This is a genomic window from Paenibacillus sp. FSL A5-0031, from assembly GCF_001956295.1.
Lineage (GTDB): Bacteria > Bacillota > Bacilli > Paenibacillales > Paenibacillaceae > Pristimantibacillus.
The window spans coordinates 1-115343 of record NZ_MRTD01000007.1; the positions used below are offsets into that span (position 1 = coordinate 1).

Below are 115343 nucleotides of genomic sequence, written 5' to 3' on the forward strand. Positions count from 1 at the left end.
TTGAAGTGTTAAGAGAGCGGAATCCATATCCGAAAGTTGAGCAATATGAGCTGAAGTGTTCAAAGAGCGGGATCTATTACCGAAAGACGAGTAAAATGAGTTGAGCTCTTCGAAAAGCGAAAACTATATCCGAAAGACGAGCAATGTGAGCTGAAGAGTTCGAAGAGTGGATATGTGTCTGAAAGACAAGTAACATACAGTGAAGTGTTGATAGAGTGGGATTTTGCATCGGAAGAACTTGAATAAAAGCGGCAATTTCGAGGTTGCAAGGTTTTGAGCAGTGCTAACGGACATTAGTTCCGCTAAATAATGATTTAAGGCGGTTTTGAGAATGTAACGGACATGAGATCCCTTATTTACGATAAAATCTCTAATATTACACAGATTTATAGCAAATAGCGGAACCTATGTCCGTAAAACTCGCAAAAGAGGCTAATATTCACAAATAACGGAACCTATGTCCGTAAGATAAGCAAAATGAGGTTAAATGTTCAAAGATTGGGATCAATGTCCATACGACGAGCATAATGAGCTAATATGCACAAATAGTGGAACCTATGTCCGTAAAATAAGCAAAATGAGCAGAGGCTAGCCATTACGTCTTACATTCATCTGTCCAATCTTGGTAGGTAACCTTGCTCTAAGGCTAGTATTTGTCCTCGTAACAACGACGAATGGACCTATCGTTGTAAAATCCGAAAAGGCTTGTAATGCTCCATTGACAAGGACACCTATCACGCCGACCCTACTGACCCCACCAATTTCAGCGTTCCTATTGGACTACATCGATTCCATCCGTTCCACTAGCCGATTAAATTGATTTTGATCTACAAATAACTACGGACTAGGACTACACTGTAGCCTCTTCCGATACAATCACCTGAATATGACGCGGCATACTGCTTATATGGATGGGCAAGGAGGGACCTTCTTCACCATCAACGTTGGTTCTGACTGATTCAGACGAGCTTATACTTACATTTTTGGCTGTAAAATAAACCACGTCTTTATGATTTTTGAAATTGCCGAACAGCAATGACAGGCTGGCTGTGATCGTATTGAATATAGTCAAATCCTTGATAATAAAACAGTGAAGCAGACCATCGTCAACAGCCGCGTCGGGTGCCAACCTCTCAAATCCGCCTACTGAATTGGTTAACGCAGCGAGAAAGAGTGGAGATTCTCCTTCCCATGTTTCTCCATCATATTGAATGTGAAGAGGATGAGTCGGCTGGTTCATAAGCTCTTTGATCCCTTCTTTTACGTAGGCTAAAGCGCCGAGCCGAGATTTATCGTCTGACGTAACGGAAGAGAGTGATTCAGCAAATGAGCCTACAGCAACGGTGTTGACGAACAATTGGTCATTTAATTGGCCCAAATCTACTATTTTTATTCGGGAAGAAGAGAGGGTATGAATAGCTTTGTCAGGAAGAAGCGGTATTTGTAATGCGCGAGCAAAATCATTAACAGTTCCAAGTGGGACTACTCCAAGCTTTGGAAGATGTTCTTGATTGATAAGTCCATTAATCGTTTCGTGAAGCGTGCCATCCCCTCCGATTGAAACGACCAAATCATAACTGTCCTCACACGCAGATATACAAAACAGGGTTGCGTCCTGTTCTTTTGCCGTCTCCTTGATCGTAACGTCGTATCTTTGATCAGCCAAAAGGTCTTCCACGTTTCTGACATAGTTTAGTGCCTCTTCTTTACCAGAAGTGGGATTAATAATGATCATCGCTTTTTTCATAAATAGTATCCTCTCTATGGACATTTCTATCAAATTCGTTCGTTAACACTTACTATTACCCCTCAAGGTTCGTCGTTAATCTGAAAGACTTGGAGAAAACGAAGTATAATTTTTGGGGGTGTAGGGTAGTAGACTTAAGAATTGAAGTTTTGAAGTCTAGAAGTCTTGAAGTCTTGAAGTCTTGAAGTCTTGAAGTTTTGAAAAATTGAACAACATGAGTGGTGGCAATAATACGCAGGAATGATTTGACAGTGGGAGGTTACTGTTGTAAACTCAAATCAGAGTCTACATACGTAACCTTGAGGAGTGGGATGATGAGCGGCTTAGTTTCAAAGATAACGGATTCAGAGCTTGAGGTTATGCGTGTATTATGGGAAGCAGGGACCGAGCTGCCTATATCTGAAATTAGGAAATGTCTTGAAAAATCAAGCAGCTGGGAAAGCTCTACAATAAAAACCTTGCTTCGGAGATTGTGTGAGAAGGGTGTAGTCATTGCAACCAAGAAGGAAGTGTTCTATTACAAGCCACAAGTGAGCGAGCAAGAATATAACGAGCATGCGACACAAACATTAATTGATCGTTTATATTCCGGAAGTGCAAAAAGTCTAGTGGCAACGCTATTAGGAGGCAATAAGCTAAATGATGCTGACATTAAGGAGCTGCGTACCTTATTTAAGGTAGGTGACTGAATTGAATGACATCATGAAGCTTATATTGTCGCTTTCGATATCAGGAAGCATCCTCTTCTTTTTATTGTTTCTAATGAAGCCAATAATCAAGCATAAACTCTCGAAGTCGCTTCAGTATTACATCTGGATCGTGGTTCTCCTAAGATTGACGATTCCGTTTTCGTTTGATGGGAGTATTATGAATGATGTTTTTAACAAAAATCCATTTCTAACAAGCCTCAGCTCACAAGGTGAAGAGGCAGCCAAATCTGAAATGGTGATAGACCAGACTCATGCAGACCAGACTCATGCAATCACCCCACCTCAAGCAAATAATGCTCAAGTAGTAGAAAGTATCAGATCTGCTGGTTCAGAAAAATTTGTGATTACAATAATTAAGCAATATGCCATTTACGTTTGGTTAATTGGGACCTTACTATCACTCTTTATAAAATTAAGAGGCTACACTCGATTTTTAAAGCATATGGAGACAACTAGCAAGCCTGCATATGATTGGGAAAATAGGATGCTTGGCATGATGTTACATGGACGGTATAAAGTGAAGCTTGTACGCAACTCTTACATCACCACTCCTATGCTTATAGGCATTATAAGGCCGACAATCATCTTACCGGATACCCACTTCAATGAAGTTCAGCTCAAAAATATTTTGATTCACGAAATCACACATCTCAAACGGTTTGATATTGTTGTAAAATGGTTTTCCATGCTCGTTACTTCTCTGCATTGGTTTAACCCCGTAGTTTATTTTGTAGAAAAAGAGATCAACCGTCTTTGTGAGCTGTCTTGCGATGAAATGGTTATTCGTAAATTCACCTCTTCAGAGAAGCAGGAATACGGTGAAACCTTAATTGCGGTAGCCTCAAATGAACAATACCCCGTTGGAGGATTACAGGCTACTTTTAGCGATGAGAAGACGATTTTAAGAGAAAGGCTGGTGGCTATTATGCGACCTAGCAAAAGATCGACATTCATAATATTATCCTCATTCGTATTAGCTGCAGTCGTCATTATTAGTGCTATTGCACTTGGTGCTAGTGTGGGAGCTAGCAATTCCAATATAAGCAGCAGCATCAGTCCTGTTGAAGCACCCGCAATTATCATCTCACATGAGAGAAATGCTGATCCCATCGAAAATTATACAATTCTAAAATCAAGTTGGAATGGGGTTAAATATGATCGAATGTCCTTTTACCAAGCAGCTTGGCATAGTGAGCCTACCCTTCTAACAGGTCTGCGTCGTTTAAAGCCAGGCGAGAAATTGAAAGTCGATTTTGGAGAAAATACACCAGATAAAGTTACAGTGAAAATGGCTTTTTTGACTGAAAGCTTTGAGCAATCGTTATTGCCGATTGAAGAAGTTGCCGTAAACCATGTTAATGGCAAGTATGAATTCATTAATCCACCAACAGCTGTGAGCGACATTCCGACAACTGGCCGAGTTTATAGCATCACAGCCGCTTGGGGGCAAAATAGCTGCGAATATGTTTTTGCTTCGGATGGAAAGTTTGATTACGAGCAGTTTCCCGAATAAATAGATGGTTTATTACGATTAAGAGTCACCCAAGCAGCATGCGGGCGGCTCTTTTTTTGTGAAAACTAGCGAGGTTCACTCTGCGTTCACAAGCTTATGTTATGCTCTCACAAGCAAGTCGAGAGTAGGTTGTCAAAAAAAATACGCAGAATGTTGGAGGCTTATCATGTTATCGATTATGAAGAAAATAGGTTACAAAATGATGTTAGTCACTTTACTTGTAGCTGTTGCAGGTTCGAGTTTATTCGGAGCTCAGGCGTCGGTATCAGCAGCGCAATCCATACCCGTAAAGTCTGAGGGAGAAGCCAATTCTCTAAACGATGCCGCTGGGCTAACGGCGTTCATTGATGGTATTATGAAAGTGCATATGGACAATTTCAAGTTTCCAGGTGCGGTTATTTCAATCGTCAAGGATGGGGAAATCCTGCTCGCTAAGGGGTATGGTTACTCTAACCTCGAGAAGAACCAGCTGGCGAACCCAGAGACAGATCTATTTCGAATCGCTTCAACAACGAAGCTGTTTACTTGGACCGCTGTGATGCAGCTTGTTGAGCAAGGCAAGATCGATCTGGACACAGACATCAATAACTATTTGAAAACGGTGAAAATACCGAAAACCTATTCAGAGCCGATTACGATGCGTCATCTAATGACCCATACCGCTGGCTTTGAAGAAGGCGGAGTCGGCTATCAAATTACTACAGATCCTAAAAAGCTGCCGGTATCGATTTCGGAAACGCTTGCCAAGCATATGCCGGCACGAGTAAGACCTCCGGGCGAGATGTCGTCTTATTCCAACTATGGCGCCGCGCTAGCAGGATTAATCGTCGAGGAAGTTAGCGGGACAGCGTACAATGATTATATTCAGAAATATATTTTTGATCCGCTCGATATGAAATACGCTACTATTCAAGAGCCTATTCCTGCTGCATTAGAAGCTTTTTCTGTACCGGGATATGCTAAGGAAAACGGTGCATATGCAGCTCAGCCGCCAACGTTTGAGGGTGGATTTCGGCCTGCGGGATCAGCTGCAGTATCCGCGATGGATATGGCTCATTTCATGATTGCTCATCTTCAGAATGGACGTTATGGAGAAAAGCAAATTTTGAAGCCAGAAACAGCCTTATTGATGCATGCACCGGCTTTCCAGTTCCATAAGGATTTACCGGCAATCGATCTTGGTTTCTATGAACTGAACATGAACGGCCGGAAAGTTATATCCCATGGCGGAGCAGATTTGCAGTTTAATACAGAGCTATATCTCGTTCCAGATAAGCAGATTGGCATTTTTGTTTCCTACAATGGAGGGGACGGCTCATTAGCAGCGGATGGGCTCGCAAAAGCCTTTTTAGACCGCTATTTCCCAGCCGAGGAAGTCAGCCTGCCACCAGTATCCGCTGAACTTAATGATGCTGTACAGAAATATGCGGGTTCCTATCAATTTACTCGTCGCAATCATACCGATATTGATAAGTTTTATAGTTTTATGTCCAAGATCGGTGTATCAGCTTCCGGTAATCGTTTACTCATTGGGAGTGGTGCTGAACAACAAGTATTTGAACCTATTGGACCTGATGTATTTCAACAAGTAGGCGGAGAGGGACGGATTGGATTCCGCACCGACGAATCAGGAAAAGTCACTCATTTGCTTCTTGATTTCTTACCTACAATGCCGCTTGAACGCGCGTCGCTGCTGGATCAAACATCGTTCTGGTTTCCATTGCTTGGCATCTCAGTCTTTCTATTTATTACGGTGATACTGGGCTTCCTAAATCGCAGACGTGAAATCAGCGCGATGCCGAAAGAGCAGAAGTGGGCATTTCGACTGTCTGCAGCCACCGCCGTCTGGGCACTTACAACCATTGTGGCGACGCTTGTTGTCGTGATGAATATGGATATGCTCACTCGACTTAGCCGCATTACACAGTCGTTGAATCTTTATTTGTTTATACCTATTCTACTCGTTGGATTTACTTTGGCGATGATCGTTATGAGTGTGCTTGCTTGGAAAAACAGCTATTGGACAGTCCTAAGACGCGTGCATTACTCTCTTATTATGCTAGCGGCAGTAGCACTCAGTTTGTTTTTCTATCATTGGAACTTGCTTGGATGGCATTTTGGTTGAAACAGCAATCCGCCCATATGGGAGGCGCATGTTAAAGAGGGGAGACGTACATCTTAATGGCCAAAATTCTGATCGCGGATGACGATGCACATATTCGCGAATTGATGTCTTTATTTTTGAAAAACGAAGGTTTCCAAATTTTAGAGGCAAAAGACGGTGCGGAGGCGCAAGAAATTTGGGAAAACAATCAAATTGATATGGTTATCCTCGATATTATGATGCCTCACGTAGACGGATGGGAATTGTGCAGGGAGATCAGGCGCATCGATTCCAATATCCCTCTTCTGATGGTCACAGCTAAGGGAGAGTCGGGGCAGAAAGTGAAGGGGTTTCAGCTTGGCACGGACGATTATTTAACGAAGCCGTTTGATCCGATGGAGCTTGTGATGAGAGTAAAAGCGCTGCTGAAGCGTTACATGATTGTCTCATCACAAACGGTACAGCTTGGCGGCGTTACCCTCAATCGCCGCAACTATCAAGTGATTCGAGGTGAAGAAACGCTAAATCTGCCGTTGAAGGAATTTGAGCTGCTGTTTAAAATGGCGAACCATCCCGGACAAATTTTTACGAGGGAACAGCTGATCACTCAGATCTGGGGCAAAAATTATGAAGGTGACGACCGAACCGTCGATGTTCACATTAAACGGCTAAGGGAAAGATTTGCTGGCGATGCACAACATTTTCAGATTGAAACCGCCCGTAGTCTGGGGTATCGGCTTGTCATTACATGATCAATACGTTATATGTCCGCATCATTTGCACGTTTCTGGCTGTCATCATATTCAGCTTGTTGTCTTCATTTTTTATAGGCTTTTTTATATTCAAGAAAGAAATAAACCATGTCGGTCAGAACGACATGCTTGCAGCAGGAGAGGAAATAATTACTCTCTATGAACAAACAAGGCCGGATGATCTGAGTGTTTTCCTAACAAGAATGGTAAAGGTGTCCGCTTATCCAATCCACATGTATGATGCATCCGGAAATGTTACGATCTATGCTTTAAACAATACGAGTAATGTGAAAATTGCGCCGGAAGCTGTTCAGCAAGTGCTTCGAGGGCAATATTATCGCTCACCTGGTAAGGAAGGTCAAACATTCGTTGGTATTCCTTTTCCCATCGATGGGAAGACACAGGCCATGTTTATGCAGTTTTCAGCGCAAAATGAAGATATTATAAATCGAATGCTGCTGCTCATACTGTTTCTTGGCTTATTTATTGGGAGCCTATGCATCCTCATTGCGGCTCGTTATTTGGTGAAACCGATTCAAGCGATGACACAAGCGACCAAGAGGCTTGCCAAGGGAGATTTCGATGTGGAAATCAAACTGAAAAGCGCGGATGAAATAGGAGTCTTAAGCCATAGCTTTAATGAAATGGCGAGTGAACTGAAACAGCTGGAGCAGATGCGGCAGGATTTTGTATCGAATGTATCACACGAAATTCAAACTCCGCTAACGTCTATATCGGGTTTTGCAATGGCGATGAAGAACAACAGCTTGGTAGCAGAAAATAATCGTAATTATTATTTGGATATTATTATTATGGAGAGCGGGCGGCTATCGAGGCTTAGCGATAATTTGCTGAGGCTTGCCTCGCTTGATTCCGATCAGCATCCATTCGAGCCGATGACGTATAATCTCGACGAGCAAATTAGGCAAATCGTCGTTACTTGCGAGCCTCAATGGTCGGCCAAAGATATTCGCATCGAATTAGAATGGGCGAACACGATCAAGATTACAGCAGATCCGGATCAATTGAACCAAGTATGGATGAATTTACTCGGCAACAGCATCAAGTTCACGCCTGAAGGCGGATTTATCGAAATTTCTATAACTCAATCCGGTACCGAAGTAATATTCACAATAACCGATTCAGGTATTGGCATTGCGGCGGATAAGCTTGAACATGTGTTTGAGCGGTTTTATAAGTCGGACCAATCGCGCAACCGCAATATTAGCGGCAATGGTTTAGGGCTTGCGATCGCCAAAAAAATTGTTACGCTTCATCATGGAACGATTGAAATGAAAAGTAGGCTAGGCGAAGGTACGACAGTAATGGTATGTTTGCCCATTCAATAATAAATGGAGTGATCGGTCAAATGACCGATCATTTCTTTTTTTTAACATACTGTAGAACCCAATTTGAAACTAAAAAACGATTTTTCAAAAAAAAGTAAAAACAATATGTGACCAATCTACGTTCTTAATTGTGTTAAGGGGTAAAGGAGGTCATATTACAATGCCAAGCAGTTCGCTCCGGCCGGGCGTGGATTTTGGGGAAACCTATCTTTTATACGGCAAAATGCTTTACCGAATTGCAATGATTCACCTCGGAAACAAAGAGGACGCAGAAGAAGCCATGCAGGAAACATTTGCGAAATTGTTGTATAAATCACCTGAATTCAATGATCAGAATCATAAAAAGGCATGGCTCATAAGAGTCATCACGAACCAGTGTAAAAATATGTTAGGCAGCTTATGGCGAAGACGTGTAGTGAAGATGGAAGAAATGAATGATTTTTTTGAATCGGAAACGGACCGTACCGTTATGGATCATGTCATGGTATTGCCGTTTAAATTCAAAGCGGTGATTCATCTTTATTATTATGAGGATTACTCAGTCAACCAAATTTCAGACATTTTGCAAATTAGTGAGTCTGCAGTAAAGATGCGTTTGCAACGGGGAAGGCAGCGGTTAAAGCTGGAATTGGAAGGAGAACGATAATATGGATCACAAGGCGTATAAGCATGTTATGGATCAAATAGAGCCGGAGGCAGATTTACAGAATAGAATCGCTCAACAGCTGCTTCGTCAGAAACCAGCGAGTCCATTTCGAATCAAACGATTTCAATATATTGTGGGTAGTTTACTGTTGGTCGTTATCCTTGGATGGATAATTTCGGATAGGTGGATGAGTGATAATAAACTACTTATTGATATAACGGAGCCCATTGAACAAAGAGACCCGGTTGAACCTATAAACGACCCGAATGCGATTACGATTCCGAAAATAAAGCTTCCAGATCAATCAAATGCCATGGCTGATATGATCGGTCTAATCGTTTATAAAGGCAATATTTATACACAAACGCACACTCGCATCTCTGCGGAAAATGCGAAGGAGCTGCGCGGCGACAAGCTTGGACGTACAAAAGCTGGTATTGACGAGTGGAGCAAGCAAACAGATTATGTTGAACTAGCTTCAACGATTGGCGTTGCTGACATTTATTCCGTTAACGGATATGATAGTGATTTTAGAATTATGTCCTACCAAGAACATGACGGGCAAATTTATGCTGAATTGTACGAACATCTAAATGGCATTACGATTGCGAATGGCGAAGATTTAATAGGAAAAACGAAAGTAAAGGAACATATGGAATCAGTAAGATGGCAGGATTATAATAGCTGGAATTATAGTAAGCCGCATTTTAATAAATTCCCAATCGATCAAACGCTTCATTCGTTCATGACAGCATTGTATGATGCTAAACCTATTGATGGGGATAAACTGTACAAGGAAGGCATATACAACGAAGGTGCGCAAAATCAGAAGGTTTTGTTCTTTAAGCTGAAGGATCAGACGGAAGTGCAAATGTGGTTGTTTAAAGGAAACTATGTGAAATATTCAAATGCACCTGTCTTTTTTCAGTTAGAGCCGGCAGCTTTCTCAGCGCTGTGGGATCGTTTGCAATAAGGCAGCAAGTTTTTTGGTAATAAAATATCGACAATAAAGGTTGACCTTTCGTTGTTACCGTACTATAATTCCGTAGACTATTAATAGCGAAAGAGCGATAAGCAGGAAACAAAATTTGTTTTCAATTAGGGTGGTACCGTGTGAATAGCCTCGTCCCTATCGTTAAAGATAGAGATGTGGCTTTTTTTGTCTTTCACATTTTTTAAAAAAGACATAATAAAAATAGACTGGATTGATTTGTATGCAAACATCAGCGCAATGGACATCGAAGATTGGTTTTATTTTATCCGCGGCAGGCTCTGCTATTGGAGTAGGCGCAATATGGAAGCTCCCCTATGTTACGGGAATAAGCGGGGGAGGGGCATTTTTTCTTCTATTTATTTTATTCACTTTTTTTATGGGTTTTCCATTGTTATTAGCAGAGTTTGTAATCGGGAGAAGCACACAAAAAGAAGCCATTAGTGCTTATCGCAGCTTAGCTCCTCATAGCAATTGGCATTGGATCGGAAAGCTCGGGGTATTTACCTGCTTTCTTTTATTATCTTTTTATAGCGTTATTGGCGGTTGGATTGTTATTTATTTTGCAAAAGGTATGTTTGGCGGAATTATTAGTGAAGGTGCAAATTATGGAGCGGTTTTTAACGATACTATTGCTAATCCTATTTTAGTTATTGCGGCACAATTTGTGTTTTTGGCTTTGACAGTTGTTGTCGTGGCAAAAGGGATTCAAAATGGGATTGAAAAGGTGAGCAAAATTTTGATGCCAGCTTTATTTGTACTCTTTATCGTACTCATCATTCGCTCACTTACACTGGATAACGCGATGGAAGGTGTGAAGTTTTTTCTAGCACCTGATTTCTCAAGGATCACATCCCAAAGTGTATTGTTTGCGATGGGTCAAGCTTTTTTCTCCTTAAGTGTCGGAGTATCCGTCATGGTTACATACAGCTCTTATTTGTCAAAAAAGGAAAGTTTGATTCAACCGGCTATTTCTATCGTAACCATGAATTTGTTGATTGCATTATTAGCGGGATTGGCCATCTTTCCGGCTGTATTTTCTCTAGGTTTAGAACCAGCGGAAGGACCTGGCTTGTTGTTTGTTGTCTTGCCCGCGGTATTTGATCAAATTATTTTTGGGGAAGTTTTTTTATTAGGCTTTTTAGCGTTATTTTTATTTGCAACATTAACGTCGGCCTTCTCGATGCTAGAAATCATTGTAGCTTCTATGGTTAAAGGCAAAGAGGAGAAGAGAACAAAATATGCCTATATGCTTGGTGCATTCATATTTGCGGTAGGCATTCCGTCTGCGTTATCCTATAGTGCTTTTGCCGACATTTTAATCTTTTCGAAAAATCTATTTGATTCAGCAGATTATTTAGTTAGTAATATTTTGATGCCGCTTGGCGTGTTTTTGATTTCGATTTTTGTACCGCTTAAAATGAAGAAAAGCACACTGCGAGAGGAGCTATTGCAGCATTCTCGTTTTGGCGCCACTGCCTTTACTATTTGGTTTTTTATTATCAGGTTTATTATTCCTCTAGTCATTATCATCGTATTTCTTGATATTACTGGTGTGCTTGATAAGATAACTTCATTATTGTAGCATCCAACATTATGAGCAAAAAAAAGGGATACCCATAACCGGGTATCCCTTTCTATTTTATTTCCTTGCTGTAATCATAAATCGTTCTGAATTTGTTCTGATTCCTTTTTCGGTTTGGTTGTTTTTAATAAATTGTTGAAGGATTTGAAAATCAGTCTCGGATTGTCCGAAGTTCGGAATAATTGGCGTGTGTTTCAATAGAAAAATGAAGTCTTCAGCCGTCTCAAAATAATCGGTTGCGTTGTATTCAAATGACTGAATGTCTGTGAAGCCTGCATCAGCTAACTCCGCAATATATTGATTTTTCAAGACACCTTTTTTTGTACCAAATGACTGTCCTCTTCCGAATGCCTCTTTAAGGTTGAGCTTATCGTGCTCACTAACCTGTTGGGTGAAAAATACACCATCGTTCACCAATACTTTTGCGATTTCTCTGGCAGAAAATGCGGAATGTCTGCAAGAGACTATATTGAAAAAGTGGTCAGGAAAATCGAGCTTCTCCGCATCCATTTGTAAAAAGCGTATATTTGATTTATTTGATTGATTTAAGTTATTTAATGCGGTCTCAATCATGCCTGTGGAAAGATCAATGCCAATTAAAAGCAAAGCTGAATCTGCTAATGATAATAATGCTTCCCCGCCGCCAGTGCCGATATCAAGCAAAAGATCAGACTTCTTGCACGACTGGATGACTTCATCATAAAAATCCCATGCGACTCCTTCTGAGACAGATTTCACTTTGCTGAAATCCCAACCGTTGATTTTCCCGACTTGATCATAAAATTGTTTGTATTCTACTGCATTCATATTTCTTCCACCTTCCAATGAGGATAATAAAAAACGAATGGATTGCTGCCGTTATCCGTTCAAAATTTAGTTTCATGTGGTCAGAAGGACAGACGATCCCCTCTGCAGCTGGCACGCGTTTTATCCAGCCCGGAAACTAATTACTTCGAACCATTCGGAAAGACATTCCATTCACCTCGCTTGAAAGATTGTTCTCATTATATGGCGAAGTGAGCTTATCAATCAAGCCATCGTGCAAAAAGTACCGTTCCCCATATGGATGGAGGAATCAATGAAACTAAAATAATACAGACGGCCCCTTCATATACATAAATACATGAGGGGGGATTAGAAAATGTGGATGCTCATTCTAATGCTAGTCGGATGTCTCTCTGGTTTTTTTCTGTTCAGAAAAAACACTCTGACCGTCACGAATCAGACAGATCAGAGCGTACGGAAACTGTCCATTATTATTCCAGCTAGAAATGAAGAATGTAATTTACCACATTTGCTTGAATCCCTTAAGTCGCAAACGGTTCAACCCTTTGAAATTATTGTGGTAGATGATTATTCCGATGATCGAACCAAAGAAATAGCTGAAGGCTATGGGGTAAAAGTTATTTCAAATAGCAGCCTCCCTAAAGGCTGGACAGGTAAGAACTGGGCGGTATGGAATGGATATTTGCATGCTTCTGGTGATATGTTTGTATTTTTAGATGCGGATATAAGACTGGCACCTAACGCCTTGGCTTCATTAATAAAGGCTAGGGAGCGATCGAAGGGTGTTATTTCTGTTGTTCCTTTTCATCACACCGAGAAGCTATATGAGAAGCTTGCTTTGATTATGAATGTGCTTGGGATATTTGCGTTTACATCGGTCTTTGAAAAGAAAAACCCAATGAAAGGGCTCTATGGCTCCTGCATTGTCGCATTAAGGGAGGATTACGAAAAAATCAATGGCCACGAAAGCGTAAAAGCTGAAGTGCTGGACGATTTGTTTCTAGGCTCGAAATTTATGGCAGCGGGGGTTCCAGTCACTAATTTTATCGGATATGGCTTGGTTTCATTCCGCATGTATCCGCAAGGCATTCAAAGCGAAATTGAAGGATTTAGCAAAGGGGCGGTGTTAAGCACTTCGACGCTTAGTCCGTGGACGATTATTCCGATAGCTATTTGGGTGGTAGGATTGCTTCTATCGGAAACGGTGTTTATATTTGCGAGTACTTCATGGGCTTTGCCTCTCTTAATCGGTTATTTCGTCTATATGATTCAATTATTTTACTTTACGAAGTATGTAGGCGCTTTTGGGCTCGTTATTCCGCTGCTCCATGTCTTTGCTTCGTTATTTTTTATCATTGTTATGCTTTATTCCATGTATCAGGTGGTTATTCTAGGGCATGTAAGTTGGAAAGGCAGGCACATCCGGGTAGGGGGCAAGAGGGACCTATGATCATATTATGGATTGCGGGTTCATTTCTATCGGGTTCTCTTATGTTTTCGTACTGGCTTGGTCTGCTTCGCAAAAAAAACATAAAAACGGTTGGCGACGGCAACCCTGGTGCTTTGAATCTTTGGAAGTCATCTGGATATAAATTCGGTGTGGCCGGTATTTTATTGGATTTTTTGAAAGGGTACTTGCCGGTGCTTTTTATAATGGGAAGCAGCTATAATCATGGTTATCTAATCGTTCCGCTTGCCATCGCGCCTGTCGCAGGGCATGCCTTTTCTCCTTTCCTGAAAGGGAAGGGCGGCAAAGCCATTGCTGTCACATTTGGTATATGGAGTGCGCTCACGGGGTTCGAGGTTTCTTTGGTTTATGCCGTAATTCTAGCGCTGATGGCCGGTGTGAGCCGTATGATATATAAAAACAAGCCTAAATCCACTGAGGCGGATGGCTTGCAGGTTGTGGTTGGCATGCTGCTTCTTTCCGTTTATTTGTATATAAGGATGTTCTCGGCTGCCATACTCCTCGTATGGCTTGGAAATTTTGCAATTCTTGTTTATAAGCACAGAGTTGAAATAGGGAAGTCGTGGAAAAAAGTATATGACAAAGGTGTCTAAAATGAAAAAGAGATTGTCTCTTAAGGTGATGCCTTCCGAGACAATCTCTTTAATCATCTTCCCGCCAAACGAGCATTCATCTGGTGTTGTATTTATACTACGAACGGTGGTTTTCTCGCATAGCGCCCAATACGATGTGATAACCATCAGGGTCTTTGATATAAGCGTTTTTAAATTCGTGATTGCCGTGAGCATCAGTAAACGGTTCGACAGCAATATGTCCGCCAAGCCTACGCACTTCCTCAATAAGTGAGTCCAAGTCATCCCAGCTCACATGAATAAATGTATCCCATCCATAGTCGGGGCCTTTCCATTCCGTTGGGTAGTCTGGACGTTTTTGTGAGCGTGCATTAGGTCGTACATCTTCTGGGGAAACCGCCTGTTGTAGAATCACGGTCATTCCGTCTCGTTCCGCATGTCCCCAGTTATCGATATGGCAGCCGAGCACATCACGGTAGTATTCCTGGGATTTCTTTAAGTCCGAGACCAGCCGCACTTGGATGGTGTGACCGAATTTTGCTTTTTGACCTGTAAGTGTCTTTGCAGCTTGCTCGCTCATTTTATTTCTCCTTCGTCACCAGAAATTTTTCTAAGCATGCCTGACTATATTCGTTTATTCACCAAAGTTTTCCTGCAAGATGGTTTGAAAAAGGGATCGGAGTTGTGATTGATCCTGATGGAAACCGAATAGAAAATAAATAGGCGTTATAACATGGTAAAATGAAAAATAGAGATTCGAATTCAAGCGGTTGGAAAGGGGATTTATGGACAACGACGAAACGATTCAAACCATTGTGAACTGTATGGCTGTTATTGGTGAGGATACTTCGATACAAAAAATACAGACGGAGCATCGACTGAAATTAGCACAATTTTGGGGCATAACAAAAGGCAGTAGAGTGCTCGAAATAGGCTGCGGGCAAGGGGATACAACAGCAGTTCTTGCCTTTTTGACTGGAGAAAGCGGCTATGTTCAAGGGATTGATATTGCTTCCCCTGATTATGGAGCTCCGATCACATTAGGTGAAGCTTATGAGCATTTGAAAAGATCTGAGTTAGGAAATCGACTAGAAATGAGCTTTGAGGTTGATATTTTATCCAATAAGATAAATTATCCTGATCAATCCTTCGATTTTATTGTATTGTCTCATTGCTCATGGTATTTAGAATCGTTTGAACAATTAACGAGCATTATGGAAAAAGTGAAGAAATGGGGGAAACAGCTTTGTTTTGCTGAATGGGATTTAAGAGTTCAATATCCGGAGCAAACTCCTCATTTCTTAGCGGCTTTAATCCAAGCACAATGTGAATGTTTTAAGGAAAACAGCTCGTCTAATATACGCACGCTATTTTCTCAAAGTGATATTCGAAGTATTATAGTGAACGCTGGCTGGGATATAATTGATGAAATATCGATATATTCCTCGGAGTTACAAGATGGCAAATGGGAAATTAATATGACATTAGAAGATTATCCACATGAGTTGAAAGCTCTTACCAAAATACCAAGCAAGCTAAAAACGCTCATTAACTCGGAGATTGGTTTACTTCAAGAAGCGGTGAAGCAAGATCATACAAAACCATTGTCGACTTTTGCATTGGTTGCACGATAATGTGAATGCTGGAAATGAATATTTATACGTTTGTAACGCTAGCTTGAATATAGATAAAAGTCCAAATCTATAAAACAATCAAATGTCTGGTTACAAAAGATAGAGTTGGTTCATATGTTGTAAGTATCTTCTAGAGGAGGTATTACAAATATGCCAAAAGAAAAGAAAAATGCAAAAAACAGCTCAACAGGCAATCGTAGCGAAGGAAACCGTACAGGCGGTAACCGTACCGGTGGAAATCGCACGGGAGGCAATCGTACAGGTGGAAATCGCACGGGAGGAAACCGTACAGGCGGTAATCGCACGGGAGGAAACCGTACAGGCGGTAATCGCACGGGAGGAAACCGTACTGGAGGAAACCGTACCGGAGGAAACCGTACAGGCGGCAACCGCACGGGAGGAAACCGTACTGGTGGAAATCGTACCGGAGGAAACCGCACAGGCGGCTATCCTTTAGGTGACACAGCCCCAGGCAACGAAGTTTAATTGATGCAGATCAAGCTATAGTTTTGTAGAAGCTATGCTTGAACAAGATGGCAGCTCATGACTCTTAGAGAAATGAGCTGCTTTTCTTTTCAAAGATTCATAGGATGTGGCTGAGCGACTCAACCTTTACCCTTGCGCGTCATTTCAGACAGCTCATCCCATTGCTTATCGGACACCTCTGCTAAGCTGTTGAATTGCCCTGCACCTTGCAGCCACTCGCCGCCATCAATCGTTACAACTTCACCATTCAAATAATGTGCGAAATCCGAAACTAAATAGGCGGCTAAATTAGCTAGTTCTTCTTTATCGCCAACACGTTTTAAGGGGATGCGGCTTATCATCTTCTCCTCAAGCTCAGGAGTGGGAGAAAGGCGAGACCAGGCGCCTTCTGTCGGAAAGGGACCTGGTGCAATCGCAACTTGGCGAATGCCGTAAGGTGCCCATTCAACGGCGAGCGATCTTGTAAGCGCAAGAACGCCAGCTTTTGCAGCAGCGGAAGGTACAACATATCCCGAGCCGGTAGAAGCATAGGTGGTGACGATGTTCAACATCGTACCGCCTCTTCCTTGTTCAATCCACCGCTTGCCCATCTCCAGAGTCGTATAAAAGGTGCCGTGTAAAACAATATGTAAGATCGTATCTACTGCTCTTGGAGAGAGCCTCTCGGTAGGACTGATGAAATTTCCTGCAGCGTTGTTGACGAGGATATCGATATGTCCAAAATGGTTCTCGACGGCTTCAATCAGCTCATGAACTTGTGATGGATCGCGAACGTCACAGCTTTTGTAGTAAACGGTGCTGGTGGGCAAGCTCATTTCTTCAGCCGCTTGCTTCAATACTGCCTCACGGCGGCTGGCGATTGCGAGTTTAGCGCCTAACGCAACAAATTTCTCACCCATGGCGCGTCCCAGTCCGGTCGCTCCTCCCGTTATGAGAACGACCTTTCCTTGCAATAAATCGTTTGTAAATGGTCCCAAATGCACACCCTCCTCTGAATCAGAATGATACTGTCTGTATATTCATATCAGGGAGTGGTATAGGTTATGTGCAAAATAAAGAATCATTTAGACACTATCCATTCATAACATATCGACTGAGAAATGCCGCCACTTTTTGTTCATAGGCTGTTGTATCCGTACCATAGGACATGCCGTGACCAGCACCCTCGGCGATATAAATATCTTTGTCAGCTTTACAAGCTTCATAAAGCCTCCACACCATTTCTGTAGGTACAAAAGTATCGGCGGAACCATGAATAAAGAACATGGGCAGCTTATTTTTATCCAGCTGCTTGATTGCAGATGCCTCCTCGAAGCTATAACCTGCTTTAAGGCGGGTTAATAAGCTAGTTGCAGGCAAAATCGGAAAAGCAGGCAGCTTGTACATCCGCTTTAGTTGATAAGAGAGCTGATCGGTAACAGACGTATAGCCGCAGTCCTCCACAATGACCTTGACTTGTTTTGGAACGTTTTCACCGCTTACCATCATCACAGTCGCTCCACCCATCGAAATGCCGTGCAGCACAATTTGCACCGATTCACCAAGTTTCTGTACGACCTCGTCTATCCAAAGGAGATAATCCTTCCGATCTGGCCAGCCGAAGCCGATGTAATCGCCTTCACTATCGCCATGACCTCGATCATCAGGCATGAGCACGTTATACCCAAGCCTGTCATAATAAAATTTAGCGAAGCTGCCCATATCTTTCCCTTGCGAGGAATAGCCGTGTGCAAGAATGACGGTTTTGGACGTCAAAGTTTTGGCTTCAAGGTAATAGCCGACCAAGGAGAGACCGTCACTTGAAGTAAGGTGCCAAATTTCATATGCTTGTTTTTCTATCCATTCTACCCCTATAGCCTCAACCGGTGTTGGTCCAGTTTCGTCTGTTAGCGCAATGGCAGCTTGATCATCCGTTTCCTTTTCTCCGTGAATTTGCGCTAAATCCTGATTATTGCTTAAAAATGCTTTGGAGTTTCGTTTGATTGCCACGTAATAGAAATAATAACTAATCACAGTAAGTAAACCGATAAAAAGGACCGCCAAACCTCCTATTCCAAGTACAATTCTGCTCATCAGCATCGTCATAGTCATTCATTCCTCCAAGTAGGCGGTTATGTGTGAATTTGTTCTATGTCTCTATCATACTGAAGAAAGCTGCTAAAAGGGAGCGGATTGTTGAAGTAATGGTTTGAGTGTGGAGAATATAAAGGTATTGCCAGCTTCTTTATGGAATCAATCGTTATTATTGTTTCTTTTCTAATGAAAATCATTCCTTGCCTGCAATATTTCTTGTCTAAGCTCATTAGCTTGCTTTTATCAATGATGTTCATTACCAAAAAATAGTATATACTAGGCTCATATCGTACATATTCGGGTTGATGAGGGGTATAAGAGGCATGGAAATCGTAGAGGCAACCATTTCGTCCATTCAAGCCGCTTTGGAATCTGGCGAGATCACATCTCGCGAACTTGTACTATTTTATTTTGACCGAATTGCAGCGCATGATAAAGATGGACTCACGATAAATTCGGTGCTTGAGCTTAACCCCGATGCTTTATTTATAGCTTCTGCATTAGACAGCGAACGAGCTGTCCAAGGCCCAAGAGGTCCGCTTCACGGCATCCCCATCATGCTCAAGGATAATATTAATACAGGGGATAACATGCATACGAGCGCTGGCTCGCTTGCGCTTGCCAATTCCTATGCGGGAGTAGATGCTTTTATTGTAAAAAGGCTGCGCGAAGCGGGGGCCATTATATTAGGGAAAGTGAATATGACGGAGTTTGCTAACTTTATGACAGATGGAATGCCGTCTGGCTATAGCTCACGGGGCGGCCAAGTTCTTAATCCTTACAACATATCTACGCCGACAGGCGGATCAAGCGCTGGTTCAGGCGTCGCGGTGGCTTGTAATTTTTGTATGGCTTCGATTGGCACGGAAACCTCAGGATCGATCTTAAATCCAGGCAATTTAAGCTCAACCGTGGGCATTAAGCCGACCGTTGGACTGGTGAGCCGATCAGGCATATTACCACTCTCAAACTCACAGGATACTGCGGGTCCAATGGCAAGAACTGTAACGGATGCAGTGATCTTATTAAACGTTATAACGGAGCATGATGACAGGGATGCTGCAATGGGTGCGGGGTACTTTAAAAAACATAAGGATTATCGTGTTTTCCTTGATCCGAAAGGTCTTGAGGGTGCACGAATTGGCATTCCTAGAGATTATTTTTTTGAGGAATTAACGGACGAGCAGCTAGCCATATTTAACGACGCAGTAGAGGTGATGAGAAAACAAGGCGCGGTCATCATTGACCCGGCTGATGTAAGAACTGCTAGGCAAATCGTTTATTCATCGGTAGTGCTGAATGAATTCAAATCCTCGATAAACGCATATTTGTCCAAGCTGCCTCCAAACGGCAAAATTCGCTCGCTCAAGGACATTATTGCTTTTAATAACGAGCATCCGGTTGAAACCTTGAAGTATGGACAGTCTACTCTGCTGTTAGCAGAAACGACGACTTCAGGTACGCAGACTGAGCTTCCTTATCTTCGAGATCGGCTTGCAGATCTCCGTTTATGCAAGGAAGAGGGAATAGATGCGACGATGAAGGAGCATCAGCTTGACGCGCTGCTTTTTCCTGCTGACTTTGGTGCAAGGATTACATCGCGTGCAGGTTATCCATCAATTGTCGTGCCAGCTGGCTATACTTCAAAAGGAGTGCCATTTGGTGTGACATTCGCTGCGAGGGCTTTTGAGGAGCCGATGCTCATTAAACTCGCCTATGCATATGAGCAGCACAGCAGGATGAGGCGTCCGCCTTCATTAAAGAGCTATATTTAATGGGATAGGACGAGATGCCGCATCTCGACTATTATACGTTTGACGGAGATTTGACTTAGAGCTTTTTTAGTGCGCATCAAGCAAAAACGCCTTCGGCGTCCTTTAGACGCTGTGTAGCTTTGACGGTGAAATATAAGATAAGTATGAGAAAAAGATATCCTTTCCTATATTTTAAAAAATCCTCTCGACTGTTGGAGTCGGGAGGATTTGTATGCCTTATAGCGCTATTTCTTCGCTTTAAAGTGAACAACCGCACTATAAAGCATCTTTTCGATTTTAGGATTAAAAACAGCATGATGGCTGACGTGGAACACCTCTAGCAGCAAACCTTTATTATTTTCAATTTGCTGATCGATTTTTAACTCTAGCGTCTTCAAGTCATAGGCTTCAAAAAATTCGATCTTATTTTCAATTAAATCTAGTCGGAAGTCCATTTGTTTATCTCCTATAAATAGATTTATAACCTAAACCCATTATACAGAGATATTACTTCGCCCACAAAGCTTCAATTTCTTCAAGTGATTTTCCTTTGGTTTCCGGTACAACACGCCATGTAAACAAGAAGGCGAGCAAGGCCATGCCGCCATAAATCCAGAACGTAGCGGCTGGTCCAGCAGAGCTAAGCATAGGCGGAAACGACTGTGAAACGAGATAATCCGCTGCCCAGAGCGCCATTGCAGCAATAGCAGTCGCTTTTCCGCGAATACGGTTAGGGAAGATCTCAGACATGATGACCCATACGACCGGTCCAAGCGAAATAGCAAATGAAGCCACATACAATAAAATAAAGATAAGCACGAGTGGACCTGCTGCATGTCCCGTTTGAAAAGCGATGCCTATAACAATCAAACAAATCGACATGGAAGCCGAACCAACGAGCAGAAGCGCTTTGCGTCCTACTTTATCAATGAGCCATAGAGCAACGAGGGTGAACAATAAGTTGATAAAGCCGACCAAAATCGTTTGGATCAATGAAGCGTTTGTTCCTGCGCCTGTTGCTTTGAAAATTTCTGGCGCATAATACATGACGGCGTTGATGCCTGTCACCTGTTGGAGCACAGCAAGTCCAACTCCTACAATTAATGCAATTCGAAGCCCAGGAGAGAATAGCTGCCGAATCGAACCGCTCTCTTGCTCGAACGAATGCTTAATATCGATCACTTCTTTTTTGGCGAGCTCTTCGCCGTGAATACGTAATAAGATCGGAAGAGCTGCCGCTGCGCGCCCTTGCTTGATCAGCCATCTTGGGCTCTCGGGCACAAAAAATAGCAAAATCAAAAACAACAAACCAGGTATAGCGCCAACTCCGAACATCCAGCGCCAAGCGGAGGCGATGCCCCATGCTTCGTCACCTGAGCCGGAAATCCATAGGTTTACGAAATAAGTAAGAAAGATGCCTGTAACGATGGCGAGTTGGTTAAGTGCAACAAGTCTGCCGCGATATTTTGCAGGTGCAATTTCGGCATTGTAAAGCGGGCATAACGTAGAGGTAATTCCGATTCCGATTCCACCAATAATCCGAGCCACAATAAACGCGGAAAAAGTATCCGGAACAGCTGAGCCAATCGAGCTGATAATAAATAGGGTCGCGGCAGCAATAAGAACCTTTTTACGTCCGAAGCGGTCTCCCAAAATACCAGACATAGCCGCGCCGACAATACAGCCAATAATTAAGCTCGATACAGCCCATCCCACTTGAAGCTTAGATAAGTCGAATCGATCCTCCATAAAACCGACAGCACCTGATACGACTGCTGTATCGAATCCGAATAATAATCCGCCAAGAGCGGAAACAATGGAAACAAGCGTCACAAATTTCATGCTTACTTGTTCATTTTTGTTAGTAATCGGCATTTCCATTTCCGTTTCTCCTCTCTGTCAAAAACCTTTCCTGCGTGAAAACGAACTTTATTATAGCATGCAAAAAGAGCGAATCCGCTCGTAAAAACCTGCATTAATGAGTGTTGTTCCCGCATTTATTTTAGACATTGCAAGCACAGGGAAACGAATAAAGAGAACTAGCATTTTGTTGTCATCCCAGCACAAAAAAGTCCATGTCGTTGCAGCATGGACTTTACTTTTTTGCTCATTTTTTATCCCCGGTAGTCGGAGGGGGGGACGCCGGTCACTTTTTTAAAGACACGGCTGAAATAGTTTGGATCATTATAACCGACCTCAAAGCAAACTTCCTTTAAACTCAGTTTTCCAGTTGCCATTAACGCTTTCGCCTTTTCGATACGAAGGGTAGTGACATATTCGATAAAGGTTGTGCCTACTTGCTGCTTAAATATTTTACTGAAATAGTGTGGGTTTAGATGAACGGATTCGGCTACCTCTTCGAGTGAGAGGTCCTTCGTATAGTTGTCTTGAATAAAACGTTGTGCGCGGTCTAGCACGGATTGGGTTTGCTGCTCCCGCTGCTCTCGAATACGCTGCATTGCTGAGATAACATACGCTTCAGGTATAGCTTCCACATGTTCATGCTGCTTGTTATTACGATTCAGTGAAGGGACTGCAACATGTATCAATTCATCAAAGTGGCATATCTTGCCGCATTGCTCATAATAATTGGAGGCAAATACAGCCTCGAAATAGGATTTGCGCAAACCCTCAACACCCGAGCGCGTTTTTCCGATACCGACTAAGATATCAACCTCAAGCTGACGTGCTGCAATCGTACATAGTACTTCACCTAAAGCGGTTCCGGCTGCCTTCCAATTTGCATCCACAACAGATTTATCATGATTGATGAAGATAGCCATATGACGATCAATTAAGGAGCTTACAATACTATTCGTTAAAGATGATTTGATAAAGCTTCTAATTGTATCGTAAACTTTTTGCTTGGGATTAGCTTTGACATGCTCGGGAAATGCGATCACGATCGCACAGCCTTGTCCTAGTGGAAAGCTGAGCCATTCTGATAATTGCTCGATATCGGTATTTGTAACATGATCGACCATAAACATCATAGCGAGTTCATTTTCTGCTAAAGGCATTAATTGAGAAACTTTATGCCGCAGCTCTAGTTCGTCCGAGCGTTTCCTCTTCTCCAGCTCGAGTTCCTGTATGAGCTGCTGAAGCGTATGTATGATATGCTCGCGTTTGGCAGGCTTGACTAAATACTCTTTCACTCCGAGAGAAAGAGCTTCTTTGGCATATGCAAAATAATCATAAGCGGTCACCATGACGAACTTCACATCCGGCAAGGTATGCTTGATTTCGCGGATTGCTTCTAAGCCTTGAATGCCGGGCATATTGACATCCATAAGTACGATATGGGGGCGATATTCCTCTGCTTTTTCTATCGCGACACGTCCATTCTCGGCTTGGATGATTTGAAAGGTATTCGGAAGCATTCGTTCAATGATCAATTCCAAGCCTTCCCGCTCAAGTGCTTCATCATCCGCGATTAACAGTCTGTACATGTATGTTTTCACCGTCCTCTCTAACAGGTATTCGGATTGTGATTGTCGTTCCGATGCCCCGTTCGCTTTCAATATCGACTAATCCATGTAGACCATAAAATAGTTGGAGGCGCTTAAACACATTTTTTGTGCCAAGGCCTGTTGATTGTTCGGTGAATGCGCCAGCTTCCATTCGGAGCAGCGAATCTCGAATCTCTTCCGTCATACCGCTGCCATTGTCGGAAATGGAGATACGTACATGATGTTGATCTTGCTTTATTTCAAGGCGAATCTTCGCTCCATTCTCCATACGTTCAATGCCATGAACAAAGGCGTTTTCTACGATGGGTTGAAGCGTGAGCGCAGGGATGTGATATGACAATGCAGATGGGTCGATATCCTTCACTAGCTGAATGCGGTCGCGAAAGCGTGCTTGTTGAATGGTGAAGTACTCCTCTACATGTGCTACCTCATCTCTGAGCGTGACCGCATGCTCCAGATTGCGCAAGTTATATCTCAGTAAATTGGACATCGAAATAATGAGATCACTTGTTTTCTCGGCTCCTTCAATGAGCGCTAGCTTGGATAACACATTAAGCGTATTAAAGAGAAAATGCGGATTAATTTGGCTTTGCAGCGCTTGCAGCTCTAATTCCTTAACGAGTCGATCCTTCTCCAAGCTTGCTTTATCCCGCTCCATCAATTCGAGGAGGTCGCTCGACATTTGCTCGAATGCGCCTGATAATACGCCAAGCTCATCCTTGGCTTGCAGCTCGTTTGAGCTTTGCTTTAGATGTCCCTTGGAGATCTGCTTCGCACGTGAGACAAGACTGCTTACAGGTCCAGTAATGCTGCGTGAAATCCATATGGCAAGTAAAATGCTCAGCAGAGTGTTCGTTATGAAGACGGCGGCACCGAGCAAATACATGCGTTTATTTTCTGCTTGAATCTGCTCATATACAGGTTCATAAATGTTTAACTCCAATTCAACCAGCTGCTGGCTGTCCTCTTGTATGAAGCTTGCTGTCCTTTCCGCATTCTCGTATTGAGTGAGCGACACCTTCAACCTTTCGTCAGAAGCTGCAGTGAAAGCGTCTTGCTGCTGCTCCAAAAAAGTATCTAACAGATGAACGTAGCTAGTAACAGTGGAGGAAGATATGGAAACATTCGACTTTTCTTGGAGCAGCAAGCGCAGATCCTGAAGTCCCACTCGACTATGATCATATCGCTTTTTATTGCTGTCGTCTGGATTAAGCAAATAGCTATGCAGCGTACTTAAGTTGTTCTCTACAACCTTGGAGGACTGGTTGTACAAAAGGATACGATCGATCATTTGATTATAGCTTTGCTGAACCATCTTTCCACTTTGAAATAAAAAGAACGTAACCAAATTAATGAGCAGAACGAGTAATGGGATGAAAATGAGCAGCTTAGTCCGAATAGTCATGGGCTGGTTTCTCCATTTTCTTGAACGAAGGGCTTCTGGCCTTGTACCGATATTTTCGTATAATGCTGCACAGGAAGCTCCTTGCCATGGAGGTAATCGTTCAACTGCGATACAGCTTCATTGCCCATGTCGTAAGGCTGCTGGACAATGGTTGAATGGATGATTCCACTGCGAATAAGCTCCAAAGTTTCATCGAGCGCATCAAATGCAAAAATTTGCAGGCCTTTTGGCCGAATGCGTTCAGCGGCCTCCGCGATACCGATCGCATCGAGTGCGCTTAATCCGACCATTACATTCAGCTGTGGATAGTGCTGAAGCAGTTCCTCTGTTTCACCTGATGCTTGGAGGCGTGAAATGTTTGAGGAGCGCACCTCGACAAGATTCAGCTCGGGGTAACGTGAAATAACCTCTCGAAATCCAGCAAGCCGCAGCTGCTGATTGGGGGCTTGCTCGTTTCCGATTAAAGCGGCGATTTGCCCATGATTTCCAGCCGCTTCGGCAACCAATTCACCCATAACTTTGCCTGCATCGAAATTGTTTGTGCCGACATAAGAGAGCCTGCGGCTGCTAGGAGCATCTGTATCAATCGTTAAGACAGGAATGCCATAGCTAATCGCTTTATTAATTAAATCGATATACTGCGGGTCGCTAAGCCCCTGTACGAGCAGCGCATCAGCTTTGGCTGCAATAGCTTTCTCCAGCAGCTTCATTTGCTCCGCGGGATTAATGCGAAACGGTCCTGTATATTCAAGCTCCATCCCAAATTCAAACGCTGCATCTTTTGCGCCTCGTTCAATTGATCGCCAATATGGATTATCGATTTCTTGGGAGATGAGGACAATGTGATAAGGAGGTTTCTGGCTTACCTCGCTTGAGAGAATTGGCTGCAGCAGATCCTTTATCCGAAGCGTGGAGAGAAAGAAGCTTAGCAGAAGGCTGGAAAATACAATAAACAGAATGGCAATGCCTATGTTCCATTTACGATTAGACATTATACAACTCCCTTACTGCGTCCATTTATATCGGATTATTATACAAGAACAGCCGAATAATCAAAAGCTGCAGCGAAAATGAGCGACATTGAAGCTATACAACATACAACTAAATCATTATAATTTAGTAAAATTACGGAAAAAGAAAGGGGTTTATTATGGAGCATCAACCGCCTAATGCCCAAAGCAATCTACATAACCAATTACATGATCCAGACAGACTTCCTCAGAGAATATGGAAGTTCAAGCTGCATTACTTGATCGTCATTCCCGCTCTTATGCTCATATTGATTTTTAAGCTGCTTCCATTTGCTAACGGTATAATTCTATCGGTTGTCGACTACAAAGTTTTTGTTGGCCTATTTGAGAGTTCGTGGGTAGGCTTTAATCATTTTGCCCAATTGTTTAACGATGAGAACTTCCGAAGGGTAATTGTAAATACATTTATTATCAAAACGGGTTATACACTGGCTAGCGGATGTATCGCATTCCTTTTGGCGCTTGCTCTGAGCAATATTCGTTACAAGTGGTTGAGAGGGCTGTTCTCGTCTTTATTTCTTATTCCTTTTTTCATTCCTTCTATTGTTTTTGTGTATATTTTCATTTATATACTGTCGATAAGCACATCTCCTTTTCTAACCTCTGGGACGCTGATTTTGGGGGATGAGACATTATTTCGACCGATCATTGTATTCGTTGAAGTGTTAAAAACATGCGGTATTCCGATTATCATCTCGCTTGCAGCTATAGCCTCGAAGCATGCTTCAGTGAACCGGCAAGAAACGGGGCTTACAGGCATCGGGAATAGCTACCTTGTAATGAATGTGATCCCAGCACTGAAAGCGATAGCCGCTTTTATGGTGCTGCAGCTGTCTGCCATCATGTCCACGGACTATGAGCTCATTAGAAGCTTGTTGAATCCCTTGGTATCGAAGACAGGAGAGACGCTTGACGCTTATATTTTTCAATTAGGTTTTTTGATGATGAATGTAAGTCCTTCCGCTGCTGCGGGCATTTTTCAGTTTGCGGTTCAACTGCTCTTTACGATCATCGCTTATTTCATTGTAAAAAGACTGTTTTTAAAGCAATTATTCAGTAATCACACTGGTGCAGGGGATATTAAAACAACTAATAATGGACGCAGCATAATTGGGATTGTGACAGCTTGCATATATTCAATCGTTGTCATTTTTTTACTGTATATGCTGTTCATCTATCCGTTTACTGGAACCGGAGAAGCAAGGCAATCGGTGTGGAGCTTCATATCGTTCTGGAACGTTTTTTCTTATTCAGTCGTTAACTTTGTTGCTGTAATTATATTTTTATTGATGACTGTCACACTCGCTTATCCGCTGACTGTCAAACATTTGCCAGGGCGCAGCCTGTATAAGTTGTTTCTTCTTATCGTCATTTCGATGGGAAGCGGGATGATTAATGAGTACCTATTCGTACGGAGCCTGGAAATGGTCAATACGATTATTCCGCAAATGATATTCGGCTTTTTTAATTTAGCGGCGGTTTTTGTTCTCAAAAGTATTTTCAACAGTAGATACGCCGACTTAAAGGCTGAGGCCGAGCTGTCGGGAAAAGGGGAACTGCATACGTTTTTCACTCTGTTTATCCCGAAAATATGGAAGCCACTGCTTGCGCTTGGTTTGCTCCATTTCGTCGTATTATGGAACTCATACTTACCAGCGTTAATTTATATTTCTAATATGGAGCTGCAAACACCGATAATGAAATTAGTACAGTTAGCAAGCTCAGGAGGAGAAATGGACAGTACATTAATGCTGCAGCTTGGAGCATTGACAAGCCTGCCGTCAGTTATGTTATTTCTTATATTCCGGAGATGGCTGACTTCCGAGATATTTATCGGTCAGATCAGAAAGCTTTAGCATTATATTTGGAGGAAGCTTGGCTAAGGCCAGCTTCCTTTTTTTGATATCAATGAGGATTCACCATATATTAGAGTAACTTAACAGTTAACTATATAATAGGTTTATCACGGGTTTTCAAAGTAATAGTTGACAAACAAGTTAATGAAGACGTATTCTTGTTACGAAATGGTTGTTATTTCAGTTTATAATTAACTTTTTGATTAATCTTATGAACGTCATCAAAATATCAATGGAGAGGCAGTGTGATTAATAATGTCTTTAAATACGGTACATGCTTCACAAGTGAACATCCCTCGAGCTGAGTTTCCTCGGCCAGATTGGCAGCGCTCGGAATGGTTGAATTTGAATGGAGCATGGTCCTTTGAATTTGATCATGAGAATCGCGGCATCGGTGCAGATTGGCAAAAATCGAAGGGTCAATCCTTAAAGTCGGAAATCACTGTTCCTTTCTCCTGGTCAAGCCCGTTGTCGGGAATCGGAAGCAATGATAAAGGAATCGCTTGGTACGATAGGGAAGTGGATTGGGCACCAGAGCTAGCTGATGCGCGAGTAATCCTTCGCTTTGGAGCGGTCGATTTTAAGTCCGACGTATGGGTAAATGGGATCTCCATTGGTTCGCATAAAGGCGGATATGGCCATTTCGAATTTGATGTAACAGACGTATGGTCAATCGACAGCACAAACTCGATTACGGTTCGTGTTGAAGATTTTGATCATTCATTCCAAGGCCGTGGCAAGCAAGGTTATGGAGAAATCCGCGGCATTTGGCAGCCCGTATGGCTGGAGGCTCGTCCTCAAAACTATGTACAGGATTCGAAGTTTAATACAAAATTGGACGGTACTATACAAGTTACGACTAGAGTAATAGCAAGCCGCGCAGGTCATGCTCAGCTTTCCTTCTTGTTTGCAGAGGGTGCTGTATCACATCAATTCGAAGCAGAGCTGACAGAAGGAGCCAATACGATCAGCACTTCATTTGTAGTGGCAGATCCTAAGCTGTGGAGTCCAGAATCTCCTTTCTTATATGAAGGCGAAGTTTCCCTGTCCAGCAATGGCCAGTCGGATGTTATCAGCACTTATTTCGGTATTCGTGAAATTTCAACTGCACTTGTAGGCGATCGGAATTATCGCTGGATTATGTTGAATGGCAAACCAGTTTATTTGAATGGAACGTTGGATCAATCCTTCCATCCAACCGGATTTTTCACGTATCCGTCCGATCAAGAAATGCATGATGAAATTTTCCTTATGAAACGTTTAGGCTTGAACTTTGTTCGAATTCACATTAAGCCGGAAGAGCCGCGCAAGCTATACTGGGCTGACAAACTTGGAATCCTCGTAATGGAGGATATGCCATGCTTCTGGGGGGACCCGGATGAGCAGGCACGGCTTGCTTACGAGAGTGAAGCGCGTGAAATTATTGATCGTGACTACAATCACCCGTCGATTTTCTCTTGGGTCATGTTTAATGAGACATGGGGCTTGAAAACGGAAAGTGAATCCGCGTCACTAACAACAGATGCATCACATCCGCAAAATTATTTGCCGCAAACGCAGGAGTGGGTTCGTTCCATCTATCGTTGGGCCAAACAGGTTGATCCAACCCGTATAGTTGAAGATAATTCACCATGTAACTATGATCATGTGGAATCTGATATTAACACTTGGCATTTCTACATTAATGGCTACAATGAGCTGCGAAACCATGTAACAGAGGTCGTTGATAAAACGTTCGTAGGTTCTACCTTTAACTATACTGCGGGCAATGTACAATCAGATGCACCATTAATGAACAGCGAATGCGGCAATGTGTGGGGGATCGAAGGCGGAGCAGGAGATAGCGACTTAGCTTGGCATTACCGATATATGATGAATGAATTCCGCCGTCATGATAAAATGTGCGGTTTCGTATTTACGGAGTTCCGCGATGTTGTAAATGAGTTTAATGGTTATTACCGTTTGGATGGTACCGACAAGCATTTTGGCTACGAGTGGTTCGTTCCCGGCATGACGATCGCAGATTTGCACTCGCCAGATTTTATCGTTATTGATGCACCTCCTTGTCAAACGCTGGATACAGGCGCACAGGTTACATTGGAGCTTTTGCGTTCCAGCTTCTCGGATCGTTATCATGGTCAAGCGCTTCAGCTGGCTTGGGAGCTGTCGTATGATCATTTTGGTGTACGTACTGTCGCACAATCAGGACAAGAAATCATTGACTGGAACGGATTCGGCGTAAGTGCATTGCAGCCGCTTTCCTTGAAAATGCCTCAGCAGGATGCGGTTGCGGTAATTGCAGTACGTCTCTTGTCTTCCGATGGCAAAACGATTACACGCAACTTCGTTACTTTCGACGTTCGCAGCGGTCAAACGAATGGGAAATATGAGGTTGACGGCCAAACAATAAGCGTGCCGGTTGCAAGTTTCACCGATAGCGAGTGGCCGCATAGCTGGAATTCGTTGCAGAATCAGAAAGTGAATGGCGGAATTGCAGGACAATTTACGTATGATGTACAGCTGCCATCCATTTCGGAGCAAACGATGATTTATGATATTGAACTGTTTTTTGAAGCGGGCTCCAAGCGTCTGCTAAAACGTGATCTTGAGGAAAGCATTCAGAAAAAGCTGGACATTTCCTTTATGCATGGTGCGCTGTCAGATCCTGAGTACAATATAAACTCTTATTTTATGACGGATTCGGATCGCCATGAAGCTAAGCTGAATGTTCTCATTGATGGACAGCTAGTTGATACGATTGTGTTGACAGATGATCCAGCGGATAGCCGTGGCGTTCTTTCTTGGCACTATCAAGCGGTTTCTAATAAGCTGGAGGATGCAGGATCATACGGTTATCTTTGCAAAGTTATTTTACCTAGTGCATTGACTGCTAAGCTGAACAAAAATCGCAGCTTTAAGCTCCAGCTCGAAGCCGAACAAGGTGGTTTGACGCTTTACGGACGCAATGCTGGTCGTTATCCGATTGATATTATCGTTCACCATAGAGGTTAATTCATGAAGTGTAATCCGTTATTTGCTACTCCGTCCATGATGATTTATGATTAGAAAAGTTACGAATTTGTTAACGGATCTGTTGAAAATAATCGAATGGGATCTTGTAAAATAGAGGGAGTAGACAAAGAGGGGGTACATATAGATGAACGTTCCTGCAGGTGTTTGGATTTTTTCGGGTATTATCGTTGTATTGCTCACATGGCTGACACTTTGGGTTACAAAAAAAGCCTATTCGAAAAATTGGGATGAATCGGATCATTAGTTGTAATGATAAACTAAACTTTAGATAAGATTAGATGGAAAGAAAGACTCTTTAGCTACACGGCTGAAGAGTCTTTTTTATGTAAGCAGGGTACTCTGTTAAACTAACAAAGTAAGATTTAAAGGCCACATTATGGATGAATAAGAAACTTGACACGACACCTTTTGGTGTCCTATAATAAATATGACTCCAAAAGGTGTCTTAATAAGCTGTAATGTCGTTTAATTGGCAGCGTTACAGTAAATAATAATGAAAAGGTGGGGGTGGTTTTGAACGATAAAGGTCAGATGAGGGATGTTTACGACGCTGTTGCCGATCCAACAAGGCGAAAACTAATTCAATTGTTGGCAGAAGTTGAAGACTTGCCCCTACATGAGATAACGGTTCATTTTCAAATGGGTCGAACAGCGGTATCCAAGCATTTGGCAATCCTGAAAGATGCTGATCTTGTCATTGCTCAAAAGGTTGGCAGAGAAACGAGATATCGGTTGAATGCTAATCCGTTGAAAGAAATAAAAGATTGGGTATCATTTTACGAAGGATTCTGGAATGAAAGGATAGATAAATTAAAACTTATATTGGAGGAAAAAAAATGAAACCAGATGTATCATTAGATTATCAATTTACAAGCTCAATCGACCAAGTGTGGAATGCTTTAACGGATTCGGATACGCTGGCGAAATGGATTTGGAATAATGATTTTGAACCAATCGTTGGACATAAATTTCAGTTCAAAACGGAGCCTTCCGAATGGTGGAACGGCATTGTAGATTGCGAAGTACTTATAGTAGACGAGCCTCATACATTATCTTACACTTGGATAAGTGCTGGAGAAAATACGACAATTACATGGACTTTGAAAGAAGGTTCAGATGGAACGGTTCATCTACACCTCGATCAAACTGGATTTAGTGAAGAAACAAAATCCCGTCCGGGAGCAATTGAGGGAGCTACATCTGCTTGGACTTACAAGGGCAATCAGCTTGGAAAAGTGTTAGCCGAACTGTAATATGATTTTTCAACTTTCATGATGCCAGTTTTACAGCACAAAACTTAATTCATCAATACAAATAAATCATTTTTTAAAAATAGGGCGCAATTCCGCAGTAAGAATTGTGCTCTTTTTTTTGATAAGATGCTTTTTGAAAATATTTTAAATGAGCAAACATAGCAGGTTGGCTGTAGAAGCTTGCTTTTATCATATACAGAGACAAATTTTTAGAGATTGGAGAGGAGATCACAATGAAAATAAAGCAATTAATTGCGAACAATATTAACAAATTAGATGAAGTACTGCCAGTAGATAAATCGTTAGGCATAGCGGGTTTATCTGGATCTGGAAAAACAACTTTTTCACAAACCATTGGTGAAGAATCGAAGAAACGTCTCGTTTCCTTATTGCCAAAGGCGGAGTATCAGTATCTCTTTCCTAATATTATGGAAACCAATTTCAGTGCCATTAAGATGGAGGAAATGCCGCTTGTCCTTTTTCTAGGTCGATCATCTATTTCTTCAAATCCTCGTTCAACTATTGGTACGCATACTGGCGTGTTTACTGAAATTCGAGTTGCTCTTGCTGAAAAGTATAATCTTTCTCCAGAAGTTTTTTCATTTAATAATGAATTAGGCTGGTGTCCAGACTGTAAAGGCCGCGGAACAACTAAAAATATCGAATGTAAAAAATGTATGGGAAAACGTTACAATCAAGAAGTTGAACAATATAAATTTGAGTTATTGGATCAAGCACAGAGTATATCGGACATCAACGACTTCAGTGTGGAAACCATTTATTCACTAGCAGAAGTTTTAAAGATTAGTGAAGGTAAACAAAATATTTTAAAAAATATAATCAATATGAATATTGGTTACTTAACGTTAAATCGGATTATGGGGACATTGTCAGGTGGAGAAGTAACGCGGCTCTACTTGGCTGAATTTATGGCTACAAGTGAGAATACGGTTATTATCATCGACGAAATTTCCGTAGGTCTTGATCATCAAACGTTATTGAAGATTTTAGCTGAGATTAAACAATTGGGAGTTAAAAATCAAATTTGGCTCATTGACCATTCTGACACGGTGCTGGACACAGCGGACAAGCATTTGTTTTTTGGCCCTGGCAGCGGTAAATACGGCGGAAAAATAGTGGAAGAATCACCTCGACCAAAGCCAATCCACGGGGAACGAAACGAGGCAGCACCAACAGAATATTATCAATTTGTTGATCTTCACTGCCGGAATATTCAAATCAGTGAAATTCAGATTCCTAAAAATAGACTGGTCACTTTTACAGGCGAGTCAGGCTGTGGCAAATCCACACTTGTTAATGAGTGCATGTCCAAAGATTTTGTGAAGCGCTATCCGAAAGATAAGCTGGTTATGGTTGGGCAGGATCGAAACCAATCAATCACTAGCCGGTCAACCGTAGCCACTTTTCTAGATATTAAAAAGAAGCTTACAAAATATAGTGATGATATTGATGATATTTTTCAGCGCTCGATTGAAGATATTATTGTTGAGCTGCCAAATGAAGACATCGCTCATAAACGCTTGAGCTTATTGATCAAGCTAGGACTTGGTTATTTGACGTTGGAGAGAAAAACACAATCCTTATCAACGGGTGAATTTCAATGTGTTCATTTAGTTTCTGAGTTGTTTGCGGGCTCCAGAAACCCGAATACGCTATTTATTTTTGACGAGCCATCAAAAGGGTTATCACAAAATATTTTGAATCAATTTATTGATAGTGTGAGGGTCATTCTACAGGATGAATCCGTCTCCATGATCATGATTGAGCATAATTCGTATATGCTGGAAAGCTCTGATTTTATCGTTGATTTTGGCAAAAGACAGCTTGCACCCGTGGAGCATCTTGATGTTATCAGTCATGATGATTATTACCGGGAACAAAACAATGAAGATAAAGCTGCTCCTTTGCATATTCCTTCAACACTTGATCAAAAAAATGGCGTTAATTATTTAAAAGAAAACCAGATTGCCTATTTTAAAAATGCAGAAAACGTTTATAAAGGCGGCATTTTAAAAAGTTTATCATCAATGGCTCGTCTCATTTATGGCGAATATGAATCGGATACCATTGCACCCGTTATCGCCATCGATTTGGAACGCCACTTGTACAGCCAATATACTTTTCTATACGAAATTGGCGGCTTAATCAACCATATTGTGGCGGCACATCCAACCAATAAAGATACGAATAGCTTCGATTTCTATAATCAAGGCAATCATTGCCCATGCTGCTCGGGCCGCCGTGTAATTGAAAAATTTGATTTTGATATTGTGATTCAGGACAAAACCGCGCCATTCTGGGATGGCTTATTGTATCCAGATGTAATGGATATTTTGAAGTTTTATCAATTCCCAAAAATAAAATTTATTTTTGAAGAGATTAAAAATGAGCTCGGCCAGGATATAAGCAAAAGTTATGCAGAGATGACAGACGCAGAAAAGCATACTTTTTTGTACGGATATTGGGAAAAGTCATTCTATGATAAAGTAGGCAAGGCATCAAGGACTTGGGAAGGCTTTAATCACATCATTGGGATGTATATGGTGGTATCGAAATCGGAGATTAAAGAGCGTATAAAAGAATCCAAAAAGTTGATTACTTGCCCAATTTGTCAAGGAACGGTATTAAAGCATCATAAAAAGCTGAAGTTTGGCGAAACGGATATTCGTGAGATTATTCAGCAGCCTCTTGATCAAGTCATTAAAACCGTTGGAAATCTACAGATTCTAGACAAAATGAAAGCGATTGTCGGGGGCGATATGGTTTTGACGGAAGAGGTTTCTCTATTGCCTAGGGAGACGCAAGCTGCGCTGAAAATGCTTGAACTAGAGGTCGCGAGCTTTTCCCACTACGAAATGGTCTTGCAAAATGTACTGCCATTCTGGGGCCGTATTAGCAACAGTATCGAATCCATCAGTATTAATAATCGGATCACCGTCTGTGATTTTGCCAATATCACCGAAACGAGAGAAACGATCATTGATAAGTATTTCACCAATGGCAAATACAAAAAACTGACCTATGTCTATGAAGCGTTTGGTTACAAAAAAATTGTTACCTTAATAAATAAAATTAAAGCAAGCGAGCCATGTCCATTTTGCAAAGGGAAAAGAGTAATTTCAGAAGATGGCCTACATGATGGCGTATTTAAATTATCTGTACAATGTGTTAGCTGTTATGCAAGTGGCATCAATGATGAAGGGCTTAAGGAAATTGTTGAAGGCATAGACGTGCAAACATGGCTGACCGGCAAAGTAAGTGATGTTGTTAAAGACAGCTCAAATATTGAGGCGGTGGCTGATATTCCAATTTTCAATCGCATTCGTGAATTGAATAAACAAGAAATGATGGCTGTTTACCAATTTCTTGAGCAAAGCTAGATGTCATTCACTGAAAGAAGCTCATTTGCAATCCTAAATTGCAGATGAGCTTTTTTGTTATGCTGAAGGTTGTATAATAACTTTGGGAAATCGTGTATAATGTGGGTATTATTTTAGAAGGGGATGCCATTTATTGAATGCAATTGATTTAGAAACGTCGCTCATACATAAGAAAGAGAATCGTTACTTTGTTCTTGCGCTTATCTTTAGTGTTTTCATTTATTTATGTCTGTTTATTTCTATTATTTTCATTTTCATCCTACCGATTCTTATTCTCCTGCCCTTATTCGCTCAAGCGATTATGATGGCAAGCATTCGAACCAATGGCGTTCGGATCACACCGAGACAATTCCCAGAGGTGTTCGCAATTGCCCAGGCACAGTGTGAGCGGATGGGCTTTACTGTTGTACCGGATCTTTATGTCATGGAATCGAGCGGGATATTAAATGCGTTTGCTTCGCGTTTTTTTGGCCGCAATATGGTGGTGCTTTATTCCGATTTGTTTGAAATGATTCAGGCGGGTGGGGAAAAAGAGCTCACTTTTGTCATTTCACATGAGCTCGCCCACATCAAACGAAATCATTTGTCGAAGCAGCTGCTCATATTGCCGGCGTTATGGCTTCCATTTCTTGGTGAAGCATACTCGCGGGCTTGCGAATATACATGCGACCGTATGGCTGCTTATTACACCAACGATGCTGAAGCCGCAATGAATGGTTTAACGATATTAGCCATCGGAAAAACGCTCTACAAACGGGTAGACCGTGAGGAATATTTACTGCAAAGCAGCTATGAGAAAGGTTTATTTGTATGGCTGGCTGAGAAGCTATCGACTCACCCGCCTCTGCCGAAGCGTATCTACGCGATTCAGCAATATGCAGGCATCTCATCGAATATCATTTTTAAGACATCCTCTTCGCGAATAGCACTTATCATCGTTTTGGCTGTTATTCTTGTTCTCGGGGGATCTGTTACGATCGGGGTGACCTTCTCGAAATCGATTGATACCTTTATGTCTTCTCTTGATGGTCCGCCAACCGATGTTCAAATGCTTGGTGCAGCTTCAGAGGCTGATTTAGAGCTCGTTAAATCTCTGCTTGATGCTGGAGGGAATCCGAATGCAGCAGACGATGAAGGGTGGACAGCGCTAATGTGGGCAGCTCAGCTAAATGAAACAGCAATCGCTTCTTCATTGATAGACGCGGGAGCGCAATTGAATGTGATTGAGCAAAGTTATGAAGAAACGGCACTAACGATAGCGTTGTATAATGAAAGCATAGAGATGGTAGCCTTATTGCTGGAAGAAGGAGCTAATCCGAATTTACAGGATAGCACCGGATGGACACCGCTAATGACCGCAGCAAAAAATGGCGACATAGAAGGAGCGGAACTTTTGCTAAAAGCAGGGGCTGATCCGTTGAAAGTTGATGAAACAGGATATACAGCTGAGGATTATGCGCTGGATGCTGGGTTTGACGAGCTCGCCGAGCTATTGCAAAATTTAGGAGATCAAATATAAAAGAAAAGAAGCTTGATTGCTCAAGCTTCTTTCTTATATGTATATTCAATTCTTTATGTTTAGGATGGTCGGGACGACACGATTTGAACATGCGACCCCCTGGTCCCAAACCAGGTGCTCTACCAAGCTGAGCTACGTCCCGGGAAAAGATCGCTAAACACAAGATGTATTATCGCATATAAACTGAAATAATTGCAAGTGTTTTTTTAATTTTTTTTCTGAAAGGATGATTAGGGTGAAAATCGTTATTGCACCGGATGCGTTTAAGGGGTCAAGAAGCGCATTTCAAATTGCTAGCACGATGGAAGCAGGCATTCGCACAGTTCATCCACATGCTGAAATCATACAGCTCCCAATGGCTGATGGCGGTGAAGGAACGATGGAGATATTGGTACAAGCTACAGGCGGGAGTTTTATCGAAGTTCCTGTTCACGACCCGCTGAACCGAAGCATTCATGCAAGATATGGCGTAATGGGAGATGGCCAAACCGCGGTCATTGAGCTTGCTGAAGCATCGGGTCTTGCTTTACTGAAGAGTGAAGAGAAAAATCCACAAATCGCTTCAACATTTGGCACCGGTGAATTGATTCGGCATGCACTCGGTTCTGGCTATCGTCAATTTATTATTTGCTTAGGAGGCAGCGCGACCAATGATGCCGGATCGGGCATGCTGCAGGCGCTCGGCATGAAGCTGTTAGATGAAAGTGGAGCTGAGCTGCAGCCTGGAGGCATTCATTTGTCGAAGCTTGCATCGATTGATGATGCTGGTTTCCATTCGAGCGTTCGCGAAAGCAGCTTCATCATTGCTGGCGATGTACGTAATCCATTATGCGGGGAGCATGGAGCCTCTTGGGTTTACGGTCCTCAGAAGGGGGCATCGTCAGAAGCAGTCAAGCAGCTTGACCTTGCATTAGCTCATTTTGCTGAAGGTATATACAAGCATACAGGGATTGATGTGGCGAATTTGCCAGGCAGCGGAGCGGCAGGAGGTACAGGTGCAGCACTTTTAGCTTTTTTTGACGCTGCTATGCACGCTGGAGCAAAACTTGTTATGGATAGAATTGGATTTGAGGAGCATATTGATGGCGCTGATTGGATTTTGACAGGCGAAGGGAGATTAGACAGCCAAACGGGTTCAGGCAAGGTGATCAAGGCGATATGTGATGCCGCTTGGGGGCAGCGCATCCCTGTAATCGCCGTTTGCGGGTCAATTGATGCGAGTTCAGCATACACGTCGGAGCTTGGTCTTCGTGCAGGCTTCTCGCTCGTGCCGGGTCCTTGTTCGGTAGAAGAGGCGATGGAGCATACGGATGAGTGGCTGCATGATCGAATCGTTCATATTTTTAGCTTGTTATAAAGTCATAATAAAAAAAGAAGCAGCCGATGCAATGAGCAATGGCTGCTTCTTTCTTGTTAACCTATCGTTATGCGGTTTCGCCTTCAACGGCTTCTTGATTTTGCTCAATTAGCATTTCGACCTTGCGAATCCGGTTTTTGCTCGTCTCGCGAATGATAAATTTATAATTTTCGTAAAAGTGCTCTTTGCCTGGCTTTGGATCGGTCACTTGACTGTACAACCAGCCGCCGACCGTATCCACATCCTCTTCCTCGAAGTTCATTCCGGTTAGATCGCTCAGCTCGCTAAGTGATACTTTACCATCGAGAAGATAGCAGTTATCAGCTAGCTGTTCGATTTCCTTACGCTCGTCGGCGTCAAATTCATCACGAATTTCACCAACGATTTCTTCCAAAATATCTTCAATTGTAATAAGGCCGGAAGTACCGCCGTATTCATCAACGAGAATAGCGATGTGAACACGTTCTAATTGCATTCGCTTTAGAAGCATTTTGACTGGCGTAACCTCAGAAACGCTCAGTACAGGATGAACAAGCTTTTTGAAATCCAAATCACGATCAGATTCATATTCTAGGAAAAGCTGCTTCGTGTTAATCATGCCGACGATGTTATCCTTGCTCTCAAGTGCGACCGGGAAACGCGTATATTGTTCCTTGCGAATAATTTCCATGTTCTCAGCTAATGATTTGTTTGTATACAAACAAATCATATCGGTGCGAGGCACCATAATTTCTTTGGCCAGCAGTTCGTCAAAAGCGAAAATGCGGCTTACATATCCGTATTCTGTATTGTTAATCTTTCCGCTTTGGTAGCTCTCGTTAAGAATAATTTGAATTTCTTCTTCCGAGTGTGCTTCTTCATGCTCTGTAGCTGGTTTCAATCCGAACAAGCGAACCAAAGCGTTAGCCGAGCCATTTAGCAACCAAATGAAAGGATATAAAATTTTGTGGAATAAAATAATCGGTTTTGCTGTTAAGAAGCTAATAAATTCAGCTTTCTGGATCGCCCACGTTTTTGGTGCAAGCTCCCCGACAACAACATGCAGGAATGTGACCGAAATAAATGCGATTAAAAAGGATAGAATATGACTGATGTCATCGTTAATAGCAAAACGTTCAAACAAGGGTAAAAGCATTTTTTCAACTGTCGGTTCTCCCAGCCAGCCCAGCCCGAGCGCTGTAATAGTAATACCTAATTGACAGGCTGACAAGTAGGCATCCAGATTACTCGTAACCCGTTGAACGGCAAGTGCGTTCTTCCGGCCCTCAAGCACTAACTGATCGATCCGACTGGAGCGAAGTCTGATGATGGCGAACTCCGTTGCGACGAAAAAAGCAGTTAATAAAATAAGAAGAGCAATCATGAATAAATTGAATCCTATACCCATTTTCGTTTTTCACTACCCTTTTATGTTTATATTTTTTTTATTCTTATGATCTACTATAACGAATGATTACATGATATGACAAATGCCATATCCAACGGTAACAGCCTTATACGCGCTTTAAAAGCGATTTAACGAGAATGAAAGGCTTATTCTCATTGATTTTCGAGCCTTTACAAGCGTCATTCTCCGGCATATGATGAGTTCATATGAACTTGTAATATAGGAATGCAAGACGAATGCGCGAGGAGGAAGCGATATGGAGTCCTTTACGCTTACTCGAAAAGAGATGGCTTGCTTGCTGCTGGCTCTGGACGGAAAGTATAATTTGAAGCCACTGCAAGTGCTGCAAGCCGCATGGACCAAAACGCATCAATGTGATTTGGAGAAAGGCACGGGACTGCCTGCATTTATGTCTACGCTGCTGCCTCCAATTATGGAAAAGCTTATTAAAGGAAATGAGATTAAAGGCTTTTCATTACATGAAATTGCTGCGTTGGGCCAACTAATCGAATATTCGAATCTGTCGATTACCTCCATGCAAAACTGGGTGAAGCGAGATTTCAAACCTTATTTCGATTGTCCGAAAGCTGGGAAAAAATATTCTCTGAACCAAGCTGCGTTATTATTCATTATTGATGATTTAAAGTCAAATCTCGATTTTGAATCAATACGCAAGCTTTTTGAGATCGTATTCAAGAAACCAGAGGATGAAGCAGACGATTTAGTTGGGCCTATTGAATTATATGCATCTTATACTAGTATGTTTGAGGAGCTCGATGCGAATAACGATCAACTGCTCGACATTTCCGGTCATTTGAAGGAAAATCCGCATCAAGATTTATTGACAGAACATGTCATTCGCTCTTCAGCGAATCAATTTGCAAGCAGATTGCCGAATTTAACGGAAAAACAATGGGAAGCAGTGCGAAATATTTTGCTCGTTGCGGTTATTTCCATCCAAACCTCCTATTTTCATTCGTTAGCAAGGCGTTATTGCAATGCAACCTTATTTTTAGCCACAGAATAAATATGGTTCAGGGGATGACAATTTCACTAAATAGTCCTATACTGGTTTAAGTTGTAAACTACAAAATAGACAAACTGAAAAAGGCAAACTTGTTGAAAAACAAGGACGCAAAGTTATGGGCCTAAGGTGTACGCACTATGGCTGCCAGACCGCCGGAAGGATAATAAGCTATCTGAGCTGTCCGCCTCCTGTGGCTGGATAGCTTTTTTTGTTTTCAGGAGACAGAGGAGAGAGCAAGCAGGATGGTTTTTAAGGATAGGATAGAGAGAGCAAAAATACTGTTTAAGAAATTGAGTTTGAAGAAAATAACGAGCAAATTATTGCTTGTTACCGCAATCATCACACTTTTTAATGTAGGCTCGGGCGTTTTGATTTATTTTCAAAATCATTCAGTAGCAACCTCGGTCGAAGGCTCAGAGGAATTGCAGCGTGCTGAACGCAATTACCAAGGTATTTCGAATAGGCTGCTGAAAGTGATGCTTCTAATGGTAGATGCCATTGAAAATGGCAAAAGCGATGCAACGCTGATCATGAAGGATTTGGAAACGATGCCTGCCAACATCGATGAGTTAGAGAAACAGCTTATCGACATGGATAAGAAATATCCGCCTGCAACGGAAGATGGTCCTTATTATGCGAATCAGGTTAACGTTCTTAAGCTTGCATTAGATAACTTGAAAGTGACGAATACAGACGTGAGTGGATTATCATCAGATGAGAAATCGCTCCGCATAAGCAATTTAATAAGCGTCTATACCGTCATTCTAAGTTATTCCAACGATACGATGCACGAGCGTTTGACCGCAGACGCTAATGCGACGCAGAGGCTTCTCGATAGAGACATATCCAGTGCGAACCTTATTGTGCTTATTAATGTCATTTTGCTCGCTATTCTTCCTGCTATAATGATTTTTGTCATCTCACAATCGATTAGAACAGGACTAGTAGGCATTACAAAAAGAATTAAGCAGTATGGCAGTAATGATTTTACAAGTCAAGAAAAACTCGTTCGCTCTGACGAATTTGGCGATCTTGACCATGCATTGGCTAATATGGGCGATCAATTGCGAGAAACGATTAAAGCTACGCTTGAAGTGAGTGAGTCCGTGCTCCACATCTCAAATAATATGGATAATATGATTGGAATTAATCGTAAAGCTTCAGAGGATGTAAATGGCCAAGTGGAGCTGGGCAGAAAAGTGTTGCTGTCGCAGTATGACGATGCTTCATCCATTTCGGCAGTTACCGAAGAAATCTCAGCAAGCTCACAGCAAATTGCTGCGTCGAGTGAGTACATAAACAATGATATGCAAAATATGAAGCAATCATCTCATAACGGCACGCAGCAGATGGCTGGCGTGGTCTCGATGGTAAATGAAACAGTAGACCAGTTTTCAAAGCTAACTGAAGCTTTCGAAACGATGAATGAACGATATAACAATGTAGCTAAGTTTTTGAACGGCATTCAGGATTTGAACACACAGACGAATTTGTTGTCACTGAACGCATCCATTGAATCGGCAAGAGCGGGTGAGCATGGCAGAGGGTTCGCAGTTGTCGCTGATGAGATCCGCAAGCTGTCCAGCCAGACCGATATGATCTCGAAGCAGATCACGAAGGAGCTGACACTCATACAAAGCGATGTGGCAGCAAGCAGCCGCACGATCGGCAGCTTCGCGAATGTTATTAACACGACGCGTCAAGCATCCGAAACCGCAAGCAGCACATTCCAAGCATTGGAATCACAAAGCAGCATGCTGTCAGATCAAGTGAGCGAGATTTCTACGGCAATTAGTGAAATTACAACAGGCATGTCTCATATCGTGTCTGCAGTAGACAAGCTATTGACTACGTCTTCAGAAGTAAATGGGAAAATGGAACATATGAGCGAGCTTTCAGTTAAGCAAAATGATATTTCCGATGATTTGCGCACGCTTGCGGAGAAGCTTTCACTTTCCTCGCAGGATTTGAAGGAGAAAGCATCTGTTTTCAAAGTGTAAGCAACAAAATGATAATCGAGTGAGGCAGGCAGCATCCATAGGTTTGGGGTGCTGCCTGCCTCTTTGTGCAAATAAAGAAGGATAAGCGAGTATAATGCCGAATCAATGAATGGAATAGACCAATACAAAACAGATCCACTATGGGAGACAGGATGAGCGAAATGAACTTTCAAGTTAATTTACAAGGGATGATCGAGCTTCTCTCAAAGCATTTATATTCGAGCCCGGGCGTGTTCATTAGGGAATTACTGCAAAATGGCGTTGATGCGATTACAGCACGCAAACGGCTTGGACATCGCTTTGATGCACGCGTAACAGTTGAAATTTACGGTTCTCGAACGATTGCCGTTCACGATAATGGGATAGGCTTGTCCGAATCCGAAATCCAGCTTTTTTTGGCTCAAATCGGAAGTACCTCCAAGCGTGACGAAATGGATTCAGCAGATGACTATATTGGACAATTTGGCGTGGGCTTGCTGTCCTGCTTCGTAGTGAGCGGCGAGATCGTTGTTATTACCCGCTCCGCTCTAGAAGGCGATACTTTAGAATGGCGCGGGCGGCCAGACGGCACGTACACGATTCGCAAGCTTGAGAAGGATGCTCCAATCGGTACCACCGTGTTTTTGACATGCAAGGAGGGTTACGAGGACTACTATGAGTGGGATCGTGTGATGGAGTTAATGAGTCACTATGGTCAGTTCCTGCCTGTTCCGATTCATTTGTCCGAAGGGAAATCAGATATTAGGATTAACGAGGAAAATCCTCCGTGGTCCATGAACTCCAGTGATGCGCTCACCTATGGCGAAGATCACTTGTATCAAACCTTCTTGGATGCTATACCTTTAAAATCAGTAATTGGTGAGCTTGAGGGTGTCGCTTATATTCTTCCTTATGCTGTAAGCTTGCAAGCCGAGAAAAAACATAAGGTGTATATGAAACGCATGCTGCTCTCCGATCAAGTTAACAATATGCTCCCGGATTGGGCTTTTTTTGTTACGTGTATCATGAATACGAATGGACTTCGACCAACGGCTTCTCGGGAGTCATTTATGGAAAATGAGCTTTTTCATACCGTAAAGGATGAAATTGGCGAAAACATTAAACAGCATATGATTCAGCTCTCAGAATCAAACCCTGAACTATTCGGGAAAATTATTGTTATTCATTCTGCTTCCATTAAAGCGATGGCTGCCGAAGATGATGAGCTTTATCGATTGTTTATCCGTTTCTTGTCGTTTGAGACTTCATTTGGCATGATGAAGATGAGCGATATATTGGAACAGAACAAACGTATCGTTGTATCTTCCACGCTTGATGAATTCCGCCAAGTGGCTCGTGTTGCCAAGGCGCAAAATGTGATGGTTATTAACGGCGGTTATGTCCATGATTTTGAACTTGTGCGCAAGCTACCTGAGCTGGATGAGGATATTGAGGCGTTAGTTCTAGATCCGATTAATTTCTCGAACGTCTTCCAATCGATAACTCCCGCGGAGCATAAAAGCATTCTTTCCTTTCTGGAGCTCTCGGATCAGCTGCTAGCTCCATTTCAGTGCAGAAGCGTGGTAAAGCGATTTGAGCCAGTAGATTTGGCCGCTTTATACAATACAAATGATGAAGTGAATTTTCTGAGAATGGCAGAGCAAACGAAAGATGAAGCTAATGATTTGTTCGCAAATATTGTGGATGTCGTCATCCATGAGCTATATGAGGTGCCATATGCGACGATTTGCTACAACTTTAATAATCCGCTTATGCAGCGTGTTATGACTTGTCAGAATGCGGATATGCAGAAGCTAAGTATTGAGACCGTTTATACGCAGGCCTTGCTGCTTGGTCAATATCCTCTTGGCCCTGAGGAGCTGAAGTTAATGAACAAATCGTTTATGCAGGTGCTGGAAATCGGTCTTAGTCAGGCTGGTGAGCGAGAGCTATGAAACAGCGATATGATCAATTGCGAAGCGAGGCATGGAGCTTGCCGCAGGGAAAACAGAAGCTTGCGGTGCTTGAGGAGGCTATTCGGATAGCCGATTTGCATATGACGAAGGAAGATTCCTATTACGCTCGCATGTCTTATTCCGAGGCAGCGCTTGATTCGGGCTATGAAGAGCGATTTCTTGTTTCATTTACCTGGTGCTTAACTCAGTTTGAAAAAGATCCGGCTGCTTATTCGAGCTTCACCCTCATTTGGCACTATAAATGGTTTGTTAATCAAATTTGGCGGTTTCCGCAATTTGGTACGGATCAAATCACTTCGATTTTTAATGATTTTAAGGCAAAATGCTTACAATACGGTCACAGCCTGCGCCCATATTATCAATGTCTTCATCGATACACGCTATCTCAAGGCGATCATGAGTCGGCTCAAGCAAACTATGAGCTTTGGCGCAAGACGGCTAGAGATGGAATGTCTGATTGCAGCGCCTGTGAGCAAAATGGCTTTGGCTACTATCATTTTACAGTTGGCAGATATCGGCGAGGACTGCAAGCTATGAAGCCTATTATGGATGGTCGAATGACCTGCAAATCCATTCCGCAAAATACATACAGCCATCTGCTTCTCCCGCTCCTTGAGACGGAGCAAGCAGATGAAGCTGTAAAGATGGCAAAAAAAGGCGCGCGTTTGTTAAAGGGCCCTGGTTACTTAAGTGAATATGGGAGCTTCCTTGCTTATTACACAGCAACCGACATTCATAAAGCCGCCAAATGGTTTGAACAAACCGTACAATATGCGCTGGATACGAAAGTAGGCTGGGATCGGTTGTTGTATATGATTTCAGCTAGAGCATTTCTACAATTGTGGCATGCGAAAAACCGTCGGAGAAAGCTGAATGTCAGCAGCGATATTACGTATGAGATGATTGTAAAGGATACCGAACAATTAGCTGCTGCTTTTGATCAGAGAAACCAAAATCGTTATTGCACCGAGCTGCTCAAACAGAAGCTTAAACAAGTTCAAAAACTAAGCCATTTTTAATCCATGTGTTGACGTATAGCAAATGGAAGTGGTTCAATTGAACGATCGACAACAGAGAGGGCAGTGGCAGCTTATGTTTAAACAATTTATGAAAGCATCCAGGCTGAGCGTTCTTCCTGTTATGCTTATTCCCGTGGCGTTAGGTGCGCTGGGGGCTTTTGTGTGGAACGGCATTTTCAATCCTTTATTATTTATCATCACCATAGTTGGGGCAGGAACAGCCCATTTATTTTCTAATATGATTAATGATTTATGGGATTATTACAACGGTACGGATACGGCCGCTCAATCGACGGAAGGGGTAATTGCAACCAACTCTGGCTATTTGACAAAAGGGACGTGGAGCATACGCACCTTTGCGACCGTAACATGGACATTATTTGGCATTGCAGCAATTTGCGGCATTATACTTAGTATAACAAGCGGCTGGCCGGTGCTCGTATTTGGCGGGCTTGGGGCGTTAATTGCTTATTTCTATGTAGCTCCGCCGATCCAGTTCGGATACCGCGGCAAAGGCTACAGTGAAGTCGCGATCTTGATCTCCTTCGGCATACTGCCTGTCGTAGGCGCTTATTTTGTACAAACCTCAGAATTAGATTCTCGCGCATTTTGGCTATCGCTCCCAATAGGACTTTTGACTACCCTAATATTGTTTAATCACCATTTCCTGCACTGGCAGGCTGATCGTCAAGCAGGGAAAAGAACATTAGTCGTCGTTTGGGGAGAAAAGAGAGCACTCGTTTTCTCGCGCGTTTTGCTTTTTCTCGCCTATATTTCGCTTATCCTATGCGTGGTCGTGGAAGCATTGCCTATTTACGGGCTGCTGGCGCTGCCAACAGCAATACCTTTATATTTGGTATACGGCAGGTTATCATCAAATAATGTATCGACTGCATACGTGCCGCTTATGGGTGCCTCGCTGAAAGCAACGATGCGATGCGGAGTAATCTTAATCGTAGCCTTAATTATTCAAGGTCTTATTTAAAACATACAACTTAGAAAGAGGTCATGGATATGGAGAAACAATGGACTTTAGGAGATTTCCATACGATTCTAAATGAAGGGGAAGTATGGAAAATCGGCGGTTTTCCGCTGCAAGACGGAACCTTCTGGCAGTACCGGGAGCCTAATGCGGTTGTCATTGTTCGCAATGGACTGCTGTATGTAAGAGCACCGCTTAGCCGCTCGAACGATCAAATTCAAATACTGGATAATGCTAAGCATATGTATTATTCTGCTGAACCTGTTCTTGTACCTGAATCCGGTGAGATTAGCTTTGAGCTGCAAATTCGCGCACGTTCGCAAAATACAGCGCCTGATGATCTTTATGATGGTTTCGTCTCGTTGAATCTGCTCGATTTCACGACGGGCGGTGCGCTCGACTTTTTTGCCGGAAATGACAAATATGCAAGTGTATATGCCGTTCTTCCTTTTCCGGGAGTAAAGGTGCCGGAGACGGATAAAACGAGATATTTCTGTGTGTTTAAGGAAGACACAAACTTTGCGGCGCGCGAATTTAATACGTACAAAATTACGTACAATCGCACCAATGATGAAGTCGTATTTTTTGTGAATGGCCAAGAAGTGCGAAGAGAACGTGATGTTCCGGTTAAATTTAACCAATTTATCGTTGCGCTAGGCATTATGACGGAAAAGGATTTGTCGCCGGAGGGCAGCGTGTCGGTGCACGGACAGACTGTTATTGGAGAATGGTCTCCCATTACAATAGAAATCAAAGAGTAAAGTTGTTATGAAGGAGCTGCGTTATGCTATTCGTTCTTATTGCTTTGTGGGCTATTGCAGCCATTATATGGCTCTCCGATCGGCGAGCATCCGTTAATCATTGGTTAGGCGCTGTGGCGTTTAGCGGAGGAGCTGGTGCGCTTGCTGCCGTGCTTGACCTGCAATGGCTGCCAGCAGCAGCGGAAGCAGGAATGAATCAAGTAGCGCAGCAGCTTCTTTATCGCTTGCAAGCGTTCTCCTCGTTGACCTCCTACTACGGATTGCCGTATTCCTTTGCATTGTTTGCTATAGCGTACAAACCAGTACGGCTTCCAAAACGGCTGCAGCAGCTTATGCCCTTTTTACTGTTAATTCCGATTGTTTTATGTGTTTTGTTTACGCCATTTTATAATACGATGTATCCCATCTCGTTCAAGATTGTTGTATGGTGGGCGGTTCCTTATATTATGTACGGGGCGATTCAGGTACTGCTCAAGCGGCAGCTGCATGCCTCTTTTTCTCGCACACACTGGATAATATGTTCAACCGTGCTGCCGCCGGTTATGTTCTGTATGGTCATGAATTACGTATTTCCGAGCTTCGGCATGCTGCGGATGTGGGTTTATAATACATGGATCATTGGATTAGCCGTAACTGTATTTGTTATTGCATTATTCACCTATGGTTTCATGGGTGTGCGGGTGAAGATCGATCGCCGCAGATACGATTCTACGTTAAGAGCAGTCACCTCAGGAACTGCCATTCTTAATCATGCGATCAAAAACGATGCAGGAAAAATGCGGCTTTTCTCGGAGAAGATGAAAGCTTATGCCATCGAAACCGATCAACAAGAGCTGCTGGCGGATGTTGAAACGGTGCTGAACGCTTCTCGCCATATGCAGGAGATGCTGCAACGGGTTCATCGTCGAACAGAGGATTTGGTGCTCCGTGTTGAAGTGACCGACATTGCAGCGCTTATCGAGAAGACGATGAAAGGATACGCCCAGAGCCTTGGCAACATCAAGCTGCAAAGCGTGTTAAACGAAGGCTGGAGCTGCCGCATCGACCCCGCGCAGGTAAGCGAGGCTTTAGGCAATATAATAGCCAACGCTTTGGAGGCCATGCAAGATAAAGGCGAACTGTCTATCCTGTTAAGCGAGACCAAAAGAGAACTTATAATTGAGGTTAGAGACACGGGCCTTGGCATGGATAAGAGTGAGATAACGAAGGTAATGGAGCCGTTCTATACGACCAAAAGCGGCAGTGACACTAATTTTGGGCTCGGACTGCCCTATGCGTACCATGTGATGCGCAAGCATAAAGGAATGCTTGGCTTGCGAAGCGTGCCGGGCGTTGGAACCTCTGTCTACATGACTTTTCCGAAACGGAATGTTCAAGCTACAAAAATAGATTTACATGTTACGCAGAGGAGGGAAGCAAATGGATAAAATCAAGGTATGGATCGTCGAGGATGATCGTGATTGGCTGCGCGGCCTTGTCGCTTATTTAAACAAGGAGCAAGATATTGAAGTAGTTTGGACTGCCAGCAGGGCTGACGATGTAAGACAAGCGCTTATGGAAGGGATGCAGCAGTCTGTGCCTGCTGATGTGGTGCTGATGGATATCATGCTTGACGGAAGGCCCGAAGGCGTTCTGCTCGCTGAGGAGGCGGCAATAGCTACCGGAGCAAGGGTCATCATGCTTACGTCAATGGAGGAGAAGGAGCTTATCTTTCGATCGTTCCAAGCGGGAGCTATCGATTACCAAATCAAATCTGATTTTGAAAGCTTGCCTGAAGCTGTACGCTCGGCATACCGGAGCCAATCCCCCATCAATGCGGCTGTAGCAGAACGGATGCGCGAGGAATTCCGCCGACTGAAGCAGATGGAGCGCGAGTTCGAGGCGAAGAAGCTCGGTGATCTCATTACGCCGTCTGAGCTTCAGCTGCTTGATTTAATTGATCAAGGATATACCCAGCCGCAGATTGCCGACAAGCTGGTTGTATCAATTCGTACCGTCAAAAACCATGTTAATCATATATTAAAAAAGCTGAATTTAAGCGGGTCGCGCGAAGCAGCAAATAAAGCCAAAGAGATGGGCTTATTTCATAAGAAAAAGGACGAGGATAGTACCATGTAAAGTTGGTACTATTTTTTTTATGTCATTTTTTACAAAATAGATAGTAGAAGAACGCTTACATCAACAGATTGGAGGCATAACCGATGGATTTTGAAATGTTCTCGGCTGCTCATTTTGGGGCATTGGCCATTCTCGTTGCAGCCATTATCTGTATTATCGTTTTCCGGAAGCGAATGAGAGTGCCGAGAATAAATAGGATGGTACGAATCGGGCTGGCTATTTTGCTAATATGCTGCGAGGTCTCGCTTCAGCTATCTTATATCCGCAATGATAATTGGGGAGTAGGCTCGCTGCCATTTCAGCTTTGCAGCTTAATGCTTTTGGTTAGCGCGGTCGTATTGCTTTGGAATCCAAAAAGTCTGTATGATGCTTTATTTTTTCTTGGAAGCATGGGGGCGCTGCAGGCGCTGTTAACCCCCAATTTAGACGAAGCGTTTCCGCATTTTCGTTTTTTTCAATTTTTCATTGCACATATAGGGATCGTTAGCGCAGCGCTATTTATCGTCGTAGTAGAACGCTATCGACCGACTTTCTCTTCCGTAGTGAAGGCTCAACTTTGGCTGCATGTATTCGCTATTCCGGCTGCGATTACGAACGTGGCATCGGGTAAAACAAACTTTATGTTTTTAGCTGAAAAACCGGGTACAGCCTCATTGCTTGATATGCTGGGGCCATGGCCATGGTATTTGCTGCAGCTGGAGCTTATTGCATTTGTTATATTTTTGCTGCTATATGCCGCTGTAAGGCTGCTCGATCGCCTAATATTCGTTAAACCAAGCAGCTCTGCTCAGTAACATCATGAATGAATTTATTATTAACAGAGAGAAGGTGGGAAAGTGAAAGAGATGCAGGAAATGGTGAATAGACACTGGACTTCACTGCTTGGGGTATTGTTCGTAATGGCTGCTTTTATTACGTTGTTCAAATATTCGATAGTTCAAGGCTGGATTACAGAGTCGATGAAAATTGGCTTTGGTATGCTATGCGGAGCGGGTGTAGGCGCAGCCGGCTTGAAGCTAGCTAGCCGGCTGCCGCGCAATCCGATTGGTGAAATCTTGATTGGCATGGCGGCTTGCATTTTGTATGCGACGTTTTCTTTTGCGGGAATTTTTTACCGGCTGTGGGACCCAATGACCGTCTTGCTTGGAATGAGTGCAGTAACCATTGGAATATCCGTTTATGCGTATAAGTTTATGTCTCGGCTGCTAATGAATATAGCGATGCTGGGTGGTTTATTATCTCCGCTGCTTATGAGGCCGGAAACAGATCAAGTATTTGCTTTATTTCTTTATCTGCTCGTATTGAATGTTGCATTCCTATTTCTCAGCATCTCGCGCAATTGGCATGAGCTTCGGTTTATCAGCTTCATCGGGTCATGGCTGATGTATATCGTATATTTCATTCATTATAATCCATCGACTGAAGGCTTTTGAGTATGCCGTTTCGATATGCGCTCGCAGCTTTTCTCTTTTATACAATCGGACTGATGGTCTCTTCTTGGAGCAATAAGTTATCCTTTGAGGGCATCGATTTGTATATGAACGCGATAAATGGCATTTTATTTGGATTTTGGGCACTATTTATTTTGAACGGTGAAGTGGCTTATGGGTACATACTCTCTTTTATCGGAATCGTTTATTTAATCGGTGGTTTCGTTATTTATTTGCTAACAAACAAGATTACGCCATCCTCAGGAGTGTTCTTTCTTGGCGGTTTGCTATTGATTCTCGTGTCGGTAAGCAGCATTGGCGGCGGGTATGAGTCAAAGCCTTTAATTACGGTGCTGCTATGGGGCTGCATAGCTGCGATAGCAGCAGCAATCGGCTATAGTAAGCGCTGGAACCTGCTGAGCATCGCCTCGCTCGCTATCTGGTTTGTGGTCGGATGTTATTGGTACGTAGTCACTTGGGACACTCCTCGCGGCGAATGGTTTGGGAGGTACATCCCGTTTCTGAATTGGGGGGCCATTGCATGGATGGTGCTGGCTGCTCTGGGTTTCTTCTTTTCTAGAAAGCTTGTCATTCCCCAGCTCACTGATCAAGCGAATCGGATGCTTGCTCGTGTGTATGCGCTGTTATCCCATCTCATCGTTGGCGGATTGCTGACAAGGCAAATTGAAAATATTTTCACAGAATATATGTATGATTCCGCTTCAAGTTATTTAGGTTTAGCTTTGTCTGTTTCTTGGGGCTGCTATGCATTGCTGCTAATTTTGTGGGGGGCTTATTATCGCGAGCTGCTGTTTCGTGCATTCGGTTCTGCGGTTCTTGTTATCGTTGCGATTAAGGCGATACTTATGGATTTAAGCGGGCAAGAGGCACTTTACAAGGTAGGTGTACTGTTAATATTAGGAGCCATTTCGTTTTTTATTACGTGGATAAATAGCAAATGGCGTGTAAAGAATGGAGAAATTAATGGCAAAGGTGAAGAGGCTGTCACTGAATCATAATTAAGAACGCAGGGGGAATAATGAACCTGTTGGTCTTGACAAGTGCACTCCAATACAATAAAGTTACTTACGTAAAGTAATTAAATTTATTTGGATTTGTAACTGCCTTTTAAGGCGGATACTTAGTTCACAGATGGAAGACACACAACATGTGAGAGGCAGGAGAAAAAAATGACATCACAAGCTTTTTTGGACGCAGTAAGTAAAAGACGCTCGATCTACGGTATTAGCAAGGAGGCCGTTATCTCCGATGACAAAATTGTTGAATTGGTACATGAAGCGGTTAAACATACTCCATCATCATTTAATTCACAAAGCACTCGTGTAGTTGTATTGCTTGGTGAAAATCATGATAAATTGTGGGATATTACGACGAATACGCTTCGCAATATGATTGCAGCTGATCAATTCGAGGCAACTGAGCAAAAAATGGGCGCTTTCAAAAGCGGATACGGTACCGTATTGTTTTTTGAAGATAAACAAGTCGTTGACGGCTTGATGGCCAACTTCCCAGCATATGCTCACAACTTCCCGATCTGGTCGCAGCATACTTCAGGCATGCATCAATTTGTAATATGGACGGCGCTTGAGAATGAAGGTTTCGGCGCTTCGCTTCAGCACTACAATCCACTTATTGATGAAGAAGTAAAAACGACATGGTCATTGCCGGATTCTTGGCAGCTGGTTGCTCAAATGCCATTTGGCAAACCAACAGCAGCTCCAGGCGAAAAATCGTATCAACCGATCGATGAGCGTGTGAAAGTATTTAAATAAGCACTATTTTATATATTAGCTTTGAGCCAAAGATCGTTCCTATTTATAGGGACGATCTTTTTTTATGCCGTATGGACGCCTATTTGGCAGAATCCCAGAAAGCAGCTGCCGCTTGCAGAGGATGGGCATGTGAAATATTTGGAGTGTCAAACGATAAAACAGGCAATGCCGCTCATTGAAAGGATTCATGAGGAGGAACTGGCTGTTTGCTCTAAAAACATGTACAATTAAAACCGATATACTTAAAGTACACGTAACAAACTTACATAATGATTCAGCTAGGAGGATATGATGAGTATTGACCCTCGAATAATCAAAACATTATTGCAGCTTCAGCTTTCACCAAATGTAAATTTACAAGCAGCTACTAATCCGTTGCAAGCGACAACAGGCGATGGCTCGGCATCCTTATTTGATACTCTTTTATCCCAATATATGACCGATACTTCTTCTGAAAATAATGCATTGGCACAAGTCATGCCAACAGATGCGCTCGCGCAGCTGAGTTCACTTAGCGGCATGCCTAATCTGTCGTTTAGCAGTCAAGGCGTGTCTAACAGCTCTCCATCTGCTTATGACGAGCTTATTCAACAGGCTTCAGCCAAATATGGCGTAGATTCTTCATTAATTCAAGCGGTAATTAAAACCGAATCCGGCTTTAACGCAGATGCACAGTCAGGTTCAGGCGCTAAGGGCCTGATGCAGCTAATGGATGGAACAGCAAGAGGTCTAGGCGTTAGCAACTCCTTTGATCCCGCGCAAAACATTGATGGCGGAACTAAATATTTATCGATGCTGCTAAACAAGTATAATGGACATGAGCAGGTTGCTCTGGCTGCATACAATGCAGGACCGGGCCGAGTGGACCGTGCAGGAATAAAAACGAACGAGCAGCTAATAGAAAATCTTGAAGCGTTGCCAGAAGAGACGCAGCGCTATGTTGCCAAGGTGCTTCAGGCCAAGTAGAACGACAGCAATAAGATCACGATTTAGCGATCCGTCATGCAGGCGGGAGCAATCGATGATCTTTTTCTTTTTGAAAAGGAGATAAATCGAAAATGTTATATTTTGATCATTGTGCTTCATCACCGCCGTATGAAGAAGTGGTGCAGACCATGATGGAAGTGATGAAGTCGCAGTATGCGAACCCTTCATCGCTGCATCGTGCGGGTACTGACGCTGACAAATTAATTGAACGCTCGCGTGCTGTTCTAGCTGAGCAGATGCAAACCTCTAAGGGGAAATGGGTATTTACTTCCGGCGGTACAGAGTCAAATAATATAGCGATAAAGGGTGCTGCTCGTCAGTACGCTGGACGAGGCAAACATTTGATAACGACACAAATTGAGCATGCCTCCGTATACGAATCTTTTGCGCAGCTGGAGCAAGAAGGCTTCAATGTCACCTATTTGCAAGTAGGCAGGTCGGGTCATGTAGAGCTTGAGCAATTGGAAGCGGCAATAACTGAGGAAACGATTCTCGTTAGCGTGATGCATATTAACAACGAGATCGGTTCCATTCAGCCAATCGAGAACATTGCAAAGTTGCTTAAACGATATCCGAAGGTCATTTTGCATGTCGATGCCGTTCAGAGTATTGGGAAGCTGCCGATTCATTTGGAAAAGTGGGGCATCGATTTGCTTAGCGGTTCGGCTCATAAGCTTCGTGGTCCCAAAGGCGTAGGTTATTTGTACGTGCGTGATGGCATTACACTGTCCCCTTTGTTTAGTGGCGGCTCCCAGGAGTATGGGCATCGCGCTGGAACACAAAACGTACCCGCTATCGTTGCGTCAGCGAAGGCGCTGCGCATGTCGCTTGCTTCGATGGAGCAAAGAGAAAAGCGATTGAAAGTGCTCAAACAGCAGCTATTAACGCATATTGAGCAAATTCCAGAGCTTAAGCTGAACGGGGCAGAACCGTCTGCTTCCCATATTATACATTTCTCCTATCCGGGCATGAAGCCAGAGGTTGTCATCCATATGTTAGAGCAACGTGGTATAATGGCTTCAACGAAATCGGCATGTTCTTCTAAGGATGACAAGCCGAGCCGCGTGCTTCTTGCCATCGGTGCAAGTCATGAGCAAGCGAGCAGCGGCATTCGGATTAGTCTCGGAGACGAGCATGAAGAGCAGGATATTGCAGCCTTAGGAGCTGCACTGCGTCATGTTGTCGCACAACTTAAGCCGCTTGAGAGGAGATTGACTTAATTTTGCTTTATGATCAGATCGTGCTCCGTTATGGAGATTTAATGGTAAAAGGAAGAAATCGGAACAAATTCGAGAAACGAATGCTTGATCAAGTAAAGCAGGCATTAATTTCTTATGATAATATTACTTATTTCAAATCGTTTGGACGTCTTTATGTCAAGCTGAATGGACATCCCTATGAGCCGATAGCAGATCGCTTGAAGGATTTGTTCGGCATCGTTTCTTTAAGTCCAGTTGTCAGCACAGAGGCTGATCTTGAGAAAATAAGAGCAGCTGCGCTAGCTCTTATGCAAGCTTTGCCAGAGCAGCCCAAAACGTTCAAGGTGAGCGCAAAACGTGCTTGGAAAGAGTTTCCTCATAATTCGCAGGAAATGAATCATTTGGTTGGCGGGCATGTTCTACGTGCAATGCCAGGACTTAAAGTTAACGTGAGCAAGCCGGAAATTGAACTGCGGGTGGATATTCAAGCGGAAGCTACTTACGTGTTCTACGATGTCATCCCTGGCGCTGGCGGATTTCCGTTTGCATCAAATGGCAAAGCTATGTTATTGCTATCCGGGGGCATAGATAGTCCTGTTGCAGGCTGGCTGGCACTGCGTAAAGGTCTTGAAGTGGAGGCTGTGCATTTCCATAGCTACCCATTCACCAGCGAGCAGGCGAAAGATAAGGTAATCGAGCTTGCTAAGCGATTATCCTATTTCAGCGGGGAGCCGATTAAGCTTCATCTTGTGCCGTTTACCGAAATACAAACTACGCTAGTACAAGCGAAGAGCGATAATCTTATTATTACGTTAATGAGAAGGGCGATGCTTCGGATCACAGAGCAGCTGGCAGAGCGCAATGGGGCAAACGGTATCGTTACTGGCGAGAGCTTAGGGCAGGTTGCGAGCCAGACGCTGCCGAGCATGAATGTCATTGGTCGAGCAACAGATCTGCCGCAGCTTAAGCCGTTAATTATGATGGACAAGCATGAAATTATTCGGATGGCGGAGAGAATCGGGACGTTCGAAACGTCGATCTTGCCATATGAGGATTGCTGTACGTTATTTTTGCCGAAATCGCCAAGTACGAATCCGAATCTTCGTATCGTCGAGAAGATTGAGGCTCTAATTCCTAATTATAATCAATTGCTTACTGCCGCTGTTGACGGTACGGAGGAAGTTTTATTGTCACCGCAGCTTCAAACGGCTGCCCAAACCGCCGGCGAGGATAGCTGGTTTTAATTTAAGACGAATGAAGAAGCTTTGCAGGTGTATCGTTCCTGCAAAGCTTCTTTTTGTATCGCTATTATTTTATTAGCCCTTTTTCTTGCTTGAATTTATCCCATTGCGCAGCGATTTCCGTTTGAATCTTTTCTTGACCGGAGGCAATGAGCTTATCTTTGTATTTTGGCAGCTCCTTAGCGGGGTCCACCGATCCGGATTCGAGAGCGGCCTGATATTCGTTGTTAACTGCCGTTACGTTAGCTATTTCAGCTTTGATGTTCTCTTCGTTCACGCCGAAGCCGTTAGTCGCAGGCACAAGGGCGCTGTCATTAAGCGCGATCGTCCGCTCCCATGTATCAGCGGCCTGGCCTGGCTTAAGGAAGGCGTTGAACTGATTGCCGAATACCCAGTCGCCGTTTGGCGCATAACCTGAATCTTTAATCGGTTCGATATTTTTATCATCTACTCTATTATAGTGTTTGCCTTCAATACCATTGCAAATTAAGTTGTAGAGGTAGGAGTCCGTATTAAGCAAATTAATAAGCATCAATGTGCGTTCAGGGTTTTTGGAGCTTTTATTGATGACATGCATCGCTCCCGCAATTCCTGTAAAATAGCTGTCGGCGATTGGAGCATACACGACTTCGTTTCCGCCGTTTATAGCCATCTCGCCAACTTCACCGCCTGGTTTGGACGTAAACTCCAGCGAGACCGCAACATTGCCTTTGCCCTTCAAGTCATTGATGTTCTGTATAATTGGCGCATCTTCGTTAATGTAGCCTGCTTGGTACCATCTTCGCATATCATCGTAGTATCCTTTTTTCTCATCAAGCGTTTGCAATGTCCCAATATAACCAAGCGATGCATCGTCTTTCGCATAGCTTAGAACAAGCCCGTCACCTACTTTTGTGCGATCGCTGTACAAGCCCCAAGAATTTTGTGCAAGTCCGAGAGGAATAATGCCGGGCTCATTTTCTTTTAATGTCTTTAGGAAAGGCTCGATATCCTTGTACGATTGAATCGTGCTCACATCAAGATTGTATTTATCGATGAAGCGTTTTTGGATAATTAAACTTTTTGTTTTTGCCGCTACTTGATAGATTGGGAAACCATATACCTTGCCATCAACGGCAAGCATATCCGGCCAAAATTTATCAGGGATGTTAGCGCGCGCTTCTGGTGCATATTTGCTAATCATATCATCTGTAATTTCTAGATACGCCCCTCTATCAATATAAGGCTGATAGTTGCCAAGCCAGCCCTTCGAGCTCCACGCAAGGTCAAATTCTTCTCCAGCTGCGAGCATGGCATTGAGCTTAGGCTCGTATTCATCGAACGTCAGCGGCTTGAGCACAACGGTCGCATTGATTTTCTCTTTTAAATATTTATTGATCTCATCGTTGACCAGCTTTTGATCCGGACCAGGATTTGCGGATACCGGATAAATGAAGGTCAGCTTAGCCTCAGGAAGGGATGGTTCTGCGGAAGCAGTCGCATCCGGCGTATTCTCTGCCGTTTTGCTTGGCTCATTGGTGCTTGGGTTTGCAGGGGTATTGCCATTGTTCGAGCATGCTGCGATCATCGCCAAGCAAAGCACTAGAGCGAAGCATTTGAGTAGTAACGCTGCTTTTGTTGTTTTCACATTAAACCCTCCATTTATATAATTTTATATATGGCACAGTAGTCATTCCTTATCCTTTCAAGGAACCTACCGTAATACCCTTTACGAAATACTTCTGAAAAAAAGGAAAAATAATTAGCATCGGCCCGCCTGCAAGAATTGCCATTGCCATGCGAACGGATAAAGTCGGGAAATTGGCATAAGCCAGCTTGTCGGCTACCTGAGCGAGCGGAGAATTAGCCAAAAACTCAATTTGAGACAGAATGCGAACAAGCAGCAATTGAAGCGGGATATATTTATCATTGTCTATGAACAGCAGGGCATAAAACCATTCATTCCAGTAGCCAAAAGAGATGAATAAACCTAGCGTTGCTAGAGCAGGTGTCGACAAGGGTAAAATAATTCGGAAGAAGATTCGGAATTCTTTGGCGCCGTCTACCTTTGCTGATTCAATGATTTCTTTGCCGATCTTATCTAGAAAACCTTTCATAATCATAATGTTGAAAGGGCTGAGCAGCGTTGGAAGGATCAAAGCCAGCAAAGAGTTTTTTAGATGCAGATATTGCGTCATCATGATGTAGAATGGAATGAGCCCGCCATTAAACAGCATCGTAAAGAAAATGTAGAAGGTAATCGGACGGTTGTAACGGAAGTCCATTCGGGAAATAGGGTACGCTGTCATCGCAGTCAGCAGGAGTGATAAGACCGTACCGACAATTGTGATTAGGATGGTGACCAGATATCCTTTAAGCAGCGGGTCGGGTTTTTGAAAGACGATACGATAGGCTTCCATACTCCATTCCTTGGGAAAAAATTGATAGCCATTCTGTACAAGGCTGTTCTCAGAGGTTAATGAAATGATGATAACGAGAACGAATGGAAGGGCAATCATAAGACAAAGAATGGTTAGAAAGATGTTAATGAACCCATTCATAAAATTAAAGCCTTTAGTATTAGGCATAAAAGATTCCTCCAATCTTAAAACAATGCATTATCCTTATCCGCTTTGCGCACCAAATAATTTGCAGATACTACGGTAATTAATCCAACGACGGATTGCAGGAAGCCGACAGCAGCTGCTGAATTAATGTCTCCAAGCTTAGTTAAAGCGCGGTAAACATAGGTATCGATAATATCCGTTGTAGGAAAATTCGGTCCTACGTTATTAGGGACAAAATAATGCAAGCCGAAGTCACCGCGGAATATGTTGCCAAGACCCAATATGAATAGGATAATGACAAGCGGTTTAAGCAGCGGCAATGTAATTCGCCACATCATCTGGATGCGAGAAGCGCCGTCTAGCCTAGCTGCTTCGTAATAATCGGTGCTGATACCGGTAATTCCTGCGTAATAGACCAAAGTGGAGAAACCAATTCCTTTCCATAAAGCAACGAGCGGCAGGATAAAGATCCATGGCGTTGTTTCCAAATACCACTTGTGAGGCTCGAATCCGAACCAACCGATTATGGTGTTGAGGAAACCTCCCTTATGATCCAGAAAAGCGTTCGTAATGTATCCGACTAGCACAAAAGAAATAAAGTATGGGAGAAACATGGTAGTTTGGTAGAGCTTGATAAGCTTCCCGCTAAGCTCATTAAGAAGAAGGGCGAGCAGAAGCGCGGCAACGGTTCCTAGAACGATGTAAGAAATGTTGTAGAGCAGCGTGTTGCGGATAATGCGAATGGCATCTTGGGCTTTGAATAGAAATTCGAAGTTATCGAATCCGATCCACTTGCTGCCGAAAATTCCTTGATCATACCTGAAATACTTAAAGGCAAGGATGAGTCCAATCATAGGAATGTAGGCGATTACAAATTTAAATAATATGCCGGGCATAGCGAGCAGCAGCAGCTCCCGGTTTTTTTTCAAATGCTTCCATTCCTTGCTCAGCCATCCGACCTTGTTCTTCGAGCCCCTTGTCGTTAGCTCAGGAGCTCCGAGCTCTGTTTTGGCCACTTGCGATCTCCTCCATCTGAAGCGTTCCTGTTCTGATGCCCATCATGCCACGTAGAAACGACGGCGGGTAGAATAGGTTTTGCGAATTACTGTATTTCGTGAGTGTAAAATATTCGATTTTGTGAATATTCATCGATATCACAGGATATAGAAAGGTCCCTCGCTCACTGAAAGCAGTGAACGAAGGACCTTTTTAGCTGATTATAAAGATTTATGAGATTGATTTCTTCATCCGATATTCCTTTGGCGTGCTGCCGACCTTTCCTTTAAACAAGCGGAAGAAATAGCTTTGATTAGCGTATCCGCATTTATCCATAATTTCTGTAATCGTATAGTTGTTTTGCTCCAAGAGGGATTGGGCATGACCTAGTCGTACCTCATTAATATATTCCGTAATCGACATATTATAATTCTCTTTGAAGAGCTTGCCAATGTATGCGGAAGATAGCTTTACACTCATGGCAATGGATTGCTGGCTAAGATTAATGTCTGGAAATTTCTGTTCAATCAGCTCTTTGACCGTCTCCAGCATCATTTCATTTCGTTCCATATTTGCTGGGCGCTGGTTTTCGCAGATTTTTGCACAAAGCGAGAGCAAAGAGAGGTACATTTCCTCAAGCGTCTCTTTCTCTTGCGAAATCTGATGAATGTAATCCAGATCAACAGAGAAAGGAACGATCCGATTATCGTTTATTTCGCTTGATGCATTTTTAATGACCCATCCTAGATTGGATACCGCCCGAATCATATCGTCATACTGAAAGGTGGAAATGAGGGAGAATGCCTTCTCAAGCTCATTACCGGCATTCGTTAGCTGACCTTTCTTGAGCGCTTCCGTAAGTTTCTTCTCAATCGAATCAGGCAACGACATTTGCTTGCTTCCCAGGTTTTCTTGAATGTCATCCGACGTAATAATCGCTTTGAAACCTTTTACAATCATATACTGGCTAAACCGCAGAGCCTGCGTATAAGCCGTTGATAGGTAACTATACTGTGAGATGATGTCGCTGATCCCGCAGGAAAGTGAAATGTGATAATAATGTTCGATCATTTGTTGAATCTCGCGCAGCTGTCGTACCACTTGTTGAAAAGACAATGTCGTACCCTTATCGCTGCAGGATAAAATGAGTACGACATGATCGCCTCGAATTTCGACAGCTTCGCAAAGATAATGTTCACGAATAATTTCTTGAGCAATATTAATAATGGCGAAATTATACAGCTTTTTCGAAGCGCCAGTGATGCTGTTGTCATAGGCAGCAAAGTGGTCGATCTTCAACACGCAGACAAGCAGCTCATCTTTGACAGAAATGTTTAAATCGTGCTTTTCGATGAGATGCTGCATATCATGATCGGAGAAAAGCTGACTGTCCGATAAAAATCGGCGGATATAATATTTGCTCACGATTTGCTCGGAGCTAATTTCACTCAGCTTCTCTGACAGCCTCATATAATTATCGCTCATCAGGAGCAGCTCATCGCTTACGCCGGAAGCACTTTGTTTCTCACTTTGAAGATGAGGACGAATTCGCTTCAGCATATTTTCAATCGGATTATACAGCTTGTAAGAGAGTCCTACCGACAATCCGATCGCGAGCAGCAGGAACAATGCTGACAAAAGCAGCGATTGATTCCGTGTCTGATTCACCTCGCCCATCAGCTTGTCATAGGACTGGATATAGAGGATGGTCCAAGTGCCGAGACCGTCTTCCATGTAGGTGACCATTTCCTTTTTTCCTGAAAGCTTGCCGATAAAGAACCCTGCGGAATGGCTTTCATTTATTTTGTGAGCAAGGACAAGCTCATTCACCTTCGCTTGATCTTGTGAAGCAGTGAAAGGTGCACTCGGATCGGAGGATAAAAGCTTTCCATTTTGCGTTTGAATATATATCAATCCCTGATCACGATCACTAGCCACATTCATTTTTTGCAGGCTGTCGAATACCCAATCTGATTTAATAAACAATATGATAGCTGAATTATTTTTTGTAAACGGTTTCAAGGAATCGGTGACTATAAACGCAAAAGTATCGATTAGACCATCATTCTGCTCAAGGCTCATCGGAATTAATCGATTGGTTGGCTGCGGCTGTTTCGGGTCCAGCAGCATACTCCTGATACGCTGATCCGTAATGCCGCCATCAAGCAGCAGGCTGCTGCTTGTGCCGTACAGCTTGGATTGTGATTTGTTATAAATGACCATGGAGTGCAGAAAGGAGGAGCTTTCCATGATATTGGACATCTGTCTATGGCCGCGAATCAGGTCCATTTTTGGCAAATCATCGTTGAACATAAGAGGAATTAGAAAGTGATCGCGGTATACAAAGTTCGATAGCCTCGTAATAATATCGTTCATGTAGGAAAGATTGTACTGAATTTGCGAGAGCACCTTTAAATTGGACTGTTCTTGAATGTTTTTAACCGATTTTTCAAGAATGTACGTGTTGGTTATCGATGATGAAACAAGCACAATGACCATCGTAGCCATAATGGAGAACATGACTCGCTGCAAATATTTTTTGGATTTGTAAAATCCGAATACTTTCATCCGATCCAGGCCTCCCTATTATGATCCTGATTATTTGGGTCCAATTTTCTCGAACTCGATATCGCTCCACCCTAGCTGATAAGCAGGCGAGCTTGGATGCAGGCGGTAGTCGCCATCCTCAGCAAACTGGAACAAGGGCTCCCCGTGAATGGTATGTTTATCGTATTTGCCTTGAGCGAGCATACGCCACTGCTCCCAGCTGTACTCCTGTCTTCCAAGGGAATCTTCTCCGCTTGCGAGGAGTGGGAGACTACCTGCTATTATGCATGGTTTATTGTTCATCCAATAAAGATTGCGGTCGGAGGAGCTGAACCGTTCATCGCTATAATTAACAAAATAATATAAATATCCTGAATTGTATATGATATTGCTGCATATTTCGATATGTTTGTTTTCTTCATCAGCCATTTCCTGAGAGCCGATTGCCGAGATCGCATCAGGATTAGCAACAAGCAGATTGTTTTTTATGCGATTGCCGATTCCTTTCGAGAAAATAAGCATCCACAGCTTGCCTTCGCCAGTGCTGTAAAGGCTGCTGATTATGTTGTTCGTAACTGTAAAATCATCGGCTGCATCATCCAAATAGATTCCAAACCCAAAAGAAAAATGGATGCCGCTGTCATGGAGATAGTTGCTGTGAATGACATTGCCTCTCCCAACACCCCATGCTTCAATCAAACCTCCATCTTGACTGTCTGTCATCACGTTAGAGATATCATTATAAGCAATAAGATTGCTTCTGCTGTGAAGGAAATCCCAATGATTTTCCCAAGTGACGGGAATTCCGTAAAGCTCAGAGGGCATCGTTTTATGGCGAAGACCCTTCAAGGAAATACCGTATCTTGGCATGTTGGCAATCAAATTGTTCGTAATCTCATTGTTTCCGCTCTGGTAGAGCAGGATGCCGCAGCCATGTCCAACGAGCTCTCCGCCATGCTCGATTCGATTGTTCTTAATCTTGTGATAACTATTTGTATAAGAGGCTATAGGGCTCGTGAATGGACCAGTTCCCGGTGCAAACCCATTCAAACTAATGCCGATGTAGCCAAAATGTCGGATGTCATTTCTATTTATCGTTATGTCATATGTGTAGTGGTCCAAATAAATGCCGCAGCTTCCGGACTGTTCCAGCTTACAGGAGGTAACTTGGATATGCCTCGCATGGTTGATATAGATTAAGCCCTCGCGGTGTTCCGCTTGCTCGACATTATCATCCATCATGCGATATTCGCGAAAAAAATCGGTGCACGCAAACGTCAGTCCTGTAAAGCTAATATTTTGCACGGGTTCCAGCGGGCTTACCCCGTTAATATCAAGCAGACGTTTAATTGTTGGCGCAATGACAGTCTGTTTGTTAGGATCTGACACGTCATCTGAAACATAGTAGTAAAGCGTGCCAGAGGCCTTATCAAGATGAAATTGACCAGGCGCTTGGAGGAAGTCGAGCGAACCTTGGATATAGTACCTCGAACCTGCTCCAATGGGCCATGTGGCGTCACTTTCGAATACCAATTGCTGGCGCTCTACACTATTGGAGGCGACTGGCTTAGTTTCCGTGAACCAATTCCATTCTCCTTCACCTGGCCAGACGTAAAGCTGAGTCCCTGTCAAATCATAATGAGAGGGCAAGTCTTCGCTGCGATAGTGAATGCCTTGTTTATTATTTTGTTCATCATGGTGAACAGAGGGCTTCTCGGTCTCAAAATAACCAGTGGCTGGAAGCCGAGCCTGATGAATTCGTTGGCCATCCGCATAAAGGGTATGAAAGTGGATGCCGCTCTCCAGCTTAGCGATCCAAACCTTTCCTTTATAAGGCGTCCAACCTGTAATTTGTTTGCCGCCAGCAATTGTCGCTCTCTCACCCGGATAGCTGGTGTACTGAACATGGCAGCGGTCTCTGCCGGAATCTCTATTATCGAAACGAAGCGGGGCATCTAGTTCATAGAGGCCGCCTCGCAAAAAAACCGTAATGTCATGACTCATTCCGTTTTTGATTTGTTCACGTACTTCTTCCTGCGCTCTCTGTATCGACAGGAATGGATCATCCAAGCTTCCGTGTGCGTTATCGTTACCATTTGGTGCTAAATAATAATTGGTAATCATTTTTTTAAGACCCCCTTGTAGGAACTGTACATTATAGTTATAAAACCGAAGTCCTATTTGTTGCAAGGGCTTTCAAATAAAGTACACTTAATCGTTTTTTTCACAGTAGACTGCTGTCAAATCCCGTGTTAACTTAACCTTCGATCGATCGCAAAAGAGGATCATGGCCATTGCAGTGAAGCTTTGGAATGGAGGAGAAGGCGATGACATTAATAGCAAGAAGCAGAGAAAGCTTTGATGAAAACTGGTTTTTTCACAAAGGCGATATTCACATTCCTTATGCGGTTAAAGGCGGAATGACAGGCGGACTAACGGATTGCGCCAAGCGGGAGGAAGGGGAGTGGCTGGATATTGCCTATGTAGATAAGGAGGCGCAGCAGGCTCAAGAGGGCTGGGACGCGGTTCGCTTACCGCATGATTGGTGCCCAGATGGATCTTTTATAAATGACCCTACAATGGGCTCGCGAGCAGGCAGTCACGGCTACTTGCATGCGGGCGTTGGTTTTTATCGCAAATTGTTTACTATTCCAGCTGATCAGCTGGGCAGAAAAATATCCTTATGCTTCGATGGCGTTACAGGCAGGAGCACCTTATGGGTAAACGGGCATTTAATCGGTGAACGCTTTGGCGGATATACGAGCTTTGCTTACGATATTACCGATGTACTTCGGTATGGCTCAGAAGGAGACAATATCGTACTCGTGAAGGTAGATGCAACTGATTATGAGGGCTGGTGGTATGAAGGCAGCGGCATTTACCGCCATGTATGGCTGCAATCGACGGATTCGCTCCATATTGCTCAGTGGGGGACGTTCATTACCGCAATAGAAGTTTCCGAAAGTCATGCAGCAGTCAAAATAGAAACGAAAATGATGAATGAATCTGCTTCAAATCGAGCTTTTGATCTGATTACCATTGTTAGAGAGCGAGCTGGCGGGCGCAAGGTTGCCGAGCAAGCTGATCGATCAAGTGTAGACGGCTTGGATGAAACAACGGTTGGGCAGAAGCTTACGATAATAGAACCTGAACTTTGGTCTCCAGAGCATCCTTACCTCTATGAAGCTGTTACGGAGCTATATGAAAATGGGGTGTTGATTGACCAATTCGATACCAGCTTCGGGATTAGTACGATACAATTTGATGTCGACCGAGGATTTTTGCTAAATGGAAATGTTTATCCGATCAAAGGCACTTGTAATCATCAGGACTTCGCCGGTGTCGGCGTTGCCATGCCGAGAGCACTGATTGCGTATAAGCTGAGCCTACTAAAGGAAATGGGCTGCAATGCATATCGAAGCGCTCATCATCCCCCGTCGCCTGAGCTGCTGGAACTTTGTGATGAGCTTGGCTTGCTCGTCATGGACGAGAATCGGAAGCTCGACAGCAGCTCACGAGGCATGGACGAATTGAAAAGCATGATTTTGCGTGACCGCAACCATCCATCGGTTATTTTATGGAGCTTGGAGAATGAAGAGGTTCTGGAAGGAACCGTTATGGGCGCGCGCATCTTGAAATCAATGACAGAGCTTGCGCATAAGCTCGATCCGACCAGACCGACGATGGCTGCGATGAATCATGGCTGGAGCAGCGGCGGATATGCCGACGCTGTCGACATTGTTGGCTATAATTACGGCCATAGAGGTGCAGATGTAGATGGACGCAGAAAATATCCGAACCGCCTTATAATCGGGAGCGAATCTTCAAGCTATACGACGACGAGAGGCATCTACGCAGATGATCCGAACAAGGGGTACTGCTCATCTCATGGTACGAACATTCCATCATGGGGCTGCAGTCCTGAAAAATCATGGTCCGATGTGATGGAGCATCCTTATTTGACTGGCATATTCGTTTGGACGGGCTTTGATTACAGAGGTGAGCCTACGCCATATGAGTGGCCTTGCATCAGCTCACATTTTGGCATGATGGATACCTGCGGGTTTCCGAAGGATGTTTATTATCTCATGAAAGCATTATGGACCGAAGAGCCGCTCGTTCATTTGCTTCCGCATTGGAATTGGCCGGAGCTAATAGGACAGACGATTCGAGTGACGGCATATACCAACTGCGATTCGATTGAGCTATTTTTAAACGGCCGCTCGCTTGGTGAACGGATAGTTAAGCCGCACAGAAGTATGGACTTTGATATCGCCTATGAACCCGGTGAGCTTAAGGCAGTCGGTAAAATAGGCGGGGTTATAGCAGCAGAGGGTAAGCGAGTTACAACAGGTAAACCACACGCGATTCGGCTAGAGCCTAATCGAACAGTCATACAAGCTGATGGTCTGGATGTTGCTGCTGTCCGGGTAAGCATAGTGGATGAGAAAGGAAATGTAGTGCCTTACGCAGACTCTCACGTGGATTTTTATGTGGAAGGATCAGGCGCGCTGATCGGTGTAGGTAATGGCAATCCTAGCAGCCATGAATCAGATAAAGCAAGCAGCAGAAGAGCATTTAACGGCCTCGCCCTCGCGCTATTGCAAGCAGGAGCGAATGCGGGCAGCATAACGCTGAAGGCTGTTTCCGCTGGGTTGCAGTCTGCAGATGCAATCATTGAGGTCGGCTAGTCACTGAACTAGTCAGATCTTGATTCATAGAGCGAGAGAAGGAGGGAAGCCGGATGTTAAATATGGAATTACCGCTGGAATTGGATGACGTACAGCTTACAGGCCATATCACAAGGTACAGCAATGCAGAGCCGCTTGAAGATTGCGATGTTGTATGGAATGGTGGGAAAGGAAGAGCTGCAACTTCAGCTGGTGCGGAATGGCTCGTGAAGCTCGAAACGAAAGGGTTTATTGACCATTCAGCGGGGCTGGAGCTGAATGCTGAGTTCCAATCGGTCGGGTATTCAGAGCAGTCGGCTGTGTCACTAGCGTTTCACTATAGCAAATGGTCGGAGAAAAACTATGTACTTGTACCTGGCGCTGTATATGCAGGCAATCGATTTGGCGTGCGTGAGCTTCCTTACGCCCCATGCTGGAGTAAGCTTAGCGACCAAGGTCCTGAAGTACCAACGCTGATTACGGATGTACCGCGATTATCGATAGACACAGGCAAACATTCAGCCTTTCATTTGCTGACGGGCGACGCAGCTGTGCCTGCTGTTGGCATTGCAGATGAAAGATCGGGCATAGGCTGGTTGTTTATAACTGATCAAGCGACTGCACTTGGGAATACTTCGATGCATGTCGAGGAGAGTGAAGATCGTAGGACTGCTAAGATCTCATTTCAAGCGCCCGGCGTTAGAGCTAAGTTGAAATATGAAATGGCTACAACGAAAGTGCCGAGCACAGATAAAGGGTATGATTTCAAGCCGGGAGATAGAGTGACGCTGAAAATTCGAGTATATCGTTTCCCATGCACACGGATTAACGATTTATTTAATTATTTTGCCAGTGTAAGGCAGAGTGGTCAGCCTAAGACAACTCTAGCTGCTAGCTTGCCATTCTCCGCTTCTTGGGAAATGCAAGAACAGAAATACAATGCGATGAATTGGAATGATCAGCTGGGTTATTATGCGGTTGGAACGATCGATATGAAGCATCAGGATTGGCAAATCGGCTGGGTTGGCGGCGGTATGTCAAGCTATGCGCTGCTGCTTGAAGGCAATGAGCTTTCGGTGCAGCGTGCGCTGAGCACGCTTTCGTTTATGTTCAGCAGTCAGACCGAGGCAGGCTTCTTTCATGGCGTATGCTACAAGGGGCAATGGTACGGCGATGAGTTCAACGACGATCCGAATCGGAACGCTCCCGAGCTGTGGCATATTTTACGCAAGAGTGCGGATGCTTTGTATTTTATGATGAAGCATTTCATCGCTTTGAAGCATATTCGTCCTGAATTCGTTATACCTGATCACTGGATTGAAGGTGCAAAGCGGCTTGCCGATGCGTTTGTTAGACTGTGGAATAATTATGGCCAATTCGGCCAATGGGTCCATACCGGTACCGGAGATATTCTAGTTGGCGGTTCAGCGGGTGCAGGCATAGCCCCAGCTGGACTCGCTCTATACGGTGCTTATTTTGGAGAGGAAGCTTATATTGAAGCAGCTAAACAATCGGCGGACTATTTCTATAACGAGTTTACCTTAAAGGGGGTTACAACAGGCGGACCAGGCGAAATATTGCAATGTCCGGACAGCGAATCTGCTTTTGCTCTGCTCGAGTCCTATATCGTTCTTTATGAAGAGAGCGGCGACCGCATATGGCTCTCGCGCGCGGAGGAAGCTGCTTTGCAGTGTATGACCTGGTGCGTTTCCTATGACTATCAGTTTCCGGCAGGATCAACCTTTGAGAAGCTTGGTATACGAACGACGGGTTCGGTTATTGCTAATGTTCAGAACAAGCATAGCGCCCCAGGAATATGTACTTTATCCGGCGATTCATTGCTCAAGCTCTACCGTGCTACGGGAAATGAACAGTATATAGAGCTGCTAAGAGAGATTGCCGGAAACTTGCCGCAATACTTATCGCGAGAGGAACGGCCGGTTAAAGGCTGGGATGGATTGAACATGCCGCCTGGTTATATGAGTGAGCGAGTAAATATGAGCGATTGGGAGGGAGCAGCTTGCGTCGGCGAGGTTATTCCTTATTCCTGTTGGTGCGAGGTAGCTTTGATGTTATCCTATACAGAGCTTCCGGGCATTTATGTAAATAAGAAGACTGAACAGGTTATCGTAATCGATCAGGTAGATTGCCGCCTTCAGAGAAGTGTGGATGGCCGTTTAATGCTTACCATAATCAATAATACAAACTGCCCCGCGCGGGTAAAGCTATTCGTTGAGGAAGAGGATGTTAGTTTCAAGCCTTTAGGACAATGCGCTTCCATCTCGTGGCCGCGAATCAAGTTAAATGCAGGCGAAACGATTCAAATGCCGCTGTAAAAATAGAAATAGATCCCATCCCTATAGAAAGGGGTGGGATTTTTTCGAAAAGAGCTTCTATGATCTACTCCTCTCATTCCTAGTTAATCCAGTAAACCGTAAATAATATAGTCATTTTTTGCAAGGATTATGTTATTGTACAGTTTTTTTCGTGAAGTAGATTTGACATGATAGAAGTAGAGAGAGGCAGGAGTGATACCTTGCTGTTCAATAGACAAAGGAAGGGAGGATCGTTAATGACATGAGGTCGATGGTAAGGAAGCCGCTTCACATTTGATTAAAGAGAGGATGTAAGAAGATGACCTTAAAATCAATGAAAGCTAAGCTGCTAGGTGTTTCCTTGTCTATTGCGTTGATGCTGCCGTTTGTTCCAGTGCCAGATGCATTTGCTGCAAACCTAAATGTAACCGCTTACGGAGCGAATGGAGCGGATGGCGCAGACGATAAAACGGCGTTCCAGAATGCGATTAACGCCGCAGTCTCTGGTGACACCGTTTATATTCCAGCAGGGACTTATTATTTGAGCGGAACAGTTACCGGAAAATCAGGTGTTCATATTAAGGGTGAAAGCCGAGATACGACAATAATTAAGTCAACCTCGACAGGGCAAGAACGAATGTTCAGCTTTTATAATCTATCCAATGTACAAATATCTAACCTGACACTCGATGGCAACAGCAATAATACGATTTTGTCAGCAGTTGTTTCAGAGGGCGGCAGCAACAATAAAATGAGTCAATTGCGCGTAAAGGATTTTACAGCCTCTGCGGGGTTTGGACCGTTTGCGCTGTATGCAATCGGCTCTCCAAATATTGAGATTAGCGACAATATCATTACAAATATTGGCGTTAACTCCGCATGGGGCGGAGCGGTAAGAGCAGGCTGGGGCTCGAACGGCGCTCAAATTTTGAATAATACGATTCATGATACGGGGCGAGGAGGCATTTTTGCTAATGACGGCTGTCAATACGTAGTCGCCCGCGGCAACAATATTACAGGAACGGGCCACCATACGGAGGGATTAGGCATCGAGCTTCACACCGATTGTGATTATTCCTTAATTGAGAACAATCAGGTTGACCACTGGATCAGCGCTGTCCGCTCCAAGTATATCGCAGTCCGCAATAATGTCGTTAAGGCTACAGACGGCTCTGTGGGGAATATGGGCCTTGAGGTGATGGTTGAGCATGGCGTAACGACAGGCAATCTTGTTGATGGAGGCCAGCAGGTCGGAATGCAGCAGTCGCCTGGAACGGGGTATCAATATTGGGGCTACAATACAATTCAAAATATAGTCATGTGGGGAATGCAGCTGCAAGGAGAGGGTACCGGCCAAACGGAGCAATATCAATATTTTTACAAAAATACATTTAAGGACGGTCCGCGGGACAACCCGCAAGCTGCTTATTCGGGTTATGGAGGCAATGCCGTTCGTATCCATGGCAATTCACAGAATCTGACGTTCGACAGCAATCAGATCATCAACAACGGTCGCAAGGGGATCGAGATCACAACCGCGTCAGGCGTCGACCTTTTGAGCTTCATCAATAATGTAATTACAGGCAATACAGGTGAATCCATTGATCAGTATCCTGCTAGTGCAGCGAATTTGGAGTGGAGCGGCAACACCGTTAGCGGCAACGGCACGAATACGCAGCTGACAAGCCGCGGATTCTCGAATCCGAAGCCGGTAGCAAACTTTACTTCACCGGCTGCTGTTCAATTAGGCACACCAATTACGTTTACAAACAGCTCAACAGACAATGGCTCCATTTCTGAACATTTATGGGATTTCGGAGAAGGTGTACCAAGCACAACGGTAAGCCCTACCTATACGTATCAGAAAGCAGGTACCTACCGCGTTACACTCGTAGTTTGGGACAATGAAGGAAGAGCGAGCTTGAAGGAGCAAACTGTTATTGTAAACGCCGGACCGCCAGATATACAGGCGCCTAGCGCTCCAACAAATCTTGCGTCGCCTTCAAAGACAGACGTTTCCGTGAACCTCACATGGTCACCATCCACGGATAATGTAGGTGTAAGCGGCTATGAGATTTATCGAGGCGGTACACTCGCAGGAACAACAACTGGCGCTGGAAGTACAACATTTTCTGCCACAGGTCTTTCACCAAGCACAGCCTATAGCTTCACAGTCAAAGCGAAGGATGCAGCAAATAATTTGTCGGCGGCAAGCAACACGCTGAACGTGACAACGAATGCTCCTGATACGACTGCGCCTACAGTGCCAGCCAATTTGGCTTCTCCGTCTCATACGGATGTCAGCGTCAGCTTGACCTGGTCACCATCAAGTGACAATGTGGCCGTTACAGGATACGAAGTTTACCGCGGCAGCGTATTGGCAGGAACAACTGCTGGTGTCAGTTCGACAAGTTTGACGGTAACAGGGTTGACGCCTAGCACTGCATACAGCTTTACCGTTAAAGCGAAGGACGGAGCGGGCAACCGATCTGCGGCGAGCAATGCGGTCAACGTTACGACTAACGCTCCGGCAGTCAATACGTATATTAGCGACCTGACATGGGCATCAGCTACAACGGGCTGGGGCAATGTGCAAAAGGATAAAAGCAATGAACAGCGCACAATTACTTTAAATGGCACGACATATGCCAAAGGAATCGGTACTCATGCAATCTCTGAAATCACTTATAACTTAAATGGCGGCTACTATCGGTTCCTATCCGATGTCGGAGTAGATGACGAGGTACAGGCTGTGAACAACGGCACGGTTACTTTTGAGGTATGGACGGATGGGGTTAAGGCTTATGACAGCGGGGTTATGAATGCCAATACAGCGACAAGAAGTATTGATCTTGATGTTACGGGTGTAAATGTGCTCAAGCTTGTTGTCGGTGATGCTGGTGACGGAATAGGCTATGATCACGCAGATTGGGCCAATGCACGACTTGCTTCAGCATCTGGCGGCCAAAATCCAAATCCAGGGGATACCGTATCACCTAGCGCACCAGCTAATCTAGCATCGCCAAGCAAAACTGATACCAGCGTTAATCTAACTTGGAGCGCATCGACAGATAATGTGGGTGTAACAGGCTACAATATCTATAATGGAAGCAATCTGTCAGGTATGACAACAGGATCAAATGCGACTTCATTTACAGTAACAGGTTTAACGGCGAGCACAGCATACAGCTTCACGGTGAAAGCCAAAGATGCTGCAAACAATATTTCCGTTGCAAGCAATACCCTTAATGTTACGACAAATGCGGCACCTGGCGGAGGAACCGGCACAGGAAATGGTTTGCTCGGGCAATATTTTGCTGGCGATTTTGGCAGTCTTGAGCTTGAGCGGGTAGATGCTGTTATCGACTTCGATTGGGGCGGAGATCGACCTACTGTAAATGTGCCGGGAGAGTGGTTCACGGCACGGTGGACCGGCAAAGTTCAGCCTCAATACACCGAAACCTATACCTTTTATACCCATACGGACGATGGGGTTCGCTTCTGGGTAAATGGCCAGCAGTTGATTAACCAGTGGCAGTCGATGAACGGTGAGCTCAGCGCGACTATATCCTTAACAGCGGGAGTTAAATACGATATTAAGATGGAATATTTAGAAAATGGCGGGAACGCGCATGCACGGTTGTCTTGGTCAAGCCCATCGCAAGCGAAGCAAATTGTTCCTAATGCACGGTTATTTTTAAACTGAGCAAAATGATTTCTAAAGCATGAGGAAAAGCCGTTGTATCGTTGCTGGATGCAACAACACAACGGCTTTTCAATGTTCTCCCTTAGTGGAATCGCTATTTAATTGTTCTGCCTTTTGTTTTTTGCCTTTATTGGTCAATAATCCAGCTGCGATTGTAAGAATAATGACTACGATAACAAAGGACCAGAAAAGGAGTTGATTCTCGAAAAATGCTTTAAACGATTTTTCATGTGTGATCATCTTCGCAGCGGTGTATGCAAGAACCGCTGACCCTAGATAAACGATCCAATTATAGCGATTGATTAGTTTGATGAATATCGTACTGCCCCATACAACGACTGGTACGCTGATGAGAAGCCCAAGAATAACGAGCAAAGTGTTCCCGTGGGCGGCGCCTGCAACTGCGATTACGTTGTCAAGTCCCATTGCCGCATCGGCAATGATGATTGTACGTATCGACTGCCAAAGGGTATTGCCTGATTTGATGCCATCATGTGCATCATCCTGTACGAGAAGCTTGTATGCGATCCATACGAGGAGAAGTCCTCCAACAAGATTAAGCCAAGGAACATTCAAAAGCTGAACAACAAGCAAGGTGGCAATGATTCGGATGGTAATTGCTCCAACAGTTCCCCATATAACGGCTTTCTTTTGCTGTTCCTTAGGCAGGTTTCGTGCTGCCATCCCAATAACAATGGCGTTGTCACCGGCCAAAATAAGGTCGATAAAAACGATGGTCAGCAGGGCGGAGAAAAACTCGACAGAGAATAGGTCCATAAGTCATTTCCACCTTCCATAAAAAGGAATATCTTGAAGTCTACAATAAATACGCTGCGCAGTGAAGAGGGATTCAAAAATTTTTATGGACATATTCCTCACAGCTTGTTCATACAGCTGATTAGAGGGGGTATGTAACTTGGACAGCCTTATTATATTTATCGAAATCGTCTTGATTAATGTATTGCTTAGCGGAGATAACGCCATTGTGATTGCAATGGCTAGCGGCCAACTGCCGCCAGAGCAGCGTAAACGGGCTGTATGGTGGGGTGCAATGGCTGCTGTAGGTTTAAGATGCGTGTTGACCGTCGTTGCGATTAAACTGCTTCAGGTGCCTTTTTTACAAGCCGTAGGAGCTTTGCTATTGTTCTACATAGCGGTTAAGCTGCTTGCAGAGGCAGGCGGCAATCAGGATATGCATACGGTTAAAAAAGCAAAAACGATTGGTCAAGCGATATGGACAATTGTCGTAGCCGATTTCATCATGAGTCTTGATAATGTTCTTGCTATTGCAGCGGTAGCAGATGGAGATATTGTACTTATTTTGCTCGGAATTGCACTCAGCATACCTATGATTATTTGGGGAAGCCAAATGCTGGGAACGCTCCTTCAGAAATTTCCTGCTCTTTCCTATATTGGGGCAGCTTTACTCGCTTATGCGGCAGGTGGAATGCTAATGCATGACCCTGGCATGAATGATTTGCTGTTTCATGGGTCAAAAACGCTTGCTGAAGCCATTCCTTTGCTGTGTGTTCCGCTTGTCATTGTACTCGCAATTGTCAAAAAAAAGGCTGTTTTATAAGGATTATGACTCGCTCCGTTCACGCAAAATAATGCGGGACGGTTTTTTTTTTGTTAAGACCCTCGCAACGTACTGGTATTTTTGCCTCAGTTCCTATAAACTAATATAGATAAAAACTGTCGTCTTTCGTCAACATATGCGAAAGGCGCTGTAAGGAGCGGAACGCGAATGCCTAATAACAAATATTCCGCTGGAATCATTTTGCTGTTAGCCGGGGTCGTTATTTTGTTGGGCAAGTTAGGTGTATTCAGCTTTCTGGGCGCAATCTTCTGGCCGCTGCTCGTCTTAATTCCCGGCGTGCTTCTGCATGTTCTCTACTTCGGCAGATTAGTTCCGGCGGTCGTGCTCGTCCCAGGCGGAATGCTCGTCGTATATGCCCTGCTGTTTGTCGTTTGCAACCTTTTTGGATGGGATAGTATGAAATATTTGTGGCCGCTGTTTATCTTTGGAGTGGCAGCTGGTCTTTACGAATATTATTTGTTCGGTTCATCCAGACCGCGTGTTGTACTCACGGCATCGATTGCGCTTGCTGCCGCATCGGCTGTGTTTGTCATTCTTGTGCTTTTGTGGAGCTGGGGGATTTATGCGATTGCTGTTGCGTTAATTGCAGCAGGTGTTTGGATGATGCTAAGCAAACGCAAGCGTTGGTAAAAGATTTAAATAAAAAACAATTGGAGTGGATTACAAGTTATGCAAGCAAGAGAGAAATTACGGAATATCGCAATTATTGCCCACGTTGACCATGGTAAAACGACATTGGTTGACAAACTGCTACAACAATCAGGCACGTTCCGCGACCATGAAGCAGTGCAAGAGCGCGCAATGGACTCAAATGACATTGAGCGTGAACGCGGTATTACGATTTTGGCAAAAAACACAGCAATCAATTACAAAGACTACTTGATCAACATTGTTGATACGCCTGGACATGCTGACTTCGGCGGCGAAGTTGAGCGTATCATGAAAATGGTTGACGGCGTTCTTTTGGTTGTTGATGCATTTGAAGGCTGTATGCCGCAAACGAAATTCGTTTTGCGCAAAGCGCTTGAGTCAAACCAAACGCCAATCGTTGTCGTTAACAAAATTGACCGTCCAAATGCAAGACCTCAAGAAGTTGTAGACGAGGTTCTTGACCTGTTTATTGAACTAGGTGCAAATGACGCTCAACTTGAGTTCCCAGTTGTTTATGCATCTGCATTGATGGGTACTTCAAGCCTTGACCCAGAAAAACAAGATGAGAACATGGAAGCACTTTACGAAACAATCGTAAGCAACATCCCGTCCCCAACTGAAGATACAGAACAGCCATTGCAATTCCTTGTAACTTTGCTTGATTACAACGAATACCTTGGCCGTATTGCAATCGGTCGCGTTAACCGCGGCATGATTAAACAAGGACAATCCGTTGCTGTAATGACTCGTGAAGGCGGAGTTAAGCAAGCAAGAATCGAGAAACTGTTTGGTTTCGTTGGTTTGAAACGTGTTGAGATCGAAGAAGCAGGAGCGGGCGATATCGTTGCAATTGCTGGTATTCGTGAAATCAACATCGGAGAAACCATTGCAGATCCACAAAACCCAGAAGCGTTGCCGGTTCTAAAAATCGATGAGCCAACACTTCAAATGACTTTCCTCGTTAATAACAGCCCGTTTGCAGGCCGTGAAGGAAAATGGGTAACTTCCCGTAAACTTCGTGAGCGTCTATTCAAAGAGCTTGAGACAGACGTAGCACTTCGCGTTGACGAAACAGACAGCCCGGATGCTTTTGTCGTTTCAGGTCGCGGTGAGCTTCACCTTGGTATTCTTATCGAGAACATGCGTCGTGAAGGTTTCGAGCTTCAAGTATCCAAACCTGAAGTTATCATTAAGGAAATCGATGGTTCGAAAGTAGAGCCTTACGAGCGTCTTCTTATTGATTTGCCTGAAGAGAGCATGGGCGCAGTAATGGAGAGCCTAGGAACTCGTAAAGCGGAAATGATCAACATGATCAACAACGGCAACGGCCAGGTGCGTCTAGAGTTCAAAATCCCTGCTCGCGGCTTGATTGGCTACCGTACACAATTTTTGACGTTGACACGCGGCTACGGCATTATGAACAACGCTTTTGACAGCTATGGACCTCTAGCTGGCGCTGGTGTAGGCGGCCGTCGTCAAGGCGTTCTTGTTGCAAGTGAAAATGGTGTATCGACATTCTACGGCATGATGGGCGTAGAGGATCGCGGTATTCAGTTCTTGGAGCCAGGTACAGAAATTTATGAAGGTATGATCGTTGGCGAGCACACTCGCGAGAACGACATTATCGTAAACATCTGTAAAGTAAAACAACTGAACAACATTCGTTCAGCAGGTAAAGACGATACCGTAACATTGAAGAGCCCGCGTCTATTCTCACTTGAGCAAGCGCTTGAGTACTTGAATGATGATGAGTTCTGTGAAATTACACCGAAGACGATCCGTCTTCGTAAGAAAATTTTGAACAAAAGCGAGCGCGAACGTGCGGACAAAAACCGTAAAAATGCGCAAGCAAGCGTGTAAGATTAGCTTTCTAAATGAACGTAAGGTTTTGCTCTGCAAAGCCTTACGTTTTCTTTAAAATATAAGTGGGATTATAAGTTGCTTAACTTATAATCCCACTTATATTTCACAGTGTTATGCGTACTGTGCAACTAAAGCACGGCGAAAGCCGTTTACAATGAATGAGGGAGGAATACGATATGCAAGCATGGTTAAGCGATCATAAGCTAGTCTCTTATTTAATCATTCTGGGTTTTACGATATACATATTCAATAAAGTATTTCGTGCACAGCAGAAGCTTCCGTTATTTAAAGAAATTTTAGTGTATGCATTGATTGCCTTCGGCTCTTTCGTTCTAATGATTTTGCAGGTGGACAAGCTGCCAATCATTCAATGTATGGGAGTAGCCGTTCTTATGATGCTAATGCTCCGTGGTCGTCAATTGTACGACAAATGGAAAGGCAACAAACCAAATGACAGTCAATCTCCAAATGCGGAATCCGGCAAATGAAGTTCGAGGACGCACTATTCAACTGGCTTCAAATCAAGCTGGTTGCTGATGCTCGTCCCGATGACAATGCAGCATTTGAGACACTATCGTTTTTTGAGCAAATATTGACGGAGGATCATGGGTTGACGGAATTTGTAATAACGAAGACCGATGATACGATGATTCATGTGAAATACGAGAAGGATGGCCGTACCAAATTTCAGCTTTATCCTCGTGAGCTGGGTGAACAGCTCTTGACAGATATTGAATCCAATCCCAAATACAACTGAACTTGAAGGTGGATCATATGAGTAAAGGATCAACAGCATTACCACCAAGAACGGGCTCTCGTCCACCAGCAAAACCAAAAAAGCAGAAGCCGCGAAAAAAACGGTCGGCAATGAAAATCTTTTTCACATTGCTATTTTCAATACTTCTGATCGTAGCTGCGGGTTTAACTTATTTGGTCTTGCAAGCGGATAAAGCCATTGATGAAATTTCATCGCCAGTTGATGAAGAGGTTGTTATACCGCCTGGAGAAGCTGTAAATGAGAAGGCAGTTGCCATGCTTCTGATGGGGATCGATGCTCGTGCTCATGGAGGAGGTTTAAATACGGACGTTATGATGGTAGCTGTATTTAACCCGAATTCGAAGAGCGCTACTATCGTTACCATTCCTCGGGATACTAACATTGATATCGAAGGATATCGAGCTCGCAAAGCCAATAGCTTTTATGCTGATTTCTATATGAATGCGCTCAATAAGAAGAAATTAAGCAAAGAAGCAGCTTATGCGGATGCGAAGCAAGAAGTGCGCAACGTCATGAGTAAGCTGTTCGACATCGACATTAAATACTCTGCGGTCATTAACTTTCAAGGTTTCGCTGATGTGGTTGATGCGCTTGGCGGCGTGTCAGTGGACGTTGATAAGCGTATGAAATACAAAGACTCTGCTGATGGTACAAATATCGATTTGGAACCAGGCGTTCAAACGCTAAGCGGTGAGAAAGCACTAGACTTTGTTCGTTACCGGAAATCAAATAATGGAAAAAACATGTCAAGCGACTTTGAGCGCAACGCAAGACAAAGCCAAGTTATTGGAGCACTAACGGACAAGATGAAATCATTTGACGGCGTTACGAAGATCGGGTCCGTCATGCAAGCCGTCGGCAAAAACTTGACGCTGGATATGCCTTCCAAAGAAATTAAAAATATGATGACTACTTATTTGGGTTTAAGCCGCAATGATATTACATTCATCCCTCTTGAAGGAACTTGGAGAAGTCCTTATGTTTATATGGACGAAGAGAAGCTGAAGGAAGCTCGGGCTGCACTCCAAGCAAAAATGGCTGAATAACCGTAGACTATAGCTAATATTATAGCTATAATAAATCTACAGAGGCCATTTTTGAAATCTGTTCAGAAGGAGGTCATGCGAATGACCAATACCGTATCCTTAGTATCCGAGCTACCGATCGAAGTTTTGCATAAGCAATCTATCGTTCTAATGCACAAGATTGATGCGGTTTCTGACGGACTGGCCTTGAACTTTTCTAGTGGGCTGAGTGCGAACGACGACGTCGCAAGCTTGTCCACTACCCTTGCGTGCGAGGAACCGAATATGAATATTGCTGCGAACACCTTTGTTGTACAGGTTCTTGCAGCTGTGAAGAAAGCCTAGTGATAGCTCACTAGGCTTTTTGTGTCTTCAGGGATGCCTTTACAATTTCTTATTCATTTTGTGAGCTTGTTTTTCGAGTTCCTGAGGGATGACATCACGCGGCATTTGCGGAATTACCCTGCCGATAATATCGGCCATCTCCTCGGCAAAGCCTGATATCGGTTTGCCTCGTCTTATATCGGCGCCGATTTCATTGATTCGCTGGGACATATCGATATCCGCAGTCACTAGTGCATCTATACCATACGGATCTTTGCGGAATGCTTCGGCTACGGCATATTTGATTGTACCGACTCTAGAACGCTCCATCTTGGCGTCTACATCGATGCCAACAATTGCAGTATTCCCGAACACGACACAGTGCGCGTTCGTTACTCCGTCAATTCCTTTGGCCAACTGCTCCAGATGTACCGCAACCTGTTCCGAGTTTTTGATTTCTTTTTTCCTTGGCTCGGTTTGCTGCGTATGGACACGGCCATTATTTCGTGGAGAGGGTGATGTTTCATTTCGTGCGACGGTGCTGCAACCTGTCGCTACAATCGCAACAATGATCGCTGAAGCAAGCCATTTGTACATGTTTGACACCTCTTTTTTCTCGATGAAAAGCTGATAGTCACCTGTCCGCCATAGTTTACCCGCAGCAGCGATATGCTATGTATGGCCTCTAATGAATATCCAACACCGGGAGGGTTCTCATGAAAAAAATATTCGTGCTCGATACAAATGTGCTGCTTCATGATCCGCAAGCGATTTTTGCTTTCGATGATAATGAAGTCATAATTCCCGCGGTTGTGTTGGAAGAAATTGATTCAAAGAAGAGGTTGGCTGATGAATTAGGACGAAATGCGCGTTCGATCTCGCGTCTGCTCGATAAGATGAGAGAAATAGGCCACTTGCATGAAGGGATTGAACTGCCTAGCGGCGGCTTGCTCAAGGTAGAATTAAATCACCGCAGCTTCATGCGAGTACAAGAAATGTTTGGGGAAATGTCCAACGATAATCGGATTTTGGCGGTTGCGCTGAATTACCATATAGAACAGGAAAATGAGCCGGAGAAACAAAGTATCGTATTAGTTAGCAAGGATGTACTCGTTCGTATCAAAGCTGATGTTCTAGGCTTGCAGGCTCAAGATTATTTATCAGATCGGGTTGTTGTTTCGTCGGAGTTTTATTCTGGCTATATGACGCTTTATGTTCATCCTGCAGTTATCGACGAGTTTTACACTTATCGCTTCCTTACAGTTAACAACATGCACCTCAATATTCGATTAAATCCGAATGAATTTGTGATTTTGCGCGATGAAATGGGAACCTCGAAGTCAGCTCTGCTTAAGGTTAGCCAAGACGGGGCAAGGCTTGAGCCTTTATTTTTAAGCAATGATCCGGTTTGGGGAATAACCGCTCGCAATGCTCAGCAGCGCATGGCGCTTGAGCTGCTTCTAAATGACGACGTGCCGCTCGTGACACTTACCGGCAAGGCTGGTACGGGTAAGACGCTTCTCGCGCTGGCAGCGGGTCTTCTGAAGACGGAGGATGAGCATAAATACAAGAAGCTGCTAATCGCAAGGCCTGTCGTACCTATGGGGAAAGATATCGGATATTTGCCAGGCGAGAAGGAAGAGAAGCTGCGGCCATGGATGCAGCCGATATACGATAATTTGGAGTATTTGTTCGATACGAAGAAATCAGGCGATATTGATAAAATATTGATGGGAATGGGCAGCATTCAGGTCGAGGCTTTAACTTATATTCGCGGCCGATCTATTCCCGGGCAATTCATTATTATTGATGAAGCACAGAACCTCACGAAACATGAGGTAAAAACGATTGTTTCGAGGGTCGGTGAAGGAAGTAAAATCGTTCTTATGGGAGATCCCGAGCAAATAGATCACCCTTATCTGGATTCGATCAGCAATGGTTTGACCCATATTGTAGAGCGCTTCAAAGCAGAGGGTATCAGCGGCCATATGACGCTTGAGAAAGGCGAACGATCCAAGCTAGCCCAATTGGCAGCGGATTTACTATAACGATCGTGCCCCTCTCTGGAGAGGGGCTTTTTTTATTTGCAAAAATAGAAGGTTTTTTGGACAAAAAAACAAATTATTGTTATCCTATTTTTAGTAGATTTAAGGATGAAAGGAAGAAGGCTGTGACTCCCAGAAAATACGTGCTGGTTTTATTCGGCACATTACTGTTAGCAGCATTATTACTTATCCCATTCTCACGAAATGCAAACCCTGCAATCACTGGAAAACCTGACGGGAAAACAAATGTTCAACCCGCTCCCGGTACTCTAGTTGTTGATCAGCTGTCTGACATTACTGTAAGCGTTTCCTTGCCGAACATGCAATATCAACAGCTTCAGGAATTAAACCGGAATTTTATGATGAAATACCCTCATATTCAAGTTGAGCTTTCAAATGAGCCGAATAAGGAAAGAGCATACGATCTGTGGACGCTTCAGAGCCAGCAGAGAGAAGCCGCAGATATTATGCTGTTAGATAATGGATGGGTTAGATCATTTGCTGTACGAGGGTTTCTAAAGCCTGCTGACAGCATGATGACAGGTGATACGCTCACCGATCAAATGACAGGATTGCTCGATTCGCTCAGATGGAACGGTTATTTATGGGGCGTACCAAAGGACTTAAACCCGTATATCATCGTTTGGAACTCTGCACTGCTTAAGGAGACAGGTCTGAAGGAGCCGCCTTCTGACTTTGCTTCCTTTCAAGCCGCCGCTTCAAAAATGATCGAGCTTCATCCGCAAGCGAGTATTGTAAACTGGAGTGCAGGCGATTTGCAGCAGCAGCTAACTTGGTTAGCCGCGTTTCAAACGAAACCAGCCAACTTGTTGAAAATACTTCCGCTGAGTGAGCAGCAGACTCAGCAGCTGGAATGGTTTCAACAAATGGAAGTGAATTTGAGCAGAATCGATGTGGATGCAATCAATCAATTAGCAGAGGAGTTTCAAAATAATAATCTGTTTGCAGCTGTAATTCCGTGGAATCAATACGAGCGTTTCAATGAGGATTTGCGAATGAAGTTAACGATTGATCGTGAGCAAGTCCATTATCCATGGTTGAATGGACGAAGCTACGCGATTTCCTCCAACAGCGATGAAGAAGAGGAAGCGATGCTTTGGATTGGAGAAATGACCGAATTAATGAATCAACAGATGACCTATGACCGATTTGGCTTTTTACCTGCAAGATCTTCATTATATTCGTTTAACAGCACCCTTCAAAGCGATCAAATTCATATCCCGCCTGCTTGGTGGAAGAATGAGCTGAACACTAAGCTCGCAGATGAAAATCTCCCGATTTCAGATCCCATTTGGCCTGAGAAATGGCGTCAAAGGGAGAAGTTATGGGGAATGTTTTCCGATGGCAATTTTCAATTGGCTGATTATATGAAGTCGCTTGCCGCTTTAGAGTAAAATGAAAACAGCCGGCCTCATTTTGCAATGATGGCCGACTGTTTTTTTGCTGAATAGATGAATGATGACAGCAGCTATAACTTCAGGCTGAGCTTGATGGTCAGTTCTCCATCTTTCATTTCAACAGCATTCGCTTTAAGAAACGAAACGATTAAATCAGGATAAAAGCCGAGATCGAATTCCTTCTCGAGCGCACTGCGTGTCGTGTCAGGAAGGGAGAAGCCATTAAATATGAGTTCATCGACATGAAATAGGATGGCGTTTTTGGGATCATTTTCGATCGTATAATGACCGCTGATTTTTATTTCCATGTTGTCGCGTTTTCCTTGAGCAATGACCTTGTCATCAATGAATTCAAAAGAGAAATAATTGAAGATATCATTTTGCTCACGAAGGAATGTATTTAAATCATCTTCGGGCACTCGAATGGTGTATTGAAAACCTTTTATTTCGAGCAGCTGCTTATTTTCTTGTACCCAGCTTGGCAGCTTCTGCATAGCCTTCGAGAGTGCTCGGAAATATTGTTTCACTTCAGCTATTCCTGCTGTTTCCCAGTAAGAAGTAAGCTCCTTCATCAAAATGCGTATGCGATCGGCATCTGATCTGCCAGCTAGCTGCTCGTCAAGCTGTTTCTCAAGCGCAACTACGCGCTCTCTCTGCGTTTTGAGCTGTTGTTCAATCGTACTCAGCTCATTCTGCCTAGCTTCAAGCTTCTCATAACCCACTTTAACTTTCTTGTATTGCTCGACATATGTATTCAAGGTATGCTTGTCATGAGTAAGTATAATTTCGGCATAATCCAGCATTTGAAACAACTCCGATAATGAATCGAACGATAAAAGAGCGCTAAGCAAAAAATCTCGTTCTCCCATATAGTAAGCGCGCAGCACATTTCCTGCTTCTTCTTGCTTGTCCGCTATTTGCTGTTCTTGTATGACCAGCTGCTTCTCTGTGTCTGTCATCGTCAGCATGAGCTGCTGCTTCTGTTCTTGTATGCGGATGATTTCTTTATCGATTTCCACGACAGACAAGCTTTTCTCAAGCAGTGCATGCATATCCGCCTCATCAGCCGGCAGAGGCTCAGCCCAAGCGGGAAGCCGAAACAGGAACAAAAAGATGAGTAGCATCGAAGTGGCTGCGATAGACAATCGATTGCGCCTGGCTGGCAATGTCAACGGCATCGTCCCTCCTCAGCATTCATTTTATGCGGCAATCCATTCTATTATATCTTACAATTGGAAAAGGATGAACCTTATGATAATTGAAAACGAGCTTGCAGCCTCAATTGCGGAAAAAATAGCAGATGCAAAAACATATGGCAAGCTTGTAGATGAAGATGGAGGCTGGAGTTCAGTCAAATGCATCTCTTTTTTTCAATATATGCAGGCATGTCTATATGATCCGCAATATGGTTATTACCGTTCAGGGCCAATTCGAGTGGGCAAGGAGGGTGATTTTTATACGAGCTCAGGCATTGGGCAGGTGCTTGCTGAAGTTCTAGCGAAATATGCGCTGGACTACGCGGCATTAGTGGATAAACCGCTTAAACTGATGGAGTGGGGAGCAGGAACGGGGCGATTGTCTGCTCAAATTGCGGCTGCAGGTTGTGGACGAGACTTGGATTGGAAAAGAAAAATGCAGCCCATTCTAATTGAGGATCATCCTGCGCATGCTGAAGCAGCGCGGCATGCCTTTGCAGATATAAGCTTATCGGGTGCAGAACCGCTGCTTGCATCATCAAATGAGGCTTGGGGCGAAACCTGGCTTAAGCAGCCAACGATTGTGCTCGCAAACGAGCTGTTTGATGCTTTTCCTGTACACCGTGTGCAGCTAGTAAATGGAGAGCTGATGGAGTTAGGCGTTGCATATCATGATGAGCGTGGCTTCGTTGAGGTTCAAATGCCGCTTACCGATATTCGGATTACAAATTGGCTTAATCGGGATCATATTCAATTGCTTGAAGGGCAGCAAACGGAGGTGCATGCTGGAGCAGTCGATTTCCTTAATAAGCTTGGAGCCGTGATGACTAGGGGACGTGTCGTCATTATTGATTACGGGCATAAAGCGGAGGAATATGCGGCGGAGCACCGGATGCTTGGGACACTTATGTGCTATTCGCGTCATCAGACGAACACCAATCCGTATAGTCGAATCGGGGAGCAGGATATCACTTCACATGTCCCCTTTACCTTTATACATCATTCCGCTGAAGAAAGTGGATTTCAAGTAGCAAGCTATATGACACAAAAACAATTTTTAATTGAGCACGGCGTAATGGATATGCTTCAAAATCACAACAGCACTGACCCTTTCAGCAAAGAGGCGCGAAGGAATAGAGCGATTAGGCAGCTGCTGCTGAGCGATCAGATGAGTGAGACGTTTAAGGTGATGGTTTTGGAAAAAGGATGAATGATATACAAAAAAAGTGTCAGCCCTAAAGGGGCTGACACTTTTTTGTTTAAGGAAAAGAACTCATATGTACTCTTGTTTGTTCTTACCTTAAGCGCATAACGAACCATTATCATTTAGAATAATGGCTGTTCTTTCATGGCTTTGATTAAAGCTTGCCTTAGCGTATTTCGCTGACGCCTTTGTTAGAACGGCAAGTCCATCTTGAAGACCGACCAATACGTGAAACCCACGAATGAAATGATCATATATCCCCAGAACATTACAATGTAAGTTCTTTCGGAGAAATTCAAGTAGCCTAGAAATACGAAAGCAACGGCTTGTGCAAAAAACAATAGCGCAAATTCCGTCATATGGCCTGCGAAAGCCATAAGTCCGATTACCAGGGTCCAAAAGCCAAGTACCCGATACATACGTGCCATGATAACATCCCCCTTTCGCTGCGACCCGATTTTCTAATGATCATTATAACGTTTGGTGTAATAAGTGTAAACCAAAATACGTGAAGAAATCGCAAATTTTTTGTTTGCATCTAATTAACTCCCGCTTACTTAGATATAGTTTGCTCAAATATAAGAGCTAACATGTATGAGTAATTGAAAATTTGGTTATACAAATTAGTATCCAATAGATTCTATGAACTCTACCAAGGGCATAGAGATAAAGTAAGCGCCTTTACGTTAGGAGGTTTTTGTTGCATGACAGCAGTTAGACAAGATGCGTGGAGTCCGGACGATGATTTAATTCTCGCCGAGGTTACACTACGCCATATTCGCGAAGGTAGTACTCAGCTTGCAGCATTTGAAGAAGTGGGCGAACGAATTGGGCGTACATCCGCAGCATGCGGATTCCGCTGGAACAGTTGCGTTCGCAAAAGGTATGAGGATGCAATACAAATCGCTAAGCAGCAGCGCCAGAAGCGTAATTATTTAAAAAAACAAACGATTATCGCAACGCCGCATGTTTCATCGATTGCCGTTTTTGAAACGGAAGAACGTGGATTCAAACAAGAGAGTGGTGCAATCGAGGAAAGTTTATCGGTAGATGCTGTTATTCGTTTTCTCCGTGGATGGAAGACGACCTATCAGGATTTAACCCGCCAACTCAAATGGTATGAGAAGGAACTGAAAGACAAAGAGGAAGAGCTATACCGTTTGCGTGATCAGAATGAGAGATTGTCCAAAGAGGTTAACAATGTTCAAACGGATTACCGTGCTGTGAACGACGATTACAAGACACTTATTCAAATTATGGATCGTGCAAGAAGGCTTACTGTTTTGACGAATGACGATGAAGCTAAGCCGAGATTCAAGATGGATGCTAACGGCAATTTGGAACGGATTGAATAGGTTATAATGCGTAAATAAGAGGAGCTGGCCATTATTTGGCTGGCTTCTTTTTCTTTTGCGCTTTTTTTTATAGAAGAGTCTAGTCGGCTAAACTTGTATCAGTTGCAATATTTTCGGAAAATTTGATACGATGTTTGCTAATATATTGATGAGCAGCAGCTGGTCGGAAGGAGTATAAGGTGCATATAGATGTAGTAGGTGGGGGCTCGTTAGGACTGCTCTATGGAGCGAAGCTAGCAGAAACAGGGGCGGATGTTACGATTTGGACGCGCAGTGAGGAACAGGCTGATGTGCTCGCTAATCAAGGCATTAGGCTTAAGGAGCTAGATGGGGCAAATGAGAAATCGATTCGTATCAAAAGTTTATGGAGCGGGTCTGCTTCTGAACATAGAGAACGTTATGACGTCACAAAACAGGATGCCGACTATCGCTGGGTGCTGCTGAGCGTTAAACAATCGGATTTGGATGAAGCTTTTCTAAATATGCTTGCTTCGCTTCTTGCCAGCTATGATGGAGAGCGTGTGGCAGTCGTATGTATGCAAAATGGAATTGGACATTTAGAGCGAATTAAAAGCAAACTTCCTACCTATCCGCTATTTGCAGCGGTGACGACAGAGGGGGCGAAACGTCTCGATGTTCGTTCGGTTGAGCATACGGGGAAGGGGCAGCTTTGGCTGGGTGAATGGGGAGAAAATGAGCGGAATCAAGATGATTCTCTCGATAACTCGCAAAAAATGTTGATTTCTTTGCTGGAAACGGCAGGATTTACCTCTTTTCTGTCGAAAGACTTGGAGAATCGAATTTTTAATAAGCTGCTTATTAACGCAGTCATTAATCCATTGACGGCAATATTGGATGTGGAGAATGGACAGCTGCCGCTCCATCCTGTCGGCGTCAAACTTATGCAAGCGCTGTATGAGGAAACCGAGTTGGTGTTAATACAGGCTGGAATGAGCTTGCCGGAGAATGGGTGGGAGCTCATTATAAAGGTTTGCAGGCAAACCAGCAGCAATATTTCTTCCATGCTTAGTGACGTAAGAGCTGGCAGAGCGACAGAAATCGATGCCATTAATGGCGGGGTCGTACAGCTGGCTGAGAAGAATGGGCTGCAAGCGCCGTTAAACCAAGCAATAGTTACGATGATTAAAGCACTAAATCTTAAGTCGACTATGAAGGAGTGAAGGCCGATGGAAATGATTTGGGAAAGCATCAAACATGCATACGCTTATTTGGCTGTAATTCCAATCATACCCTTCACCATCATTTTGTTTGGATATGGAGCATATATTCAGGATCGAAAGAAAGCGTTCCGATTGGCAATGGATGTTTCGACAGCCTTATTAATTGGCTGCGTTGCTGTATTGTTTGATGAGTTGTTTAACAGCAGATTCGGGATTTACGGCATATTGCTATTCATGCTGCTGGGCGGAGGATTGCTTGGAAACGCCCAATTTCGCAAGCGCGGCGCAGTGGATGCCAAAAAGATATTTCGGACGATATGGCGGCTAAGTTTTTTTACGATGAGCGTGCTGTACATTGTTTTTATGTGCATCGGCATCGGCAAAATGTTTCTGACTGCTTAACTCAAATAATAAATTGCTAAACGCCTCTCCCGAGCAGAGGTGTTTTTGTTTTGACGGACGGCTTCACCATTGTGTACAATTAAAATGTTCAGTTTCACAATATGAAGTCGTGCTAACGACTATTAAGCGGGAGGTTACGGGCTGCGCTATGAGAACAGATACTTATGCATTGCCTATTGCACAGCCTTTGACAGAGGCTTATATACATCAAAACGATGACCGCATTGAAGCTTTATATGGCTATCATGCGGGAATTGATCAAGATTGGGTAAAACGCTTTAATCGTTTGGAGCAAAGCGGAGAGGTTAGAGCTGATGCAGCTCAAGTAGCTCGAGCGCTTCGTGCTTACAATGAAGCGATTAACGCTGATCCAGAAGTTTTTGCTTCCATTTCTGCGATGGCAGAGGGGGCTCCGGTCGTGGTTGGAGGTCAGCAAGCTGGTTTATGGACAGGTCCGCTGCTTGTTATACATAAAGCGGTATCGATCATAGGTGCTGCCAGAGCTGCAAGTGAGCAGCTAGGGCGGACGGTTGTTCCTGTATTTTGGGTAGCCGGTGAAGATCATGACTGGGATGAGGCGAACCATGCCTACGTTATTACAACGGAGCAGGAGCTTCGCAAGTTGTCAGTTACGCGTCCTGAAGGTGCGCGTACAGCTGTAAGCCGCACGATGATTACAGCTGAAACATGGGAAGAGCTGCTTGCTGAGCTTGAACAATCGCTTCCGCATTCAGAGTTTAAACCTGTGATGCTAGAGGAATTGCGCCAAATGTCGAAGCAGGCCAAATCATTATCAGATTTTTTTGCAATGATTTTGAGTCATTTATTCGGGAAACACGGCTTAGTATTAATGGATGGCGATCATGAGGATATCCGTCGTATAGAAGCGCCTATGTTCAGGAAGCTGATTGAGAAGAACGATGAATTAGAGAATGCTTATGCTGCTGCGGCAGATAAGGTGAGAGAGCTTGGTTACAGCCTTCAGGCGGATGTGACGGCTGGCAGCTCGAATCTTTTTCTCTTTAATTCGGATAACGGGGAAGAAAGAACGCTTCTTCACAAGAAGGATGGAAAATTCCAAGACCGTAAAGAGCAATTGTCGCTAACGGAGGAACAGCTACTTCGGATCGCTGACGAGCAGCCGCAGCAGCTTAGCAATAACGTTCTGACGCGGCCGCTTATGCAGGATTATTTATTCCCTGTTCTTGCGACTGTGCTTGGTCCTGGGGAAATTGCCTATTGGGCTTTAACTGGAGAAGCATTCCGCACGCTGAATATGGAAATGCCCATTATCGTGCCGCGTATGTCTTATACTTTAATTGAAGGAACAGTTGCCAAGCACATGGATAAGTATGAGCTTTCCTTTGAGGATGTAATGGAACATTTCGAAGAGAGCAAAGGGAAATGGCTGAAGGCACAAGATGGCTTGTCCATTGAACAGCAGTTTGCCGAAGCAAGAGATACGTTTGAGCAGCTATATAAACCGCTTCTTGAGCTTGCAACTTCCGTTCAACCATCGCTCTCTAAGCTAGGGGATACGAATTTGCAAAAAATAGTAGAGCAAATCAATTACATGGGCTCAAAAACGGTAGATGCCTTCAACAAACAATTTGAAGCATCCACACGTCAACTTGATCGTATCCATCTGTCGATTAACCCGCAGAACAAGCCGCAAGAGCGAGTACTTAATATGGCAGCCTATTGGAATCGTTACAGCCTGATTTGGCTCGATAAGCTGCTTGAAGCGCCATTTAGCCGTACTGGTGGACATGAAATCGTTTATTTATGAAATATGAGGAGGCAAATGGAATGAGTACAGCAAATAAAAGCATCGTAGCCGATCTATCATTGGCACCTGAAGGCCGTTTGAAAATTGATTGGGTAGCTGCGCATATGCCGGTATTGAATACGATTCGCGAGCAATTTGAGAAGGAACAGCCTTTTAAAGGATTAAAAGTTACAATCGCTCTTCATTTGGAAGCGAAAACCGCTTATTTGGCTAAGGTTGTTAAAGCGGGCGGTGCTGATGTTACTATAACAGGCAGCAACCCGTTATCAACACAAGATGATGTTTGTGCCGCTCTCGTTGAGGATGGCATTACTGTATTTGCCAAATATAATCCAAGTGCTGAGGAATTTAAGGCACTTAATATTAAAGCGCTGGAGTGGAAGCCTGATCTTATTATTGATGATGGCGGCGATCTTGCAACGATTCTAAATTCGGAGCATCCAGAGTTTGGCGAGAATCTGCGCGGCGGCGCGGAAGAAACAACGACTGGCATTATACGATTGAAAGCGATGGAGAAAGACGGATCACTGAAATTCCCTATGGTCGCTGTTAACGATGCATATTGCAAGCATCTTTTTGATAACCGCTACGGTACAGGGCAATCCGTGTGGGACGGTATTAATCGCACAACGAATTTGATGGTTGCGGGCAAGACTGTCGTTGTTGTCGGTTATGGCTGGTGCGGAAAAGGTGTAGCCATGCGTGCGAAAGGTCTTGGCGCAAATGTTGTCGTTACTGAGATTGATGCGATTAAAGCGGTCGAAGCTTATATGGACGGTTTCGCGGTAATGCCGATGATCGAAGCGGCTAAGGTTGGCGAGTTTTTCGTAACGGTTACCGGGAATCGCGATGTTATTCGCGGAGAGCACTACAAGGTGATGAAGGACGGTGCGATCATTTCCAACGCAGGTCACTTTGACGTCGAAGCGAACAAACCAGAACTTGCAGCATTATCTTCAAGTGTACGGACCGTTCGCCGCAACATCGAAGAATATAAGCTGGAGGATGGACGCAGTATTTACTTGCTGGCCGAAGGCCGCCTTGTTAATTTGGCTGCTGGCGATGGTCATCCTGCAGAAATTATGGATATGACGTTTGCACTGCAAGCTGTTGCACTAAAATATGTAAATGAGCAGTACAAAGCGATTGGCAGCAAAGTGGTCAATGTTCCTTATGAGCTCGATGAGCAGGTAGCGAGACTGAAGCTGCAATCTCTAGGCTTTGGCATTGATCAGCTGACTGCGGAGCAATCGGCATATTTGGACAGCTGGAAAGAAACAGAATAGAGCATTGAAGAAGCCGCGAGCAATCGCGGCTTTTTTTTATGTGGAAATAAAAGAAGCAATTGATACGATTACATCGATGATTAGATCGGGCTGATGTTCGGATTTTGATGGACAAAGTTGTAACCTTTTATTCCCAGATTGCGTCTAAAGGTAAATAAAAGCAAGGGGGTATTTTCTTGTATAGACATAAAAAAGGGATATTTGCATTTATTTCAATTGTTTCTCTGGTTGTTCTGCTTGTTGGATGCGCTTCCTCAGATGGGGATACGAGCAGCTCTAAAAACTCGGCTTCTGAACAGATGTTATCATCAACAGCTTCTAGAAATGTAGAAACTGAGATGAGCTATACCTTGAATGACAATGCCGCTAAAGCGGAAGAAGCGACTGCTGAGGGATCGGGCGAGAGCAAAGCATCAGGCGGGGGAATAGATGCTCAGCTGGCGATCGGCTCGGATGGATTCAACCAGAAAATTATTTATACAGCGAATTTAAGTATGCAGGTGGATGATCTAGCTTCTGCAGCAACCTCGCTGCGCAATGCCATTCATCAAAGCGGCGGTTATCTTTTGCAATTTCAAGATACGAAGCACGAGGGTGAAATTGGATCAAGCTATACGATTAAAGTTCCCGCTGCAGGGTTTATGTCGTTCATTGATCGGATTGAGCAAATTAAACATAATGAATTTGAACGCAATATCGGCGGCAAGGACGTATCTGAGGAATATGTAGATCTTGAATCAAGGTTGAAGGCGAAGCAGCTTGTTGAAGCTAGACTGCTTGCCATGATGGATAAAGCGACAAAGGCTGATGATCTGTTAAAGTTTTCACAGCAGCTCTCAGATGTGCAGGAGGAAATTGAACGAATCAAAGGAAGAGTTCGCTATTTGGATAATAATGTAGCTTTCTCGACGGTGGAGCTGCGCATGTACCAAACGAATCAAACACTAAAAAATAAAAGTATCGAAAAACCACATTTAGGCGGCAGGATGTCGGACTCGCTAGTTAACAGCACGAAAGTAGTTTGGGACGCCATTAATCTATTGTTAGTTATTTTAGCAGGTGCATTGCCTGTATTAGCTATATTGGCTGTTATTTTAATCCCAATCATTTGGTTTTATCGAAGAAGGAAAGAGACGGCGCCGAAGCCATCCAAGCCTGAAGAAGAGCAGCCGCCAACGCTGTAATGATTAATAATCTTTAATAGTGTGAAATATTTTAGAAAATCCTGCTCACTGAGCAGGATTTTTATTTTAGGTGGCGAACTACTGTTACTAGGTGGGGAAAAGTGGGGCAAAGTGGTGGAAATAGGGGAAGGGGTGGTTCAAAGTCATGTTTATGGGTGAATATCAACATAGCATTGATGAGAAAGGCCGAATCATCATACCTTCGAAATTCCGCGAATCGCTTGGAGCCTCTTTTATTGCAACCCGTGGATTAGATAATTGCTTATTCGTATATCCCATGAGTGAGTGGACCGTTTTGGAGCAAAAGCTGAAAACATTGCCTCTTATGAAATCAGATGCGCGTGCATTTACCCGGTTTTTCTTTTCCGGAGCAACCGAATGTGAGCTGGATAAACAGGGAAGGGTAAATATACCTAGCCATCTTCGCGAATATGCGAAGCTGGACAAGGATTGCATGGTGCTCGGCGTTTCTAGTCGCGTGGAAATTTGGAGCAAGCAGACTTGGGACGGTTATTACGAACAATCCGAACAAACCTTTAACGAAATCGCCGAAAAGCTCGTTGATTTCGATTTCAACTTCTAGAATAGACAACAAGAATGGAGGGCTTAGGCGTGTTTCAGCATATTACAGTACTTTTAGAAGAAGCGGTTGATGGTTTGGCTATTAAGCCAGATGGCATCTACGTCGATTGTACGCTTGGGGGTGCAGGTCACAGCGAATTAATAGCCTCCCGGTTAGGCGAAGGAGGACGGTTAATCGCTTTCGATCAGGATGACTGGGCGCTGGAAAATGCTCGTGTTAGGCTTGCTCCTTATTTAGATAAGGTTACACTCGTAAGAAGCAACTTCCGCGATTTGGAGCAGGAGCTCAGAAATTGCAACGTTCCTATGCTGGATGGCGTTCCGCAAGTCGATGGCATATTGTTCGACCTTGGCGTATCCAGTCCGCAGTTAGACGAAGCTGAGCGCGGCTTCAGCTATAACCATGATGCCCCGCTCGACATGCGCATGGATCGCGAGGGTGATCTAACCGCTCATGAAATCGTCAATACTTGGGACGAACGTGATATATCCCGCATTTTGGATCGTTATGGTGAAGAGAAATTCGCTCGGTCCATCGCTAGAAATATTGTGAAGGCACGAGAAAAGGCGCCCATTGAGAAGACTGGTGAATTAGCTGAATTGATAAAAATATCGATTCCTGCTGCAACTAGGCGCACAGGCGGACATCCCGCCAAACGCTCCTTCCAAGCGCTTCGTATCGCAGTAAACGATGAGCTAGGAGCAGAAGAAGAAGCTTTGGAGCAAACGATTCGCTGTTTAGCCCCTGGCGGCAGAGCATCGGTGATCACTTTTCATTCGCTTGAAGATCGTATATGCAAGCAATTGTTTGCAAAGTTTGTGGAGAAATGTACATGCCCGCCCGATTTTCCGTTATGTGTATGCGGCAATGCTGGGAAAGTGAAATTAGTCAATCGTAAGCCGATCGTACCTTCAGAGAGAGAGCTAGAGCTCAACCCGCGTGCAAGGTCGGCAAAGCTTAGAGTTGCAGAAAAATTGTAAGAGGGGGATTTGAATTGGCGTATGTGAATGGCAATTTAGCGCTGCAGCCTAAGCGAAAGCAGGATCAGCAACCGGTTATCAAGGAAACGAAGCGGCTTGTTAAAACTCGTAAATCCTTACCGGTTCAGGAGAAGTTGTTGTATATGTTTACTGTATTAATGTGCGTTGTAGTTGCTGGTGTCATTATTTTACGCTACGCGCAAATCTATGACATGAGCCTCGAAATTAAAAAGTTGAATAGCGAATACCAGACGATGAATGTAGAGATGGAAGACTTGAAGAAACAAGTAGAGATGCTCAGTGATTCAGAACGTATACGTAAGCTTGCAGAGACCCAAGGGATGGTTAGCTCTATTGAGAGTGGAATTACCGTAAATACAGGTGACGACGCGATAAAATCAGCAATGAGTGAATAGGGTGAGCGATGATGAAAAAAAGAATTAGATTGCGGACACTATTGTTTGGAGGGGTAATGACCCTCCTTTTTCTTGTTTTAATAAGCCGAATTTATATTGTGCAAGTAGTAGAAGGCGCCAAATGGTATGGACTTGCAAAAGAAAGATGGTCAACAGAAGAAAAGATGCTGGCCAAGCGTGGCACGATCGCCGATCGTAACGGGAGTGTTCTGGCAATGGATACGATCGCTTATAATGTGACGTTAAATCCGAAGCTGATTAACGATGAGAAACTTACAGAAGAAATTATAAATGGTTTGCATGACATCCTTGGCACTTCTAAGGAAGAGCTCCGAAAAAATGTAACTGCCAAAAAAGAGGACGGGAATTTCTATGTATATCGGGAGGTGCGAAGCGGAGGCTGGCAAATTGACAAAGCACATGCCGATAAAATTAAACAGTTCCGTGAAGATTTAGCCAAAGAAAAGGAGGTATATAGCGTCGGCATCGATTTGCAAGAAAATTTAAAACGGTATTATCCTAAAAATTCTCTAGCTGCACAGCTTGTCGGTTATTTGGATAAAGAGGGAGTCGCCATGACTGGCGTTGAAGCTTCGTTCAATGAGCAGCTCTCTGGCGAGGACGGCTATATCAAGTATGAGAAGGACGGAAAACGCGTTCAGCTCACGGAGGGTGAAGTAGACTACAAACCAGCCAAAGATGGACAATATGTACAGCTGACGATCGATAACGAAATTCAGCATTATGTGGAGGAAGCGCTGCAGGAAATTATGAAAACCTATTCTCCTAAGAGTGCTACAGCAATTGCGGCTGATCCAAATACGATGGAAATATTGGCCATGGCAAACATGCCGCAATATAATCCGAATGAATATTGGAAAAACAACTCGAACTCTTACAATCATGCGATTAAGTCTTTATATGAGCCCGGCTCAACCTTCAAAATTGTAACGCTGGCTTCAGCGGTTGAAGAAGGTTTGTTTAATCCAGATGAATTATACAAATCAGGTCAAATTAAACTGAAAGGTGTACCTAATCCAATCCGTGATATTAAGCGAGAGGGATGGGGAACCATTTCATTTTTGGATGGCTTGAAATATTCAAGTAACGTTGCCTTCGTCAAGCTTGGTTATGAGAGACTAGGGGAACAGAAGCTGAGAGAATATTACACGAATTTTGGATTTGGACAAAAAACAGGCATTAAGCTTGGGAATGAGCTAAGCGGTACGATTAACTTTAAATACCCGAGTGAGATTGCGAATGCTACCTTTGGACAAGGGGTAGTTACGGTTACGCCTATACAACAGGTTGCAGCTGTCGCGGCAGTAGCTAACGGCGGAAAGCTGTTTCAACCACAAATCGTAAAAAGCATGACAGATCCGTCGACCAAAACGACGACGACTTTCGAACCGAAGATGGTTCGTCAAGTGATATCAGAGGAAACCTCTAAAAAAGTCGGTGAGTATTTGGAGCAGGTTGTATCGGATCAGGATAAAGGCTCCGGTAAAAACGCTTATATCGAGGGTTACCGTGTAGCAGGTAAAACTGGAACAGCCCAAAAGGTTACTACGGTTAATGGAAAAAGCGGCTATTCCGATTCCAAATATGTTGTTTCGTTTATTGGCTATGCGCCGGTTGATAATCCGAAAATCGTCGTTTATGTCGTCGTAGATGAGCCGAATACTACTTTTGCATCAGGAGGAAAGATCGCTGCTCCAGCTTTTAAACAAATCGTTCTCAAAAGCTTGCGAAAAATGGGAGTAGCGCCTAACTATCCGGCTGGTTCTGCAAACTCGAAGAAGGAAGCGACAATAACGGTTCCAGATTTAACAGAGCTTAAAGTGCAACAAGCGAAAGCAGAATTAACAGCGAAGGCCATGACATTTGATTTAATCGGAAATGGTAAAACGGTGCTGCAGCAAATACCTGCTCCAGGTTCAGCCGTACACCCGACGCAGCGAATATATTTAATAACAGAGCAGCGTGAAAAGCTGGCTATCCCTGATCTGACTGGGGTTTCGCTGCGGGATGCTCTTGAATTAACCTCTCTTATCGGCATTCGGCTCATTCCGGAGGGGCAAGGGTTTGTTGTATCTCAGAAGGAAGAGACATTGAATAAAGTAAGAGTGCTCAAAGTTGTACTTGCTCCTCCGACAGGCAAAGAAGGCCAATCCGGCAATGCGGAAACAAACCCTGATGCGAAAGACGGCGGCGATAAGGGTAGTGAGACCGGTAAAGAAGGTGAAGCTGGCACGAGCGGTGGAACTACCGATAGTCAGACAACTTCAAATGGGGATCAGGCTGCTAATTCCAATACAAGCAGTAATGGGAACGCTGCTCCTGAGTGATCCATATACCGAATTTTCAAGGAACTAATACGATGTTGCTTAAAGCTTGTTCTATCGTCCGCTTGTCCCGAATAATCTGGGAATGAGCGCAATTGAGCGCTCCTTTCGAAACAGTCAAGCGGAGGGGGAACAAGCGGTGAAGGTATCTAATGTAACGGTTAGGCGACGTTTATTTATCGTGCTCATACTTGCCGGGGTGTCATTCCTAGCATTATGTGTGAGACTTAGCTTTGTACAACTATGGCAAGGTGAGCAGCTGGCGGATAAAGCAGAGGATTCATGGAGACGCAACATCCCATACGTAGCCAAGCGAGGTGAAATCGTTGATCGCAACGGTATTCAGCTCGCCTACAACGTAAGCTCACCTACCGTGTATGCGATTCCTGTCCAAATCAAGGATCAACAGGCTGCAGCAGCAGCGCTTGCCCCTTTGCTCGACATGTCGCAAGAAACGCTCTATAAAAAAATTAAAACACGAGCGTTGATCGTTAAGCTTGGCCCAGGCGGGCGAAAAATTACGATTGATAAAGCTGAACAAATACGTGAGCTGGGTCTTGATGGCATCGTTGTAGCTGAAGACAACAAACGATTTTATCCCTTCGGCAGTTTAGCGGCGCATGTGCTAGGTTTTACGGGGATCGACAATCAAGGCTTAACCGGAGTAGAAGCAAAATATAATACAGAGTTAAGCGGTATCGGAGGCAGCGTATCCTTCTTGTCAGATGCAGCGGGCAGACAAATGCCTAATTCTTCGGACACCTACGTGGAACCTAAGGACGGGCTTACGATGCAGCTTACGATCGATAAGCAAATTCAGACGGTTATGGAACGTGAGCTTGATCAAGCGATGACGAATTTACAGCCTAATGGTATAATCGCGATTGCGATGGATCCGAATAACGGTGAAATTTTAGGCATGGCGAGCAGACCTACTTACGAGCCAGACAAGTATCGAGAGGTTCCAACTGAGGTTTATAATCGAAATCTTCCTATTTGGATGACATACGAACCAGGCTCTACCTTTAAAATAATTACGCTTGCTGCAGCCCTTGAAGAAAAAAAGGTTGATTTGAAAAACGAACGTTTTTTTGATCCAGGCGCTATTGAGGTGGGCGGTGCTAGACTTCGCTGCTGGAAAAAAGGCGGACATGGCAGTCAGACTTTCCTTGAGGTTGTTGAAAACTCCTGTAACCCCGGCTTTGTAACGCTTGGTCAGAGGCTGGGCAAGGACAAACTATTTGATTACATTAAGAACTTTGGCTTCGGGACGAAAACGGGCATCGATATTGGCGGCGAAGAAAATGGGATCTTATTCAAGCTTAGTCAGGTCGGTCCGGTGGAACTTGCCACTACGGCTTTTGGTCAAGGGGTCTCCGTTACACCAATTCAGCAAATAACAGCTGTTTCCGCAGCAATTAACGGCGGAACGCTGTATAAACCCCATGTAGCAAAAGCATGGATAAACCCGGAGACGGGAGCGACCGTAGAAACGGTAGAATCGGTTGCGGTTAGAAAGGTTATTTCGGAGGAAACGTCCAAGCAGGTGCGTGAAGCGCTTGAGAGCGTCGTAGCCAAAGGAACAGGCCGCAATGCCTTTATTGATGGGTATCGCGTAGGCGGCAAGACGGGTACTGCTCAAAAGGTTATTAACGGACGTTATTCCCCTAATGAGCATATTGTATCTTTTGTTGGCTTTGCTCCGGCAGATGATCCGAAGATCGTCATTTATGTAGCGGTTGATAATCCGCAAGGGATTCAGTTCGGCGGAGTCGTTGCAGCGCCGATCGTTCGCAATATGCTGGAGGACGCGCTCGCCATTCTGGAAGTTCCGGCTCGTGAGAAGCAGATTGACCGTATTTATAAGTATGGAGAAACACCTATTGTTACAGTTCCGAACTTGATTGGCAAAACAGTGTCGGATTTGTATGAGGATATGAATATGAATTTTAATCTGACTTCCGCAGGTTCTGGGAAAACGGTCATACGCCAAGCTCCAGCTGCTGGAACCCGTGTAGATCGCGGATCAACGATTCGGATCTATTTGGGAGAAGAAGATAATATATCCCACTCGCATTGACTATAATGGTAGTTAACGAGGGTGCAGCAGGCGGGGGGAGTTTGTCCGCCGGCGCTTAAGGGAGGAGCTGGGCAGATGCGATTAAAGGATGTTGCGGAATTGCTTATAGCCTCACGGCTGATAGGCGATGGGGAAACGGAACTGACTGGCATTGAGACGGATTCACGAAGCGTAATTGAGGGGCAATTGTTTATTTGTTTGAGAGGGCACACGGTTGATGGTCACGCGTTTGCTTCGGAGGCGGTTGCCGCCGGAGCAGCAGCACTAATAGCGGAACGAAAGCTGGATCTGTTGGTGCCGCAAATTATTGTACGAGATTGCCGCCTTGCCATGGCTGTAATTGCTAATTATTATTATAGACATCCTAGTCAAACCCTGAAGCTTATCGGTGTAACGGGGACGAATGGGAAGACGACAACAACTTATTTGATAGAGCAAATTCTAAATGACCAGAGTAAGCCTACCGGCGTGATCGGTACGATTGAACGTCGATATGCGGGAAAATCGTTCCCTATGACCAGTACGACGCCTCAAACACTGCAGCTTCAAAGCTATCTCGGGGAGATGCGTGATGCGGGCACGCAATATTGTGCAATTGAAGTGTCCTCTCATGCCCTTGAACAAGGACGGGTGAAGGGCTGCAGATTCCGAACGGCAGTATTTACTAATTTGACGCAGGACCACTTGGATTATCATGAAACGATGAGTCGATACGCCGCGGTAAAGGGATTGTTCTTCTCGCGACTTGGCAATGTGTATGCATCTGCGGAAAACGAAAGATCATATGCGGTTCTTAACGCAGACGATTCTTTATCCGCAGAGTATGCCGAGCTCACAGCGGCAGAGGTTATCACCTATGCTATTGATAAAGAGGCAGACGTGCGTGCAACGAATATTCGAATAACTGCACAGGGTACGACCTTTCATGTTGACACATTCAGAGGCGAGCAAGACATCACATTGCAAATGGCTGGGAAGTTCAACGTATACAACGCGCTTGCCGCCATAAGCGCTGTACTACTTGAAGGCGTGGAGCTAGAGGCGATTGCACACAGTCTAAGCAAAATTCCCGGCGTACCCGGACGGGTTGAAGCGGTTAATGCGGGACAGGATTTTGCGGTAATTGTAGATTATGCCCACACACCTGATGGGCTTGAAAATGTACTCAGAGCGATTCAACAATTTGCAGAAAATCGGATTATATGTGTATTTGGCTGCGGCGGTGACCGTGATCGCTCCAAGCGGCCGCTAATGGGGAATATTGCAGTGAAATACGCGGATTACGCTATCATAACATCGGATAACCCACGTTCGGAGCCGCCTGAGTCCATATTAAAGGATATTGAAGCTGGATTAATAAGCAGCAGGATTGATCCTTCATTTTATACATTAATCGTTGATCGCAAGGAAGCAATTGAAAAAGCGGTTGAAATGGCAAGCCTCGGCGATGTAGTATTGATTGCGGGGAAAGGTCATGAAACCTACCAAGATATTAACGGAGTCAAATATCCATTTGACGATCGAAAAGTAGCGAAAGCAGCGATAAGGGGAATCATACAGTGATTAAACGTACTATTAAACAAATTGCCGAAATGAGCGGCGCTAGATGGAATGGAAATCATGCAGAGCTTAACATAACAGGAGTAACAACTGACTCGCGGCAGGCTGCTGCGGGCCAGTTGTTCGTTCCGATCGTAGGCGAGCATTTTGACGGGCATGCCTATTTGGAGCAAGCTATTGCAAATGGAGCGGTTGCTGCGCTTTGGCAGAAAGGCCGCGAGGTTCCAGCATCTCTAGAGGGAGTGCCGCTTCTTATTGTTGGGGATACGCTGGTTGCATTACAGCGCCTAGCAACAGCTTATCGGAGTGAACTTGTCACTCGTGTTGTTGGCATTACAGGCAGCAATGGCAAAACAACGACAAAGGATATGGCAGCTGCTATTCTCGGCACTTCTTATAAAGTGCTTAAGACGGAAGGGAATTTGAACAATCATATCGGCTTGCCTCTGACGGTGCTGAGGCTTGAAGAGGACACGGAAGTAGCTGTGCTCGAGATGGGAATGAGCGGCTTCGGCGAGATCGAGCTGCTGACCAAGATCGCACAGCCTGATGCCGCTATTATTACAAATATCGGTGACGCGCATATGCTCCAGCTCGGCTCAAGAGCCGGTATTGCGAAGGCAAAGCTTGAAATAGCACTCGGGCTCAGCGAGGATGGTTTACTGCTATACAATGGCGATGAACCACTTCTTGAAGCAGAGATTGAGCGTTCAATACTTCCAGCAGGCATTGTTCGCCGTACATTTGGTTTATCGAAGCAGAATGAATGGTCAGCATCTGACATCAGCATTGAATCGGAAGCGACGACCTTCACTGCTATTTATAATGGAACTGCCAGTGGTCTCGGAACTGTTCGAATTCCTGTTCCAGGGCAGCATAATGTCAGCAATGCGCTCGCTGCAATAGCGATTGGCCGCTTCTTTGGAGTTCCAGCTGCAAAAATTGTTGAAGGTCTAAGCCATCTTAAGCTGACAGGCATGCGCATTCAGCCTGTTCGCGCGTTTAATGGCACTATGTTATTAAACGATGCTTATAATGCTAATCCGACTGCCGTTCGCGCGGCGATAGATCTGGTAGAGCAACTGGACGGCTATAGCCGCAAATGGATCGTGCTTGGCGATATGCTAGAGCTCGGGCCAGAGGAGCAGACGCTTCATTTTGAAGTAGGTGCATATATAACGCCAAGCAAGGCGGATGCGGTTCTTACCTTCGGACCTTTGGCAAAACATATTGCTGAGGGCGTGAAGTCGCAATTTCCTAACGCAGGCGCGAATGATGTGATTAAACATTTCGAAGATAAAAATGAGCTGACGCTGTGGCTGAGGGAGCAAATGCAGCCAACGGACATCGTGCTCATAAAAGGTTCACGCGGCATGCAGATGGAACAGATTGTCCAAGCATTGGAAGTGGGGTGAGGAAATGGATATGATGGTCATTTTATTTTCGATTGGCGCTTCATTCCTGCTAGCGGTTCTACTCGGACCATTGTTCATTCCAGTGCTCCGCCGCTTAAAGTTTGGGCAGCAGATTCGTATGGAAGGTCCGCAAAGTCATTTGAAAAAAAGCGGTACGCCAACGATGGGCGGCATTATCATTATGGTTGCCTTAATGATCGCGTTCCTGAAGTTTTCTGATAAAACGGCTGAATTTTGGGTGCTGCTGACCGCATCGCTTGGATTTGGTCTTGTCGGCTTTTTGGATGATTACATCAAAATTGTATTTAAACGTTCTTTGGGACTAACGGCAAGACAAAAGCTTTTTGGTCAACTTCTATTTTCTATAATCGTGTGTGCAATGCTCTATAATATGGGGCACAGCACCGAAATATCAGTGCCTGGTACAGGCTGGGGAATTGATTTGGGCTGGTTTTATTATCCGCTTGTCGTCATCATTCTTTTTGCAGCAAGCAATTCAGTTAATTTCACCGATGGTCTTGACGGTCTGCTGGCTGGGACGAGTGCCATCGCATTTGGTGCCTTTACTGTAGTTGCTCTACAAACGTCAGCTCATGAATCAGCAGTATTCTCGGCAGCTATGGTAGGCGCTGTTTTAGGTTTTCTAGTATTCAACGCACATCCAGCAAAAGTGTTTATGGGAGATATGGGCTCGCTAGGCATAGGAGGCGGTATTGCAGCCGTCGCAATTTTGACCAAAACGGAGCTGCTCCTTATCGTAATCGGCGGTGTTTTTGTACTTGAGATGCTTTCTGTTATATTACAAGTAGGCTCCTTCAAGCTTAGAGGGAAGCGTATTTTTAAAATGAGTCCCATTCACCATCATTTCGAGCTCGTTGGTTGGTCCGAATGGAAGGTTGTTACTGTGTTTTGGTTTGTAGGCATCGTGTTTGCAGCAATTGGTTTACTATTTGTTATACTATAGAGATAAAGCTTACGAAAAAGCGGCTTTTATTTGATTAAGAGCCGCTTTATGCATACATAGAAGGGACTGTCAGTTATGAATCATCCGGCATCTTATGAAGGCCGCCGAGTTGTCGTCTTAGGCTTGGCTAGAAGCGGGGTAAGCGTCGCAAAAGTATTTCATCAATTAGGCGCAGAAGTTGTAGTGAACGACATGAAGGAACGTGAATTATGCCCCGAAGCGGACGAATTGACTGCTTTGGGCATTTCTGTGCTATGCGGTTATCATCCAGATGACCTAATTACAGAAGAAACAGCGCTCCTTATCAAAAACCCTGGTATCCCATATACATCTACTCCAGTGCAGAGGGCGGAGGAGCTTGGCGTTGAGGTCATTACGGAGGTAGAAGCTGCTTATTGGCTTTCTCCTGCACCCATAATAGGCATTACAGGCTCAAACGGCAAAACAACAACGACGACTTGGATCGGCGAAATATTAAGCGCAGCTGGCTTGAATCCCATCGTGGCAGGCAATATCGGTCGTCCTCTATGCGAAGCAGCCTTGGAAGCGACGCCCGATCAATGGATCGTTGCTGAGCTAAGCAGCTTTCAATTGAAAGGAACAAGCGAGTTCCGTCCGCATATTGCGCTCTTGCTTAACATTGCAGAGACGCATTTGGATTATCACGGCGATATGGATGACTACGTCAATTCAAAAGCAAAACTTTTTGATAACCAAACGGAAGATGATGTTGCTGTCGTCAACTGGGATGACCCGGAATGCCGCGCGCTTTCGGAGTTTCTTATCGCACAGCTGCTGCCTTTCTCTATATATGAGCGACTGGATGTGGGCATTTACATTGATCCTCCATATGAGCGGGACAATGGTGACGCACAAAACGATGAAGCCGCTGTGGATAGACAAATTGTATTCCGCCAGTCTGAGGACTCGGAAATTAACATTTTACCCGTTTCAGAGCTAGGCATACCAGGCCGCCACAACGCCGCTAACGCTCTTGCTGCTATTGCGGCTTGTTTGGCTGCTGGAGTTGCACCAGAGCGTCTTGTAGAACCGCTGCAGTTGTTTAGAGGCGTGGAGCACCGCCTGGAGTTCGTCCGTGAAGTAAATGGTGTCAAATATTATAATGATTCGAAAGCGACAAACCCGGTTGCAACGATGATGTCCGTTCGCTCGTTATCTGCACCGATCGTTCTAGTAGCTGGAGGACTTGACCGCGGCTCTGACTATATGGAGCTTGTTCCTTTATTCCGCGATCGCTTAAAAGGTCTTGTTGCTTTAGGAGAAACGAGAGAAAAGCTCTCCCGTGTAGCAGAGCTGGCAGGTTTAGCTAAGGTGGAAATCGTCGAACCTAGTGAGGACGCCGAGTCCGTCCTTCAGCAAGCGGTGAAACAAGCTGCAGCTATCGCAGAGCCAGGTGATATCGTTTTATTGTCGCCGGCATGTGCAAGCTGGGATATGTTTACATCGTATGAGCAAAGAGGGCGCATTTTTAAAGATTCGGCGCATACCTTGTAAGTAGGGGGCATGTCCCTACTTTCCCATGCTAAGAGGTGTGTTCGCTATGGCCAAAGCGCGTTCTGCCCCGGATATTTGGATGCTGACTGCAATTGGGCTCATTCTCGCTATCGGGTTGATTATGGTGTACAGCGCTAGCGCAGTGCTTGCTTTTCATGAATTCGGTGATCGTTTTTACTATGTAAAGCGTCAGGTGCTATTTGCTGGACTCGGTATAGGCGCGTTGTTGTTTACAATGAATACGCATTATACGGTTTGGAAAAAGTGGGCGCCAATGGCTTTATTGGTTTGCTTCGGCCTTCTACTGCTCGTGCTGATCCCTGGTGTCGGCGTCGTTCGCGGCGGCGCACGCAGCTGGCTTGGCATTAGCTCCTTCGGTATTCAGCCTTCTGAATTTATGAAGCTGGCGATGATATTATTTTTAGCAAAATGGCTCTCTGAGAAGCAGCAAACGATTACGCAGTTCACAAAAGGGCTTATGCCGCCGCTAGGGCTTGTTGGACTAGCCTTCGGACTCATAATGCTGCAGCCTGATCTAGGTACAGGAGCGGTGATGGTTGGCGCCTCTTTAATTTTAATTTTTACTGCTGGCGCTAGATTATCTCATTTAGGCGGCTTGGCGCTCATCGGTGTCGCAGGTTTTGTTGGCCTTATTATCGCTGCGCCATACCGATTAAAGCGAATAACGAATTTTCTTGATCCATGGGCAGACCCGCTCGGAGGCGGCTATCAAATTATTCAATCCTTATATGCGATCGGACCAGGTGGACTTGTTGGGCTCGGTCTAGGTATGAGCCGACAGAAGTTCAGTTATTTGCCTGAGCCGCAAACCGATTTTATATTCTCGATTTTAGCGGAAGAGCTTGGCTTCATCGGCGGAGTTACTCTTATACTATTATTTCTAGTTGTCATCTGGCGGGGGATACGCGCTGCTATTGCAGCTACGGATACATTCGGAAGCTTGCTGGCAGTCGGCATTACAGGCATTATCGGTGTACAAGTATTGATTAATATTGGTGTCGTCATTGGCATGATGCCCGTTACGGGAATTACGCTGCCGCTTGTTAGCTATGGGGGTTCATCCCTGACGCTTCTCTTAACTGCACTGGGGATTTTGTTGAACATATCTCGTTATTCGAGGTGAGGCTTCATGCCTAGGGCAATAACCAGCAGAGGCTTAGTCGAAAAAAACAATAAACGTCCGGCTTGGATAGCTGCAGGTTGCATAACAGCAGCTGCAACTATCCAAGCCGGATATTGTTGTTTACAGGAAAATTTGCTCATTTAATATGAAGAGATATTGAATACACTTTTTTTTGAAAGAAACAGTTAATTCGCTAAAACGGCAACCAGCTTTGAGGACTGCTCTGCAGCACAGACCAATTAGTGAGCCAGTTGGCTCGATATAGGCCATTGTCACACAAGAGCCTATATGGGCATAAGATACACTATATTCGTGACCGTCACCCGAAAGGAGCGGTGATTACAACAGAAAAACCGGCAGCAGCGATTCAGGCTGCTGAAGGGGAATTTCTTTTTCTTCTTACACAGCCAGGCATGTGCTTAAGGAGTAGGTTTTGCTGCGCAAAACCTTAGCATTTGCTTACGAAGTAGGTTTTGCTGCGCAAAACCGAAGCGATTGCTTACGAAGTAGGTTTTGCTGCGCAAAACCTTAGGGAGGTTCAACAAATGGAAGCTTTTAAAGCGGAATTGGAACAAGCTAATCTTGGCGAAGTTTTGTACAACGAACCGCTATCGAACTATACAACTTGGAAAATCGGCGGTCTCGCTGATATTTTAATCCTCCCTAGCAGCAAAGATGAATTGGTATCGGCGGTACGTTTGGTGCAAAAGCATCAAATACCCTGGACTAATTTAGGCAGAGGCTCGAACATGCTGGTAAGTGATAAAGGGATTCGCGGCGTTGTAATAAAACCGCACAGAGGGCTCGATTACTTGCGTTTTGAAGGATCGACAGCAATAGCCGGTGCTTCATATTCTTTAATTAAGCTATCAGTCATGGCTGGGAAACAAGGTCTGACCGGACTTGAATTCGCGGGGGGAATCCCAGGTACGGTAGGCGGAGCCGTTTATATGAATGCTGGCGCGCATAGATCAGATGTGTCACGTATTTTTAAGTCAGCTGATATTGTACTGGAAACAGGAGAATTGGTTCGCTACGATCGTGAGGCTATGAACTTCGCTTACCGCCATTCCCTACTTCACGAGCAAAAGGGCATTGTCATTGAAGCCGCCTTTGAGCTGGCAGAAGGGGATAGGCAGGAAGTACTCGCTAGGATGGCCTCCTACAAAGAGAGAAGATTGAGAACGCAGCCTTTGCAGCTTGCCTGTGCAGGCAGCGTATTTCGCAATCCGCCTAATGATTATGCCGCTAGACTCATTCAAGAGGCTGGATTAAAGGGTGAAAGCCTCGGAGGAGCGCAAGTATCGAAGCAGCACGCCAATTTTATTGTGAATACCGGGCAAGCAACAGCTGAAGACGTTCTCGCCCTCATGACTCATATAAAAAGCACTGTTCAGGACCGCTATGGCATCCTGTTGGTGCCGGAAGTATTGGTGGGTGGTGGGTGAGCGGTAATTCGGAGGTGATACATTGGACAAATTGGTGATTGAAGGTGGGAAACCTCTCTCAGGAACCATAGTTATCCAAGGAGCGAAAAATGCCGCTTTGCCGATTCTGGCTGCCAGTCTATTGGCCGAAGGCACAACAACGATAGATCATGTGCCTGATTTGCTGGATATCGATGTCATGCTGAACATTTTGCGCGAATTAGGATGCCGCGCCGAGCATACGGGAGGAACTGTGGTGCTGGACACTGAGACTGCACATACATCCCACGTGCCGGAATCGTTAATGAGACAGATGCGATCTTCTATTTTTTTAATGGGGCCTTTGCTTGCTAGATTTGGGGAAACTCAGGTTTATCAACCAGGTGGATGTGCAATCGGTGAGCGGAAAATTGATCTTCATTTAGAAGGTCTTCAGGCTCTGGGTGCAGAAATAGAAGAATTGGGTAACCGGATCATATGCCGTGCCGAGAAACTAAGGGGAGCGGATATTCACTTAAGCTTTCCAAGTGTCGGCGCAACAGAAAATATTATGATGGCCGCTGCTTTGGCAGAAGGCCGAACCACAATAAGCAATGCTGCAAGGGAACCGGAAATTCAAGACTTGCAAGGCTTTTTAAATGCGATGGGCGCTAAAATAATGGGAGCCGGAACCGACACGATAACGATAGATGGGGTACAGTCGCTAACACCTTGTCGTTATAAAGTGATTCCGGATCGTATTGTAGCAGGGACCATCATGGTAGCCGCCGCTGCAACACGCGGTCAAGTCACGCTCCAAAATACGCAGCCAGCCCATTTATCTTCCTTGATTCATGTTCTGCGCCGGGCAGGTGTTCAAATTGTTGTCGACGATGATATAATTAAAGTTGGCAGTGCAACAAGGCCTAGAGCGGTTGAAAGAATTGTAACCTCTCCATACCCGGCTTTTCCTACCGATTTGCAGTCTCAGGTTATGGTGCTGCTTACGCTTGCAGATGGTGTGAGCGTATTGAAAGAAACGATTTTTGAAGGCAGATTAAAGCATGTGGATGAACTGTCACGTATGGGTGCAGACATTCGCGTAGACATGAATGCGGCATTCATTCGCGGCGTGCCAAGGCTTTATGGAGCGACGGTGGAAGCAACGGATTTGAGAGCGGGTGCCGCCCTTGTCATAGCTGGTTTAGCAGCGCAAGGAAGGACGGTCGTTGAGCAAATTCATCACATCGATCGAGGCTACGAAAAAATCGAAACGATGCTGTCTAGGCTGGGTGCGCGGATTTCGCGTTATTCGCCAGTGCCTAATAACTAATACTATGCGCATGAGCTGCAAGATAGAAACAGCCGGTACCCTTTTGATGCTAAGCGAAGGCTGACGCGGAGAGGTTAACCGGATGTTTTTTGGGGAAAGAAGGGACAAGTTATGAGTGCACAGATGCCAGTACTTAAGGAACCACCGAAAAAAAGAATGGGCAGTCGGAAGCTGTTGACCATACTTATATTATTGTTTGTGGCGCTTTTGGCTGTATTATTTTTTAATTCCTCTATTAGCAAAATATCAGAAATCCAAATTGATGGAACTAGATTCGTAACGAGAGAAGAAATAGGCAAGGCAGCTGCTATTTTGGTTGGCGATGCTTTTTTTCGAACTTCGTCTTCTACTATAGAAGATAGAATTGTCACATTGCCACAAATTAAAGGGGCTAAGGTTACGAAGGTATTTCCAGGTGTGGTGAAGATTCATGTAGAGGAGTTTCCTGTTGTTGCTTTCGAGCTCTCCAAGCAAGGGGAAATGACAGCGTTATTGACAAATGGAACGACAGTTGAGGCTGACAGCGATGAAATGCAGCTTGTGGACAAGCCTGTATTGTCAGGCTGGACAGATGGAGATCCCGTAAAGGCACAGCTCACGAAGCAGCTTGCAAAAATATCGACGAAGCAGCTCTCCGACCTGTCTGAGATTTTACCATTTCCTTCAACCGCTTATCCCGATCGGATTCTGATGTACACTCGCACAAAATTTGAAGTGGTAACAGCGGTATCGGTTCTTCCAGAGAAGATTGAAGCGTTGAATGCAGTAATCGAGACCCAAGAGCCAGGTAAGATCACGATGCTTCTGGCGGATACATATGTGCCTTTCGTAAGTGAGAGTCCAGAAAATATAGATTCTGAGTAAAATTATACTACTCAATAGTCTGAAAGAATGGTAGAATTTTATTTATGCATTAATACTCGATGAAGCTGGATAATCATAGGAAATATAGAGAATCGCAAGGGGCGGTGCTCGACACAAAGCGAGAAATAACTAAAAATTTGTTGAAAAAAGAGGGAAAATAATAAAAGCGTTGAATATGTAGGAAGACCTTAACATGTGGTAAAATAATTAATTATTTGAAACGGAGGTGCCGCAAGATGAGCAGCAACGACATCATCGTCAGTTTGGACATCGGTACATCCAAAGTTCGTGCTATTATTGGTGAAGTGAATAATGGAGCCATTAATATTATTGGAGTTGGATCTGCCGACTCAGAGGGTATTCGCAAAGGAGCAATAGTAGATATTGACCAGACTGTGCAATCGATCCGTAATGCCGTAGAGCATGCGGAGCGCATGGTAGGCATTCAAATATCAGACGTATATGTTGGTATTCAAGGCAATCATATTGCTTTGCAAACCAATAGAGGCGTCGTTGCAGTATCCAATGAGGACCGTGAAATTGGTGAAGAAGATATTGAACGAGTATTACAAGCTGCTAAAGTAGTGGCGCTCCCTCCAGAGCGTGAAATCATTAACTTGGTTCCAAAGCAGTATCTAGTAGACGGCTTGGAAGGTATTTCCGATCCGCGCGGTATGATTGGCGTTCGCCTTGAGGTTGAGGCGACGATCGTCACGGGGACGAAGACTGCTATACATAACCTTATGCGTTGTGTAGAGAAAGCAGGCCTTCGTATTTCTGGTGTCATTTTGTTATCACTCGCTTCAGGCGTGGTTTCGCTCACCAAAGATGAGAAATCGATAGGGACTGTTCTTACTGACATAGGAGCAGGATCATGTACGATTGCCATTTATGACCAAGGCGGCTTAGCTGCTACGTCAACGCTTCCAATTGGTGGCGAATATGTAACAAATGATATAGCTTATGGCTTGCGCACGCAAAGTGAGCAAGCTGAGAAAATCAAACTTAAATATGGCTGTTCAAATGTAATGGATGCAGCTGAAGATGTGAAGTTTAAAGTAGCACGAATGGGCAGCAATGTGGAAAAAGAGTTTTCACAGGTTGATCTTGCTAGTATTATTGAGCCTCGCATGCAAGAGATTTTCCATTTAGTTCGTCAAGAGGTACGTCGACTTGGTTATGGTGACAAGGTTAACGGTTATGTGTTGACCGGTGGCACTGTATCGATGCCAGGAACACTCGCTTTGGCCCAGGCAGAGCTTGAGTCTTCCGTCCGAATTGCACTCCCTGATTATATTGGTGTAAGAGACCCGGCGTATAGCAGCGGCGTTGGCATGATTCAATATGTGTCAAAATATATGGGAGCTCGCGGAACTGGAGCAGTGAAGAAAACGGCAAGCCGCAAAGCAAGTCCAACACCTTCTACTAAACCCGGTATGTTCGAGCGGATTAAAAGTATGTTTAATGAATTTATTTGAGGATTTAAGATAATATAAGTTTCACCTTTTATACGATACTTATATTTTACTGCGAAACGTTGCTGTGCCGTCTCATAGATGTTATCAGCAGTTTACGCTTGACTGGGGGAAAATGAAAGATGTTGGAATTCGACTTTGAGCTTGAGCAGCTTGCTCAAATAAAAGTAATAGGTGTTGGCGGTGGCGGTAGCAATGCCGTTAACCGAATGATAGAAAATGGTGTTAAAGGTGTGGAGTTTATTACGGTAAACACCGACGCTCAGGCGCTGCATTTGGCTAAATCCGAGCATAAGCTGCAAATCGGCGATAAGCTGACGCGTGGACTTGGTGCGGGTGCCAATCCTGATGTAGGCAGCAAGGCTGCAGAGGAATCTCGCGAAATTATTATGAACCAGCTTAAAGGCTCGGACATGGTATTCGTGACAGCAGGAATGGGCGGCGGTACGGGAACGGGAGCAGCTCCGGTTATTGCCGAAATCGCTCGCGAATGCGGTGCCCTCACTGTAGGGGTTGTTACTCGGCCTTTTACCTTTGAAGGACGCAAGCGTGCTGGACAAGCTGAGCTTGGGATTGAAGCGCTCAAAGAAAAAGTAGATACGCTTATCGTCATTCCTAATGACCGTTTGCTTGAGATTGTAGACAAAAAGACACCAATGCTGGAAGCTTTCCGTGAAGCGGATAACGTGCTCCGTCAAGCCGTTCAAGGCATATCAGACCTTATTCAAGTACCAGGCCTAATCAACCTTGACTTTGCAGACGTAAAAACGATTATGACAGAACGTGGCTCCGCTTTGATGGGTATCGGTATTGCTACTGGCGAGAATCGTGCTGCTGAAGCAGCGAGAAAAGCGATTATGAGCCCGCTGCTTGAAACGTCAATTGACGGTGCTCGCGGCGTTATTATGAACATTACTGGCGGCAGCAACCTTTCACTCTATGAAGTGAATGAAGCAGCTGAAATCGTCATTTCAGCATCTGATCCAGATGTGAACATGATCTTTGGTGCGATCATCGATGAAGATCTGAAGGACGAAATTAAAGTAACCGTTATAGCAACGGGCTTCGAGCACAAGTCACCAGCTGCGCGTCGTGTTCCACAACAGCAGCCAGAAGCGGTTGATACAAGGCAACAGGGCAGCTCCAATGCAGTTAAGCCTTTTGGAGCTAGCAACACTTCAAGCGATCAGCTTGAAATTCCAGCATTTTTGCGCAATCGCCCTCGCAACGATCGTTAAAACTTTTTGTACCAAGCCTCGCCAATATGGTGAGGCTTTTTTTTTGTTTGATTGTAAGTTGATTGAGAAAAGGGGAGAAGCAGCTGTAAGCACGTATATCACTTACAGCATGAAGAAAAATTCATTTTGCTGCTAATGAGCACCTATATGTTCTTTTTGCCTACGATTAGCGAATGGGCAAGTTAGAGAAGCCTCTGTAAGCACGTATAGGTTCTTACAGCATGAAAGAAGCCTTAGTTTGCTTCGAATAAGCACCTATATGTTCTTACAGCATGAAAGAAACCATAGTTAGCTGCCAATAAGCACCTATATGTTCTTACAGCCAACGATTAGCGAATGAGCAAGGTAGATAAGCCACTGTAAGAACACATAGGTTCTTACAGCATGAAAGAAACCATAGTTAGCTGCCAATAAGCACCTATATGTTCTTACAGCCAATGCTTGTTGAATGAGCAAGGTAGAAAAGCTGCTGTAAGAACACATAGGTTCTTACAACATGAAAGAAACCATGGTTAGCAGCCAATAAGCACCTATATGTTCTTACAGCCTACTATTTGCGAATGAGCAAGGTAGAAAAGCCGCTGTAAGAACACATAGGTTCTTACAGCATGAAAGAAACCATGGTTAGCAGCCAATAAGCGCCTATATGTTCTTACAACCATTGCTTGGCGAATGAGCAAGGTAGATAAGCCGCTGTAAGCACGTATAGGTTCTTAAAGCATGAAAAAATCCTTAGTTTGCTGCGAATAAGCACCTATATGTTCTTTTTGCCTACGATTAGCGAATGGGCAAGTTAGAGAAGCCTCTGTAATCACGTATAGGTTCTTACAGCATGAAAGAAGCCTTAGATTGCTGCGAATAAGCACCTATATGTTCTTACAGCCTACTATTTGCGAATGAGCAAGGTAGATAAGCCACTGTAAGCACGTATAGGTTCTTACAGCATGAAACAAACCATGGTTAGCGGCCAATAAGCACCTATATGTTCTTACAACCAATGATTGGTGAATGAGCAAGGTTGAGAAGGGGCATTTCGTAAATGCTAACAACCCTCTAATCTACCTGTTAAAGTGAGGTGAATAATAGAGTATGCAGCTGCTCTTTGTTTACTTTGTAGCATCGAATTCTCTGGGTGCCATTCCCTGCGGGCAACAAGGCTTGATTGAGAACCATACGGTGAAGCAGTTTTTGAGCTTCGCGTTTTTTGATTTTTAGAAGATCGATGACGTCAGTGGGCCGGATAGGATGCTGTAGTTGAGAAGCATAACGTAATACTTCCAACTGCAAGAATGCATCAGCGCTTGTATCTTGTTTATTGCCAATCAAGCTCCTACCCATAAATTGTTGGAGAAGCTGCTTACACATTCGCGGTTTTTCTTTTAGGTCATCATAGGAAAAACGTAATATTTTCCAACCGTCGAGCACAAGGTGGTTTTGACGCATTAATGAATCTGAAAACTGCCAGCGAGTGATTTCTGAGGAATGAGTGCGAAATCCATCAATTTCTATCGCTAGCCGCAAGCCTGATTTTAAATATACAAAGTCTAAAAAACGAGTGCCGTCTCGAAAATCAGCAATCTCAAACTCTGGAATAAGTCCTTCAAGTTGATGGAACGCAGGATACCATACCTTTTCTAAAAATAATTTTTCTGCGTGTCCATGTCCTTGCTCCAGCCTCCGTCTATTTTCTCCACTACTCTTTTTTAGATGAAGTTCCAGCCAACATTCATATACCGATTGAAACGACAAATTTATCAACCTCCTCCGGAAAATAAAAAAAACCGCATACTGCGGGAGAGATCTCCCGAGTAAGCGGTGTGCTTCACTGCTTCTATCTATTTAGAATGATAATCTAATTGCCAAAGTGGAACAAGTATCCACTCCAAATTTTTTTGTATTTTTAAAAATACGGCCTGCTTAATTAGTCGAAAATTATTTTAGCAATGACAAGTGATGGCGGGAACCTCAAAAAGAAACAAAAAGGTAGATTCAGCCTGACATAGGAGTGATCCCTCACAGGAGCAGCCCTAGGTTAATGAACGGTTAGCAAAATAGGACGAGCTAAAGATATAAGCCTCTGCAAAATTAAACGTAAAAGACTTGCCGTTTTTTATACTCCTACTCGACAAAAAAAGATATGTCATGCCGTCATGAATAGACAGACTTTGAAATAGGATTTTAATATACTAGTGTCAATCGTTCTCCCGGGTGCCGGCTGCAGGCCGTTTACCGCCAGTTGCAGGAAGGTGACCGAAGTGGCTGTTTATGTTGATGTTATGTTTTTGCGAGAGCTGCTCGTTGACGGTGCTATTCTATTAACTACTGCTTGGGCACGTCATCTTAAACCGAAGCCTTGGCGAGTATTATTGGCTTCTGCTGTCGGAGCTTGTTATGTCGTTTTAATGCTTTTTCCACAATTATCTTTTTTATTCACATTTGCAGTTAAGGTTGCTACGTCGTTATTGATTTTATGGATTGCATTTGGCTTTGCCTCGATTCAGCACTATATGAGGAATGTTGCAGCGTTTTATGCGGTTAACTTTGTGGCTGCTGGAGCTGTGCTTGGACTTTATTATTTGTTCATGCAGGGGTCCCGTGAGGTTTGGAAAACGATGATGTTCGTAAACGGAAACATGCGTGTGGAGCTTAAGATGGGATTGTTTTATTTGATTGCTGCGTTATGTATCGGATTGTATATATACCGTGCCGTATTGACGCAAAAAAGAGAAAGGGAGCTGGTGCACACTCATTTGGCAGAAGTGAAAATTATGATTGGAGAACGTATACAAACCTGCATAGGCCTGATCGACACCGGCAATCAGCTGTATGATCCACTTACACGGACACCGGTCATGGTGATGGAGGCATCCTTGTGGCAAGATGATTTACCTGAATCGTGGTTGAATAGCATACGAGATGCACAAGTGGATCGTCTTGTAGCGGGAATGGATGAGCACACCTTTGTTTGGCAAGATCGACTTCGTCTTGTACCATTCAGAGGTGTTAATCGAGGGTCACAGTTCATGCTAGCGATAAAGCCGGATGCGGTTGAAATTACTAGGGAAGGACAAGTTTTTGAAACGCGGAAGGTGCTTATCGGGCTTGACGGCGGTAAGTTAACGTCTGATGGGGCATATCGAGCCATTATCCATCCGTCTATGGTACAACAGTAACGAACGTATGCTCATACAAACGAGGAGGGATGGGCCAGATGCTCGTCAAGTACAAACTGATCCTTCAGTTATATTATTATCGTGTGATGTTTTTATTCGGATTAAAAAGTGAAGAAATTTATTACATTGGTGGCAGTGAGGCATTACCGCCTCCCCTAACACGTGAAGAGGAAGAATATTTGCTGGAAAAACTGCCTACCGGCGATACGGCTATTCGCGCAATGCTAATCGAACGTAATTTAAGGCTAGTCGTATACATCGCTCGTAAGTTTGAGAATACCGGCATTCATATCGAAGATCTCGTATCAATCGGCGCGATTGGTCTAATTAAGGCGGTTAACACGTTTGATCCTGAGAAAAAGATTAAGCTGGCCACC

At 44.1% G+C, this 115343-nt stretch carries 92 protein-coding genes, 1 tRNA gene and 1 riboswitch (1 of these 94 running past the window's edge); of the genes, 71 read left to right on the top strand and 22 right to left on the bottom strand.

Annotated features, from left to right (window positions below; all coding sequences use genetic code 11):
• Positions 1–850: 850 nt before the first annotated feature.
• Positions 851–1747 carry a diacylglycerol/lipid kinase family protein gene (locus BK120_RS13705; protein ID WP_076268082.1) on the bottom strand — a complete coding sequence of 299 codons (897 nt, stop codon included), beginning with the start codon at positions 1745–1747 and terminating at the stop codon, positions 851–853.
• 314 nt (positions 1748–2061) lie between these two features.
• Here BK120_RS13705 and BK120_RS13710 point away from each other — a divergent pair, with 314 nt between their 5' ends.
• From BK120_RS13710 to BK120_RS13745, 8 genes are all read left to right on the top strand, one after another.
• Positions 2062–2436 carry a BlaI/MecI/CopY family transcriptional regulator gene (locus BK120_RS13710; protein ID WP_076268083.1) on the top strand — a complete coding sequence of 125 codons (375 nt, stop codon included), beginning with the start codon at positions 2062–2064 and terminating at the stop codon, positions 2434–2436.
• Positions 2437–2449: 13 nt separating this feature from the next.
• Entirely contained in the window at positions 2450–3970 is a 1521-nt protein-coding gene (locus BK120_RS13715; protein ID WP_256710901.1) for a M56 family metallopeptidase, read from the top strand.
• A gap of 166 nt (positions 3971–4136) precedes the next feature.
• The gene (locus BK120_RS13720; protein ID WP_076268085.1) at positions 4137–6095 is read left to right on the top strand and encodes a serine hydrolase domain-containing protein; all 1959 of its coding nucleotides are present in this window, start codon (positions 4137–4139) and stop codon (positions 6093–6095) included.
• Positions 6096–6151: 56 nt separating this feature from the next.
• Entirely contained in the window at positions 6152–6826 is a 675-nt protein-coding gene (locus BK120_RS13725; RefSeq protein ID WP_076268086.1) for a response regulator transcription factor, read from the top strand.
• Positions 6823–8175: a sensor histidine kinase gene (locus tag BK120_RS13730; RefSeq protein ID WP_076268087.1), complete on the top strand. Its 1353-nt coding sequence runs from the start codon at positions 6823–6825 to the stop codon at positions 8173–8175. Before BK120_RS13725 ends, BK120_RS13730 begins: the two co-directional genes overlap by 4 nt.
• Before the next feature lie 160 nt (positions 8176–8335).
• A complete protein-coding gene (locus BK120_RS13735; protein WP_076268088.1) occupies positions 8336–8821 on the top strand; it encodes an RNA polymerase sigma factor in 486 nt (161 codons plus the stop codon).
• Between the two features lies 1 nt (position 8822).
• Positions 8823–9794 (top strand): hypothetical protein, encoded by a 972-nt coding sequence (locus BK120_RS13740; protein WP_076268089.1) that lies wholly within the window; start codon positions 8823–8825, stop codon positions 9792–9794.
• Positions 9795–10035: 241 nt separating this feature from the next.
• Entirely contained in the window at positions 10036–11397 is a 1362-nt protein-coding gene (locus tag BK120_RS13745; protein ID WP_076268090.1) for a sodium-dependent transporter, read from the top strand.
• A 57-nt stretch (positions 11398–11454) separates the two neighbouring features.
• On the opposite strand, the gene BK120_RS13750 is transcribed toward BK120_RS13745, so the two are convergent.
• Positions 11455–12204, bottom strand: a complete 750-nt coding sequence (locus tag BK120_RS13750) for a class I SAM-dependent methyltransferase (protein ID WP_076268091.1) — start codon at positions 12202–12204, stop codon at positions 11455–11457.
• Positions 12205–12538: 334 nt separating this feature from the next.
• Here BK120_RS13750 and BK120_RS13755 point away from each other — a divergent pair, with 334 nt between their 5' ends.
• Positions 12539–13633: a glycosyltransferase family 2 protein gene (locus tag BK120_RS13755; protein ID WP_076268092.1), complete on the top strand. Its 1095-nt coding sequence runs from the start codon at positions 12539–12541 to the stop codon at positions 13631–13633.
• Complete coding sequence (locus BK120_RS13760; RefSeq protein ID WP_076268093.1) at positions 13630–14244, top strand: glycerol-3-phosphate acyltransferase; 615 nt, start codon at positions 13630–13632, stop codon at positions 14242–14244. The genes BK120_RS13755 and BK120_RS13760 overlap by 4 nt, the downstream gene beginning before the upstream one ends.
• Positions 14245–14341: 97 nt before the next feature.
• On the opposite strand, the gene BK120_RS13765 is transcribed toward BK120_RS13760, so the two are convergent.
• The gene (locus BK120_RS13765) at positions 14342–14803 is read right to left on the bottom strand and encodes a VOC family protein (RefSeq protein ID WP_076268094.1); all 462 of its coding nucleotides are present in this window, start codon (positions 14801–14803) and stop codon (positions 14342–14344) included.
• A gap of 205 nt (positions 14804–15008) precedes the next feature.
• On the opposite strand from BK120_RS13765, the gene BK120_RS13770 reads away from it, so the two are divergent.
• Together BK120_RS13770 and BK120_RS13775 are read left to right on the top strand one after the other, a co-directional pair.
• The gene (locus BK120_RS13770; protein WP_076268095.1) at positions 15009–15857 is read left to right on the top strand and encodes a methyltransferase domain-containing protein; all 849 of its coding nucleotides are present in this window, start codon (positions 15009–15011) and stop codon (positions 15855–15857) included.
• A 169-nt stretch (positions 15858–16026) separates the two neighbouring features.
• Positions 16027–16314 carry a hypothetical protein gene (locus tag BK120_RS13775; protein WP_179089801.1) on the top strand — a complete coding sequence of 96 codons (288 nt, stop codon included), beginning with the start codon at positions 16027–16029 and terminating at the stop codon, positions 16312–16314.
• 148 nt (positions 16315–16462) lie between these two features.
• Here the strand turns inward: BK120_RS13775 and BK120_RS13780 are convergent, their stop codons facing one another.
• Together BK120_RS13780 and BK120_RS13785 are read right to left on the bottom strand one after the other, a co-directional pair.
• A complete protein-coding gene (locus tag BK120_RS13780) occupies positions 16463–17320 on the bottom strand; it encodes an SDR family oxidoreductase (protein WP_076268097.1) in 858 nt (285 codons plus the stop codon).
• A 94-nt stretch (positions 17321–17414) separates the two neighbouring features.
• A complete protein-coding gene (locus tag BK120_RS13785) occupies positions 17415–18434 on the bottom strand; it encodes an alpha/beta hydrolase (RefSeq protein WP_256710889.1) in 1020 nt (339 codons plus the stop codon).
• Positions 18435–18739: 305 nt separating this feature from the next.
• Here BK120_RS13785 and BK120_RS13790 point away from each other — a divergent pair, with 305 nt between their 5' ends.
• The gene (locus tag BK120_RS13790; RefSeq protein ID WP_076268098.1) at positions 18740–20191 is read left to right on the top strand and encodes an amidase family protein; all 1452 of its coding nucleotides are present in this window, start codon (positions 18740–18742) and stop codon (positions 20189–20191) included.
• Positions 20192–20415: 224 nt separating this feature from the next.
• Here the strand turns inward: BK120_RS13790 and BK120_RS13795 are convergent, their stop codons facing one another.
• From BK120_RS13795 to BK120_RS13815, 5 genes are all read right to left on the bottom strand, one after another.
• A complete protein-coding gene (locus BK120_RS13795; protein WP_076268099.1) occupies positions 20416–20625 on the bottom strand; it encodes a YrzA family protein in 210 nt (69 codons plus the stop codon).
• A gap of 52 nt (positions 20626–20677) precedes the next feature.
• Positions 20678–22051, bottom strand: a complete 1374-nt coding sequence (locus BK120_RS13800) for a sugar porter family MFS transporter (RefSeq protein WP_076268100.1) — start codon at positions 22049–22051, stop codon at positions 20678–20680.
• Positions 22052–22284: 233 nt separating this feature from the next.
• The gene (locus BK120_RS13805; protein WP_076268101.1) at positions 22285–23619 is read right to left on the bottom strand and encodes a response regulator transcription factor; all 1335 of its coding nucleotides are present in this window, start codon (positions 23617–23619) and stop codon (positions 22285–22287) included.
• Positions 23594–25045 (bottom strand): sensor histidine kinase, encoded by a 1452-nt coding sequence (locus BK120_RS13810; protein WP_076268102.1) that lies wholly within the window; start codon positions 25043–25045, stop codon positions 23594–23596. The genes BK120_RS13805 and BK120_RS13810 overlap by 26 nt, the downstream gene beginning before the upstream one ends.
• On the bottom strand, positions 25042–26037 hold the full coding sequence (locus BK120_RS13815; RefSeq protein ID WP_076268103.1) for a sugar-binding protein: 996 nt from the start codon (positions 26035–26037) through the stop codon (positions 25042–25044). The genes BK120_RS13810 and BK120_RS13815 overlap by 4 nt, the downstream gene beginning before the upstream one ends.
• A 158-nt stretch (positions 26038–26195) precedes the next feature.
• Here BK120_RS13815 and BK120_RS13820 point away from each other — a divergent pair, with 158 nt between their 5' ends.
• The 6 genes from BK120_RS13820 to BK120_RS13845 all read left to right on the top strand — a co-directional run bounded on the left by BK120_RS13820 (position 26196) and on the right by BK120_RS13845 (position 37138).
• Complete coding sequence (locus tag BK120_RS13820) at positions 26196–27932, top strand: hypothetical protein (RefSeq protein WP_076268104.1); 1737 nt, start codon at positions 26196–26198, stop codon at positions 27930–27932.
• 255 nt (positions 27933–28187) lie between these two features.
• Positions 28188–30944 (top strand): glycoside hydrolase family 2 protein, encoded by a 2757-nt coding sequence (locus BK120_RS13825; protein ID WP_076268105.1) that lies wholly within the window; start codon positions 28188–28190, stop codon positions 30942–30944.
• Positions 30945–31496: 552 nt separating this feature from the next.
• Positions 31497–31805, top strand: coding sequence for an ArsR/SmtB family transcription factor (locus BK120_RS13830; RefSeq protein WP_372238995.1), 309 nt, complete (start codon positions 31497–31499; stop codon positions 31803–31805).
• Positions 31802–32218 (top strand): SRPBCC family protein, encoded by a 417-nt coding sequence (locus BK120_RS13835; protein ID WP_076268107.1) that lies wholly within the window; start codon positions 31802–31804, stop codon positions 32216–32218. Before BK120_RS13830 ends, BK120_RS13835 begins: the two co-directional genes overlap by 4 nt.
• A 233-nt stretch (positions 32219–32451) precedes the next feature.
• Positions 32452–35619: an ATP-binding cassette domain-containing protein gene (locus BK120_RS13840; RefSeq protein WP_076268108.1), complete on the top strand. Its 3168-nt coding sequence runs from the start codon at positions 32452–32454 to the stop codon at positions 35617–35619.
• 133 nt (positions 35620–35752) lie between these two features.
• A complete protein-coding gene (locus tag BK120_RS13845; RefSeq protein ID WP_083681957.1) occupies positions 35753–37138 on the top strand; it encodes a M48 family metallopeptidase in 1386 nt (461 codons plus the stop codon).
• A gap of 65 nt (positions 37139–37203) precedes the next feature.
• Here BK120_RS13845 and BK120_RS13850 read toward each other — a convergent pair.
• Positions 37204–37280, bottom strand: a tRNA-Pro gene (locus BK120_RS13850).
• A gap of 93 nt (positions 37281–37373) precedes the next feature.
• Between BK120_RS13850 and BK120_RS13855 the strand changes: the two genes are divergently transcribed.
• The gene (locus BK120_RS13855; protein WP_076268109.1) at positions 37374–38495 is read left to right on the top strand and encodes a glycerate kinase; all 1122 of its coding nucleotides are present in this window, start codon (positions 37374–37376) and stop codon (positions 38493–38495) included.
• A gap of 67 nt (positions 38496–38562) precedes the next feature.
• Here BK120_RS13855 and BK120_RS13860 read toward each other — a convergent pair whose 3' ends face one another.
• Entirely contained in the window at positions 38563–39882 is a 1320-nt protein-coding gene (locus BK120_RS13860; protein ID WP_076268110.1) for a hemolysin family protein, read from the bottom strand.
• 256 nt (positions 39883–40138) lie between these two features.
• On the opposite strand from BK120_RS13860, the gene BK120_RS13865 reads away from it, so the two are divergent.
• From BK120_RS13865 to thiI, 15 genes are all read left to right on the top strand, one after another.
• The gene (locus BK120_RS13865) at positions 40139–40909 is read left to right on the top strand and encodes a DUF1836 domain-containing protein (protein ID WP_076268111.1); all 771 of its coding nucleotides are present in this window, start codon (positions 40139–40141) and stop codon (positions 40907–40909) included.
• 72 nt (positions 40910–40981) lie between these two features.
• Positions 40982–41066: riboswitch (cyclic di-GMP riboswitch) on the top strand.
• Between the two features lie 85 nt (positions 41067–41151).
• Positions 41152–42909, top strand: coding sequence for a methyl-accepting chemotaxis protein (locus tag BK120_RS13870; RefSeq protein ID WP_076268112.1), 1758 nt, complete (start codon positions 41152–41154; stop codon positions 42907–42909).
• Between the two features lie 152 nt (positions 42910–43061).
• Positions 43062–44843 carry an HSP90 family protein gene (locus BK120_RS13875; RefSeq protein ID WP_076268113.1) on the top strand — a complete coding sequence of 594 codons (1782 nt, stop codon included), beginning with the start codon at positions 43062–43064 and terminating at the stop codon, positions 44841–44843.
• Positions 44840–45883, top strand: a complete 1044-nt coding sequence (locus BK120_RS13880; protein ID WP_076268114.1) for a hypothetical protein — start codon at positions 44840–44842, stop codon at positions 45881–45883. The genes BK120_RS13875 and BK120_RS13880 overlap by 4 nt, the downstream gene beginning before the upstream one ends.
• Before the next feature lie 73 nt (positions 45884–45956).
• Positions 45957–46868, top strand: coding sequence for a prenyltransferase (locus BK120_RS13885; RefSeq protein WP_076268115.1), 912 nt, complete (start codon positions 45957–45959; stop codon positions 46866–46868).
• 29 nt (positions 46869–46897) lie between these two features.
• Positions 46898–47626, top strand: coding sequence for a DUF6081 family protein (locus BK120_RS13890; protein WP_076268116.1), 729 nt, complete (start codon positions 46898–46900; stop codon positions 47624–47626).
• Positions 47627–47649: 23 nt separating this feature from the next.
• Entirely contained in the window at positions 47650–49053 is a 1404-nt protein-coding gene (locus BK120_RS13895) for a sensor histidine kinase (protein WP_076268117.1), read from the top strand.
• The gene (locus BK120_RS13900; protein ID WP_076268118.1) at positions 49046–49744 is read left to right on the top strand and encodes a response regulator transcription factor; all 699 of its coding nucleotides are present in this window, start codon (positions 49046–49048) and stop codon (positions 49742–49744) included. The genes BK120_RS13895 and BK120_RS13900 overlap by 8 nt, the downstream gene beginning before the upstream one ends.
• Positions 49745–49827: 83 nt before the next feature.
• The gene (locus tag BK120_RS13905) at positions 49828–50538 is read left to right on the top strand and encodes a YwaF family protein (protein WP_076268119.1); all 711 of its coding nucleotides are present in this window, start codon (positions 49828–49830) and stop codon (positions 50536–50538) included.
• A gap of 51 nt (positions 50539–50589) precedes the next feature.
• Positions 50590–51177 carry a DUF2339 domain-containing protein gene (locus tag BK120_RS13910; RefSeq protein WP_256710902.1) on the top strand — a complete coding sequence of 196 codons (588 nt, stop codon included), beginning with the start codon at positions 50590–50592 and terminating at the stop codon, positions 51175–51177.
• Between the two features lie 2 nt (positions 51178–51179).
• Positions 51180–52193 (top strand): DUF2339 domain-containing protein, encoded by a 1014-nt coding sequence (locus tag BK120_RS13915; protein ID WP_076268121.1) that lies wholly within the window; start codon positions 51180–51182, stop codon positions 52191–52193.
• 171 nt (positions 52194–52364) lie between these two features.
• Positions 52365–52967 (top strand): nitroreductase family protein, encoded by a 603-nt coding sequence (locus BK120_RS13920; protein ID WP_076268122.1) that lies wholly within the window; start codon positions 52365–52367, stop codon positions 52965–52967.
• 288 nt (positions 52968–53255) lie between these two features.
• The gene (locus BK120_RS13925) at positions 53256–53933 is read left to right on the top strand and encodes a lytic transglycosylase domain-containing protein (protein ID WP_305953883.1); all 678 of its coding nucleotides are present in this window, start codon (positions 53256–53258) and stop codon (positions 53931–53933) included.
• Between the two features lie 92 nt (positions 53934–54025).
• On the top strand, positions 54026–55174 hold the full coding sequence (locus BK120_RS13930; protein WP_076268124.1) for a cysteine desulfurase family protein: 1149 nt from the start codon (positions 54026–54028) through the stop codon (positions 55172–55174).
• A gap of 2 nt (positions 55175–55176) precedes the next feature.
• Positions 55177–56397, top strand: a complete 1221-nt coding sequence (thiI, locus tag BK120_RS13935) for a tRNA uracil 4-sulfurtransferase ThiI (protein WP_076268125.1) — start codon at positions 55177–55179, stop codon at positions 56395–56397.
• Positions 56398–56461: 64 nt separating this feature from the next.
• Here thiI and BK120_RS13940 read toward each other — a convergent pair whose 3' ends face one another.
• The 5 genes from BK120_RS13940 to BK120_RS13960 form a co-directional block, all read right to left on the bottom strand.
• Positions 56462–58021, bottom strand: coding sequence for an ABC transporter substrate-binding protein (locus tag BK120_RS13940; RefSeq protein WP_076268126.1), 1560 nt, complete (start codon positions 58019–58021; stop codon positions 56462–56464).
• A 49-nt stretch (positions 58022–58070) separates the two neighbouring features.
• Complete coding sequence (locus tag BK120_RS13945) at positions 58071–58961, bottom strand: carbohydrate ABC transporter permease (RefSeq protein WP_076268127.1); 891 nt, start codon at positions 58959–58961, stop codon at positions 58071–58073.
• A 17-nt stretch (positions 58962–58978) separates the two neighbouring features.
• Entirely contained in the window at positions 58979–59956 is a 978-nt protein-coding gene (locus BK120_RS13950; protein ID WP_256710890.1) for an ABC transporter permease, read from the bottom strand.
• Between the two features lie 211 nt (positions 59957–60167).
• Positions 60168–62504 (bottom strand): helix-turn-helix domain-containing protein, encoded by a 2337-nt coding sequence (locus tag BK120_RS13955; RefSeq protein ID WP_076268128.1) that lies wholly within the window; start codon positions 62502–62504, stop codon positions 60168–60170.
• Positions 62505–62534: 30 nt separating this feature from the next.
• Entirely contained in the window at positions 62535–64607 is a 2073-nt protein-coding gene (locus tag BK120_RS13960) for a right-handed parallel beta-helix repeat-containing protein (RefSeq protein WP_076268129.1), read from the bottom strand.
• A 203-nt stretch (positions 64608–64810) separates the two neighbouring features.
• On the opposite strand from BK120_RS13960, the gene galA reads away from it, so the two are divergent.
• The 3 genes from galA to BK120_RS35940 all read left to right on the top strand — a co-directional run bounded on the left by galA (position 64811) and on the right by BK120_RS35940 (position 73174).
• A complete protein-coding gene (gene galA / locus BK120_RS13965) occupies positions 64811–67174 on the top strand; it encodes a beta-galactosidase GalA (protein WP_076268130.1) in 2364 nt (787 codons plus the stop codon).
• A 53-nt stretch (positions 67175–67227) separates the two neighbouring features.
• Positions 67228–69489 (top strand): glycoside hydrolase family protein, encoded by a 2262-nt coding sequence (locus tag BK120_RS13970; protein WP_076268131.1) that lies wholly within the window; start codon positions 67228–67230, stop codon positions 69487–69489.
• Positions 69490–69787: 298 nt separating this feature from the next.
• On the top strand, positions 69788–73174 hold the full coding sequence (locus BK120_RS35940) for an NPCBM/NEW2 domain-containing protein (protein ID WP_076268132.1): 3387 nt from the start codon (positions 69788–69790) through the stop codon (positions 73172–73174).
• 69 nt (positions 73175–73243) lie between these two features.
• Here BK120_RS35940 and BK120_RS13980 read toward each other — a convergent pair whose 3' ends face one another.
• Positions 73244–73951, bottom strand: coding sequence for a TerC family protein (locus tag BK120_RS13980; protein WP_076268133.1), 708 nt, complete (start codon positions 73949–73951; stop codon positions 73244–73246).
• A 139-nt stretch (positions 73952–74090) separates the two neighbouring features.
• On the opposite strand from BK120_RS13980, the gene BK120_RS13985 reads away from it, so the two are divergent.
• The 7 genes from BK120_RS13985 to BK120_RS14015 all read left to right on the top strand — a co-directional run bounded on the left by BK120_RS13985 (position 74091) and on the right by BK120_RS14015 (position 79436).
• Positions 74091–74753, top strand: coding sequence for a TerC family protein (locus tag BK120_RS13985; protein WP_076268134.1), 663 nt, complete (start codon positions 74091–74093; stop codon positions 74751–74753).
• Positions 74754–74921: 168 nt separating this feature from the next.
• Positions 74922–75404 (top strand): hypothetical protein, encoded by a 483-nt coding sequence (locus tag BK120_RS13990; protein WP_054027942.1) that lies wholly within the window; start codon positions 74922–74924, stop codon positions 75402–75404.
• A 39-nt stretch (positions 75405–75443) separates the two neighbouring features.
• Positions 75444–77285: a translational GTPase TypA gene (gene typA / locus BK120_RS13995; protein ID WP_076268135.1), complete on the top strand. Its 1842-nt coding sequence runs from the start codon at positions 75444–75446 to the stop codon at positions 77283–77285.
• A 179-nt stretch (positions 77286–77464) separates the two neighbouring features.
• The gene (locus BK120_RS14000) at positions 77465–77776 is read left to right on the top strand and encodes a YlaH-like family protein (protein WP_076268136.1); all 312 of its coding nucleotides are present in this window, start codon (positions 77465–77467) and stop codon (positions 77774–77776) included.
• Positions 77773–78045, top strand: a complete 273-nt coding sequence (locus tag BK120_RS14005; RefSeq protein WP_076268137.1) for a hypothetical protein — start codon at positions 77773–77775, stop codon at positions 78043–78045. The genes BK120_RS14000 and BK120_RS14005 overlap by 4 nt, the downstream gene beginning before the upstream one ends.
• 17 nt (positions 78046–78062) lie before the next feature.
• A complete protein-coding gene (locus BK120_RS14010) occupies positions 78063–79112 on the top strand; it encodes an LCP family protein (RefSeq protein WP_076268138.1) in 1050 nt (349 codons plus the stop codon).
• Between the two features lie 81 nt (positions 79113–79193).
• On the top strand, positions 79194–79436 hold the full coding sequence (locus BK120_RS14015; protein ID WP_076268139.1) for a hypothetical protein: 243 nt from the start codon (positions 79194–79196) through the stop codon (positions 79434–79436).
• Between the two features lie 39 nt (positions 79437–79475).
• Here the strand turns inward: BK120_RS14015 and BK120_RS14020 are convergent, their stop codons facing one another.
• A complete protein-coding gene (locus BK120_RS14020; RefSeq protein ID WP_076268140.1) occupies positions 79476–80012 on the bottom strand; it encodes a YhcN/YlaJ family sporulation lipoprotein in 537 nt (178 codons plus the stop codon).
• Between the two features lie 119 nt (positions 80013–80131).
• On the opposite strand from BK120_RS14020, the gene BK120_RS14025 reads away from it, so the two are divergent.
• Both BK120_RS14025 and BK120_RS14030 read left to right on the top strand, forming a co-directional pair.
• The gene (locus BK120_RS14025; protein WP_076268141.1) at positions 80132–81463 is read left to right on the top strand and encodes a PhoH family protein; all 1332 of its coding nucleotides are present in this window, start codon (positions 80132–80134) and stop codon (positions 81461–81463) included.
• 122 nt (positions 81464–81585) lie between these two features.
• Complete coding sequence (locus BK120_RS14030) at positions 81586–82875, top strand: ABC transporter substrate-binding protein (RefSeq protein WP_076268142.1); 1290 nt, start codon at positions 81586–81588, stop codon at positions 82873–82875.
• Between the two features lie 74 nt (positions 82876–82949).
• Here BK120_RS14030 and BK120_RS14035 read toward each other — a convergent pair whose 3' ends face one another.
• Positions 82950–84056, bottom strand: a complete 1107-nt coding sequence (locus tag BK120_RS14035) for a coiled-coil domain-containing protein (protein ID WP_076268143.1) — start codon at positions 84054–84056, stop codon at positions 82950–82952.
• Between the two features lie 73 nt (positions 84057–84129).
• Here BK120_RS14035 and BK120_RS14040 point away from each other — a divergent pair, with 73 nt between their 5' ends.
• Complete coding sequence (locus tag BK120_RS14040; RefSeq protein WP_076268144.1) at positions 84130–85284, top strand: class I SAM-dependent methyltransferase; 1155 nt, start codon at positions 84130–84132, stop codon at positions 85282–85284.
• Between the two features lie 185 nt (positions 85285–85469).
• Here the strand turns inward: BK120_RS14040 and BK120_RS14045 are convergent, their stop codons facing one another.
• Positions 85470–85706 carry a DUF2626 domain-containing protein gene (locus tag BK120_RS14045; RefSeq protein WP_053375484.1) on the bottom strand — a complete coding sequence of 79 codons (237 nt, stop codon included), beginning with the start codon at positions 85704–85706 and terminating at the stop codon, positions 85470–85472.
• Between the two features lie 276 nt (positions 85707–85982).
• Between BK120_RS14045 and BK120_RS14050 the strand changes: the two genes are divergently transcribed.
• The 21 genes from BK120_RS14050 (at position 85983) to ftsZ (ending at position 111793) form a co-directional block, all read left to right on the top strand.
• Positions 85983–86633, top strand: coding sequence for an RsfA family transcriptional regulator (locus BK120_RS14050; protein ID WP_076268145.1), 651 nt, complete (start codon positions 85983–85985; stop codon positions 86631–86633).
• Between the two features lie 179 nt (positions 86634–86812).
• Positions 86813–87814 (top strand): ketopantoate reductase family protein, encoded by a 1002-nt coding sequence (locus BK120_RS14055; protein ID WP_076268146.1) that lies wholly within the window; start codon positions 86813–86815, stop codon positions 87812–87814.
• A 6-nt stretch (positions 87815–87820) separates the two neighbouring features.
• On the top strand, positions 87821–88216 hold the full coding sequence (locus tag BK120_RS14060) for a DUF3397 domain-containing protein (protein WP_076268147.1): 396 nt from the start codon (positions 87821–87823) through the stop codon (positions 88214–88216).
• Positions 88217–88364: 148 nt separating this feature from the next.
• Positions 88365–90005, top strand: a complete 1641-nt coding sequence (gene bshC, locus BK120_RS14065) for a bacillithiol biosynthesis cysteine-adding enzyme BshC (protein ID WP_076268148.1) — start codon at positions 88365–88367, stop codon at positions 90003–90005.
• Between the two features lie 20 nt (positions 90006–90025).
• On the top strand, positions 90026–91291 hold the full coding sequence (locus tag BK120_RS14070) for an adenosylhomocysteinase (protein WP_076268149.1): 1266 nt from the start codon (positions 90026–90028) through the stop codon (positions 91289–91291).
• Positions 91292–91467: 176 nt separating this feature from the next.
• Positions 91468–92475 carry a DUF4349 domain-containing protein gene (locus tag BK120_RS14075; RefSeq protein ID WP_076268150.1) on the top strand — a complete coding sequence of 336 codons (1008 nt, stop codon included), beginning with the start codon at positions 91468–91470 and terminating at the stop codon, positions 92473–92475.
• A gap of 145 nt (positions 92476–92620) precedes the next feature.
• The gene (mraZ, locus tag BK120_RS14080; protein ID WP_076268151.1) at positions 92621–93058 is read left to right on the top strand and encodes a division/cell wall cluster transcriptional repressor MraZ; all 438 of its coding nucleotides are present in this window, start codon (positions 92621–92623) and stop codon (positions 93056–93058) included.
• Positions 93059–93087: 29 nt separating this feature from the next.
• A complete protein-coding gene (gene rsmH, locus BK120_RS14085; RefSeq protein ID WP_179089802.1) occupies positions 93088–94038 on the top strand; it encodes a 16S rRNA (cytosine(1402)-N(4))-methyltransferase RsmH in 951 nt (316 codons plus the stop codon).
• A gap of 23 nt (positions 94039–94061) precedes the next feature.
• Complete coding sequence (gene ftsL / locus BK120_RS14090) at positions 94062–94454, top strand: cell division protein FtsL (RefSeq protein WP_256710903.1); 393 nt, start codon at positions 94062–94064, stop codon at positions 94452–94454.
• Positions 94455–94510: 56 nt separating this feature from the next.
• Positions 94511–96802, top strand: a complete 2292-nt coding sequence (locus tag BK120_RS14095; protein ID WP_256710891.1) for a penicillin-binding transpeptidase domain-containing protein — start codon at positions 94511–94513, stop codon at positions 96800–96802.
• Positions 96803–96938: 136 nt separating this feature from the next.
• Entirely contained in the window at positions 96939–98879 is a 1941-nt protein-coding gene (locus tag BK120_RS14100; RefSeq protein ID WP_076268155.1) for a stage V sporulation protein D, read from the top strand.
• A 75-nt stretch (positions 98880–98954) separates the two neighbouring features.
• Positions 98955–100442 (top strand): UDP-N-acetylmuramoyl-L-alanyl-D-glutamate--2,6-diaminopimelate ligase, encoded by a 1488-nt coding sequence (locus tag BK120_RS14105; protein WP_076268156.1) that lies wholly within the window; start codon positions 98955–98957, stop codon positions 100440–100442.
• Positions 100439–101854, top strand: coding sequence for a UDP-N-acetylmuramoyl-tripeptide--D-alanyl-D-alanine ligase (locus BK120_RS14110; RefSeq protein ID WP_076268157.1), 1416 nt, complete (start codon positions 100439–100441; stop codon positions 101852–101854). Before BK120_RS14105 ends, BK120_RS14110 begins: the two co-directional genes overlap by 4 nt.
• Positions 101855–101858: 4 nt before the next feature.
• Positions 101859–102818, top strand: coding sequence for a phospho-N-acetylmuramoyl-pentapeptide-transferase (gene mraY / locus BK120_RS14115; RefSeq protein WP_076268158.1), 960 nt, complete (start codon positions 101859–101861; stop codon positions 102816–102818).
• 75 nt (positions 102819–102893) lie between these two features.
• A complete protein-coding gene (gene murD / locus BK120_RS14120) occupies positions 102894–104333 on the top strand; it encodes a UDP-N-acetylmuramoyl-L-alanine--D-glutamate ligase (RefSeq protein ID WP_076268159.1) in 1440 nt (479 codons plus the stop codon).
• Positions 104334–104379: 46 nt separating this feature from the next.
• A complete protein-coding gene (spoVE, locus tag BK120_RS14125; RefSeq protein WP_076268160.1) occupies positions 104380–105477 on the top strand; it encodes a stage V sporulation protein E in 1098 nt (365 codons plus the stop codon).
• Between the two features lie 545 nt (positions 105478–106022).
• Entirely contained in the window at positions 106023–106925 is a 903-nt protein-coding gene (gene murB / locus BK120_RS14130) for a UDP-N-acetylmuramate dehydrogenase (RefSeq protein WP_076268161.1), read from the top strand.
• Positions 106926–106947: 22 nt separating this feature from the next.
• A complete protein-coding gene (murA, locus tag BK120_RS14135) occupies positions 106948–108216 on the top strand; it encodes a UDP-N-acetylglucosamine 1-carboxyvinyltransferase (RefSeq protein ID WP_076268162.1) in 1269 nt (422 codons plus the stop codon).
• A 111-nt stretch (positions 108217–108327) separates the two neighbouring features.
• Positions 108328–109080: a cell division protein FtsQ/DivIB gene (locus BK120_RS14140; RefSeq protein WP_076268163.1), complete on the top strand. Its 753-nt coding sequence runs from the start codon at positions 108328–108330 to the stop codon at positions 109078–109080.
• A gap of 236 nt (positions 109081–109316) precedes the next feature.
• Complete coding sequence (gene ftsA, locus BK120_RS14145) at positions 109317–110558, top strand: cell division protein FtsA (protein WP_076268164.1); 1242 nt, start codon at positions 109317–109319, stop codon at positions 110556–110558.
• Positions 110559–110677: 119 nt separating this feature from the next.
• Positions 110678–111793 carry a cell division protein FtsZ gene (gene ftsZ / locus BK120_RS14150; RefSeq protein WP_076268165.1) on the top strand — a complete coding sequence of 372 codons (1116 nt, stop codon included), beginning with the start codon at positions 110678–110680 and terminating at the stop codon, positions 111791–111793.
• A gap of 1065 nt (positions 111794–112858) precedes the next feature.
• Here ftsZ and BK120_RS14155 read toward each other — a convergent pair.
• Positions 112859–113542, bottom strand: coding sequence for a PDDEXK family nuclease (locus BK120_RS14155; RefSeq protein ID WP_076268166.1), 684 nt, complete (start codon positions 113540–113542; stop codon positions 112859–112861).
• A gap of 440 nt (positions 113543–113982) precedes the next feature.
• Here BK120_RS14155 and spoIIGA point away from each other — a divergent pair, with 440 nt between their 5' ends.
• Positions 113983–114966, top strand: coding sequence for a sigma-E processing peptidase SpoIIGA (gene spoIIGA / locus BK120_RS14160; protein ID WP_305953884.1), 984 nt, complete (start codon positions 113983–113985; stop codon positions 114964–114966).
• 38 nt (positions 114967–115004) lie between these two features.
• Positions 115005–115343 carry the start of an RNA polymerase sporulation sigma factor SigE gene (gene sigE / locus BK120_RS14165; RefSeq protein ID WP_054027973.1) on the top strand. Its footprint extends 384 nt past the window's final position, so only the first 339 of its 723 coding nucleotides appear in the window; the start codon lies at positions 115005–115007; the stop codon falls past the right edge of the window.

Excerpts from the sequence above, each read along its gene's own strand:
- BK120_RS13705 (WP_076268082.1), bottom strand. The coding sequence starts at position 1,747 with ATGAAAAAAGCGATGATCATTATTAATCCCACTTCTGGTAAAGAAGAG.
- BK120_RS13710 (WP_076268083.1), top strand. The coding sequence starts at position 2,062 with ATGAGCGGCTTAGTTTCAAAGATAACGGATTCAGAGCTTGAGGTTATG.
- BK120_RS13715 (WP_256710901.1), top strand. The coding sequence starts at position 2,450 with ATGAAGCTTATATTGTCGCTTTCGATATCAGGAAGCATCCTCTTCTTT.
- BK120_RS13720 (WP_076268085.1), top strand. The coding sequence starts at position 4,137 with ATGTTATCGATTATGAAGAAAATAGGTTACAAAATGATGTTAGTCACT.
- BK120_RS13725 (WP_076268086.1), top strand. The coding sequence starts at position 6,152 with ATGGCCAAAATTCTGATCGCGGATGACGATGCACATATTCGCGAATTG.
- BK120_RS13730 (WP_076268087.1), top strand. The coding sequence starts at position 6,823 with ATGATCAATACGTTATATGTCCGCATCATTTGCACGTTTCTGGCTGTC.
- BK120_RS13735 (WP_076268088.1), top strand. The coding sequence starts at position 8,336 with ATGCCAAGCAGTTCGCTCCGGCCGGGCGTGGATTTTGGGGAAACCTAT.
- BK120_RS13740 (WP_076268089.1), top strand. The coding sequence starts at position 8,823 with ATGGATCACAAGGCGTATAAGCATGTTATGGATCAAATAGAGCCGGAG.
- BK120_RS13745 (WP_076268090.1), top strand. The coding sequence starts at position 10,036 with ATGCAAACATCAGCGCAATGGACATCGAAGATTGGTTTTATTTTATCC.
- BK120_RS13750 (WP_076268091.1), bottom strand. The coding sequence starts at position 12,204 with ATGAATGCAGTAGAATACAAACAATTTTATGATCAAGTCGGGAAAATC.
- BK120_RS13755 (WP_076268092.1), top strand. The coding sequence starts at position 12,539 with ATGTGGATGCTCATTCTAATGCTAGTCGGATGTCTCTCTGGTTTTTTT.
- BK120_RS13760 (WP_076268093.1), top strand. The coding sequence starts at position 13,630 with ATGATCATATTATGGATTGCGGGTTCATTTCTATCGGGTTCTCTTATG.
- BK120_RS13765 (WP_076268094.1), bottom strand. The coding sequence starts at position 14,803 with ATGAGCGAGCAAGCTGCAAAGACACTTACAGGTCAAAAAGCAAAATTC.
- BK120_RS13770 (WP_076268095.1), top strand. The coding sequence starts at position 15,009 with ATGGACAACGACGAAACGATTCAAACCATTGTGAACTGTATGGCTGTT.
- BK120_RS13775 (WP_179089801.1), top strand. The coding sequence starts at position 16,027 with ATGCAAAAAACAGCTCAACAGGCAATCGTAGCGAAGGAAACCGTACAG.
- BK120_RS13785 (WP_256710889.1), bottom strand. The coding sequence starts at position 18,434 with ATGACTATGACGATGCTGATGAGCAGAATTGTACTTGGAATAGGAGGT.
- BK120_RS13790 (WP_076268098.1), top strand. The coding sequence starts at position 18,740 with ATGGAAATCGTAGAGGCAACCATTTCGTCCATTCAAGCCGCTTTGGAA.
- BK120_RS13795 (WP_076268099.1), bottom strand. The coding sequence starts at position 20,625 with ATGGACTTCCGACTAGATTTAATTGAAAATAAGATCGAATTTTTTGAA.
- BK120_RS13800 (WP_076268100.1), bottom strand. The coding sequence starts at position 22,051 with ATGGAAATGCCGATTACTAACAAAAATGAACAAGTAAGCATGAAATTT.
- BK120_RS13805 (WP_076268101.1), bottom strand. The coding sequence starts at position 23,619 with ATGTACAGACTGTTAATCGCGGATGATGAAGCACTTGAGCGGGAAGGC.
- BK120_RS13810 (WP_076268102.1), bottom strand. The coding sequence starts at position 25,045 with ATGACTATTCGGACTAAGCTGCTCATTTTCATCCCATTACTCGTTCTG.
- BK120_RS13815 (WP_076268103.1), bottom strand. The coding sequence starts at position 26,037 with ATGTCTAATCGTAAATGGAACATAGGCATTGCCATTCTGTTTATTGTA.
- BK120_RS13820 (WP_076268104.1), top strand. The coding sequence starts at position 26,196 with ATGGAGCATCAACCGCCTAATGCCCAAAGCAATCTACATAACCAATTA.
- BK120_RS13825 (WP_076268105.1), top strand. The coding sequence starts at position 28,188 with ATGTCTTTAAATACGGTACATGCTTCACAAGTGAACATCCCTCGAGCT.
- BK120_RS13830 (WP_372238995.1), top strand. The coding sequence starts at position 31,497 with ATGAGGGATGTTTACGACGCTGTTGCCGATCCAACAAGGCGAAAACTA.
- BK120_RS13835 (WP_076268107.1), top strand. The coding sequence starts at position 31,802 with ATGAAACCAGATGTATCATTAGATTATCAATTTACAAGCTCAATCGAC.
- BK120_RS13840 (WP_076268108.1), top strand. The coding sequence starts at position 32,452 with ATGAAAATAAAGCAATTAATTGCGAACAATATTAACAAATTAGATGAA.
- BK120_RS13860 (WP_076268110.1), bottom strand. The coding sequence starts at position 39,882 with ATGGGTATAGGATTCAATTTATTCATGATTGCTCTTCTTATTTTATTA.
- BK120_RS13865 (WP_076268111.1), top strand. The coding sequence starts at position 40,139 with ATGGAGTCCTTTACGCTTACTCGAAAAGAGATGGCTTGCTTGCTGCTG.
- BK120_RS13870 (WP_076268112.1), top strand. The coding sequence starts at position 41,152 with ATGGTTTTTAAGGATAGGATAGAGAGAGCAAAAATACTGTTTAAGAAA.
- BK120_RS13875 (WP_076268113.1), top strand. The coding sequence starts at position 43,062 with ATGAGCGAAATGAACTTTCAAGTTAATTTACAAGGGATGATCGAGCTT.
- BK120_RS13880 (WP_076268114.1), top strand. The coding sequence starts at position 44,840 with ATGAAACAGCGATATGATCAATTGCGAAGCGAGGCATGGAGCTTGCCG.
- BK120_RS13885 (WP_076268115.1), top strand. The coding sequence starts at position 45,957 with ATGTTTAAACAATTTATGAAAGCATCCAGGCTGAGCGTTCTTCCTGTT.
- BK120_RS13890 (WP_076268116.1), top strand. The coding sequence starts at position 46,898 with ATGGAGAAACAATGGACTTTAGGAGATTTCCATACGATTCTAAATGAA.
- BK120_RS13895 (WP_076268117.1), top strand. The coding sequence starts at position 47,650 with ATGCTATTCGTTCTTATTGCTTTGTGGGCTATTGCAGCCATTATATGG.
- BK120_RS13900 (WP_076268118.1), top strand. The coding sequence starts at position 49,046 with ATGGATAAAATCAAGGTATGGATCGTCGAGGATGATCGTGATTGGCTG.
- BK120_RS13905 (WP_076268119.1), top strand. The coding sequence starts at position 49,828 with ATGGATTTTGAAATGTTCTCGGCTGCTCATTTTGGGGCATTGGCCATT.
- BK120_RS13910 (WP_256710902.1), top strand. The coding sequence starts at position 50,590 with ATGCAGGAAATGGTGAATAGACACTGGACTTCACTGCTTGGGGTATTG.
- BK120_RS13915 (WP_076268121.1), top strand. The coding sequence starts at position 51,180 with ATGCCGTTTCGATATGCGCTCGCAGCTTTTCTCTTTTATACAATCGGA.
- BK120_RS13920 (WP_076268122.1), top strand. The coding sequence starts at position 52,365 with ATGACATCACAAGCTTTTTTGGACGCAGTAAGTAAAAGACGCTCGATC.
- BK120_RS13925 (WP_305953883.1), top strand. The coding sequence starts at position 53,256 with ATGATGAGTATTGACCCTCGAATAATCAAAACATTATTGCAGCTTCAG.
- BK120_RS13930 (WP_076268124.1), top strand. The coding sequence starts at position 54,026 with ATGTTATATTTTGATCATTGTGCTTCATCACCGCCGTATGAAGAAGTG.
- BK120_RS13945 (WP_076268127.1), bottom strand. The coding sequence starts at position 58,961 with ATGCCTAATACTAAAGGCTTTAATTTTATGAATGGGTTCATTAACATC.
- BK120_RS13955 (WP_076268128.1), bottom strand. The coding sequence starts at position 62,504 with ATGAAAGTATTCGGATTTTACAAATCCAAAAAATATTTGCAGCGAGTC.
- BK120_RS13960 (WP_076268129.1), bottom strand. The coding sequence starts at position 64,607 with ATGATTACCAATTATTATTTAGCACCAAATGGTAACGATAACGCACAC.
- galA (WP_076268130.1), top strand. The coding sequence starts at position 64,811 with ATGACATTAATAGCAAGAAGCAGAGAAAGCTTTGATGAAAACTGGTTT.
- BK120_RS13970 (WP_076268131.1), top strand. The coding sequence starts at position 67,228 with ATGTTAAATATGGAATTACCGCTGGAATTGGATGACGTACAGCTTACA.
- BK120_RS35940 (WP_076268132.1), top strand. The coding sequence starts at position 69,788 with ATGACCTTAAAATCAATGAAAGCTAAGCTGCTAGGTGTTTCCTTGTCT.
- BK120_RS13980 (WP_076268133.1), bottom strand. The coding sequence starts at position 73,951 with ATGGACCTATTCTCTGTCGAGTTTTTCTCCGCCCTGCTGACCATCGTT.
- BK120_RS13990 (WP_054027942.1), top strand. The coding sequence starts at position 74,922 with ATGCCTAATAACAAATATTCCGCTGGAATCATTTTGCTGTTAGCCGGG.
- typA (WP_076268135.1), top strand. The coding sequence starts at position 75,444 with ATGCAAGCAAGAGAGAAATTACGGAATATCGCAATTATTGCCCACGTT.
- BK120_RS14000 (WP_076268136.1), top strand. The coding sequence starts at position 77,465 with ATGCAAGCATGGTTAAGCGATCATAAGCTAGTCTCTTATTTAATCATT.
- BK120_RS14005 (WP_076268137.1), top strand. The coding sequence starts at position 77,773 with ATGAAGTTCGAGGACGCACTATTCAACTGGCTTCAAATCAAGCTGGTT.
- BK120_RS14010 (WP_076268138.1), top strand. The coding sequence starts at position 78,063 with ATGAGTAAAGGATCAACAGCATTACCACCAAGAACGGGCTCTCGTCCA.
- BK120_RS14015 (WP_076268139.1), top strand. The coding sequence starts at position 79,194 with ATGACCAATACCGTATCCTTAGTATCCGAGCTACCGATCGAAGTTTTG.
- BK120_RS14020 (WP_076268140.1), bottom strand. The coding sequence starts at position 80,012 with ATGTACAAATGGCTTGCTTCAGCGATCATTGTTGCGATTGTAGCGACA.
- BK120_RS14025 (WP_076268141.1), top strand. The coding sequence starts at position 80,132 with ATGAAAAAAATATTCGTGCTCGATACAAATGTGCTGCTTCATGATCCG.
- BK120_RS14035 (WP_076268143.1), bottom strand. The coding sequence starts at position 84,056 with ATGCCGTTGACATTGCCAGCCAGGCGCAATCGATTGTCTATCGCAGCC.
- BK120_RS14040 (WP_076268144.1), top strand. The coding sequence starts at position 84,130 with ATGATAATTGAAAACGAGCTTGCAGCCTCAATTGCGGAAAAAATAGCA.
- BK120_RS14045 (WP_053375484.1), bottom strand. The coding sequence starts at position 85,706 with ATGGCACGTATGTATCGGGTACTTGGCTTTTGGACCCTGGTAATCGGA.
- BK120_RS14050 (WP_076268145.1), top strand. The coding sequence starts at position 85,983 with ATGACAGCAGTTAGACAAGATGCGTGGAGTCCGGACGATGATTTAATT.
- BK120_RS14060 (WP_076268147.1), top strand. The coding sequence starts at position 87,821 with ATGGAAATGATTTGGGAAAGCATCAAACATGCATACGCTTATTTGGCT.
- bshC (WP_076268148.1), top strand. The coding sequence starts at position 88,365 with ATGAGAACAGATACTTATGCATTGCCTATTGCACAGCCTTTGACAGAG.
- BK120_RS14070 (WP_076268149.1), top strand. The coding sequence starts at position 90,026 with ATGAGTACAGCAAATAAAAGCATCGTAGCCGATCTATCATTGGCACCT.
- mraZ (WP_076268151.1), top strand. The coding sequence starts at position 92,621 with ATGTTTATGGGTGAATATCAACATAGCATTGATGAGAAAGGCCGAATC.
- BK120_RS14095 (WP_256710891.1), top strand. The coding sequence starts at position 94,511 with ATGACCCTCCTTTTTCTTGTTTTAATAAGCCGAATTTATATTGTGCAA.
- BK120_RS14105 (WP_076268156.1), top strand. The coding sequence starts at position 98,955 with ATGCGATTAAAGGATGTTGCGGAATTGCTTATAGCCTCACGGCTGATA.
- mraY (WP_076268158.1), top strand. The coding sequence starts at position 101,859 with ATGGATATGATGGTCATTTTATTTTCGATTGGCGCTTCATTCCTGCTA.
- murD (WP_076268159.1), top strand. The coding sequence starts at position 102,894 with ATGAATCATCCGGCATCTTATGAAGGCCGCCGAGTTGTCGTCTTAGGC.
- spoVE (WP_076268160.1), top strand. The coding sequence starts at position 104,380 with ATGGCCAAAGCGCGTTCTGCCCCGGATATTTGGATGCTGACTGCAATT.
- murB (WP_076268161.1), top strand. The coding sequence starts at position 106,023 with ATGGAAGCTTTTAAAGCGGAATTGGAACAAGCTAATCTTGGCGAAGTT.
- BK120_RS14140 (WP_076268163.1), top strand. The coding sequence starts at position 108,328 with ATGAGTGCACAGATGCCAGTACTTAAGGAACCACCGAAAAAAAGAATG.
- ftsA (WP_076268164.1), top strand. The coding sequence starts at position 109,317 with ATGAGCAGCAACGACATCATCGTCAGTTTGGACATCGGTACATCCAAA.
- ftsZ (WP_076268165.1), top strand. The coding sequence starts at position 110,678 with ATGTTGGAATTCGACTTTGAGCTTGAGCAGCTTGCTCAAATAAAAGTA.